The organism is Morganella sp. HMSC11D09 (assembly GCF_001807955.1).
In the GTDB taxonomy this organism is placed as follows: domain Bacteria; phylum Pseudomonadota; class Gammaproteobacteria; order Enterobacterales; family Enterobacteriaceae; genus Morganella; species Morganella morganii.
Window position 1 is genome coordinate 77,163 of sequence record NZ_KV791692.1, and the last position, 115,343, is coordinate 192,505.

At 53.4% G+C, this 115,343-nt stretch carries 110 protein-coding genes and 2 pseudogenes (1 of these 112 only partly in view); 50 read left to right on the forward strand and 62 right to left on the reverse strand.

Features of this window, described 5'->3' with window-relative positions:
• Positions 1–1,292: the final stretch of a glutamate synthase large subunit gene (gene gltB, locus HMPREF3119_RS10330; protein WP_070579640.1), read on the forward strand. 3,166 nt of this gene lie to the left of the window's left edge; 1,292 of the gene's 4,458 nt are visible here — the last part of the coding sequence; its start codon lies off the left edge, out of view; it ends in the stop codon at positions 1,290–1,292.
• Positions 1,293–1,303: 11 nt separating this feature from the next.
• The gene (locus HMPREF3119_RS10335) at positions 1,304–2,722 is read left to right on the forward strand and encodes an FAD-dependent oxidoreductase (RefSeq protein ID WP_024474528.1); all 1,419 of its coding nucleotides are present in this window, start codon (positions 1,304–1,306) and stop codon (positions 2,720–2,722) included.
• Positions 2,723–2,798: 76 nt separating this feature from the next.
• Here HMPREF3119_RS10335 and sspB read toward each other — a convergent pair whose 3' ends face one another.
• The 5 genes from sspB to zapE all read right to left on the reverse strand — a co-directional run bounded on the left by sspB (position 2,799) and on the right by zapE (position 6,497).
• Positions 2,799–3,287 carry a ClpXP protease specificity-enhancing factor gene (sspB, locus tag HMPREF3119_RS10340; protein WP_004240493.1) on the reverse strand — a complete coding sequence of 163 codons (489 nt, stop codon included), beginning with the start codon at positions 3,285–3,287 and terminating at the stop codon, positions 2,799–2,801.
• A 6-nt stretch (positions 3,288–3,293) separates the two neighbouring features.
• The gene (gene sspA, locus HMPREF3119_RS10345) at positions 3,294–3,944 is read right to left on the reverse strand and encodes a stringent starvation protein SspA (RefSeq protein ID WP_004236347.1); all 651 of its coding nucleotides are present in this window, start codon (positions 3,942–3,944) and stop codon (positions 3,294–3,296) included.
• A 347-nt stretch (positions 3,945–4,291) separates the two neighbouring features.
• Positions 4,292–4,684 (reverse strand): 30S ribosomal protein S9, encoded by a 393-nt coding sequence (gene rpsI, locus HMPREF3119_RS10350; RefSeq protein ID WP_015422974.1) that lies wholly within the window; start codon positions 4,682–4,684, stop codon positions 4,292–4,294.
• A gap of 15 nt (positions 4,685–4,699) precedes the next feature.
• On the reverse strand, positions 4,700–5,128 hold the full coding sequence (gene rplM / locus HMPREF3119_RS10355; protein WP_004236344.1) for a 50S ribosomal protein L13: 429 nt from the start codon (positions 5,126–5,128) through the stop codon (positions 4,700–4,702).
• 241 nt (positions 5,129–5,369) lie between these two features.
• Entirely contained in the window at positions 5,370–6,497 is a 1,128-nt protein-coding gene (zapE, locus tag HMPREF3119_RS10360) for a cell division protein ZapE (protein WP_024474527.1), read from the reverse strand.
• Between the two features lie 184 nt (positions 6,498–6,681).
• Between zapE and zapG the strand changes: the two genes are divergently transcribed.
• Both zapG and degQ read left to right on the forward strand, forming a co-directional pair.
• Positions 6,682–7,086, forward strand: coding sequence for a Z-ring associated protein ZapG (gene zapG / locus HMPREF3119_RS10365; protein WP_004236342.1), 405 nt, complete (start codon positions 6,682–6,684; stop codon positions 7,084–7,086).
• Positions 7,087–7,320: 234 nt separating this feature from the next.
• Positions 7,321–8,715 (forward strand): serine endoprotease DegQ, encoded by a 1,395-nt coding sequence (gene degQ / locus HMPREF3119_RS10370; RefSeq protein ID WP_004236340.1) that lies wholly within the window; start codon positions 7,321–7,323, stop codon positions 8,713–8,715.
• Between the two features lie 57 nt (positions 8,716–8,772).
• Here the strand turns inward: degQ and cysI are convergent, their stop codons facing one another.
• Both cysI and cysJ read right to left on the reverse strand, forming a co-directional pair.
• Positions 8,773–10,500 carry an assimilatory sulfite reductase (NADPH) hemoprotein subunit gene (cysI, locus tag HMPREF3119_RS10375; protein WP_070579643.1) on the reverse strand — a complete coding sequence of 576 codons (1,728 nt, stop codon included), beginning with the start codon at positions 10,498–10,500 and terminating at the stop codon, positions 8,773–8,775.
• Positions 10,500–12,296: an NADPH-dependent assimilatory sulfite reductase flavoprotein subunit gene (gene cysJ / locus HMPREF3119_RS10380; protein WP_070579647.1), complete on the reverse strand. Its 1,797-nt coding sequence runs from the start codon at positions 12,294–12,296 to the stop codon at positions 10,500–10,502. Before cysJ ends, cysI begins: the two co-directional genes overlap by 1 nt.
• Positions 12,297–12,655: 359 nt before the next feature.
• On the opposite strand from cysJ, the gene HMPREF3119_RS10385 reads away from it, so the two are divergent.
• The 5 genes from HMPREF3119_RS10385 to degS all read left to right on the forward strand — a co-directional run bounded on the left by HMPREF3119_RS10385 (position 12,656) and on the right by degS (position 17,426).
• On the forward strand, positions 12,656–13,693 hold the full coding sequence (locus HMPREF3119_RS10385; RefSeq protein ID WP_036416566.1) for a taurine ABC transporter substrate-binding protein: 1,038 nt from the start codon (positions 12,656–12,658) through the stop codon (positions 13,691–13,693).
• A 2-nt stretch (positions 13,694–13,695) separates the two neighbouring features.
• Entirely contained in the window at positions 13,696–14,469 is a 774-nt protein-coding gene (locus HMPREF3119_RS10390; RefSeq protein WP_024474522.1) for a taurine ABC transporter ATP-binding protein, read from the forward strand.
• Between the two features lie 23 nt (positions 14,470–14,492).
• The gene (tauC, locus tag HMPREF3119_RS10395; RefSeq protein WP_049245723.1) at positions 14,493–15,290 is read left to right on the forward strand and encodes a taurine ABC transporter permease TauC; all 798 of its coding nucleotides are present in this window, start codon (positions 14,493–14,495) and stop codon (positions 15,288–15,290) included.
• A 20-nt stretch (positions 15,291–15,310) separates the two neighbouring features.
• Positions 15,311–16,138, forward strand: coding sequence for a taurine dioxygenase (gene tauD, locus HMPREF3119_RS10400; RefSeq protein WP_369749900.1), 828 nt, complete (start codon positions 15,311–15,313; stop codon positions 16,136–16,138).
• Positions 16,139–16,337: 199 nt separating this feature from the next.
• Positions 16,338–17,426 carry an outer membrane-stress sensor serine endopeptidase DegS gene (gene degS, locus HMPREF3119_RS10405; protein ID WP_004240504.1) on the forward strand — a complete coding sequence of 363 codons (1,089 nt, stop codon included), beginning with the start codon at positions 16,338–16,340 and terminating at the stop codon, positions 17,424–17,426.
• Between the two features lie 56 nt (positions 17,427–17,482).
• On the opposite strand, the gene murA is transcribed toward degS, so the two are convergent.
• The 7 genes from murA to mlaF form a co-directional block, all read right to left on the reverse strand.
• Positions 17,483–18,748 carry a UDP-N-acetylglucosamine 1-carboxyvinyltransferase gene (gene murA / locus HMPREF3119_RS10410; protein ID WP_004236328.1) on the reverse strand — a complete coding sequence of 422 codons (1,266 nt, stop codon included), beginning with the start codon at positions 18,746–18,748 and terminating at the stop codon, positions 17,483–17,485.
• 67 nt (positions 18,749–18,815) lie between these two features.
• The gene (gene ibaG / locus HMPREF3119_RS10415) at positions 18,816–19,070 is read right to left on the reverse strand and encodes a BolA family iron metabolism protein IbaG (protein WP_004236327.1); all 255 of its coding nucleotides are present in this window, start codon (positions 19,068–19,070) and stop codon (positions 18,816–18,818) included.
• A 176-nt stretch (positions 19,071–19,246) separates the two neighbouring features.
• Positions 19,247–19,537 (reverse strand): lipid asymmetry maintenance protein MlaB, encoded by a 291-nt coding sequence (mlaB, locus tag HMPREF3119_RS10420; protein WP_070579650.1) that lies wholly within the window; start codon positions 19,535–19,537, stop codon positions 19,247–19,249.
• Complete coding sequence (gene mlaC, locus HMPREF3119_RS10425; RefSeq protein ID WP_004236324.1) at positions 19,537–20,166, reverse strand: phospholipid-binding protein MlaC; 630 nt, start codon at positions 20,164–20,166, stop codon at positions 19,537–19,539. The genes mlaB and mlaC overlap by 1 nt, the downstream gene beginning before the upstream one ends.
• Before the next feature lie 118 nt (positions 20,167–20,284).
• Complete coding sequence (gene mlaD, locus HMPREF3119_RS10430) at positions 20,285–20,803, reverse strand: outer membrane lipid asymmetry maintenance protein MlaD (protein ID WP_004240509.1); 519 nt, start codon at positions 20,801–20,803, stop codon at positions 20,285–20,287.
• A gap of 3 nt (positions 20,804–20,806) precedes the next feature.
• The gene (mlaE, locus tag HMPREF3119_RS10435; RefSeq protein ID WP_015422977.1) at positions 20,807–21,589 is read right to left on the reverse strand and encodes a lipid asymmetry maintenance ABC transporter permease subunit MlaE; all 783 of its coding nucleotides are present in this window, start codon (positions 21,587–21,589) and stop codon (positions 20,807–20,809) included.
• A 7-nt stretch (positions 21,590–21,596) separates the two neighbouring features.
• Positions 21,597–22,400, reverse strand: a complete 804-nt coding sequence (gene mlaF, locus HMPREF3119_RS10440) for a phospholipid ABC transporter ATP-binding protein MlaF (protein ID WP_004236320.1) — start codon at positions 22,398–22,400, stop codon at positions 21,597–21,599.
• A 299-nt stretch (positions 22,401–22,699) separates the two neighbouring features.
• Here mlaF and HMPREF3119_RS10450 point away from each other — a divergent pair, with 299 nt between their 5' ends.
• From HMPREF3119_RS10450 to HMPREF3119_RS10515, 15 genes are all read left to right on the forward strand, one after another.
• The gene (locus tag HMPREF3119_RS10450; protein WP_004240511.1) at positions 22,700–23,659 is read left to right on the forward strand and encodes a calcium/sodium antiporter; all 960 of its coding nucleotides are present in this window, start codon (positions 22,700–22,702) and stop codon (positions 23,657–23,659) included.
• Between the two features lie 51 nt (positions 23,660–23,710).
• Positions 23,711–24,679, forward strand: a complete 969-nt coding sequence (gene kdsD, locus HMPREF3119_RS10455) for an arabinose-5-phosphate isomerase KdsD (RefSeq protein ID WP_004236318.1) — start codon at positions 23,711–23,713, stop codon at positions 24,677–24,679.
• A 9-nt stretch (positions 24,680–24,688) separates the two neighbouring features.
• Positions 24,689–25,252, forward strand: a complete 564-nt coding sequence (gene kdsC / locus HMPREF3119_RS10460) for a 3-deoxy-manno-octulosonate-8-phosphatase KdsC (protein ID WP_004240514.1) — start codon at positions 24,689–24,691, stop codon at positions 25,250–25,252.
• Positions 25,253–25,292: 40 nt separating this feature from the next.
• Positions 25,293–25,874 carry an LPS export ABC transporter periplasmic protein LptC gene (gene lptC / locus HMPREF3119_RS10465; RefSeq protein WP_004236315.1) on the forward strand — a complete coding sequence of 194 codons (582 nt, stop codon included), beginning with the start codon at positions 25,293–25,295 and terminating at the stop codon, positions 25,872–25,874.
• Positions 25,855–26,391: a lipopolysaccharide ABC transporter substrate-binding protein LptA gene (gene lptA, locus HMPREF3119_RS10470; RefSeq protein WP_004236314.1), complete on the forward strand. Its 537-nt coding sequence runs from the start codon at positions 25,855–25,857 to the stop codon at positions 26,389–26,391. The genes lptC and lptA overlap by 20 nt, the downstream gene beginning before the upstream one ends.
• 6 nt (positions 26,392–26,397) lie before the next feature.
• Positions 26,398–27,123 carry an LPS export ABC transporter ATP-binding protein gene (lptB, locus tag HMPREF3119_RS10475; RefSeq protein WP_004236313.1) on the forward strand — a complete coding sequence of 242 codons (726 nt, stop codon included), beginning with the start codon at positions 26,398–26,400 and terminating at the stop codon, positions 27,121–27,123.
• A 24-nt stretch (positions 27,124–27,147) separates the two neighbouring features.
• Positions 27,148–28,584 carry an RNA polymerase factor sigma-54 gene (rpoN, locus tag HMPREF3119_RS10480; RefSeq protein WP_046024748.1) on the forward strand — a complete coding sequence of 479 codons (1,437 nt, stop codon included), beginning with the start codon at positions 27,148–27,150 and terminating at the stop codon, positions 28,582–28,584.
• 23 nt (positions 28,585–28,607) lie between these two features.
• The gene (gene hpf / locus HMPREF3119_RS10485; RefSeq protein WP_004236311.1) at positions 28,608–28,895 is read left to right on the forward strand and encodes a ribosome hibernation promoting factor; all 288 of its coding nucleotides are present in this window, start codon (positions 28,608–28,610) and stop codon (positions 28,893–28,895) included.
• 119 nt (positions 28,896–29,014) lie between these two features.
• Positions 29,015–29,482 (forward strand): PTS IIA-like nitrogen regulatory protein PtsN, encoded by a 468-nt coding sequence (gene ptsN / locus HMPREF3119_RS10490; RefSeq protein WP_004236310.1) that lies wholly within the window; start codon positions 29,015–29,017, stop codon positions 29,480–29,482.
• Between the two features lie 69 nt (positions 29,483–29,551).
• Complete coding sequence (gene rapZ, locus HMPREF3119_RS10495) at positions 29,552–30,403, forward strand: RNase adapter RapZ (protein ID WP_004236309.1); 852 nt, start codon at positions 29,552–29,554, stop codon at positions 30,401–30,403.
• 3 nt (positions 30,404–30,406) lie between these two features.
• On the forward strand, positions 30,407–30,679 hold the full coding sequence (gene npr, locus HMPREF3119_RS10500) for a PTS phosphocarrier protein NPr (protein ID WP_004240520.1): 273 nt from the start codon (positions 30,407–30,409) through the stop codon (positions 30,677–30,679).
• 192 nt (positions 30,680–30,871) lie between these two features.
• A complete protein-coding gene (rnk, locus tag HMPREF3119_RS10505) occupies positions 30,872–31,282 on the forward strand; it encodes a nucleoside diphosphate kinase regulator (RefSeq protein ID WP_004236307.1) in 411 nt (136 codons plus the stop codon).
• A 123-nt stretch (positions 31,283–31,405) separates the two neighbouring features.
• A complete protein-coding gene (locus tag HMPREF3119_RS19955) occupies positions 31,406–31,531 on the forward strand; it encodes a hypothetical protein (protein ID WP_004240521.1) in 126 nt (41 codons plus the stop codon).
• Between the two features lie 192 nt (positions 31,532–31,723).
• Entirely contained in the window at positions 31,724–33,841 is a 2,118-nt protein-coding gene (locus HMPREF3119_RS10510; protein WP_070579654.1) for a TonB-dependent siderophore receptor, read from the forward strand.
• 1 nt (position 33,842) lies between these two features.
• Positions 33,843–34,940, forward strand: coding sequence for an ABC transporter substrate-binding protein (locus HMPREF3119_RS10515; RefSeq protein WP_070579705.1), 1,098 nt, complete (start codon positions 33,843–33,845; stop codon positions 34,938–34,940).
• 63 nt (positions 34,941–35,003) lie between these two features.
• Here HMPREF3119_RS10515 and pmbA read toward each other — a convergent pair whose 3' ends face one another.
• Positions 35,004–36,344, reverse strand: a complete 1,341-nt coding sequence (gene pmbA / locus HMPREF3119_RS10520; RefSeq protein WP_004240526.1) for a metalloprotease PmbA — start codon at positions 36,342–36,344, stop codon at positions 35,004–35,006.
• Between the two features lie 172 nt (positions 36,345–36,516).
• On the opposite strand from pmbA, the gene yjgA reads away from it, so the two are divergent.
• Positions 36,517–37,065 (forward strand): ribosome biogenesis factor YjgA, encoded by a 549-nt coding sequence (yjgA, locus tag HMPREF3119_RS10525; protein ID WP_004236300.1) that lies wholly within the window; start codon positions 36,517–36,519, stop codon positions 37,063–37,065.
• Here yjgA and HMPREF3119_RS10530 read toward each other — a convergent pair.
• The 10 genes from HMPREF3119_RS10530 to mreB form a co-directional block, all read right to left on the reverse strand.
• Entirely contained in the window at positions 37,062–37,358 is a 297-nt protein-coding gene (locus tag HMPREF3119_RS10530) for a barstar family protein (protein WP_070579657.1), read from the reverse strand. The two genes, yjgA and HMPREF3119_RS10530, sit on opposite strands and share 4 nt — an antisense overlap.
• Before the next feature lie 3 nt (positions 37,359–37,361).
• Positions 37,362–37,829, reverse strand: a complete 468-nt coding sequence (locus tag HMPREF3119_RS10535) for a ribonuclease domain-containing protein (RefSeq protein WP_004236298.1) — start codon at positions 37,827–37,829, stop codon at positions 37,362–37,364.
• Positions 37,829–39,274, reverse strand: a complete 1,446-nt coding sequence (tldD, locus tag HMPREF3119_RS10540) for a metalloprotease TldD (RefSeq protein WP_049245721.1) — start codon at positions 39,272–39,274, stop codon at positions 37,829–37,831. The genes HMPREF3119_RS10535 and tldD overlap by 1 nt, the downstream gene beginning before the upstream one ends.
• 3 nt (positions 39,275–39,277) lie before the next feature.
• Positions 39,278–40,135 carry a deaminated glutathione amidase gene (gene nit1, locus HMPREF3119_RS10545; protein WP_004236296.1) on the reverse strand — a complete coding sequence of 286 codons (858 nt, stop codon included), beginning with the start codon at positions 40,133–40,135 and terminating at the stop codon, positions 39,278–39,280.
• Positions 40,132–43,911 carry an AsmA2 domain-containing protein YhdP gene (gene yhdP, locus HMPREF3119_RS10550; protein WP_070579660.1) on the reverse strand — a complete coding sequence of 1,260 codons (3,780 nt, stop codon included), beginning with the start codon at positions 43,909–43,911 and terminating at the stop codon, positions 40,132–40,134. The genes nit1 and yhdP overlap by 4 nt, the downstream gene beginning before the upstream one ends.
• Before the next feature lie 78 nt (positions 43,912–43,989).
• Complete coding sequence (gene rng, locus HMPREF3119_RS10555; protein ID WP_004240537.1) at positions 43,990–45,459, reverse strand: ribonuclease G; 1,470 nt, start codon at positions 45,457–45,459, stop codon at positions 43,990–43,992.
• Positions 45,456–46,067, reverse strand: a complete 612-nt coding sequence (locus tag HMPREF3119_RS10560) for a Maf family protein (RefSeq protein ID WP_024474503.1) — start codon at positions 46,065–46,067, stop codon at positions 45,456–45,458. The genes rng and HMPREF3119_RS10560 overlap by 4 nt, the downstream gene beginning before the upstream one ends.
• Positions 46,068–46,114: 47 nt before the next feature.
• Complete coding sequence (mreD, locus tag HMPREF3119_RS10565; RefSeq protein WP_004236292.1) at positions 46,115–46,603, reverse strand: rod shape-determining protein MreD; 489 nt, start codon at positions 46,601–46,603, stop codon at positions 46,115–46,117.
• Complete coding sequence (gene mreC / locus HMPREF3119_RS10570) at positions 46,600–47,721, reverse strand: rod shape-determining protein MreC (protein ID WP_070579664.1); 1,122 nt, start codon at positions 47,719–47,721, stop codon at positions 46,600–46,602. Before mreC ends, mreD begins: the two co-directional genes overlap by 4 nt.
• A 113-nt stretch (positions 47,722–47,834) precedes the next feature.
• Entirely contained in the window at positions 47,835–48,878 is a 1,044-nt protein-coding gene (gene mreB, locus HMPREF3119_RS10575; protein ID WP_004236290.1) for a rod shape-determining protein MreB, read from the reverse strand.
• Positions 48,879–49,864: 986 nt separating this feature from the next.
• On the opposite strand from mreB, the gene aroQ reads away from it, so the two are divergent.
• From aroQ to HMPREF3119_RS10610, 7 genes are all read left to right on the forward strand, one after another.
• Complete coding sequence (gene aroQ, locus HMPREF3119_RS10580; RefSeq protein WP_004236289.1) at positions 49,865–50,323, forward strand: type II 3-dehydroquinate dehydratase; 459 nt, start codon at positions 49,865–49,867, stop codon at positions 50,321–50,323.
• Positions 50,324–50,340: 17 nt separating this feature from the next.
• Entirely contained in the window at positions 50,341–50,802 is a 462-nt protein-coding gene (accB, locus tag HMPREF3119_RS10585; RefSeq protein ID WP_004236288.1) for an acetyl-CoA carboxylase biotin carboxyl carrier protein, read from the forward strand.
• Between the two features lie 11 nt (positions 50,803–50,813).
• Positions 50,814–52,163, forward strand: coding sequence for an acetyl-CoA carboxylase biotin carboxylase subunit (accC, locus tag HMPREF3119_RS10590; RefSeq protein ID WP_004240542.1), 1,350 nt, complete (start codon positions 50,814–50,816; stop codon positions 52,161–52,163).
• Between the two features lie 77 nt (positions 52,164–52,240).
• Positions 52,241–53,125 carry a 50S ribosomal protein L11 methyltransferase gene (gene prmA, locus HMPREF3119_RS10595; RefSeq protein WP_004236286.1) on the forward strand — a complete coding sequence of 295 codons (885 nt, stop codon included), beginning with the start codon at positions 52,241–52,243 and terminating at the stop codon, positions 53,123–53,125.
• Positions 53,126–53,415: 290 nt separating this feature from the next.
• The gene (gene dusB, locus HMPREF3119_RS10600; protein ID WP_015422979.1) at positions 53,416–54,387 is read left to right on the forward strand and encodes a tRNA dihydrouridine synthase DusB; all 972 of its coding nucleotides are present in this window, start codon (positions 53,416–53,418) and stop codon (positions 54,385–54,387) included.
• 20 nt (positions 54,388–54,407) lie between these two features.
• Positions 54,408–54,704, forward strand: a complete 297-nt coding sequence (gene fis / locus HMPREF3119_RS10605) for a DNA-binding transcriptional regulator Fis (RefSeq protein ID WP_004240545.1) — start codon at positions 54,408–54,410, stop codon at positions 54,702–54,704.
• Positions 54,705–55,132: 428 nt separating this feature from the next.
• A complete protein-coding gene (locus tag HMPREF3119_RS10610; protein ID WP_046024753.1) occupies positions 55,133–55,492 on the forward strand; it encodes a hypothetical protein in 360 nt (119 codons plus the stop codon).
• 34 nt (positions 55,493–55,526) lie between these two features.
• Here the strand turns inward: HMPREF3119_RS10610 and HMPREF3119_RS10615 are convergent, their stop codons facing one another.
• Positions 55,527–55,964, reverse strand: coding sequence for a MarR family winged helix-turn-helix transcriptional regulator (locus HMPREF3119_RS10615; RefSeq protein WP_004240547.1), 438 nt, complete (start codon positions 55,962–55,964; stop codon positions 55,527–55,529).
• Positions 55,965–56,087: 123 nt separating this feature from the next.
• On the opposite strand from HMPREF3119_RS10615, the gene HMPREF3119_RS10620 reads away from it, so the two are divergent.
• Together HMPREF3119_RS10620 and HMPREF3119_RS10625 are read left to right on the forward strand one after the other, a co-directional pair.
• Positions 56,088–57,503: a DHA2 family efflux MFS transporter permease subunit gene (locus tag HMPREF3119_RS10620; RefSeq protein WP_228342882.1), complete on the forward strand. Its 1,416-nt coding sequence runs from the start codon at positions 56,088–56,090 to the stop codon at positions 57,501–57,503.
• Between the two features lie 117 nt (positions 57,504–57,620).
• Positions 57,621–59,795, forward strand: coding sequence for a TonB-dependent siderophore receptor (locus HMPREF3119_RS10625; RefSeq protein ID WP_070579667.1), 2,175 nt, complete (start codon positions 57,621–57,623; stop codon positions 59,793–59,795).
• 94 nt (positions 59,796–59,889) lie between these two features.
• On the opposite strand, the gene HMPREF3119_RS10630 is transcribed toward HMPREF3119_RS10625, so the two are convergent.
• A complete protein-coding gene (locus tag HMPREF3119_RS10630; protein WP_004236276.1) occupies positions 59,890–61,362 on the reverse strand; it encodes an amidohydrolase family protein in 1,473 nt (490 codons plus the stop codon).
• A 459-nt stretch (positions 61,363–61,821) separates the two neighbouring features.
• On the opposite strand from HMPREF3119_RS10630, the gene HMPREF3119_RS10640 reads away from it, so the two are divergent.
• Positions 61,822–63,387 (forward strand): methyl-accepting chemotaxis protein, encoded by a 1,566-nt coding sequence (locus tag HMPREF3119_RS10640; protein WP_070579670.1) that lies wholly within the window; start codon positions 61,822–61,824, stop codon positions 63,385–63,387.
• A gap of 56 nt (positions 63,388–63,443) precedes the next feature.
• Here HMPREF3119_RS10640 and HMPREF3119_RS10645 read toward each other — a convergent pair whose 3' ends face one another.
• The 8 genes from HMPREF3119_RS10645 to HMPREF3119_RS10680 all read right to left on the reverse strand — a co-directional run bounded on the left by HMPREF3119_RS10645 (position 63,444) and on the right by HMPREF3119_RS10680 (position 73,370).
• Positions 63,444–64,784 (reverse strand): anaerobic C4-dicarboxylate transporter, encoded by a 1,341-nt coding sequence (locus HMPREF3119_RS10645; RefSeq protein WP_024474494.1) that lies wholly within the window; start codon positions 64,782–64,784, stop codon positions 63,444–63,446.
• Positions 64,785–64,949: 165 nt separating this feature from the next.
• Positions 64,950–65,633, reverse strand: coding sequence for a two-component system response regulator KdpE (gene kdpE, locus HMPREF3119_RS10650; protein ID WP_024474493.1), 684 nt, complete (start codon positions 65,631–65,633; stop codon positions 64,950–64,952).
• Positions 65,630–68,317: a two-component system sensor histidine kinase KdpD gene (gene kdpD / locus HMPREF3119_RS10655; RefSeq protein WP_036416544.1), complete on the reverse strand. Its 2,688-nt coding sequence runs from the start codon at positions 68,315–68,317 to the stop codon at positions 65,630–65,632. Before kdpD ends, kdpE begins: the two co-directional genes overlap by 4 nt.
• A gap of 15 nt (positions 68,318–68,332) precedes the next feature.
• Positions 68,333–68,923, reverse strand: a complete 591-nt coding sequence (gene kdpC, locus HMPREF3119_RS10660; RefSeq protein WP_004236267.1) for a potassium-transporting ATPase subunit KdpC — start codon at positions 68,921–68,923, stop codon at positions 68,333–68,335.
• 9 nt (positions 68,924–68,932) lie between these two features.
• Complete coding sequence (gene kdpB / locus HMPREF3119_RS10665) at positions 68,933–70,981, reverse strand: potassium-transporting ATPase subunit KdpB (protein WP_032099064.1); 2,049 nt, start codon at positions 70,979–70,981, stop codon at positions 68,933–68,935.
• A 16-nt stretch (positions 70,982–70,997) separates the two neighbouring features.
• Positions 70,998–72,680: a potassium-transporting ATPase subunit KdpA gene (gene kdpA / locus HMPREF3119_RS10670; protein ID WP_070579673.1), complete on the reverse strand. Its 1,683-nt coding sequence runs from the start codon at positions 72,678–72,680 to the stop codon at positions 70,998–71,000.
• Positions 72,680–72,769 (reverse strand): K(+)-transporting ATPase subunit F, encoded by a 90-nt coding sequence (gene kdpF / locus HMPREF3119_RS10675; protein WP_015422983.1) that lies wholly within the window; start codon positions 72,767–72,769, stop codon positions 72,680–72,682. Before kdpF ends, kdpA begins: the two co-directional genes overlap by 1 nt.
• 130 nt (positions 72,770–72,899) lie before the next feature.
• On the reverse strand, positions 72,900–73,370 hold the full coding sequence (locus HMPREF3119_RS10680) for a GNAT family N-acetyltransferase (RefSeq protein ID WP_046024758.1): 471 nt from the start codon (positions 73,368–73,370) through the stop codon (positions 72,900–72,902).
• Between the two features lie 391 nt (positions 73,371–73,761).
• Here HMPREF3119_RS10680 and HMPREF3119_RS10685 point away from each other — a divergent pair, with 391 nt between their 5' ends.
• Positions 73,762–74,265, forward strand: coding sequence for a tetratricopeptide repeat protein (locus tag HMPREF3119_RS10685; RefSeq protein ID WP_256389894.1), 504 nt, complete (start codon positions 73,762–73,764; stop codon positions 74,263–74,265).
• Here the strand turns inward: HMPREF3119_RS10685 and livF are convergent.
• Genes livF through HMPREF3119_RS10710 form a run of 5 tightly spaced genes read right to left on the reverse strand, consistent with a single transcriptional unit; the run spans position 74,250 to position 79,084 of the window.
• A complete protein-coding gene (gene livF / locus HMPREF3119_RS10690) occupies positions 74,250–74,951 on the reverse strand; it encodes a high-affinity branched-chain amino acid ABC transporter ATP-binding protein LivF (RefSeq protein ID WP_036423974.1) in 702 nt (233 codons plus the stop codon). The genes HMPREF3119_RS10685 and livF overlap by 16 nt on opposite strands.
• Positions 74,951–75,721, reverse strand: a complete 771-nt coding sequence (gene livG, locus HMPREF3119_RS10695) for a high-affinity branched-chain amino acid ABC transporter ATP-binding protein LivG (RefSeq protein WP_004240561.1) — start codon at positions 75,719–75,721, stop codon at positions 74,951–74,953. Before livG ends, livF begins: the two co-directional genes overlap by 1 nt.
• Entirely contained in the window at positions 75,718–77,001 is a 1,284-nt protein-coding gene (locus HMPREF3119_RS10700; RefSeq protein ID WP_004236260.1) for a high-affinity branched-chain amino acid ABC transporter permease LivM, read from the reverse strand. The genes livG and HMPREF3119_RS10700 overlap by 4 nt, the downstream gene beginning before the upstream one ends.
• Entirely contained in the window at positions 76,998–77,924 is a 927-nt protein-coding gene (gene livH, locus HMPREF3119_RS10705) for a high-affinity branched-chain amino acid ABC transporter permease LivH (protein WP_004236259.1), read from the reverse strand. The genes HMPREF3119_RS10700 and livH overlap by 4 nt, the downstream gene beginning before the upstream one ends.
• A gap of 47 nt (positions 77,925–77,971) precedes the next feature.
• Positions 77,972–79,084 (reverse strand): branched-chain amino acid ABC transporter substrate-binding protein, encoded by a 1,113-nt coding sequence (locus HMPREF3119_RS10710; protein WP_004236258.1) that lies wholly within the window; start codon positions 79,082–79,084, stop codon positions 77,972–77,974.
• A 629-nt stretch (positions 79,085–79,713) separates the two neighbouring features.
• Between HMPREF3119_RS10710 and HMPREF3119_RS19400 the strand changes: the two genes are divergently transcribed.
• Positions 79,714–79,875 (forward strand): hypothetical protein, encoded by a 162-nt coding sequence (locus tag HMPREF3119_RS19400; RefSeq protein WP_155275483.1) that lies wholly within the window; start codon positions 79,714–79,716, stop codon positions 79,873–79,875.
• Between the two features lie 205 nt (positions 79,876–80,080).
• Here HMPREF3119_RS19400 and HMPREF3119_RS10720 read toward each other — a convergent pair whose 3' ends face one another.
• From HMPREF3119_RS10720 to ftsY, 8 genes and pseudogenes are all read right to left on the reverse strand, one after another.
• A complete protein-coding gene (locus HMPREF3119_RS10720) occupies positions 80,081–81,217 on the reverse strand; it encodes a glycerate kinase (RefSeq protein ID WP_004240568.1) in 1,137 nt (378 codons plus the stop codon).
• Positions 81,218–81,229: 12 nt separating this feature from the next.
• On the reverse strand, positions 81,230–82,498 hold the full coding sequence (locus HMPREF3119_RS10725; RefSeq protein ID WP_004236255.1) for a GntP family permease: 1,269 nt from the start codon (positions 82,496–82,498) through the stop codon (positions 81,230–81,232).
• Between the two features lie 134 nt (positions 82,499–82,632).
• Positions 82,633–83,755, reverse strand: a pseudogene (locus HMPREF3119_RS20015) (sugar diacid recognition domain-containing protein).
• A 1-nt stretch (position 83,756) separates the two neighbouring features.
• Positions 83,757–84,002: a Pathogenicity locus gene (locus HMPREF3119_RS10735; RefSeq protein ID WP_070579676.1), complete on the reverse strand. Its 246-nt coding sequence runs from the start codon at positions 84,000–84,002 to the stop codon at positions 83,757–83,759.
• A 75-nt stretch (positions 84,003–84,077) separates the two neighbouring features.
• Positions 84,078–84,932: an RNA polymerase sigma factor RpoH gene (gene rpoH, locus HMPREF3119_RS10740; RefSeq protein ID WP_004236252.1), complete on the reverse strand. Its 855-nt coding sequence runs from the start codon at positions 84,930–84,932 to the stop codon at positions 84,078–84,080.
• A 170-nt stretch (positions 84,933–85,102) separates the two neighbouring features.
• Complete coding sequence (gene ftsX, locus HMPREF3119_RS10745) at positions 85,103–86,074, reverse strand: permease-like cell division protein FtsX (RefSeq protein ID WP_004236251.1); 972 nt, start codon at positions 86,072–86,074, stop codon at positions 85,103–85,105.
• Positions 86,067–86,732: a cell division ATP-binding protein FtsE gene (gene ftsE, locus HMPREF3119_RS10750; RefSeq protein WP_004236250.1), complete on the reverse strand. Its 666-nt coding sequence runs from the start codon at positions 86,730–86,732 to the stop codon at positions 86,067–86,069. The genes ftsX and ftsE overlap by 8 nt, the downstream gene beginning before the upstream one ends.
• Positions 86,733–86,738: 6 nt before the next feature.
• Positions 86,739–88,373 carry a signal recognition particle-docking protein FtsY gene (ftsY, locus tag HMPREF3119_RS10755; RefSeq protein WP_070579711.1) on the reverse strand — a complete coding sequence of 545 codons (1,635 nt, stop codon included), beginning with the start codon at positions 88,371–88,373 and terminating at the stop codon, positions 86,739–86,741.
• Between the two features lie 269 nt (positions 88,374–88,642).
• Here ftsY and rsmD point away from each other — a divergent pair, with 269 nt between their 5' ends.
• Complete coding sequence (gene rsmD, locus HMPREF3119_RS10760) at positions 88,643–89,251, forward strand: 16S rRNA (guanine(966)-N(2))-methyltransferase (RefSeq protein WP_004236246.1); 609 nt, start codon at positions 88,643–88,645, stop codon at positions 89,249–89,251.
• A complete protein-coding gene (locus HMPREF3119_RS10765; protein WP_004236245.1) occupies positions 89,242–89,529 on the forward strand; it encodes a DUF1145 family protein in 288 nt (95 codons plus the stop codon). The genes rsmD and HMPREF3119_RS10765 overlap by 10 nt, the downstream gene beginning before the upstream one ends.
• On the opposite strand, the gene HMPREF3119_RS10770 is transcribed toward HMPREF3119_RS10765, so the two are convergent.
• Positions 89,530–89,883 carry a DUF2500 domain-containing protein gene (locus HMPREF3119_RS10770; protein ID WP_004236243.1) on the reverse strand — a complete coding sequence of 118 codons (354 nt, stop codon included), beginning with the start codon at positions 89,881–89,883 and terminating at the stop codon, positions 89,530–89,532.
• A gap of 105 nt (positions 89,884–89,988) precedes the next feature.
• Here HMPREF3119_RS10770 and HMPREF3119_RS10775 point away from each other — a divergent pair, with 105 nt between their 5' ends.
• Both HMPREF3119_RS10775 and HMPREF3119_RS10780 read left to right on the forward strand, forming a co-directional pair.
• Positions 89,989–90,621 carry a lysoplasmalogenase gene (locus HMPREF3119_RS10775; RefSeq protein ID WP_004236242.1) on the forward strand — a complete coding sequence of 211 codons (633 nt, stop codon included), beginning with the start codon at positions 89,989–89,991 and terminating at the stop codon, positions 90,619–90,621.
• Between the two features lie 140 nt (positions 90,622–90,761).
• The gene (locus HMPREF3119_RS10780) at positions 90,762–93,167 is read left to right on the forward strand and encodes a zinc/cadmium/mercury/lead-transporting ATPase (protein WP_070579678.1); all 2,406 of its coding nucleotides are present in this window, start codon (positions 90,762–90,764) and stop codon (positions 93,165–93,167) included.
• A gap of 44 nt (positions 93,168–93,211) precedes the next feature.
• Here the strand turns inward: HMPREF3119_RS10780 and HMPREF3119_RS10785 are convergent, their stop codons facing one another.
• Complete coding sequence (locus HMPREF3119_RS10785) at positions 93,212–94,051, reverse strand: DUF817 domain-containing protein (RefSeq protein WP_049245697.1); 840 nt, start codon at positions 94,049–94,051, stop codon at positions 93,212–93,214.
• Positions 94,052–94,073: 22 nt separating this feature from the next.
• On the reverse strand, positions 94,074–94,328 hold the full coding sequence (gene tusA, locus HMPREF3119_RS10790; protein WP_004240576.1) for a sulfurtransferase TusA: 255 nt from the start codon (positions 94,326–94,328) through the stop codon (positions 94,074–94,076).
• A 190-nt stretch (positions 94,329–94,518) separates the two neighbouring features.
• Between tusA and HMPREF3119_RS10795 the strand changes: the two genes are divergently transcribed.
• Together HMPREF3119_RS10795 and HMPREF3119_RS10800 are read left to right on the forward strand one after the other, a co-directional pair.
• A complete protein-coding gene (locus HMPREF3119_RS10795) occupies positions 94,519–95,187 on the forward strand; it encodes a 7-cyano-7-deazaguanine/7-aminomethyl-7-deazaguanine transporter (RefSeq protein ID WP_004236234.1) in 669 nt (222 codons plus the stop codon).
• 198 nt (positions 95,188–95,385) lie between these two features.
• Positions 95,386–96,489, forward strand: coding sequence for a glycerol dehydrogenase (locus HMPREF3119_RS10800; protein ID WP_004236232.1), 1,104 nt, complete (start codon positions 95,386–95,388; stop codon positions 96,487–96,489).
• A 73-nt stretch (positions 96,490–96,562) separates the two neighbouring features.
• On the opposite strand, the gene HMPREF3119_RS10805 is transcribed toward HMPREF3119_RS10800, so the two are convergent.
• From HMPREF3119_RS10805 to glpA, 4 genes are all read right to left on the reverse strand, one after another.
• Entirely contained in the window at positions 96,563–97,231 is a 669-nt protein-coding gene (locus HMPREF3119_RS10805) for a DUF3313 domain-containing protein (protein WP_070579681.1), read from the reverse strand.
• A gap of 125 nt (positions 97,232–97,356) precedes the next feature.
• The gene (glpC, locus tag HMPREF3119_RS10810; protein ID WP_070579684.1) at positions 97,357–98,553 is read right to left on the reverse strand and encodes an anaerobic glycerol-3-phosphate dehydrogenase subunit GlpC; all 1,197 of its coding nucleotides are present in this window, start codon (positions 98,551–98,553) and stop codon (positions 97,357–97,359) included.
• Positions 98,550–99,836 carry a glycerol-3-phosphate dehydrogenase subunit GlpB gene (gene glpB / locus HMPREF3119_RS10815; protein WP_004236229.1) on the reverse strand — a complete coding sequence of 429 codons (1,287 nt, stop codon included), beginning with the start codon at positions 99,834–99,836 and terminating at the stop codon, positions 98,550–98,552. Before glpB ends, glpC begins: the two co-directional genes overlap by 4 nt.
• Positions 99,826–101,472: an anaerobic glycerol-3-phosphate dehydrogenase subunit A gene (glpA, locus tag HMPREF3119_RS10820; protein WP_004236228.1), complete on the reverse strand. Its 1,647-nt coding sequence runs from the start codon at positions 101,470–101,472 to the stop codon at positions 99,826–99,828. The genes glpB and glpA overlap by 11 nt, the downstream gene beginning before the upstream one ends.
• A 605-nt stretch (positions 101,473–102,077) precedes the next feature.
• Here glpA and frdA point away from each other — a divergent pair.
• From frdA to frdD, 4 genes are read left to right on the forward strand one after another with little or no spacing between them, the layout of a single operon-like run.
• Positions 102,078–103,880, forward strand: coding sequence for a fumarate reductase (quinol) flavoprotein subunit (gene frdA / locus HMPREF3119_RS10825; RefSeq protein ID WP_015422988.1), 1,803 nt, complete (start codon positions 102,078–102,080; stop codon positions 103,878–103,880).
• Entirely contained in the window at positions 103,873–104,607 is a 735-nt protein-coding gene (locus tag HMPREF3119_RS10830; protein WP_004236226.1) for a succinate dehydrogenase/fumarate reductase iron-sulfur subunit, read from the forward strand. The genes frdA and HMPREF3119_RS10830 overlap by 8 nt, the downstream gene beginning before the upstream one ends.
• An 11-nt stretch (positions 104,608–104,618) precedes the next feature.
• Positions 104,619–105,011: a fumarate reductase subunit FrdC gene (gene frdC, locus HMPREF3119_RS10835; protein ID WP_004236225.1), complete on the forward strand. Its 393-nt coding sequence runs from the start codon at positions 104,619–104,621 to the stop codon at positions 105,009–105,011.
• Positions 105,012–105,028: 17 nt separating this feature from the next.
• A complete protein-coding gene (gene frdD, locus HMPREF3119_RS10840) occupies positions 105,029–105,385 on the forward strand; it encodes a fumarate reductase subunit FrdD (protein WP_004240583.1) in 357 nt (118 codons plus the stop codon).
• Between the two features lie 92 nt (positions 105,386–105,477).
• Here the strand turns inward: frdD and HMPREF3119_RS20020 are convergent.
• The 4 genes and pseudogenes from HMPREF3119_RS20020 to hydN form a co-directional block, all read right to left on the reverse strand.
• Positions 105,478–105,696: pseudogene (locus tag HMPREF3119_RS20020) on the reverse strand (glycosyl hydrolase family 32); the annotation flags it as partial.
• A gap of 19 nt (positions 105,697–105,715) precedes the next feature.
• Positions 105,716–105,988: a hydrogenase maturation factor HybG gene (gene hybG / locus HMPREF3119_RS10845; protein WP_004236222.1), complete on the reverse strand. Its 273-nt coding sequence runs from the start codon at positions 105,986–105,988 to the stop codon at positions 105,716–105,718.
• A gap of 36 nt (positions 105,989–106,024) precedes the next feature.
• A complete protein-coding gene (gene hypA / locus HMPREF3119_RS10850) occupies positions 106,025–106,366 on the reverse strand; it encodes a hydrogenase maturation nickel metallochaperone HypA (RefSeq protein WP_004236221.1) in 342 nt (113 codons plus the stop codon).
• 10 nt (positions 106,367–106,376) lie between these two features.
• Positions 106,377–106,925: an electron transport protein HydN gene (hydN, locus tag HMPREF3119_RS10855; protein ID WP_004240585.1), complete on the reverse strand. Its 549-nt coding sequence runs from the start codon at positions 106,923–106,925 to the stop codon at positions 106,377–106,379.
• Positions 106,926–107,365: 440 nt separating this feature from the next.
• Here hydN and HMPREF3119_RS10860 point away from each other — a divergent pair, with 440 nt between their 5' ends.
• Entirely contained in the window at positions 107,366–108,973 is a 1,608-nt protein-coding gene (locus tag HMPREF3119_RS10860) for a sigma 54-interacting transcriptional regulator (RefSeq protein ID WP_004240587.1), read from the forward strand.
• Positions 108,974–109,205: 232 nt separating this feature from the next.
• Here HMPREF3119_RS10860 and fdhF read toward each other — a convergent pair whose 3' ends face one another.
• Positions 109,206–111,359 carry a formate dehydrogenase subunit alpha gene (gene fdhF / locus HMPREF3119_RS10865; protein WP_079549326.1) on the reverse strand — a complete coding sequence of 718 codons (2,154 nt, stop codon included), beginning with the start codon at positions 111,357–111,359 and terminating at the stop codon, positions 109,206–109,208.
• Positions 111,360–111,854: 495 nt separating this feature from the next.
• On the opposite strand from fdhF, the gene HMPREF3119_RS10875 reads away from it, so the two are divergent.
• Positions 111,855–112,766: an EamA family transporter gene (locus HMPREF3119_RS10875; protein WP_070579687.1), complete on the forward strand. Its 912-nt coding sequence runs from the start codon at positions 111,855–111,857 to the stop codon at positions 112,764–112,766.
• A gap of 280 nt (positions 112,767–113,046) precedes the next feature.
• Here HMPREF3119_RS10875 and HMPREF3119_RS10880 read toward each other — a convergent pair whose 3' ends face one another.
• Both HMPREF3119_RS10880 and HMPREF3119_RS10885 read right to left on the reverse strand, forming a co-directional pair.
• Complete coding sequence (locus tag HMPREF3119_RS10880; RefSeq protein WP_070579689.1) at positions 113,047–113,649, reverse strand: hypothetical protein; 603 nt, start codon at positions 113,647–113,649, stop codon at positions 113,047–113,049.
• A gap of 17 nt (positions 113,650–113,666) precedes the next feature.
• On the reverse strand, positions 113,667–114,062 hold the full coding sequence (locus tag HMPREF3119_RS10885) for a type III secretion system chaperone (protein WP_070579692.1): 396 nt from the start codon (positions 114,060–114,062) through the stop codon (positions 113,667–113,669).
• 322 nt (positions 114,063–114,384) lie between these two features.
• On the opposite strand from HMPREF3119_RS10885, the gene HMPREF3119_RS10890 reads away from it, so the two are divergent.
• The gene (locus HMPREF3119_RS10890) at positions 114,385–115,185 is read left to right on the forward strand and encodes a type III secrection system effector, WxxxE family (RefSeq protein WP_168162287.1); all 801 of its coding nucleotides are present in this window, start codon (positions 114,385–114,387) and stop codon (positions 115,183–115,185) included.
• Positions 115,186–115,343 lie beyond the last annotated feature (158 nt).

Genomic DNA, 115,343 nt, shown 5'->3' on the forward strand with positions numbered 1-115,343 from the left:
TGAGCAACGGTCTGCGCCATAAAATCCGCTTACAGACAGACGGCGGACTGAAAACCGGGCTGGATATCATAAAAGCCGCCATTCTCGGCGCGGAAAGCTTTGGTTTCGGTACCGGCCCGATGGTTGCGCTCGGCTGCAAATATCTGCGCATCTGCCACCTGAATAACTGTGCCACCGGCGTGGCAACCCAGGATGAAACGCTGCGCCGCGATCACTATCACGGCCTGCCGGAGCGGGTAATGAACTATTTCCGCTTTATTGCACAGGAAACCCGTGAGCTGATGGCACAACTGGGTGTGAGAAAACTGACCGACCTTATCGGCCGTACTGATTTGCTGGTCAGAATTGAAGGCACCACAGCCCGGCAGCAGAAACTGGATCTGTCCGATTTACTGGTCTCTCCGGTACCGCATGAAGGTGCCGCACTGTTCTGCTCTCAAACTAACCCGCCGTTTGATAAGGGGGAACTGAACCGCCGCATCCTGGAAGATACCCGGACCTGTGTGCAGACACAGCAATCCCGTGCCTTTTATTATGATATCCGCAATACCGACCGCTCGGTGGGCGCTGCGCTCTCCGGCTTTGTGGCGGAGCTGTACGGCAACAGCGGGATCGCCGCTTCACCGCTGAAACTGCATTTTACCGGCACCGCCGGGCAGAGTTTTGGTGTCTGGAATGCCGCAGGTATTGAACTGACACTCACGGGCGATGCCAACGACTATGTCGGTAAAGGCATGGCGGGCGGGCAGATTGTTCTGCATCCGCATCCCGGCTCTGCCTTTGCCGCTCACGACACCACAATTGCCGGAAATACCTGTCTGTATGGTGCCACCGGCGGCAAACTCTACGCCGCAGGCCGTGCCGGAGAGCGCTTTGCTGTCCGTAACTCCGGCGCACTGGCGGTGGTCGAGGGCGTCGGTGATAACGGCTGTGAATATATGACCGGCGGGATTGTCTGTGTGCTCGGCAAAACCGGGATTAACTTCGCGGCCGGGATGACCGGCGGATTCGCTTATCTCTATGATGAGGACGGCACCGCCGCCGGGCGTGTTAATCCGGAAATGGCGGAAACCCGCGATATCAGCGGGCTGCCGGTTCTGCAGGAACATTTGCGCGGCATGCTGGAAGACCACCGCCGCCTGACCGGCTCCGCCAGAGCAGACGCACTTCTCAGAGATTGGACAGAACAGGCCGGGCGGTTTATCCTCGTCAAGCCGAAATCTGCGGATATTCATGCACTTGCCGGGGTAACCCGCCATGCAGACACTGAATTACGGATCCGGGCACAGTAAGGGGAATCAAGATGAGCCGCAATGTTTATCAGTTTATTGAATTACAGCGTACGGATCCGCAAAAGCTCCCGCTGGCACTCCGTAAAACCGAATTTATCGAGATTTATGAGCCGTTTTCGCCGCCGCAGGTGAAAGAGCAGGCGACCCGCTGCCTCGGCTGCGGTAATCCGTATTGTGAATGGAAATGCCCGGTACATAACTATATCCCCAACTGGCTGCGGCTGGCGGAGGAAGGCCGGATTATTGAGGCCGCAGAGCTGTCACACCAGACCAACAGCCTGCCGGAAGTGTGCGGCCGGGTATGTCCGCAGGACCGGTTATGCGAGGGTGCCTGTACCCTGCATGACGAGTTCGGCGCGGTCACCATCGGCAATATTGAACGTTATATCACCGATAAAGCCTTTGAAATGGGCTGGAAACCGGATCTCTCCGCTGTCCGTCCGACCGGAAGAAAGGTCGCGGTAATTGGCGCCGGTCCTGCCGGGCTGGCCTGTGCCGATGTGCTGATCCGCAACGGCGTAACCCCCGTAGTATTTGATAAGCACCCGGAAATCGGCGGGCTTCTCACCTTCGGAATTCCGTCGTTTAAGCTGGAAAAATCCATTATGAAGCGCCGCCGTGAGTTGTTCACAGAGATGGGCGTGGAGTTTCAGCTTAATACCGAGATCGGAAAAGAGATCACGCTCAGTGAGTTACAGCAGAACTATGATGCCGTCTTTATCGGCGCGGGCACCTATCAGCCGATGAGCGGCGGGCTGAAAAATGAAGATGCTGCCGGGGTATACAGCGCCCTGCCGTATCTGATCGGCAATACCCGTCAGGTGATGGGGTTGCCGGATGATGATTCCGCTCCGTTTATTGACCTGAAGAATAAACGCGTCGTGGTACTCGGCGGCGGAGATACGGCAATGGATTGCCTGCGGACCGCCATCCGTCAGGGTGCTGCAGAAGTGACCTGTGTGTACCGCCGGGATGAGGAGAACATGCCGGGCTCGCGCCGTGAGGTGAAAAATGCCAAAGAGGAAGGGGTTAATTTCCGTTTTAACTGTCAGCCATCCGCCATTGAAACCGATGCAACGGGTAACGCCTGTGGTGTCCGCGTATTAACCACCCGGTTGGGTGATGCGGACAGCAGCGGCCGCCGTCAGATTGAAACGGATGATAATTCCGCCTTTGTTATTGATGCCGATGCGGTCATTATCGCGTTCGGTTTCCGGCCGCACGCGATGCCGTGGCTGGACGCTCTCAGTGTCACACGGGATCAGCAGGGCCGGATCAGCGCCCCGGCACAGGCAACTTATCCGTTTGAAACCTCCGTCAGCGGTATTTTTGCCGGCGGGGATGTGGTACGCGGCTCGGATCTGGTGGTTACCGCCATTGCCGAAGGCCGCCGGGCGGCAGAAAGTATTCTCGATTATCTGCACGTATGAGCAGAGTAATTACCTGATCATGCTGCCTTAAATGCAAAAAAGACCGCTTTCGCGGTCTTTTTTATTTATCGGTCTGTTACTTCACGACACGTAAGTTCGGACGGCCACGCGGTGGTTTCGGCGGCTCCGGGTCATCCCCGTCGGTGCTTTCTTCCGCCGGTTTTACCGGTTCGTCGTGGATCAGGGTGATGTTATCCACTGCCGGAGTCAGAATATCTTCTTCTTCCGCAGCCTCATAAGCCACTTCCGGCTCAAACATCATCCCGGCACCGTTTTCACGGGCGTAGACCGCAATAATGGCAGCCATCGGCACATCCACCTGGCGCGGAACACCGCCGAAACGGGCATTAAAACCGACCCACTCGTTGGTCATTTCCAGATTACCCACAGCGCGCGGTGCAATATTCAGGACAATCTGACCATCCTGAGCATACTCCATCGGCACATTCACACCGGGGGTGTTCACATCCACCACCAGATGGGGTGTCAGTTCATTATCCAGTAACCATTCATAGTGCGCCCGCAGCAGATAAGGGCGGCGCGGTGTTAATTCCTGAATATCCATCAGCGGTTAACCCCGTGACTGTAAACGCATCTCACGCTCAGCTTCCGTCAGGGAAGCCAGGAAAGAGTCACGCTCAAACACGCGCTGCATGTAGAACTGCAGGTGTTTGGTATCAGAAGACGGACGTGCGGACAGGTCGATACCCAGTACCGGCAGACGCCATAACAGCGGAGACAGATAGCAATCCACCAGGCTGAATTCTTCATTCATGAAATACGCGTATTCTTTGAATACCGGCGAGACAGCAACCAGCTCTTCCGTTAACTGTTTGCGGGCCTGGTTCGCTTCCTGGGCAGAGCCCTTTTCAATTTTATTCATCAGCGAGTACCAGTCCTGCTCGATGCGGTGCATCATCACACGGCTCTGCGCACGCATCACCGGGTAAACAGGCATCAGCGGCGGATGCGGGAAACGCTCATCAAGGTATTCCATGATAATACGTGAATCATATAAGGTCAGCTCGCGATCCACGAGTGTCGGTACCGTCTGGTATGGGTTCAGATCGATCAGGTCTTGTGGCAGATTGCCTGCTTCGACATGCTCAATTTCAAAACTTACCCCTTTTTCCGCCAGTACAATCCGTACCTGGTGGCTGAAAATATCGGTCGGGCCGGAGAACAGAGTCATTACCGAACGTTTGTTGGCAGCGACAGCCATGAAAACCTCCAAGTTTATCAAAATAAAGGAATGAACAGCGCACTACGCCATTCCTACCTGTAATCTCTCACTGAATCCGGGAAAGAAAACCACAGCGGGCCAATCCGGGCGCGCGGCAGTGTGTTCAGGGGCGAGAAAAATGTTTGTGCCAGTCTACCAGATTTTGCTCAACTTAGGGTGAGTCAGGGCAAAAAATCATTCAAAAACACTAAAAATGGGGGTTAACAGGGACAGATTCATGAAATAAACATGAAATTACAGGTTATATCGGGATAATTTGCGGCAGTTATACGGTTATAAAAAAACCCGCCGGTGGCGGGTTTTTTGTATTCCAACGAAACCAGTGATTAACGTTTGGAGAACTGTGGACGGCGACGTGCTTTGCGCAGACCCACTTTTTTACGTTCAACTTCACGTGCATCACGCGTTACGAAGCCTGCTTTACGCAGCTCAGAACGCAGAGATTCGTCGTACGCCATCAGAGCACGGGTGATACCGTGACGGATTGCGCCTGCCTGACCAGAGATACCACCACCTTTAACAGTAATGTACAGGTCCAGTTTTTCTAACATTTCAACCAGTTCCAGCGGCTGGCGAACTACCATGCGTGCTGTTTCGCGGCCGAAATAGTTTTCGAGGCTGCGTTGGTTGATGACGATGTTACCACTACCCGGCTTAATAAAGACACGAGCGGATGAACTTTTGCGGCGACCAGTGCCGTAGTATTGATTTTCAGCCATTGCCTATAATCCCGATTAAATGTCCAGAACTTGCGGTTGCTGTGCCGCGTGATTGTGCTCGTTACCTGCGTAAACTTTCAGTTTACGGTACATTGCACGACCCAGAGGGCCTTTCGGCAACATGCCTTTCACAGCGATTTCAATAACGCGCTCAGGATGGCGTGCGATCATCTCTTCGAAGGTCGCTTGCTTAATACCACCAACGTAGCCAGTATGGCGATAGTACACTTTGTCTGTACGCTTGTTGCCGGTTACAGCAACTTTTTCTGCGTTCAGAACGATGATGTAATCACCGGTGTCAACGTGAGGAGTATATTCCGCTTTGTGCTTACCGCGCAGACGGCGGGCTAATTCAGTTGCAAGGCGGCCTAAAGTTTTGCCGGTTGCATCAACAACGAACCAGTCGCGTTGTACGCTTTCTGGTTTAGCTGTAAAAGTTTTCATTAAAGCTTACCCAATAAATAAGTTACATGTTGGTGAACCAATGTTCAGAAACTGAGGCTCACACGACGCTTGTCCAGTAAACCTACCCCTTCGAGCAGAATCATCTGGCGCTAGTTGCAGTCTTCTTTGGGAAATAAAGAAAACCGCTGTAACGTGGGGTCGCAAGATTATAGAGAAGTCCCTGCAAAAAATCGACCCCAAATTAAAAAAATTTCCCCGAAACCCTTTTCAGGGGGGCGCATTATACCAGATGCGGCAGTTTCAGGTACTCCTCACTTTGCATTTCCTGCAGCCGGGAGAGGCATCTGGCGAACTCAAAGGACAATAACTGCCCCTGATAGAGAGAATCCATCCCGCTCTGCGCCTGAATAATCAGTTTTACTTTCCGTTCATAAAACTCATCCACCAGCGCCAGAAAGCGCCGTGCCGCATTCTCATTTTCCGTGGTCAGCACCGGAACCTCATACAAAAGCACGGTGTGATAGATTTTCGACAGTGCAATATAATCGAGCTGGCTGCGCGCATCTTCGCACAGTGTCCGGAAGGTCACCGCCAGCACACCGTCCGTTTCCCGCACCACCGGCAACTGACGGTGATTGATGGTCAGCGCCGCCTGTCCGGCTTTCTGTCCGCCGGTCAGCCGGGAGAACATGCTGTCCATTGCCGCTGACGTTTCCGCATCCGCCGGGGTCAGCCACAGATGGGCTTGTGTCAGCGTGCGCAGACGGTAATCAATCCCCGCATCCACATTCAGCACATCACAGTATTTTTTGATCTGCTCAATGGCCGGCAGAAACCGGGCTCGCTGTAATCCGTTGCGGTACAGGTCATCCGGCGGGATATTGGAGGTCGCCACCAGCGCGATACCGCGCTGAAACAGCGCTTCCAGCAGAGTACCGAGGATCATGGCATCCGTGATATCGGAGACAAAAAACTCATCGAAACAGAGAACATCCGTTTCCTGTGCAAAGCCGTCCGCTATGCTCTCCAGCGGATTTTCATGTCCCTGAAGCGCCGTCAGTTCCTCATGCACCCGCAGCATGAAGCGGTGGAAATGCAGCCGCAGCTTGCGCGGCCCGGGCAGACTGTCATAAAACAGATCCATCAGCCAGGTCTTGCCGCGCCCGACCCCGCCCCACATATAAATACCCTGCACCGGCGGACAACTCACCGGCGCGGGGGCTTTTTTCAGCCAGCGGTTCAGGGTGCCGCGCAGCCCTTTTTCCGGCTCAGGGGAGCATGGTGTGCGCATCAGGAGCGCCTGATGCATCTCTGTCAGCCGGTCAACGGTACGCCGCTGCACGTCGTCCGGCGCAAATCCGCTGCCGTTCAGTGCCTGCTGATACAACTCACGCGGTGTTGTGCTCATAAACGGTAATCCCTTAATATTATCAGAGGTTTTTATTGAGATTTTTATGATGTAGCGGCGGGTATTATACCCGGAAATCCGGGATAATGCCGGAAAGCCTCACCTTCACTATTCCCCCCGGACAGCAAATCCGGTTATAGTGACAACAGATTCTAACGCGCATGATGCACTTAAAGGAGTAGCCATGATTTGGGTATATGCACTCATCGGATTAGCAGTTGGTTTAATCATTGGTGCGCTGGCCGTTCGTCTGGGCAGTTCTAAGTTCAGAGAGCAGGAAGCCATGAAACGGGACCTGGAAAAAAACAAGGCCGAACTGGAAGAGTACCGCAAAGAGCTGGTCAGCCACTTTGCCCGCAGTGCAGAACTGCTGGATAATATGGCGAAAGATTACCGCCAGTTATATCAGCACATGGCGAAAAGTTCCTCAGAACTGATGCCGGAACTGTCCGCACAGGATAATCCGTTCAGCTACCGCCTGACGGAAGCTGAAGCCGATAATGACCAGGCGCCGGTAAAAATGCCGCCGCGTGATTATTCAGACGGCTCATCCGGCCTGTTCCGTCCCGTCGAAAACAAAGAAAGCTAATCATTGAAACCGCAGGCGACTGCGGTTTTTTTTCGCCTGAATTCAGCCGCTTAATACTGTCCTTCAAACCATTCCCCGCACTAATCTTCAGTTCACGTAAAGCCTTGTAAAGGTTGTTTTATTTCCGTTGAATGAGGAACTTTTACACACACATAGAGTCATAGGAGTATCTGCGTATGCTGCGGCTTCTTATGCCTGCAGATTCAGCTTATTAATTGATGAGACACAAAACGAATGATGAATAAAAAGAAAAAAAACCTGCTCAGTGCTGTTGCCATCAGCCTCGGGTTATCCCTCGCGGCGCTGCCTGCGGTATCAAATGCGGCCTTACCGGCCAAAATGGCCACCGGTGAATCTCTGCCGAGCCTGGCACCGATGCTGGAAAAAGTGCTGCCCGCTGTAGTCAGCGTGGAAGTTTCCGGTACCGCCGTTGCCCGCCAGCAGGTGCCGGAAGAGTTTAAATTCTTCTTCGGCCCGAATATGCCGTCACAACAGGAAAGTGTCCGTCCGTTCCAGGGACAGGGTTCCGGTGTCATTATTGATGCACAGAAAGGCTATATTCTGACCAACAACCACGTTATTCAGAATGCGGATAAAATTCAGATCCAGCTCAATGACGGCCGTAAATATGACGCGACCTTAATCGGCCGTGATCCGCAGACCGACATTGCCCTGTTACAGGTGAAAAATGCCCCGAATCTGACCGCCATCACCCTGGCGGATTCCGATAAACTGCGCGTCGGTGATTTCACCGTTGCTGTCGGGAACCCGTTTGGTCTGGGTCAGACCGCGACCTCCGGGATTATCTCAGCATTAGGCCGCAGCGGCCTGAATGTGGAAGGGCTGGAAAACTTTATTCAGACCGATGCCTCCATCAACCGGGGTAACTCCGGCGGTGCACTGGTCAATCTCAACGGTGAACTGATCGGTATCAACACCGCGATTCTGGCACCGGGCGGCGGTAATATCGGGATCGGCTTTGCTATCCCGAGTAACATGGCCAAAGACCTGACCTCACAGCTGATTGCCACCGGTGAAGTCAAACGCGGCTCCCTCGGCATCCGCGGTGCTGAAATGAACGCAGATATCGCCAAGGCAATGAGTGTGGAAGCTCAGCGCGGGGCGTTTGTCAGTGAAGTGATCCCGAAATCCGCCGCTGCCAAAGCGGGGATTAAGTCCGGTGACGTGCTGGTCTCAGTTGACGGCAAACGCGTCAGCAGCTTTGCGGAACTGAGAGCCAAAATCGGTACCACCGCACCGGGTAAAGAAGTGAAAATCGGTCTGCTGCGCAAAGGCAAACCGCTGGAAGTCAGCGTGATCCTGGATGACAGCGAAGGCCAGACCACCAAAGCGGAAAACCTGACCACTCTGCTTCAGGGCGCAACCCTGAGCAACGGCAGTAATAAAGAGGGTAATAAAGGCGTGAATATTGACGCGGTACAGAAAGATTCTCCGGCGGCCATGTCCGGCCTTCAGCCGGGAGACCTGATTATCGGCGTCAACAACCAGCGTGTGATGACCATTGTTGAACTGCGCAAAATTATCGACGGCAAGCCAAGCGTGCTGGCACTGAATATTTTACGCGGCGACGACAATATTTATCTGCTGCTGAATAATGCCGGCCGCTGATACATTTTTGCTGTGAATACTGAAACCGCGCCGCGTAACACGGCGCGGTTTTTTATTTCAGGCAGCTCCGGCCTCATAAAAATCCACGGCAGAATTCAGAACCGGTTTTACCACCCCGGCGCGGATCAGATAATCGCCGAAATCCTCCCCATCCGCCCGCTCCTGCGACCAGCGTCCGATAAGCTCATCAAGCACTGATAAAATCACCGCTGAGCTGATATTCTCGCGGTACATGCGCGGGATACGGGTACCGGTACGGTTACCGCCGAGATGCAGATTATAGCGATCCGGCGCTTTGCCGACCAATCCCACCTCCGACAGCATGGCCCTTCCGCAGCCGTTCGGGCAACCGGTGACCCGCAGAACAATCTCTTCATTTCCCACGCCGTGCGAGGACATAATTTTCTCAACCTCTGTGACAAACTCCGGCAGAAACCGCTCCGCTTCCGCCATTGCCAGCGGACAGGTCGGGAATGACACACAAGCCATTGAGTTTTCCCGCAGCGGTGTGACATTGTCGCTGATAAGGCCGTGTGCCCGCGCAAGGGATTCGATACGGGATTTTTCCGCCTCCGGAATACCGGCAATAATCAGGTTTTGATTGGCGGTTAACCGGAAATCTCCCCGGTGGATTCTGGCGATTTCCGCCACGCCGGTTTTCAGCGGTTTGCCCGGCAAATCAATCAGACGCCCGTTTTCAATAAACAGCGTCAGATGCCAGTGGTCATCAATCCCTTTTAACCAGCCGATCTGATCACCACGCAGGGTAAATTCATACGGGCGGATCGGGGAAAACGTGATACCGGCACGCCGTTCGGTTTCCTGTTTAAATGTGTCAACCCCCACCCGCTCCAGCGTGTATTTGGTTTTGGCATTTTTGCGTTCCGTCCGGTTTCCCCAGTCGCGCTGAGTGGTGACAATCGCCTCTGCCACCGCCAGGGTATCTTTCAGCGGGATAAAGCCGAACTCACTGGCCAGACGGGGAAAAGTCGCGGTATCACCGTGAGTCATCGCCAGGCCGCCGCCCACCAGCACATTAAAACCAATCAGTTTACCGTTTTCCTCAATCGCCACAAAATTCATATCATTAGCGTGCAGATCAACATCATTCAGCGGCGGGATCACCACTGAGGTTTTAAATTTACGCGGCAGATAGGTTTCACCTAAGATCGGTTCCTCATCGGTTGCCGCCACTTTTTCTTTATCCAGCCAGATTTCAGCATAAGCGCGGGTGCGCGGCAGCAGATGCTCAGAGATTTTTTTCGCCCACTCATACGCTTCACGGTGCAGGCCGGACTGAACCGGGTTCGAGGTACAGAGCACATTGCGGTTCACATCATTGGCGGTTGCCAGTGAATCCAGCCCCGCCTCATGCAGCATCTGATGCGCCGGTTTGACATCCCCTTTCAGAATGCCGTGGAACTGAAAGGTCTGCCGGTTGGTGATCCGGATACTGCCGTACAGCGTCTGTTCTGCAGCAAATTTGTCTATTCTCAGCCACTGTTCCGGTGTGATCACACCTCCCGGCAAACGGCAGCGCAGCATCATGGCGTGACGCGGCTCCAGTTTCTGTTCTGTGCGTTCCGCCCGGATATCCCTGTCATCCTGCTGATACATGCCGTGAAAGCGGATCAGCAGGAAGTTATCCCCTTCAAATCCGCCGGTCAGACCATTTTTCAGATCCTCTTTGATGGTGCCGCGCAGATAGTTGCTGTCGCGCTTCATTCTTTCGCTGTCGCTCAGTTTGCCTTCCACGATTAAAGGCCCGTTGTATTTATCGCTCATTAATAGACATCCCTCTGGTACCGGCGCGCTGTGCGCAGCTCACTTAAAAACTCATCGGCTGATTCATGATCCCGGTTACCGTACCGGCTGATGATCTCCAGTAATGCATCTTCGGTATCACTGGCCATCAGGCCCGCATTACCGCAGACGTAAATATGTGCGCCGTCCTCAATCCAGCGCCACACGTCCGCTCCCTGCTCGCGCAGTTTGTCCTGAACATAGGTTTTCGCCGGTTTATCCCGCGACCAGGCCAGCGAGATCTGGGTCAGCACACCATCACGCACATAGCGCTGCCATTCGGTCTGATACAGAAAATCCTCGGTAAAATGCTGATTGCCGTAGAAAAGCCAGTTTTTACCGGAGGCACCGTCATTTTCCCGTTGCTGCATAAAGGCACGGAACGGCGCAATACCGGTGCCCGCACCGATCATAATGACCGGCACATCCGGGTCGGCAGGCAGTCGGAAATTATCATTAGACTCAATGAAAACCCGCACATCCCCGCCCTCCTGTATATGATCGGCGAGAAACCCGGAAGCCCCGCCGGTCCGTGCCCGGCCATCTGTGTCATAACGCACCACGCCGACGGTCAGATGAATTTCATCGTCCGCTTCTGCCTGTGATGATGAGATGGAATAGAGTCTCGGGGTCAGCGGCCGGAGAATACCGGCGAAAGCCTGCGCTGAAGGCCGGGAAGGCGCCTGACGCAGCATTTCCGCGACAGGTGTTTTCTGCGCGTAATACAGCGCGGCCTGCTTATCACTGATCAGTGCAGATAACGCGTCATGTTGTGATAACTGTGCGTATTTGCTGACCGTCACCCCGTTATTCTGTGTGAGCTCCAGATGCCGGATCAGCGCCTCGCGCAATGTGCAGGTATTGCCGGACACTGTGATCTCCGTTGCCGCATCTGCATGCAGCAGGCTGATAATTTCATCCGCCAGTGCCGGATCATTCTCAAACCAGACCCCGAGGGAATCCCCGGGCTGATAATGCAGACCCGAATCCCCGGCAGAAATTTCAATATGCCGCACATCCTTCAGGGAATTGCGGCCGGTAATTTTCTGATTAACGGAGAGGGATGCTGTCAGCGGTGCGTCTTTACTGTAACGGTTTTCAGTGACACTGACTGCCTGAGCGGTAGTCTGCGATGGATCTCCCGCCGCAATCCCCCTCTCTTTCAGCACCTGTGTCAGTGCGTCTGTCCACGCCGCTGCCGCAGGCTGATAATCCACATCCGCATCCGCTCTCGGCACAAGTGCGGTTGCCCCGGCTTTTGCCAGCTGAGTATCAAAATCAATACCCGCCTGACAGAATTTTTCGTATGACGAATCTCCCAGCGAGAAAACGGCATACGCTGTTGCGCTGAGATCCGGGCGTTTTGATGAATGCAGATATTTATAAAACGCCACCGCTTCTTCCGGTGGTTCACCGTCCCCCTGAGTGGATGTCACAATAATGACAATCTTCTCCCGGGCGAGCTGTTTATATTTATATTCTCCGGCGTTTACCAAATTAACCGCAAATTTTTCACTGAGAAAACGCGTTTTTAATTCTTCACATACGCGACGTGCATTACCGGTTTGTGACGCGGAAATAATGGTAATAATGTCACTGTCTGTTGTATTTGATGCCGGTAGAATAGCTGTCTGCACAGACGTATTTCCCCGTCCCCACAAATAACCGGATAACCAGGCCAGTTGCTGAGAGGTAAAATCTGCTGTTACCGTCTGCAAAGCCGCAAGCTGCTCCGCAGAAACCGGAAATACCTGTTCCGGTAATATCTGTGCTGCCATAGTCCTGTTACTCCCGCATTGCTCATTGTGGTTATTATTCCGTTATTTCCCAGGTTATCGTATTACGGCTTATTGAGAATAAGAAAATAAAGCCATAACTCATAACTAAATAATCTGATATATCATGACGATTATTTATTAACCGTATATTTTCGGAATTCACACTTAGACAAACAATGAATTACACGTAAAAAATAACGAATTTCTCACCCTTCCTTTTAATTGAAAAATGATCTTCAGCGGGAATATTATTCATGTATAACAAAAAGGCATTTCAATATAAAAAGTAATTCTTTCCCGGAATATATTCTCTGACACTAAATAGATAACTACTCATGACTTCATAACGGAAGAAAATAATGTCGTTATATCAGCCTCAGAAAAAAAATAAATTAAAGGTCATTTTGTCCTTACTGGCGGCGCTGGCGGTGATAAGCGCATTTATTTACAGCCAGAAAGCGCCTGCACCACAGGCAACCACTGAAAAACCGGTGGTGATCGCTTATCAGGCGATTATCGATCCCGGCAAAATTGCACAGGCAAACCACGCCTATGAGGCCGCCACCGGTAAACAGATTATCTGGAAAAAATTCGACAGCGGCGCGGATGTGCTGACCGCCCTGGCTGCCGGTGAGGCGGATATCGCCAATATGGGCTCCGCGCCGTTTACTGTTGCCGCCAGCCGCGGACTGCCGGTGGAGGTTTTTTATATTTCCGGCATTCCTGACACCGCCGAGGCACTGATTGTCCGCAATGACCGTAATCCGTCAGGCGGACTGGCCGGTAAGAAAATTGCCGTACCTTTTACCTCCACGGCCCATTACAGCCTGCTTGCGACACTGGAGAACCTGAATGTTGATGAAAAATCGGTACAGCTGATTAATCTGCGGCCTGCTGAGATTGCCGCAGCATGGGAGAGAGGTGATATTGATGCAGCCTATGTCTGGGAACCGGCCTTAAGTCAGCTGAAAGCAAACGGACAGATCCTGATTTCCGGCCGCGACGTACGGGCATGGGGTAAACCAACCTATGACCTGTGGGTCGCGGACAGCAAATTTGCTGCACAGCATCCTGATGTTCTGGCGCAGTTTGCCGCCGTTACTGATATTGAGGTTCAGTGGTATCAGCGGAACAAAAATACTATTGCGGACTTTCCTGACATCACAGGCAAAATTGCACGACTGACCGGTGCCCGCCCGGAAGATGTACCAGGCGTGATGGCGGGTAGTGATTATCCCGTTCTGAAAGAACAAAAACAGATCCTGACGACCACCCTGGCGGATGATATCCGCAATACCGCACTGTTTTTACAGCAGCAGGGCAGTATTGATTCGGTTAAAGATTCCTATGCCGGAAATATCAATACGGAGGCCGTCACCACAGCGGCGGGGAAATAATAATGGCGGATATCGTACTGGAGAATATTGATCTGGTTTATCACGGTCAGCCGCAGACAACCTTATCCGGTATTAATTTAACCATTCCGGATAACGGTATTACCGTTATTCTCGGCGCTTCCGGCTGCGGAAAAACATCGCTGCTGAATATTGTTGCCGGGTTTTTAGCGCCCTCCGGCGGAAAAATAACGCGGAACGGAAACGAAATTCGGCATCCCGCCTCTGACAGAGCCGTGGTATTTCAGAATGACGCACTGATGCCCTGGCTGAATGTTTATGAAAATGTCGCACTGGGACTGAAAATTAAAAAGCTTGGTAAGCAGGAAGAAAAAGCGATTGTCGAAGAAAACCTGCAAAAAGTCGGATTACTGCATGCTATCACCGACAATATCTGGTCACTCTCCGGCGGAATGCGTCAGCGGGTCGGTATTGCACGGGCACTGGCTGTAAAGTCTGATTTTATTCTGATGGATGAACCCTTCGGTGCACTCGATGCCGCCAACCGGGAACAGATGCAATCCTTAATTCTGACGCTGTGGCAAAAACAGCAGAGTGCCTTTTTTATTATTACTCATGATATTGAAGAGGCACTGTTAATGGCCACAAGGCTGATATTAATGGCGCCGTATCCCGGCCGGATAATATCCGGAGAAGAACCCCCGTTTTATAAACAATGGTCGCAGGGACGGCGTATCCGTGAGATTAAATCGGATCCGGCGTTTATTCATCACCGCGACACACTATCAGACAAAATAATGGCGTATCAGCGCGGTTAATTAACGGACACGGAGTGACATCAATGGCAGATATAACCGGAAATAAACAACCCCGCCACAGCCGTTTATTACTCAGCATTGTGAGTTTATCCGTGCTGATTACCGGCTGGTGGCTGATTACCGCATTTCAGTGGGTTAATCCGCTCTATTTACCCGCCCCTGCTCAGATAGGACACCAGTTTCTGGCGTTATCCGAATCCGGTTACATGAATGCCACGCTGTGGCAGCACCTGGCGGCCAGCCTTGACCGCATGCTCAAAGCGCTGCTTCTGGCGGTTATCACCGGGATCCCGCTGGGGGTACTGATGGGGCTGAGTTCACGGATACGCGGAATACTGGATCCGGTGGTTGAACTGTACCGCCCGGTTCCCCCGCTCGCCTATCTGCCGCTGATTGTTATCTGGTTCGGGATCGGGGAAACCACCAAGATCCTGCTGATCTGGTTAGCGATTCTCGCTCCGGTCCTGATTTCAACGATGCAGGGCATTATGGCCGCGCCGGGAAACCGGATCCGCGCCGTGCAGTCACTGGGAGCAAACCGGCTTCAGGTACTGAGATATGTGATCCTGCCGTCAGTACTGCCGCAGATGCTGACCGGGATCCGGATTGGTCTCGGCGTGGGCTGGTCAACCCTGGTGGCGGCAGAGCTGGTCGCGGCACAGCAGGGGCTCGGGTTTATGGTGCAGTCCGCCGCGCAGTTTCTTAACACCGGTATTGTCATCACCGGTATCGCAGTGATTGCCGTGGTGGCACTCGCCATCGAACTGGCATTGCGTCATTTGCAGCAGGCATTAGTGCCGTGGTACGGCAAAGAATCTTAACCGACAGAGAGGTAATGAATATGGATATCAGACAATTAACACCCGCTATCGGCGCGCACGTCAGCGGCATTGATCTTAACCTGACACCGGATGCCGCCACGCTGGCCGTATTACAGGATGCCTTACTGGAACATCAGGTGCTGTTTTTCCGCCAGCAGTATATCAAACCGGAAGCTCAGCGGGACTTTGCCGCTGCGCTGGGAGAACTGCATATACATCCGGTTTTTCCTTCACATAAAAATGTGCGGGAACTGATTGTGCTCGACAGCCACCTGCTTGATCTGAAGGATAACGAACTGTGGCACACTGATGTGACATTTCTGGAAAAACCGGCCATGGGCTGTGTGTTATCCGCGGTACAGGTTCCCCCTTTCGGCGGCGATACTCTGTGGGCCAGCCTGACCCGGGCTTATGATGATTTATCACCGCCGTTGCAGGAATTTTTATCCGGCCTGACGGCGGAACATGATATCAGCCTCTCTTTTCCGGACAGCCGTTTTGCGCAGACCGGGGAAGCCAAAGCCGCGCTGGAAAAAGCCCGCCGCGATTTCCCGCCGAGACGTCATCCGCTGGTCAGAACCCATCCGGTCACCGGGAAGAAGGGCTTGTTTGTGACCGCAGGTTTTACCAGCCGGATCTGTGAATTAAGCCCGGAAGAGAGTGATACATTGCTGACGTTCCTGTTTAAACACAGCACACAGCCGAAATATTTTGTCCGCTGGCACTGGCAGGACGGCGATGTGGCGGTCTGGGATAACCGCTGCACCCAGCATCTCGCCAGTTTTGATTACGGCGATTTTCACCGCATTATGCACAGAGCAACCGTGATGGGGGATAAACCCGTTTAACCGGCTGTACCACATGAGACTGTCAGTGACCGGCGGCTGACAGACTCATAACCGTCAGTGATAAATAACCGTCTGATACCGCACCTGTTTATTTGTACCACATCATAAAATACCGCAATTACACACATATAATTTCCCCGGATTATGCTATTCTGCCGGAAGTATCTGCTTCCCGTACTCACAACACCGGTTAAGGACTATGTGGTTTAAATTATTGCGCTCCGTTTTTATGGGACTTCTCGTGGCTGCCCTGCTTCTGGTCAGTGTCCCGTCTATTCGCCCGCAATTTGTGACCCAGTGGTTTACCCATCTGTTTAATAATGACGAACCGGTCAGCTACAACAAAGCGGTACGCCGCGCCGCGCCTGCCGTGGTCAATGTTTACAGCAGTAATATGGGCAGCCTCTCCCAGCAGGGTCCCGAAATGACCTCCCTCGGTTCCGGTGTGATCATGAATGATCAGGGTTATATCCTGACTAACCAGCACGTCATTAAAAACGCCGATCAGATCCTGATCGCCCTGCAATACGGTAATTACGGCCGCCTGTATGAAGGCATGCTGATCGGCGCGGATGATCTGACCGACCTCGCGGTACTGAAAATCAATACCACCGATAAACTGCCGGTGATCCCGATCAACCCGAAGCGTCAGTCTCATGTGGGTGATGTGGTGCTGGCGATCGGCAACCCGTTTAATGTCGGGCAGACAGTTAACCAGGGCATTATCAGTGCAATGGGCCGTGTCGGGCTGAGTCCGACCCGCCGCCAGAATTTTCTCCAGACTGATGCCTCGATTATGGCCGGTAACTCCGGCGGCGCACTCGTCAATACCGAAGGCGAGTTAGTCGGCATCAATACCATGTCTTACGACAGCAATGATCCGTCACGGATGAGTGACAGCATCGGGCTGGCGATCCCCGCAGAGCTTGCCCTGCGCATTATGAATAAACTGATAAAAGACGGCCGTGTGATCCGGGGCTATATCGGCATCACCTCCAAAGAGCTGCCGCCGATCCGGACTAACAACAGTGATATCAATCAGATAACCGGTCTGCGGGTCTTTCAGGTTGCCCGTAACGGCCCGGCGGATAAAGGCGGGATTCAGGTCGGGGATATCATCACCAGCGTCAATAACAAACCGAGCACCTCACCACTCGAAATGATGGATCAGGTGGCGGAACTGAGCCCGGGCAGTGTTGTGCCGGTCACCCTGTTACGCAATGGTCAGATGCGGTCTGTCGATGTGACCATCGAGGAGTTCACTCCCTCCCCCGGCGGACAGGAATAAGACACAAAAAAAGAGCGGATATCCGCTCTTTTCTGTTTATGGCTTACATCAGAGAATTACTCCGCTGAATGAATGCGTTCGATATCCGCACCCAGGCCGCGTAATTTCTCTTCAATATGCTCATAACCGCGATCGATATGATAAATACGATCGACGATTGTGGTACCTTCCGCGATACAACCCGCCAGCACCAGGCTTGCCGATGCACGCAGGTCGGTCGCCATCACCTGAGCACCGGACAGTTTTTCCACGCCGTGGCACAGCACAGAATTACTCTCGATTTCCGCGTGAGCACCCATACGGATCAGTTCCGGAATGTGCATAAAGCGGTTTTCAAAGATGGTTTCCGTGATCATACCGGAGCCTTCAGCCACCAGATTCAGCAGACTGAACTGCGCCTGCATGTCTGTCGGGAAGCCCGGATGCGGCGCGGTACGGAAAGTGACCGCTTTAGGACGCTGCCCTTTCATATCAAGGCTTATCCAGTCGTCACCGGTTTCGATTTCCGCCCCGGCTTCGCGCAGCTTGGCCAGTACCGCATCCAGCGTATCCGGCTTGGCGTTACGGCACAGAATTTTACCGCGTGAAACTGCCGCTGCGATCAGGAATGTCCCGGTTTCAATACGATCCGGCACAACGGTGTGAGAGCCGCCGCCGAGGCGTTCAACACCTTCAATCACCACGTGGTCAGTCCCTGCGCCGGTGATTTTGGCACCCAGCGCATTCAGGAATGCAGCGGTGTCTTCAATTTCCGGTTCACGGGCCGCGTTTTCGATAACGGTTTTGCCTTTCGCCAGGACTGCCGCACACATAATCGTGATGGTGGCACCCACGCTGACTTTGTCCATCACGATAGTGTTACCGGTCAGGCGACCGTCCACTTCCGCTTTGACATACCCTTCATCGAGGGTGATTTTCGCCCCTAACTGCTCTAAACCGGTGATATGCAAATCAACCGGACGGGCACCGATAGCACAGCCGCCCGGCAGAGAAACCTGACCGTGACCAAAACGGGCCACCAGCGGCCCCAGCGCCCAGATAGATGCGCGCATGGTTTTGACCAGATCATAAGGTGCACAATATTCATTAATTGCAGAAGCATCCACACGCAGTGTGGTTCCTTTGCGCTCAATTTTTGCACCCAACCGCGTTAACAGCTTCACAGAGGTGTCGATATCCCGCAGTTCCGGCACATTGTGTAATTCAACCGGTTCTTCCGCCAGAATTGCAGCGAACAGGATAGGCAATGCTGCATTTTTTGCCCCTGAGATAGTCACTTCGCCCTGAAGAACGGAAGGACCTTTTACCCGAAATTTATCCATCTGTAGACACTCTCATTATCATTAATTGCTGCCGCGTTACTTGTCACTGCATTGTCAGCCGCCGCGGTTACAGCCCGCTCAGTTTACGATCCCGTTCCCACTGAGCCGGGGTATAGGCTTTGATAGACAACGCGTGGATACGGTTATCCGCAATATATTCCATCAGCGGCGCATACACGGCCTGCTGCTGTTTAACGCGGCTCATGCCGTCAAAAAGATCGCCGACCGCGATCACCTGAAAATGGCTGCCGTCACCGGTCACAATTGCGTCAGTAAGTGCTAACTTATCCATCAGCACCTGTTTGATTTCATTCGTATCCATAATTTCTCAAATTGGTTATCAGATTGTGTGTTATAGGCACTATCGTAATCGAATATGCCCCGCTCTTAAACCATTAAAAATGCCTCCGGCTGTGGTGACACAACCGGAGGCAGTTACCTTACGGAAAATAACGGCAAATATGTATCTGTCGCGCCGTTATTTACATTATTTTAAATTCACGCGTTCTGACTGAATTCAAACTCAACGCCGTAGAGTGACATCAGCATCTGCAAGTTAGCGCTTACTCCGGATAACACAAACGGCGCTTCCGGGCGCTCTCCCCGCAGACGGACCAGCATGGCCAGCCCGGCAGAATCCACATGACTGAGACCGGAAACATCCACCGTCTGCACGGCGCTCATCTGCTGCTGACGTGCATTCCAGAACGACAGCAGTGTATCGCGATCCAGTTCCCCGTTCAGGACGAGGGTTTCACCCTGTTTTTCCCACGTCAGCGCAGCCGTCATTATTTCTGATCCAGAGTAATCGGGGTTTTCGCGCTGCGCTCAAGCTCAGCAGTCAGACCATCAACACCTTTCTGACGCAGAATAGATGCCCACTCATTTTGTTTGGTGGTGATCATGCTCACGCCTTCGGCAATCATGTCATAAGCCTGCCAGTTACCGGTTTTGGTATTTTTACGCCACTGGAAATCCAGACGGATTGGCGGACGCCCTGCCGGCTCTGTCAGTGTCACACGGATAGCCACGATAGTTTTATCACCCAGCGGTTGTGCAGGATCAATCTGATAAGTCTGGTTAGTGTACATTGCCAGTGCCTGGCCGTATGCCTGTGCCAGATAAGCCTCAAAGGCTTTGAAGTAAGCATCACGCTGTGCCGGCGTCGCATCTTTGTAGTAAGAGCCTAACACCAGTGCACCGGCGTATTTGATCTGCACATACGGCAGTAATTCTTCCTGAACAACAGTGCGCAGATAGTCCGGGTTCTGCCGGATTTGCGCCTGTTCGGCTTTCAGACGGCTGAAGGTTTTCGCCGCCGCATCGTTCATCAGTGTATACGGATTTGTCTGGTCAACAGCTCCGGCAAACGGGGCCATCACCACCAGCATCGCCGCTATCAGTAAACGCTTAAACATAATCAACTCCTGATTAATCACCGGCACTTTCCGCCGTGAAGGTGTCTTCGGTAAACAGTATTATGCAGGATGTCTGCCTCTGCGGGCAAAAACATCCGTTTTTACATTACTTTTCGTATCAGTGCTGTGCAGCCGGTGCCGGGGTATTACCCCCTTCGCCGTCGCCGCTCTTATACAGGAACTGACCGATTAAATCTTCCAGCACCATCGCCGGTTTGGTGTCCTGAATACGGCTGCCGTCTTTCAGCATTTCAGTCATCGGCAGATCCGGATCGGTTGTATTCTCAAACCCTTTACTGAGCGCCAGATACTGCTCACCCAGCAGACCGGAGGTGCGGATAGATAACGAACTGGTGTCCGGAATCTGGTCATACTGACTGTAGATATCCAGCGTCACTTCCGGTTTATAGTCCTTGTCCAGACGGATGTCATTGACGCGGCCAATCACCACACCGCCGATTTTTACCGGTGAACGGGCCTGCAGACCGCCGATATCATCAAAGGTGGCAGACACGCGGTAGGTTTTTTCGCTGCCGACAGAGCGGATATCCGCCACTTTCAGTGCCAGGAAGATAATCGCCGCAATGGCAATTAAGACGAAAAGCCCGACCCAAACTTCATTTTTCTTGCTTTGCATTGTTTAATTCCCGAACATCAGTGCCGTAAGCACAAAATCTAACCCTAACACGGCAAGCGATGAATGAACGACCGTGCGTGTTGTTGCCCGACTAATCCCTTCAGACGTCGGAATAGCATCATACCCGTTGTACAGGGCAATCCAGGTGACGGTGAAGGCGAAAACCACACTCTTGTAAATGCAGTTCATCACATCTTTCTGCCAGTCCACATTGGCCTGCATGGAAGCCCAGTAGAAACCTTCATCGATCCCTTTCCAGTCCACCCCGACCATGACCCCGCCAAGAATACCAACGGCGACAAAAATCATGGATAACAACGGCATACTGATCAAACCGGCCCAGAAACGCGGTGCAATCACACGGCGCAGCGGATCCACCGCCATCATTTCCAGGCTGGATAACTGTTCTGTGGCTTTCATCAGCCCGATTTCCGCGGTCAGCGCAGAACCGGCGCGTCCGGCAAACAGCAGTGCGGTCACCACCGGCCCCAGTTCACGCAGCAGCGACAGCGCCACCATCATGCCAAGGCTGGCTTCCGCACTGAAGGTTTTCAGAACCAGATATCCCTGTAAGGCCAGAACCATCCCGATAAACAGCCCGGATACTGAAATAATCAGCAGGGACTGCACACCGACGCTGTACAGCTGCTTGCGCAGCAACGGCCACTGCCGGGCAAACTGCGGTTTGCCGAACAGCGCACGGAACAGCATGTATCCTGACCGCCCGAAAGACGCACATGTCGCTAACGCGCGGCGTCCCAAAGCAGCAAGTGCCTGTGTCAACATGTCTCGTTTATCCTAATAAATCTGATTGGTAATCACCCGCCGGATAGCGGAAAGGAACCGGTCCGTCAGCAATACCATCCAGGAACTGGCGCACACGCGGTTCGGTGTTCTCCTGCAACTCTTCTGCGGTGCCCTGTGCAATAACGGACTGCTCCGCGACGATATAAGCCTTATCCGCAATACTGAGCACTTCCGGCACATCGTGAGAGACCACGATGCAGGTTACACCCAGCGACTGATTGAGTTCATCAATCAGTTTTACCAGCACACCCATGGTAATCGGATCCTGGCCGACAAACGGCTCATCAAACAGGATAAGATCCGGATCCAGAGCAATGGCCCGCGCCAGTGCCGCACGCCGTGCCATCCCGCCGGAGAGTTCTGACGGCATCAGGTTTGCCGCCCCGCGTAAACCAACCGCTTCCAGTTTCATCATCACGGTTGTCCGGATCAGGGATTCCGGCAGACGGGTATGCTCGCGCAGCGGGAACGCCACGTTGTCATAGACTGTCATATCCGTGAATAATGCGCCGGACTGAAACAGCATGCTCATTTTGCGGCGCGACTGATAGAGTCTGCTGCGGGAAAGTGCCGGGATATTGTCGCCGTCAAACCAGATCTCGCCGCTGTCCGGGCGTAACTGCCCGCCAATCAGGCGTAACAGTGTGGTTTTCCCGATCCCGGACGGCCCCATAATCGCGGTCACTTTGCCGCGCGGCACATCCAGGCTGATATCATTAAACAGCATGCGCGAACCGCGCCGGAAGCACATGTTCCGGATCTCAATAATATTTTCCGTCTGTCGGTTCATGACCTCACAACCTTAACGTTATGTTTTTTGTGTTTCTGCAACACATACAGGACTGACCCATCATAATATAAAAAAATCCGGCAGTTTTCGCCTTTAAATGCGGGTGTTACTGTCTGAATTATTTATCACCCCTGAGTAACGGGGTATAAACAGCGTGATACACAAGTATATCAGCATTTAACATTAACGCTCCCGCCGGGCGCAAAACGTCTGTTTTACTTTTGCGCCTCAGCCCGTACAATACCCTCAATTTCCCGTACTTCATTATTTCTGACTGTTTTTCAGCCCGGAGGAGAGCCATGTTACTCACCAGCATCCTTTTACTGACCGGGTTGATTCTGCTGGTTTATGCCTCTGACCGGATTGTGTACGGCGCGGCGGTTTTCTCCCGTTCTCTCGGCATCTCCCCGTTTATCACCGGTATTCTGGTGGCCGGTCCCGGTACGTCGCTGCCGGAACTGCTGACCTCCGCCGGTGCGGTGCTTGAAGGGCAGCCGGATCTGGCGCTCGGCACCATTATCGGATCCAATATTACCAATTTACTGCTGATTGCAGGCCTCGCCGCCCTTATCCGCCCGCTGAGTGTGCAGTCAGCGGTGCTGCGCCGTGAGCTTCCGCTGATGCTGGCCGTAATGGCGCTGTTCGGGCTGTTTATCTGGTCCGGCGGTATCACGCGGGTTCAGGGCGGGTTTCTGGTGCTTGCGGGGCTCGCCAGTCTCTGGCTGGTGGTGAAAATTGCCGCAATGGCGCGGCGTGATCAGTATGACGGCTTCACTACTGAACAAAACCATGAACTGCCGCAGGAAAATAATTTGCCGGTTGCTTTATTGTGGCTGGTCGCCGGGTTGCTGATTATGCCGGTGGCGGTCCGGATTGTGATCGATAACGCCTCTGCATTCACCCGCTATGCGGAGATCAGCGGGCGTATCACCGGACTGACTATCCTGGCTGTCGGTACCAGTCTGCCGGAACTGTGCACCACGATTGCGGCGGCGGTCAAAGGTGAAAAAGATATCGCGCTGGGGAATCTTATCGGCGCGACACTGTTTAATACCACGGTCGTTGCGGGGATCCCGGCGTTATTAGCCACCGCGCCGATGGCAGCAGACAGTTTTATGACCGATTTCGCCGTGATGATCGCGGCCGGTGTGTTATTTATTTTCTTTGCGGCCGGCCGGAACCAGCGGCTGAACCGGCTGAAAGGCATTATTCTGCTCAGTGCGTTCACCGCCTGGCTGATAAGCCTTTTTACCGGCTGATAAGCGTCAGCCATTAATACACAGACAGATACTGAAAGTGAGAAAAAACTGATGTCCCGAACTGATTTTCAACTAACAGGTAAACGTGTCCTCCGGATTGAACGTGAAGGTCTCGCGTCACTCGAACAGTATATTAATGATGATTTCGATAAAGCCTGTGAACTGATATTCCGCTGTGAAGGCAAAGTGATCATCATGGGGATGGGAAAATCCGGTCATATCGGCCACAAAATGGCCGCGACATTTGCCAGCACCGGTACCCCTTCCTTCTTTGTGCATCCGGGTGAAGCCGCACACGGCGACCTGGGGATGGTCACAAAGAAAGATGTGGTTATCGCAATTTCAAACTCCGGTGAATCCTCAGAAATTCAGGCGCTGATCCCGGTTATCAAACGTCAGAACATCCCGCTTATCTGCATGACCGGCAACCCGGACAGTACTATGGGAAAAGCAGCGGATATTCATCTGTGTATTAAAGTCCCGCAGGAAGCCTGCCCGCTCGGCCTTGCGCCGACCACCAGCACCACCGCCACACTGGTGATGGGTGACGCGCTGGCGATTGCCTTATTACAGGCGCGCGGCTTTACCGCTGAAGATTTTGCCCTCTCACATCCGGGCGGCGCGCTCGGCCGCAAACTGCTGTTACTGGTTTCCGACCTGATGAACACCGGGGATGATATCCCGCGTGTGCCGAAAACCGCCTCACTGCGCGAAGCACTGGTGGAAATCACCCGTAAAAAACTGGGTATGACGGTTATCTGTGACGATGACATGATTATTCAGGGCATTTTCACTGACGGTGACCTGCGCCGGATTTTCGATGCGGGCACAGACCTCAATAACTGCCAGATTGCCGATGTGATGACCCCGGGCGGGATCCGCATCAAAGCCAATACCCTGGCGGTTGAGGCACTGAATTTAATGCAGTCCCGTCATATCACCTCTTTATTAGTCACAGAAGGTGATAAACTGCTCGGCGTACTGCATATGCATGATCTGCTCCAGGCCGGAGTGGTGTAAGGACTGACGATGACACAAATTACCACTATTGACACCTGCTATGGCCCGATAGCGCAAACAGTTATGGAAAAAGCCGCTAAAATACGGCTTCTTATCTGTGATGTGGACGGCGTGATGTCTGACGGCCTGATTTATCAGGGCAACAGCGGTGAAGAACTGAAAGCATTTAATGTCCGTGACGGCTACGGTATCCGCTGCCTGCTGACCTCCGGGGTGGAGGTGGCGATAATTACCGGTCGTAAAGCCAAATTGCTGGAAGATCGTGCCAATACACTCGGAATTACACATCTTTACCAGGGACAGAGCGATAAGCTTTTGGCGTATCGCGAACTATTAGATAAACTGGTACTTCGCCCCGGCGAAGTCGCCTATATCGGCGATGACCTGATTGACTGGCCGGTCATGGCAGAGGTCGGTTTATCCGCCGCAGTGGCGGATGCCCACCCGTTATTGTTACCCAAAGCGGATTATGTTACACAGATTGCAGGCGGCCGCGGGGCTGTCCGCGAATTGTGCGATCTGATTCTGCTGGCACAAAATAAGCTGGATGCGGCCAGAGGCCTGTCCGTCTGAAGAGAATTTCATTGGTTATAATGGCTTTATCAGGGATCTCATGAGTAAATTTAAGCTTTGGCTGATCATTATTCTGGCGCTTATCGCCCTCGGTCTGCTCGGCTGGAACCTGTCGGTCACCCGTTCAGGTGACACCGACGGTAAGATTGTGGAAGACGGTACGCCGACGTATAAAACCCAAACGTCCTCAACCCTGGCTTACGAGCCGACAGGGCTGCTGGCGTACCGGCTGAATGCGGATGATGTGCAGAACTTTGCTCAGGAAAAAATAACCTGGTTTACTAATCCGGTGCTGACCACCTACGACCCTGATAAAACCGCCACCTGGACGATTCGTGCAAAGCGGGCCAAATTAACCAATGACAGAATGTTATATTTATACGGTGATGTGCAGGTTGACAGCCTGACCACCGATACACAGCTCAGGCAGATCACCACGGATAACGCCGAAGTCAATCTGACAACCCAGGATGTGAGTTCTGACGATAAAGTCACCATCACGGGAACAGGACTGCGTTCCGTCGGATTGCAGATGCGGGGTAATTTACGCAATCGTAATGCGGAACTGATCAAAGATGTACAGACTTACTATGAGATCCCAAATGAAAGCAAACATCCTTAATACTCTGATTGCAACAGCAATTCTGGCCGTCAGTGTCCCTGCTTTGGCGTTAAAAGAAGATACACAGCAGCCGGTGACGGTAACATCATTAAAACAAGCCCTTGATTTAGAAAAAAATATCACCACATTTACTGACAATGTCGTGGTAAAACAGGGAACAATTGATGTCCGCGCTGACAAAGTGGTGGTCACCCGTCCGGGCGGCGATTCCAATAAAATGGTGATCGAAGCATTCGGTAATCCGGTGACCTTCTACCAGATGCAGGATAACGGTAAGCCAATCAAAGGACGCGGCAGCAAACTGCGTTACGAAATGGCCAATGAACTGGTCACGCTGACCGGTAATGCCTACCTGGAACAGCTGGACAGCAATATCACCGGTGACAAGATTACCTACGTGGTGCCGACACAGCAGATGCAGGCATTCAGTGACAAAGGCAAACAGGTGACTACCGTACTGCTGCCGTCACAACTTCAGGAAAAAGGCCCGGCGGCAACCGGCCAGAAAGGTAAGTAACGATTTATGGCAAAATTAACTGCAAGCAAATTAGCCAAAGCCTACAAAGGGCGCAAAGTCGTCGAAGATGTGACGCTTGAAGTCAGCTCCGGCGAAATCGTCGGGCTGCTCGGCCCGAACGGTGCCGGGAAAACCACGACCTTCTATATGGTCGTGGGTATTGTTCCCCGTGATGCCGGAGCGATAAGCATCGATGATGAAGATATCTCCCTGCTGCCGCTGCATGAACGTGCCCGCAAAGGGATTGGCTATCTGCCTCAGGAAGCCTCTATTTTCCGTCGTCTGACGGTATGGCAGAACCTGATGGCGGTGCTTGAAATCCGCAAAGATCTGAACAATGATGAACGCCGGGAGCGGGCGGAAGAGCTGATGGAAGAGTTCCATATCAGCCATCTGCGCGATAACCTGGGGCAATCACTGTCCGGGGGTGAACGCCGCCGTGTGGAAATTGCCCGCGCGCTGGCCGCCAACCCGAAATTCATCCTGCTGGATGAACCGTTTGCCGGTGTTGACCCGATTTCTGTTATTGATATTAAAAAGATTATTCAGCACCTCCGTGATTACGGGCTCGGCGTCCTGATCACTGACCACAACGTCCGCGAAACACTGGATGTCTGTGAACGGGCTTATATTGTCAGCCAGGGCCATATGATTGCCCACGGCAGCCCGGAATCCATTCTGAATAATGAGCAGGTTAAACGTGTTTATTTAGGCGAAGGTTTCCGCCTGTAATGCCGTAAGGAGCCCGTGTCCGTAATGAAGCAGAGTCTGCAGCTTAAACTCAGCCAGCAACTGGCGATGACGCCACAACTTCAGCAGGCTATCCGTTTGTTGCAGCTTTCCACGCTTGAACTCCAGCAGGAGATCCGCGAGGCGCTGGAATCTAACCCGTTGCTGGAACTTGATGATAACCATCAGGAAATTGACACGCCGGCTGAATCTGAACCACAGAAAGAGCTGGACAGCGCCGAGGCTCTCGAACAGACAGCCATGCCGGATGATCTGCCGCTGGATGCACAGTGGGAAGAAATCTACACCGCCGGTACACCGTCCGGCACCGGCAATGATTACGGCGACGATGAACTGCCGCTCTATCAGGGTGAAACCACCGAAACCTTACAGGATTATCTGATCTGGCAGGCCCGCCTGACCCCCTTTACCGAAACCGATGCCGCAATTGCCTTCTCAATCATCGATGCGATTGATGAAACCGGCTATCTGACCGTTTCTGTCGATGATATCCGCCTGAGTATCGGTGACGATGAAGTCACCACCGAAGATGTGGAAGCCGTACTCAAGCGCATCCAGCGTTTTGATCCGGTGGGTGTGGGCGCCCGCGACCTGCGGGAGTGTCTGATGGTGCAGCTGAAAATTCTGCCGCCGGAAACCCCGAGCCTGAAAGAAGCCCTTGCTATCGCTGATCAGCATCTGGCATTGTTGGGGAACCGGGATTTCCGGACCCTGGGCCGGGTGACCAAACTGAAAGAAGAGGCACTGAAATCCGCTATTGATCTGATCCAGTCACTGGAACCGCGTCCGGGCCTGGTAGTCAACACCGGAGAATCAGAGTATGTTATTCCTGACGTCCTCGTGAAAAAACACGGCGAACGCTGGGTAGTGGAACTCAATTCCGACAGCATTCCCCGTCTGCGGGTCAATAATCACTATGCCGCAATGGGTTCGCGGGCCCGCAGTGAGAGCGACAGTCAGTTTATCCGCAACAATTTGCAGGAAGCAAAGTGGCTCATTAAAAGTCTGGAAAGCCGGAACGATACTCTGCTCAGAGTCGCGACCTGTATTGTGGAAGAGCAGCAGGCGTTCTTTGAACAGGGCGAAGAATATATGAAGCCCATGGTGCTGGCAGATATCGCACTGCGGGTTGAGATGCATGAATCAACCATTTCCCGGGTGACAACACAGAAATTTCTGCACAGTCCGCGGGGGATCTTTGAACTGAAGTACTTTTTCTCCAGCCACGTCAGTACTGACAGCGGGGGCGAGGCGTCCTCCACAGCCATCCGTGCACTGGTGAAAAAACTGGTTGCCGCCGAGAATCCGGCGAAACCGCTCAGCGACAGCAAACTGACCGATATGCTTGCCGAACAGGGCATTCAGGTAGCCAGACGTACTGTCGCGAAATATCGTGAGTCGTTATCCATCCCGCCCTCAAATCAGCGTAAACAGCTGATTTGATACACATTGAGAAGGAAGACACTATGGAATTACAAATTACCGGCCACAACGTTGAAATTACAGACGCATTACGTGAGACTGTGACAGCCAAGTGTAAGAAACTGGAGCAGTTTTTCGATAAAATTAACAGCGTTCAGGTGATCCTGCGGATTGAAAAGGTGAGTAAAATTGCGGAGGCAACGGCTCAGGTAAACGGTGCGGATCTTCACGCCTCAGCGGAAAAAGAGGATATGTACGCGGCAATTGATGAGATGGCAGAAAAACTCGGCCGTCAGTTGTCCAAACACAAAGAAAAACTGAGAAACCGGTAAATTTTCTGCACCCGGGTGCATGACTGAATTAACAGTCTGAATTTTCTCAGGAAAAAGCAGTGCTCTGATCCCGGTTACCATGGTGGTTGCCGGGATTCTGATCCTAAGTGAACAATGAAATGAATAACGAAGCAAATTTGTCCCTGAGCGATGTACTGAGTATCAGCTGTACACGCAATAATATTCACTGTACCAGTAAGAAGCGCGCGCTGGAGATTATCAGTGAACTGGCTGCCACCGCGCTGGCGCTGCCGGAAAACACGCTGTTTGAGGCACTCCTTACACGGGAAAAAGTCGGGACAACCGGTATCGGTGGCGGGATTGCCATCCCCCACGGAAAACTGGACAAAAGCGAGGCGCAAACCGCCTGCGGCGTATTTTTACACCTGGAGCAACCTATCGCGTTTGATGCGATTGATAATCAGAATGTGGACATTCTGTTTGCGTTATTTGTTCCGTCTGATCAGTGTCAGACGCATTTACACACACTGTCGTTAGTGGCCAAAAAACTGGCTGACAAAGCGCTCTGCCGCCGGTTGCGTCAGGCGCAAAGCGATGAAGAGCTGTACAGTATCATCACTGAGTGATGATAACCGGCTGACGACAACGGATAATGGCGTATTGCCATTGAAAGAGAAACGATAGGGAGTCCCCTCATGGTGCTGATGATTGTCAGCGGCCGCTCTGGTTCGGGTAAATCTGTTGCCCTGCGGGCGCTGGAAGATATGGGTTTCTACTGCGTTGATAACCTGCCGGTCACTCTTCTGCCGGAGCTTGCCGCTACCCTGGCAACACGCGATACCTCTGCCGCAGTAAGTATTGACGTCCGCAATATGCCGGAGTCTCCGGAGGTTTTTGAGGAAGCCCTGACCAGATTACCGGACAGTTTCTCACCCCAGCTGCTGTTCCTGGATGCGGATCGCAATACGCTGATCCGCCGTTACAGTGATACCCGCCGTCTGCATCCCCTTTCCAGTAAAAATCTCTCGCTGGAAAGCGCTATTGATGAGGAAAGCGATCTGCTGGAGCCGCTACGCTCCCGTGCGGATCTGATTATCGATACCTCTGAAATGTCAGTGCATGAACTGGCAGAAATGCTGAGAACCCGTCTGCTCGGCAAACGCGAACGCGAGCTGACCATGGTATTCGAATCGTTCGGGTTTAAACACGGCATTCCGATTGATGCGGATTATGTGTTTGATGTCCGCTTCCTGCCGAACCCGCACTGGGATCCGAAACTGCGTCCGATGACCGGTCTGGATAAACCGGTGGCGGCGTTCCTCGACCGCCATACAGAAGTACATAACTTTATTTACCAGACCCGCAGTTATCTGGAACTGTGGCTGCCGATGCTGGAAACCAACAACCGCAGCTACCTGACCGTCGCTATCGGCTGTACCGGCGGGAAACACCGTTCTGTCTATGTGGCGGAGCAACTGGCGGATTACTTCCGCTCACGCGGGAAAAACGTGCAGTCGCGCCACCGGACACTGGAAAAGCGGAAATAATCCATGACTATCCGTTGTCAGGTTGAAATCAAAAACCGGCTGGGGCTGCATGCCCGGCCGGCCATGAAACTGTTTGAACTGATCCAGACCTTCCGGTCAACGGTGGTATTCCGTAATAAGCAAAATGAAGAAGCCCGGGCAGACAGTGTGCTCGCCATGCTGATGCTGGATTCCGAACAGGGCAGTTTTATTGAAGTGGAAGCAACAGGACCTGATGAAAATTCTGCCATTGAGGCAATTATTTCCCTTTTTGATTCAGGTTTTGATGAAGATTAGTTATACTAACCGAAATATTTTACTTAAAGAAAACTGATACGCTGTTTCGTTCACGCAGCCCGGCGGTTCGTGATCCTGATCTCTTTCCTTTCGGGGGAGAACAGCCTACTATCAGATTAATTATCAAATGAGCACCCCCCTCCTTCTGGTGTGGGGGTGTTCTTTTGTATTGGAAATGATTTGGAGTGTGGTATGAAAAAGCCCAATATAATTATTAATGAACTGGACGCGGAGCGTCTGGATATGCTGCTGGAACAGCCGGCTTATGCTGACAGTCCGGTTGCCGAAGCCCTGAATGAAGAGTTGGATCGCGCGGAAATCCTGCCGCCGGCAGAAATGCCAGCCACGGTCGTGACGATGAACAGCCGCATCCGCTTTGAAGATTTATCGAGCGGGAAAGAGAGTATCCGTACCCTGGTGTACCCGGCTTCACTGAAAGACAGTGCTGAACAGCTGTCTGTGATGGCACCACTGGGAGCTGCGTTACTCGGGCTTTCTGTCGGTGATGAGATCTCATGGGAACTGCCGAACGGTGAAGCAACGCGCGTAAAAGTATCAGAAATTATCTATCAGCCTGAAGCTGCCGGTGAGTTACACCGTTAATCCGCTTTAAGCCGGTTCTGCGTCCGTTTCAGGCAATCTGCGGGCGCAGCTTCCTCAGGGGTTCCTTTCTTCACACCTTTATTGCATGATGTTTCTCTCTTTATTTCCTGAAGGAAACTGATCATGGCTGCCTATTCTTTGACATCTTTGTTTGGTATGAGCGGAGCTCCGGGCGGATTTCCGGTCATTCTGGGTTTTGAACAGCAGCTGTTATTACTGTGGCGGGGCTTTATGCTGCTGGCAGTCTGAATATCATCCGTACAGCACAATTCAATAACGCAAGTTAATCATGCCGCAGCGGCTTCTTCCGCTGCGGCATGATTATTTCCGCCCCGCCCTTCACGGATGATTATCACAAAAAATTATTGCGCATAGTAATCATTATCAATATCATTCCGTTTTTATTTTGGCTGTTTATTCTTCTGATATTGAGACTCACACATGAAATCTGCTGCGCATTTACGCAGACCGCATTGCTGTTCCCGGTTTGTGCTGACATTCCCCTTTATCTTTATTCCTGTTTTTCATGCGGTTGCCGCCGATGATACTCTGGTTGTCACTGCCGCCCCGCAAGACCGCGAAGGGAGTTACAGCGGGGATAATGTCTATTCCACTCTGAAAACACTGACCCCGCGTAATGAAACGCCGCAATCCATCAGTATTGTCACGCCGCAGTTGATCCGTGACTTTAATGTCACTTCAGTGGATGACGCAGTAAAGTTTGTCAGCGGTGTAACTCAGGGCAACACGCTGGGCGGCATTGAGGACGGGTTTGTCAAACGCGGCTTCGGCTCCAATACGGACGGCTCTGTGTTTATCGACGGGGTACGCAGCAACCAGGGGCTGGCGATGGATGCCACTACTGAACGTGTTGATGTTCTGAAAGGCTCTTCTTCCCTGCTTTACGGTATTCTGAATCCGGGCGGCGTGATAAACCTGATCTCCAAAAAACCACAGTATCAGTGGCAGGGACGCATCAGCGGACGGACAAACAGCAACGGCGGCGGTACCGGTACGATTGATGTGACCGGCCCTCTCGGCAATGGCGTGGCAGTCCGGCTGATAGCAGAACGCCGCCATGAAGATTACTGGCGCAATTTCGGGGAAGATCAGCACACGTTGCTGGCACCTTCCCTGAGCTGGCTCGGTGACAGCGCCTCGTTCAATGTGGCTTATACCGAAAATAAATTCGATGTGCCTTACGATCGCGGAACCGCTTTTATCGGCGGCAGCCCGATCCGTATTCCTTATAATGAACGGATAGATGACAACGCTAATCACGCATACGGGAAAAATAAACGTCTGACCGCAGAATACCGGCAGGAATTTGACGACATCTGGGAAACCGGAATTAAGTATGCGTGGATGCAGCGCCGCTACGACAGTAATGAGGTCCGCGCGACGGCTATCAACCCGGAGACCGGAATTGTTACCCGCCGTGCTGATGCCAACCGTGGCTTTAATCATCAGACCACCTATATCGGCTGGGATATCAGCGGTACACCGGAACTCGCCGGTATGCGGCATGACATCACGCTCGGGGCTGATTACGAAAAGAACGAAACCTACAAAGCCTGGTCCTTCCGCGGCAAGCCGTCAAAACAATTCAATATGTACCATCCGGTATACGGCGAATCACCGGTCACCACAGATAAAACCGCCGATGACGCAAAAAGCAACCTGCGCGCCACGGTGTACAGCAGTTCACTCTATGCCAAAGACAGTATCCATCTGAATGACCAGTGGATTGTCGTGCTCGGAGGCCGTCTGCAGCGCTATACGCAAAATGGCAGCAGCGGATGGATAAACCATCAGACAACACTCAATGACAGCGGTTCTGAATTTGTTCCGCAGGCCGGGGTCGTCTACAAACTCACACCGGAACTGGCACTTTACAGCAGTTACAGCCAATCCTTCACCCCTTCCGCACAGGTGGATGATGACGGCAATGTGGCCTCCACTGAAAAAGGTCAGACATACGAACTGGGTGCAAAATGGCAGACAACACCAACGATGCTGACGACCTTTGCCCTTTACCGTATTGATGAAAAAGACATGTCCATCTTTATGAACGGCCTGAACCGGAATATCCCGAAATCCCGCTCGGAAGGTGCGGAACTGGAAATTAACGGCGAATTTGCGCCGGGATGGCAGATAGCGGCAAACTACAGCCTCAACAGAACGCAGATTAAAGAAGATAATCTGAAACCCCAGAATGTCGGTAACCAGCTGGTCAATGCCCCGCGCAATATGGGCAGCCTGTATCTGACGCATACCCTGACTGTACCGGGCTTACCGGGTGAACTGCGCTTCGGCGGCGGCGGACGCTATGTCGGCAAACGGGCCGGTGATCCGGAAAACAGTTTTTACCTGCCGGCGTATACCGTCACAGATGCTTTCGCCGCGTGGAACGGGACTGTCAGCGGACATGAGACCCAACTGAAACTGAATGTGAACAATCTGCTGAACAGGGAATACTATGCGTCCAGCGCCGGAAACCTGCGTGTCATCGCCGGAGAGCCGCGCACCCTGTTCCTGAATGCCTCTGTGGACTTCTGATATGAAACATCTCTTTTCCGGGCTGCTGCTGATGGCATTTTCGCTGCTGTGCGGGGCAAAAACCGTTACGGACAGTCTCGGGCGGACAGTCACGGTTCCGGATGATCCGCAGCGGATAGTACTCGGTGAAAGCAGGATGCTCTATACCCTGGCACTGATCGAAACCGGTAATCCGGCGGCACGCGTCGTCGGGTGGCCGGCTGATTTACAGCGGCTCGATCCACAGACCCTGGAAAAATATACGGCTGCATTTCCGGCGATCAGAGATATTGCCATTGTCGGGAACGATAATTTTTCACAGCTTAATATTGAGAAGATTATCGCCCTGCAACCGGATCTGATTATTATGCCGGTGTATGCCAAAACCCGTCCTGATGAAACGCAGTTTGCACACCAGACCGCAGCCGCCGGTATTCCGGTGATTTACCTGGATTTCAGGGTGGATCCGTTGCGGAACACGGTTCCGTCACTGAAAACACTGGGCGAAGTCCTGAACCGGCAGGAAAAAACTGCCGCTTTTATTGCGTTTTATCAGCAACATATGGATGTGATCCGCAACCGTCTGGCTATGCACAATCCGCATCGCCCCAAAGTTTTTCTGCAGTTACATCTCGGGAAAAAAGCAGAATGCTGCACGACCGCAGCTTCCGGAAATCTGGCCGATTTACTGGCCTTTTCCGGCGGGGATAACATTGCAGCAGGGAAGTTCAGTGGTGTTTTCGGACGGCTCAGCCCGGAGCAGGTATTGTCGGATAATCCGGAATATTATCTGGTGACCGGCAGCGGCGGAAGGGATAACCGGGGGCAGTTACAACTGGGGCCGGATCTCCGCCCTGACACCGCCCGGCAAAGCCTGCAGGAACAATTACAGAAAGATCCGGTGATTGCCGCACTGCCTGCTGTCCGGGAAGGACGGACCGCCGCACTCTGGCATCATGTTTATCTCAGCTCGTGGCATCTGCTGGCAGCGGAGTTTTTCGCGCGGGAACTGCACCCGGATCTCTTTTCTGATGTTGATCCGCAGAAGACACTGGATGAAATGAACCGGCGGTTCCTGTCTGTACCGGAAACCGGGACTTACTGGCTGTTTTCGCGATAATCGCTGCTGTTTTCTGCATTTTCACTCCCGGAGGCGGATACTCCGACTCCGGGAGTGACACACTTACTGCCCCGCAATACTCATTTCCGGCAGCCAGACTGAGCCGCACTGAATGTTGCTGCGGGTTTCAATATCGTCGCCGGTGGCGATAATGCTGGCCCACATGTCTTTCAGGTTTCCGGCAATGGTGATTTCACTGACCGGATACTGAATCTCGCCGTTTTCCACCCAGAAACCGGATGCGCCGCGGGAGTAATCACCGGTAATACCGCTGACACCCTGTCCCATCAGTTCGGTAACCACCAGACCGGTGCCCATTTCCCGGAGCATGTCGTCAAATCCCAGCCCCTGACCGGCAATGTGCCAGTTGTGGATCCCGCCTGCATGGCCGGTGCTCTTCAGCCCCAGTTTACGGGCAGCGTAGGTGGTCATCAGCCAGTTGTTCAGCACACCGTTTTCGATAATCAGGCGATCTTCTGTCCGGACCCCTTCGCTGTCAAACGGGGTGGAGGCCAGTCCGCCGATCACATGCGGCAGTTCGCGGATAGTCAGCCAGTCCGGCAGGATCTGTTTACCGAGGCTGTCGAGCAGGAAGGTGGATTTGCGGTACACGGAGGTGCCGCTGATCGCGCCGACCAGATGCCCGAACAAACCGGTTGCCACTTCCGGGGCAAAAATCACCGGTGCTTTCTGTGTTGCCAGTTTGCGCGGAGCAAGGCGGGACAGTGTCCGGCGGGCACACTCTTCACCCACCCACTGTGCGGATTTCAGGTCATCCAGTTTACGTGCGATGGTATAGGCGTAATCACGCTCCATATCGCCGTTTTCTTCCGCGATCACACAAGCGGACATGGAGTGACGGCTGCTGCAGTAGCTTTGCAGCATACCCAGCGTGTTACCGAACACACGGATGCCGTAATGGCTGTTAAAGCTGCCGCCTTCTGTGTTGGTGATGCGCGGGTCGGCACTCAGTGCGGCTTTTTCCGCATTGGCGGCATAGTCGATAGCCTGGTCAGCGCTCACTTCGGACGGATAAAACAGTTGTAAATCCGGAGCCTCGAAAGCCAGTAAATCGCGATCTGCCGGGCCCGAACACGGATCTTCAGATGTATATTTCGCAATGTCGATCGCCGCCTGTACGGTACGGGCAATCGCCTCTTCGCTTAAATCTGTGGAGGATGCGCTGCCTTTGCGCTGGTTATGATACACAGTGATCCCCAGTGCGCCGTCGCTGTTAAACTCGACATTCTCCACCTCACCCATACGGGTGCTCACACTCATCCCGGTGGTTCTGCTGACAGCAACTTCGGCGCTGTCACACCCTTTCTGTGCAATACTCAGTGCCTGCGAAACCGCTTGTTCCAGGCGCGTACGCTGCGCCATAATCTGAGAAGTGATATTCATCAATCAGGTTCCAATTCAATAAATTAAGGGGCCGTCAGCTAATCAGACAGCTGAATAGGTGTTATCCGGCCTTTTCCCCGGTTACAATACGCAATAATCAAATGTTAACACTCACAAACACAGAGATCATCCGGCACCCGCCGCTCTGTGTTTCGCCACAGGAAATACTATTATGGCAAAGCAGCCTGAAGACTGGTTTGAAGAACCCGATGCACTTCCTCAGGAGGAAGAGGATGACGAGATAATCTGGGTCAGCAAAAGCGAAATTAAACGCGATGCTGAAGTCCTGAAAAAACTCGGCGCTGAACTGGTTGCACTGAGCAAAACCCAGCTGGAACGTATTCCGCTGGATGAACAACTGCTCGAAGCCATCCTGCTTGCACAAAAAATCAAGCGCGAAGGTCTGCGCCGTCAGTTACAGCTCATCGGTAAACTGCTGCGGGCCCGTGACCCGGAGCCGATTACCACGGCACTCGACAAACTGAAAAACCGCCATAACCAGCAGGTTGTCCTGCTGCATAAACTCGAAGATCTGCGCGAACGCCTGGTCACCGGTGATGACACCGTGACGGAAGAAGCCGTTGCGCTGTTCCCGCACCTTGATCGCCAGCAGCTGCGTGCGCTTATCCGTAATGCGAAAAAAGAGCGCGAAGGCAATAAACCGCCGAAAGCTTACCGCCAGCTGTTCCAGTATCTGAAAGAACTGGCAGAAAGCGCTTAATCCGCCGTCATGGTCAGGGGGGTCAGCACCAGCTGAATATCCCCCGGCCACTCTTCTTCCGCATCCCGGCAGGTACCGATAATGGCTGAAAACAGCCGCCGCTGCCGTGCGGTAATATGTTCAAACGCCAGTATCACCGGCAGATCAATCCCGCCTGTCAGCATATCCCACAGTGCATCCGTGTTACACCCGAAGTACGGCAGCTGAAATTTATCACTGAATTGCTGATAAAAATCGTCTGTTGTCCGGATGGTGCGGAAGTCAAAACGCATAATGCTGATATCAGGTGTCATGGGTTAATTGGCCTGCTGAAACGAACGGTAATGATCAGTGGTGACATAAATCAGCCCGTCACTGGAATAAAGCAGACGATCACTGCCGCGATGGCCGCAGTTATAGTTTATGTCCGCCTCAAACCACTGGCGTGATGGCGCATCCGGCAGCCCTTTTTCCCGGTTGCCGAAACGGTCACCGCCGATAGCTTTACCCGGCATCACCTCACAGAGATTACCTTTTGACGGCTGCCAGCCCGCATCACGGGCGGCTTTTTTCGTCACATAGTAATCCGGCAGACGCTGGTGCTGCTGCACATAGCTGACCACCCGTGACTGTGCTGTCAGGGCATCAATGCTCTGCGGCTGTTCTGTATGCTGAGGTACCGGCTCTGACGGACGGGTTTCGATAAACTGCCCCGGTAACCCCGCCAGCCAGGCAGAGACCGCCACAATCAGAACAATCACCAGCGTGCCGTATTTCTGCATCATCAGGCCGTTCCGCCGACGGTAATGCTGTCCAGTTTCAGCGTCGGCTGACCGACCCCCACCGGTACGCTCTGGCCTTCTTTACCGCAGACACCGACACCTTTATCCAGTTTCAGGTCATTACCGACCATCGATACCTGCTGCATGGCTTCAATACCGGAGCCAATCAGTGTCGCGCCTTTCACCGGTCTGGTAATTTTACCGTTTTCAATGAGATACGCTTCGGATGTCGAGAACACAAACTTACCGGAGGTGATATCCACCTGACCGCCGCCGAAATTCGGAGCATACAGGCCGTTTTTCACACTGGCGATAATCTCTTCCGGCGACGTTTCGCCGGCCAGCATATAGGTGTTGGTCATGCGCGGCATCGGCAGATGAGCATAGGATTCACGGCGGCCGTTACCGGTCGGGTCAACTCCCATCAGACGGGCGTTGAGTTTATCCTGCATATAACCTTTCAGAATACCGTTCTCGATCAGGACGTTATACTGTCCAGGCACCCCTTCATCATCAATTGCCAGTGACCCGCGGCGATCACCGATAGTACCGTCATCAACAATGGTACAGAGTGATGATGTGACCTGCTGACCGATTTTTCCGCTGAATACCGAAGCACCACGGCGGTTGAAATCTCCTTCCAGGCCATGACCGACCGCTTCATGCAGTAACACGCCCGGCCAGCCCGCGCCCAGCACAACCGGCATTAACCCGGCCGGTGCCGCAACAGCAGAGAGATTCACCAGCGCCATGCGCACCGCTTCGCGGGCAAAATGGTCTGCGCGGATCTCACCGTCTTCCGTACCGAGGAAATATTCATAACCGAAACGACCGCCGCCGCCGCTGCCGCCGTGTTCGCGTTTACCGTCCTCTTCCACCAGCACACTGACAGACAGGCGCACCAGCGGACGGATATCCGTCGCCAGTGTGCCGTCAGTGGCAGCTACCAGCACTTCTTCATAGACACCGGTCAGGCTGGCATTCACTTCCTGCACTCGCGGATCTTCCGCACGGGCCACACGGTCAAGGCGGTGCAGCAGCGCGATTTTTTCCTCACGCGGCATTGCGCGCAGCGGATCGAGTGCAGCATAGAGTGCCGTGTTATTGACACGGTGCAGGCTCTGCACCTTACCGTTACCCTGCTCACGGACAATACTGCGGGCGGCGGATGCACTCTGCTGTAATGCGGTCAGACTTATCTGATCCGCATAGGCAAAGCCGGTTTTCTCGCCGCTGACAGCGCGGATTCCGACACCCTGGTCAATATTGTAAGAGCCGTTTTTGATAATTTTATCTTCCAGCACCCAGGCTTCATGAAAACTGCTCTGGAAGTACAGATCGCCATAATCAATATGGCGATCCGCTAACTGTGTGAGGACAGAAAAGAGATCCTGTTCATCAAGATCATGGGCGGTCAGCAGATGATTGCTGACAGTTGAAAAACTCATAATTTACTCTTTACCTGTGGTGTTTTTCTCAATCAGTGAGGTCAGCTGCGGGCGGAAACGGTTATGTTTCACCACGCGGATCTGCTCACGCATTGAGGTTAAGCTGTCCGGACGGATATCCACGCCGATGGCGGCCACCGCATCCGTATTTTTCTTCATCACTTTGCCCCAGCCGTCAACAGCCATGGTGTGTCCCCATGTGCGGCGGGTGCCGTGTACACCGACCTGTGCCGGTGCCAGGATAATGCACTGGTTTTCAATCGCACGGGCGCGCAGCAGTGGCTCCCAGTGGGATTTACCGGTCAGCCGGGTAAAGGCCGCCGGAACAGAGATAATCTCCGCGCCCTGCTCACGCAGTGCCTGGAACAGGCCCGGGAAACGCAGATCATAACAGATGGTCATACCGAGACGACCCACCGGGGTATCCACCACGGTGATGTGCTCGCCGCGCTGGAAGATTTTTGATTCATTGTATGAACCCTGCTCATCATCGATATTCACGTCAAACATGTGAATTTTGTCGTAACGGGCTTTGATTTCCCCTTTATCATCAAACAGCAGACTGCTGCTGGTGATACGTGCCGGGTCTTCACGGCTGATCATCGGCATCGAACCGACCAGGATCCACACTCCGTAACGACGCGCCATATCAGCGACTGCTGACTGCAGCGGGCCTTCGCCCTGCACTTCCGCATACTTCTGATAAGTATTGCCTGATGCAAAAATCAGCGCATTTTCCGGTGTCATCACCAGTTTGATATTATCAGGCAGTTGTTTGATCTGTTGTTCGATTTGCGCCAAATTGTGTTTAATATTTGTGCCGCTGCACAGCTGCAATAAAGCCACATTTGCGTTTTTCATTCCCGGGTCTCCTTTAACTGACGCAAAACTTCATCTATCTTCGGCTCTTCTAAACTGCCGCTCAGGTGATACCGTATCACCGAAATTTTACTCCAGAGCGGGCCGAGTACCTTACTGGCCACAAAGACTGCCGCTCCGGCTATCGGGTTAACCACAAAAGCTGTCGCCACCCCGACCGTCGCAGAGAGTTCCGGTGTGACAACCACCGACATATCAATACGACGCTCCACAAGATAAACTGAACCGCTGAAGCTGATATCCGCCATTAATCCGTCCACGCGGGTATCGGTTGTCTTTAAAATACCATCTTTTATCACGCCTTTACCGCGTATGCTGTCAAAAACGAAGTCATTACTGAAAGTATCCGTAAAATCGAGCTGTAATTTGCGCAGTAATGCATCAAAACTGACGAGCCGCAGCAGTTTACCGGCGTTACCGCCGCCCATCCGCTCAATCGCCCCTTTGCCGAGCGACGTGCTGATAATACCGTTCAGGGTTGCCACATCCGGCGACCAGGGAACATCCCGCCAGCTCAGGTCAAAATCCACATTGAACGGTGAGCCGGTGATAGGCACCAGTACCCCGAAATAGGCGGCCATATTATCAAAGACCGGCCCCTTAAACTGACCTTTAAAGTGCGACAATGGCTCCGGACCGGCATCCCAGCGGCCGCTGAGTGTCAGTTCACTGGCACTGTTTTTGACGGTTGCCGCATCCAGCACCAATGAATTATTTTCCGGCCAGACTTTCGCATTCACCGTACCGATATTCAGGCCGCTTACCCAGCAGGCTTCACAGCGCAGTGTGACCGCAGGCCAGCTGCCGACGCGGTAATCCGTTTTGGTGGTTTGATTACGCTGCGATTCCGGCAGCGCATTCTGAATCGACTCCGGATTATAGTAGAGATAATCAATACTTGCCTGCCACGGTCCGGAAGCCGGAATGCGGATATCCCCGCGCAGCTCCTGACTATCCGAACTGAGCAGCCAGCCGTTTTCCTGCGGATGAATGCGCAGTTTCACCTGATTCCAGCGCTGTCCGGCAAAATCCGCATACGGGGCGGAAATATCAATATTGCCCGGCAGTTTCAGTGAGGCAGGCTGCTGGTGATTCTGACCGGCAACGGCCAGCGCACCGACCCACTCTTCACCGCTGATCGGCGGTAGGGCAATGCTGATAACATCCGGCGTGACTTTCTCCGGTACTTTTGTACCCGGAACGACTGCCGCACCATTAAGCATGAGGATATCGCCGAGACGCCAGTCCGTCAGAACGCTGAATGATTTACCGACGGTTCCCCCGGCTTTCAGAGTGTGTTCTGTCCCTGAGGCATGCACATTCAGTGTGCCGCTTTCCGCTGCCCAGCGCCGGACAGCCGGTAAGGTGCTGCTGGTCAGTTTGCCGGTCTGACCTTCCAGATCCACGGTGTAGCTCATTTCCCCTTTCTGCGGCAGGGCAATGTTCACCACCCCTGTCCACGGGAACGAACCGGTTACGTGCTGTTTTATGGCCGCCGGTATGCCGTCGATGCCCTTCATCTGCCAGTTACCGTCCAGATCGATATTGACGGCAAAATCAGACGGGTTTTCTTTAGTGGTAAAGCGGATATTCAGCGGCTGACCGAACCAGTGCGCCGTGATGCGGTCACTTTCCAGGTCGCCGTTATCAAAGCGGAATTGTCCGCTGACACCTTTGAGTGTGCTGCCGAGCGGCACCACATCAATATCATTATTTTTCAGATTAACATGCCCGGTCGCCCGCACCATCTCATTGAAGTTAAGCGGGATTTCCAGTTTAAGATCACCCTTAACCTCACCACCGATTTTCAGTTGCTCCAGGGTATTGCCGATAGAGCTTTTCATCGGTGTCTGATCAAAATATTTACCCAGTGATTCGCCTTTGCCTTCAATATCAGACTGAATATAGAGGCGCTCAACCATGAAATCCGGAATATCTGCTTTCAGATTGCGGGCAGTGGCCTCGCCCAGTTTTGCTTCCTGTGCACTGATCCACAGACCCTGGTTATGGAAGTTCAGATCCGCATCCATGTTTATCAGGGCAGGCCATTCCTGATCATATTTAAAGGTGGCGTCACGCAGCGGTACCCAAATCTGGAACTGCCCTTCGTTTTTGCGGAACGGGAAGTCTGCCGGGTTACCCTGAAATATCACCGTGGCATTTTCCGCTTTCCCGGCAATCAGTGCCTGTGTCAGGTATTCGCTCAGGAATTCCCCCATCAGCGGTACCGGGAAATAGCGCCAGGCTTCCCCGGCATCCGTCAGGGTCACGCCGCCGAGGATCCCGAGAGACGGCGGCCGGTCCTTATCATGCTGATAGCGGAAGTTGCCATTCGCCCGCAGCGCGCCGGATTGCAGATCTAAATTATCACTCCAGAGGCTGAAGTTGCCGTCCGTATTATTCCACTGCACCTGTCCGCGGCTTTCTGATACCGCCAACGGTGCGGTAAACATCGGGCGGTAGTCCAGCACACTGTCATCAAGGGCAAAACGCAGAATGCCGCGTGCCTGCCCGCCGCGCAATACGCCGCTGAAATGAGATACCGACGGTAATTCTTCCCGCGCTTTCCAGCTGACATCCTGCCAGGAAACATCCAGTTCGAGGTTTTCCGGGGCGGCCGGGGTGATATCAAGAGCAAAATCGTGGATAAGACCTGACGGCTCGCGCTCCTGCCAGGCTTTGACAATATCATTGGTGAGGAAAGAGAACGTCGGCACAATGCTGCTCAGACGCGCCAGCTCAATATCATTGGCGCGGATACGCAGATGCGGATTGCCGCCGTATTTGGCCGACGGCGGGATATAAAGCAGTGACAGACTGCCCTCCGGCCACTGCTGCCCGTCAGTTTTCAGATTCAGCAGATCCGGGATATTAAACAGCCAGCCTTCCCCCTGGCGGCGCATCTGCACCAGAAGATCCTGAACTTCCAGGGTGTGCGTGTCCTTGCCGACCAGCCAGTCCGCCTCGCCGGAGTTCAGTCTGACCAGGCCCCGGGTTATCGTCCCTTTCTCCACCGTCATCCAGCCGGCCAGGCTGAAACCGGCCTTGTTCAGCCCGGTGTTATCACGCAGCCAGCGGCTGAACCACGGCGTCATATCAATATCATCCGCCTGGAGGTAGACCGTTCCCTCATCCAGCAGACCGTTCACATCCCGCAGATCCAGACGCACCTGCAGCCAGCCGCGCGGGTTATTCACCGAGGAGAGACTGATCTCCCCCTGAGCGCGGTGGCGTTTGCTCTGATTGAGCCATGACAGACGGGAAACCAGCAAAGTGGCAGGATCGCCGGACGGCGTGAGAAAACGGATTTCACTGTCGCGCAGATCAAAATTATCAAAGCGCTCCAGCCAGAGACCGGACATCGCATCATCGGTTTCAATACTGCTGCCGTCACTGCTCAGCGGCTGTTTGTAATCCAGCTTCATGTGCCAGAATGTCAGATCACGGAAACTGACCTGAAAACGGAATAACGTCCGCCAGATATCCAGGGATAGGTCGATTTTTTCGGCTGAAATGTCCGCGTCCGGAGCGGTAACAGTCAGGTCACGGAGTGTCAGCGCCGGGCCGAATCCCTGCCAGCGGCCGCTGATTTCCCCGATTCTGACCGTGGCACCGGTCATTTGTGAGAGTTTTTGTTCGATCTGCGGGCGGTATTCATTAATCTGAGGCAACAGATAGCGCAGACCGCCGAGCACCAGTGCCGCAGCAATCACGATTACAATCACACATGTCAGTAAAATCCCGGGCAGTCGCCTCACTGGCTCTCCTTCTCCTGCAGCTGTCAAGGCCGGCGGAACCGGATATCCGCTTATATCCGGCAGTATACCGCCAATGAATTACATCATGACGACATCAAAATGTTCCTGGCTGTAGAGCGGTTCGGCGCGAACCTGAACCTGTTTACCGACAAAAATCTCCACCTCTGCCAGGGCATGGGATTCATCCCCCTGCAATGCCTCAGTCACTGCCGGTGAGGCATAGACGAGGAAGCGGTCAACATCCAGCAGATGGTGCACGCGGACAATCTCGCGCAGAATTTCATAGCAGACCGTTTCCACCGAGCGGACACTGCCGCGCCCCTGACAGGTCGGGCATTTCTCGCACAGGACATGTTCGAGGCTCTCCCGCGTGCGTTTGCGGGTCATCTCCACCAGTCCGAGCTGTGAAAAACCGTTGATAGTGGTCTTCACGCGATCTTTGGCCAGCGCCAGTTCCAGCGAACTCAGCACCCGGCGACGGTGATCCTCATCGGTCATATCAATGAAATCAATGATAATGATACCACCGAGGTTGCGCAGACGTAACTGCCGCGCAATCGCCTGGGTGGCCTCGATATTGGTATTGAAAATAGTTTCTTCCAGATTGCGGTGCCCGACAAACGCACCGGTGTTGATATCGATGGTGGTCATCGCCTCCGTCTGGTCGATAATCAGGTATCCGCCTGATTTCATTTCGACCTTGCGCTCCATCGCCCGCTGGATTTCATTTTCGGTATCATAGAGATCAAAAATCGGCTGACTGCCCTGGTACAGTTCCAGTTTGGCGGTCATTTCCGGGATGTAATCATCCACAAATTCCTGTAACTCTTTAAAGCTCAGGCGGGAGTCAATCCGGATGCGGTCGAGTGACTCACCGGCAAAATCCCGCAGAATGCGGTGTGCCAGCGCCAGTTCACCGTAGATTTTGGTACGGGTGGTATTGCGTTTTTTGCGCTGGATAACTTTGGTCCACAACCGGCGCAGGAACGCGGCATCAGAAGTCAGTTCTTCTTCCCCGACCCCTTCCGCTGCTGTGCGGATAATAAAACCGCCGTCCTCATCACAATAACCCGCCACAATGTTTTTCAGGCGCTCGCGCTCTTCTTCGCTCTCAATGCGCTGGGAAACCCCTACGTGAGAGGCGCCCGGCATAAACACCAGGTAGCGGGACGGCAGCGTGATATCGGTGGTCAGACGCGCACCTTTGGTGCCCAGCGGATCTTTGACCACCTGCACAATAATATCCTGCCCCTGATGGACCAGTTCCCCGATATCGCGGGTGCGGAATTTCTCTTTTTCATCCCCGGAAATACATTCTGTATGCGGAATAATATCCGAGGCATGCAGAAAGGCTGCTTTATCCAGGCCAATATCGATAAAGGCCGCCTGCATACCGGGCAGCACCCGGCTCACACGCCCTTTATAGATATTGCCGACGATACCGCGTTTAGCCTCGCGCTCAATATGAATTTCCTGAAGGATCCCGCCGGTAATATAAGCGACCCGTGTTTCAGACGGGGTCACGTTGACTAAAAGCTCGGCTGTCATGGTATTTCTTTCCCGTCAATATGTTCCGGTACAACCCCGTTCAGGGTATCCGTGTACCGCTTAATTAATTCTTCGGTCTCCACTAACGGTAATCCCACCACAGCATGATAGCTACCGTTAATTTTGCGGACATAGCGCCCGCCTAAACCCTGGATGCCGTAAGCACCGGCTTTGTCCATCGGCTCACCTGTCTGAATATACTCGTTTATTTCGTCATCTGATAACCGGCGGAATGTCACATCCGTCACAATCAGTGTGCTCAGTGTCCGGAAACGGTCAGAAACCGCGACCGCCGTCATCACCTGATGTGTGCAGCCGGATAGTGCGCTGAGCATGGCAAAGGCATGTGCCGCATCGCGGGGCTTCTCCAGGATATCACCACCGAGCACCACAATGGTATCAGAGCCGATAACCGGCCGGTCTTCCGCTGCCAGTGCCACCCCGGCCTGTGCTTTCTCCCGCGCCAGACGTACCACGTAATCCGCAGCGGGTTCACCGTCACGGCGGATCTCATCGATACAGGGGGAGAGTGTTTCACACTGAACATTCAGCAGCCGGATAAGTTCCCGGCGGCGGGGAGAGGTTGAAGCAAGGTAAATCGGCAGCATTCAGGGGTCCTGACGTTTTGTTAACGTATCACGCCGCCGTTCCCTGATTAATGAACAGAAAAGTGACGGCGGGTCTTACGCAGTAATAAAAAAATCCATGGCCATAAGATACCATTGACCAGACTGTTCCAGAAGACTTCCGGATGAAACACAATATCGGACAATAAAAATTCTGACCAGAAAACAAAGAACTGCATCAGCACTGACAGCACCATAATGACCAGCGACTGCTGCCACAGCGCCATATTGCGCAGCAGCTGATGTCTGAATGAGACCAGATAGGTGACGATAGACAGGCTCAGGGCATGCACGCCGAGCGTGGAACCTTCAATCAGGTCAATGATCATGCCGAGAAAGAAAGCGGAGCCGACACTGACCCGGTGCGGCAGCGCCATCACCCAGTAGATAAGAAACAGCATCGCCCACGACGGACGGTAAAACTGAATCTGCTCCGGCCAGGGCATGATTTGCAGTACCAGTGCTATCAGAAAGGAGAGCCAGACAATAATCCGGTTTTGTCCCCGGTAGGTATTCATTGTTGCGGCCTCATCCTCAGCGGCCGGGCCGGCGCGGAATCAGCAGCCGGATCCTGAGCGACCGGTGCGGCAGTGGCTGGCGTGTCTGCCGGTTTTGGCTGTGCGGGTTTAGGTCCGGCCGGTTTCGGTGGTGTCGTTCCGGCGGAAGGTGCCGGAGCGGCAGGTGCGTCCGGGGCTGCCGCAGTCGGGTCAGTTTCCGGCGTCTGGACAGACGGGATCACCTGCGGCATAACCTGCATGATACGTTCGTTGGCTGCGCGGTACACCTCAGACGGACCGGAAGGCTCACGCGGGTTGCTGTCTCCGCCCCATAATAAGAGCAGATAACGCAGACGCTGAAGGTCAGCCGTCGGTTTGGCACTGATAATGGTATAAGCGCGCTGATTATCCACTTTTACCGAAGAGACGATCCCGACCGGGTAACCTTCCGGGAAACGGCCGCCGAGGCCGGAGGTGACCAGCACATCCCCCACGCGGATATCAATATTGTTCGGCAGTGGTTCAAGCTGTAAATCGTCAGTACATCCGGTGCCGGATGCAATGACGCGAATGTCGTTACGCAACACCTGAATCGGCAGTGCGTGAGTGGTATCGCAGATCAGCAGAACACGGCTGGTTAACTGAGACACGGCAATCACCTGCCCCACCACACCTTTATCACTGATCACCGGCTGGCCGTCATACACGCCGTCACGGCTGCCTTTGTCGATCACCACCTGGTCACGGTACGGGGTGTTGGCTCCCGCCATCACCTGAGTGACCATCATGTGCTCATCCTGACGCAGCGGTGAACCGAGCAGTTCACGCAGCCGGGCATTTTCCTGCTTAAATTGTTCAAGCAGCTGATTCTGACTGCTTTTAACCAGCAGTTCCTGGCGCAGAGCGCGGTTTTCAAATTCCAGCTGCTCGCGGGTGGCAAAGTTATCAGAGATACCGTCCAGTAACTGACGCGGGCCGTTGGCTAAAAAATAGAACGGGCTGACCGCCGTATCCAGATAGTTACGGATTTTGGTAAAAGCATCAATCCGGTTATCAACCACAATCAGTCCGATGGCAAAAATAACCGCAACAACAATGCGAATCTGAAGGGAAGGCCCCCGGCTAAAAATCGGCTTCATAGGATGCGATATCAGGCACTACAGTAATTCCGTCCGGGAAGACAGAGTGTGTATCCGGCGAGCTGGGGGAGCGGACTCCCCCGGCCTGCAGTATTGAACGGACGGGAGTCCGCTTATTCTTCACTGAGAAGATCGCTGCCGTGCATGTCGATCATCTCAAGTGCTTTGCCGCCACCGCGGGCGACACAGGTCAGCGGATCTTCCGCGACGATCACCGGAATCCCGGTTTCTTCCATCAGCAGGCGATCCAGGTTACGCAGCAGAGCGCCGCCACCGGTCAGCACCATTCCGCGTTCGGAGATATCAGATGCCAGCTCCGGCGGGCACTGTTCCAGCGCCAGCATGACGGCACTGACAATACCGGTCAGCGGCTCCTGGAGGGCTTCCAGAATTTCGTTGGAGTTCAGGGTGAAACCGCGCGGAACCCCTTCAGCCAGGTTACGGCCGCGGACTTCAATCTCAAGCACTTCGTCAGTCGGGTAAGCCGAACCGATTTCGTGTTTGATGCGTTCTGCGGTTGCTTCACCAATCAGTGAACCATAGTTACGGCGCACATAGTTAATGATAGCTTCGTCGAAACGGTCGCCGCCGATGCGGACAGAGGAGGAATAAACCACACCGTTCAGGGAGATAACCGCCACTTCGGTAGTACCGCCGCCGATATCCACCACCATGGAACCGGTCGCTTCTGATACCGGTAAACCGGCACCGATAGCCGCCGAAACCGGCTCTTCAATCAGATAAACTTCACGTGCACCGGCGCTGAGCGCGGATTCACGGATGGCACGGCGTTCAACCTGGGTTGCACCGACCGGCACACACACCAGAACACGCGGGCTCGGGCGCATAAAACTGTTACTGTGAACCTGTTTGATAAAATGCTGGAGCATTTTCTCGGTCACAAAAAAGTCAGCGATAACACCGTCTTTCATCGGACGGATTGCTGCGATATTGCCGGGGGTACGACCCAGCATGCGTTTGGCCTCATGACCAACAGCAGCAACACTTTTGGTTGAACCCGGACGATCCTGGCGGATAGCCACGACAGACGGTTCATCCAGAACAATGCCTTGTCCTTTGACATAAATCAGGGTATTGGCTGTACCCAGGTCAATCGACAGGTCGTTGGAAAACATGCCACGAATTTTTTTAAACATACAAAAGGATAATCCTGCAAGCCGGGGACGGGGAAAAACCCGTCTACTTTACCAACCACGTTTCTTTGCGACAAGCCACAGATTGCACCTTGCCAACAGCGTGTCCACATCACATCAGGGAGCGGTCTATTCTAGATAATTTTTATATACTGCGCAGTATAAAGCTGCATAAAAACGCAGACTTTTTCACATATTTGAGGAAATACGCGCAGGCAGATTAAAATTAATGTAAAAAATCCGGCAGTTGCCCTCTTTTTTCATTAATTCCTGCAAACTTCCGAACAGTTGACCTGTAACTATGCATCAAGTTCAACCGGATTCTATATAATATACGCAATCTTACAATCGGCCTGACGCCCGCTACCTCTATCTTCGCATTAAAACCATCTGCTTAATCACAGATAAGACGGCAAAAATACCGGGTTATTCACCGGATTATGATGAATCAGCAGCACCCTTTACTCAGAATAATCTCAAAATAACCTGAAATATAAATATCCGTATCCCGGATACAGACCCGTTATATCCCGTTCTGTCCGTATTCAGCGCCATAATATTTCCGGGACTTGCCAATCTGCCGGTGCGGATGCACTATAACGCACCACAACGGCAGACAACTATTCACAACGGCTTATTCCTGCGCTGTTCATCTTACGTAAGATCCGCCTCCGGAACGCCGGTTATGTGAGCACACCGGCAGAAAAGCACCCTGACCTCCGGGCGTACCTGTTAAAAGACCGGCAGGCAGACTACTATCAGCAAACGGATACAGGATGCAGACAGATAATACGTATGATTAACTGGTCAGCCTTGTGCCGGTTCCGGTCTGTTCAGACCAGTATTTTGCTGCGAACTGCAATGAAATGTTTATAATGTCGCCCTTCCTCCGTAATAATTAATATTACCGGTGGTGAGAAAAAGGTGACAACACATTAACATCGCGTTATCTTGTGCGTTTACGTTAGATTGCAGGAGATGGCAGCAGGATGACCGAAAGTTATCATATATTGTTACTGAACGGCCCGAATCTTAACCTGCTGGGCACGCGGGAACCCGATAAATACGGGACGCTCACTCTCGCGGATATCGTTACAACGCTGACCCGCGATGCCGGTCAGTGTGGCGTTACACTAAGCCACCTGCAATCCAACGCCGAGCACGAACTCATCGACAGAATTCATGCTGCACGGGGAAACACCGATTTTATTCTGATAAACCCGGCCGCATTCACTCACACCAGTGTGGCTCTGCGTGATGCCCTGCTGGCCGTCAGCATCCCGTTTATCGAGATCCATCTGTCGAATGTACACGCACGGGAGCCGTTCCGTCACCACTCTTATCTTTCTGATATCGCCACCGGCGTTATCTGCGGGCTGGGTGCGGAAGGCTACCGTTATGCTTTACAGGCAGCGGTTCACCGTCTGTCACAATTAACTCAACACTAAGAGTACGGAATCATCTCATGGATATTCGTAAAATAAAAAAACTGATCGAGCTGGTCGAAGAGTCCGGTATTTCTGAGCTGGAAATTTCTGAAGGCGAAGAGTCAGTACGCATCAGCCGCGCTTTACCGGTTCAGGCTATGGCCGTACCACAGCAATACAGCGCACCTGTTCAGCAGCCTGCCCTGGCAGCCGCTGTTGCACCATCCGCAGGTCTTGCTGATCCGGCGCCGGAAAAAGAGATTGCCGGCCATGTGGTCCGCTCTCCGATGGTGGGTACGTTCTACCGTTCACCAAGCCCGGATGCGAAAGCCTTTATTGAAGTCGGTAAACAGGTCAATGTCGGTGACACCCTGTGCATCGTCGAAGCCATGAAAATGATGAACCAAATCGAAGCTGACAAAGCCGGTGTGGTTAAAGCAATTCTGTTAAAAGACGGCGATGCTGTCGAATTTGACGAGCCACTGGTCGTCATCGAATAACGGGGCGAATCATGCTGGAAAAAATCCTTATTGCCAACCGGGGTGAAATTGCACTGCGGATCCTGCGGGCCTGTAAAGAGCTCGGGATCAAAGCGGTCGCTGTTCACTCTTCTGCGGATCGTGATTTAAAACACGTTCTGCTGGCTGACGAGACCATCTGTATCGGTCCGGCAGCCTCTGCGAAAAGTTATCTGAATATCCCGGCCATTATCTCTGCTGCTGAAATTTCCGGCGCACAGGCCATCCACCCGGGGTACGGATTCTTATCTGAAAACGCTGATTTTGCCGAGCAGGTTGAACGCTCCGGCTTCACGTTTATCGGCCCGAAAGCTGAAACCATCCGCCTGATGGGCGACAAAGTTTCTGCTATCCGTGCGATGAAAGAAACCGGCGTTCCGTGTGTGCCGGGCTCTGACGGCCCGCTCAGCGACGATATGCCGCTGAACCACACCATTGCCAAACGTATCGGTTTCCCGGTCATCATCAAAGCCTCCGGCGGCGGCGGCGGACGCGGTATGCGCGTTGTCCGTAATGATGAAGATCTGGAAGAAGCGATTGCAATGACCAAAGCCGAAGCCAAAGCGGCTTTCAACAACGACATGGTTTACATGGAAAAATTCCTTGAGAACCCGCGTCACGTTGAAATCCAGGTTATGGCGGATGGTCAGGGCCATGCTGTTTATCTGGCTGAACGCGACTGCTCCATGCAGCGCCGTCACCAGAAAGTGGTGGAAGAAGCCCCTGCACCGGGTATCACTCCGGCGCTGCGCAAAAGCATCGGCGAACGCTGTGCCAAAGCCTGTATCGATATCGGCTACCGTGGTGCCGGTACCTTTGAGTTCCTGTTTGAAAACGGCGAGTTCTATTTCATCGAAATGAACACCCGTATTCAGGTAGAGCACCCGGTTACTGAAATGATCACCGGTGTTGACCTGATCAAAGAGCAGCTGCGTGTCGCATCCGGCCTGCCGCTCTCTGTGAAACAGGAAGATATCAAAGTAAAAGGTCACGCGATCGAATGCCGTATCAATGCCGAAGATCCGCACACCTTCTTACCGAGCCCGGGCAAAATTACCCGCTTCCACTCTCCGGGTGGTTTCGGTGTCCGCTGGGAGTCTCATATTTACGCCGGTTATACTGTACCGCCGTATTATGATTCAATGATCGGTAAGCTCATCACCTATGGTGAAACCCGCGAAATTGCTATCGCCCGTATGAAGAATGCGCTGGCGGAACTGATTATCGACGGTATCAAAACCAATATCGAGCTGCACCAGCTGATTATGAATGATGAGAACTTCTGTAAAGGCGGCACCAACATCCATTATCTGGAGAAGAAACTCGGCCTGCACGAGGTCTGATTTTCTGTCGCTTTTCTTTCTCAGGCCCCTGTCAAACAGGGGCTTTTTTATAAAGAGCTTTTTATAAAGAGTATGTTATGCCCTGGATCCAAATACGATTAAATTCCACCGGTGCTGATGCCGAAGTTATCGGTGATGAACTGACTGAAACCGGTGCGGTCTCCGTTACCTTTCAGGACAGCCACGACACCCCGATTTTTGAACCGCTGCCGGGGGAAACCCGCCTGTGGGGCGACACCGACGTGATCGGCCTGTATGACGCTGAAACGGACATGAAAGCCGTTGTTGCGCAATTACAGCAGCACCCGCTGCTCGGCGAAAACTTTGTCCATAAGATCGAACAGATTGAAGACAAAGACTGGGAACGCGAGTGGATGGATAACTTCCACCCGATGCGTTTCGGTCAGCGCCTGTGGATCTGCCCGAGCTGGCGTGAGATCCCTGACCCTGATGCGGTCAATGTGATGCTCGATCCCGGCCTTGCATTCGGCACCGGTACCCACCCTACCACCTCTCTGTGCCTGGAATGGCTCGACGGGCTGGATCTGAACGGTAAAACCGTGATCGATTTCGGCTGCGGCTCCGGGATCCTGGCGATCGCCGCCCTGAAACTGGGTGCGAAAGAAGCTATCGGTATCGATATCGATCCGCAGGCGATTCAGGCCAGCAGGGACAACGCAGAGCGCAACGGCGTTTCAGACAGGCTGACCCTTTACCTCTCTGATAAAAAGCCTCAGACGCTCTCTGCGGACGTTGTGGTGGCCAATATCCTGGCCGGCCCGCTGCGTGAACTGGCTCCGGTGATCGGCGCACTGCCGCAGGCCGGCGGATTACTCGGGTTATCCGGTGTGCTCGCCACTCAGGCGGAAGGTGTGGCAGATGCTTACCGTGACGTCTTTGAGATTGATGAGATTGCCGAAAAAGAAGAATGGTGCCGGATTACCGCGACAAAACGCGGCTGATATTCTTACTTTTTGGTATATAAATCGTGCATTTGCGTGATTCAGTGAATATATTTTAAGCAGTTTCACGCAAACGCATTTTATTCTGAAAATTAAATCAGAAAACCGCACTGTATGCTATTTTACGCTAACTTATTGTTACAAAACATTAATTAATAAAATCTGAAAAAAGCAATAAAAAAAATTTCGCCGTAAAGGTCGATTTGCTCAAAGTTTGTCCTTTCATATCTTTGAAAAAATGCGTAATATACGCGCCCTTGCAGTCACAGTATGGCCACACTTCTTCGTCTATGCGTATCGGACAATACCAGTTGAAAAACCGCCTTATCGCGGCCCCTATGGCAGGCATCACCGATCGGCCTTTCCGGTCGTTGTGCTATGAAATGGGCGCGGGTATGGCCGTCTCAGAGATGCTCTCTTCCAACCCTCAGGTCTGGAAGACGGACAAATCGAGATTACGCATGGTACACAGTGATGAGCCAGGTATCCGTTCTGTGCAGATAGCCGGTAATGATCCCGGTGAAATGGCGGCCGCGGCAAAGATTAATGTTGCCGGTGGTGCGCAGGTCATCGATATCAATATGGGGTGTCCGGCAAAAAAAGTGAACCGTAAGCTGGCAGGCTCCGCCCTGCTGCGTTATCCGGCGCTGGTGGAAGAGATTCTGAAAGCGGTGGTTAATGCGGTGGACGTGCCCGTCACACTGAAAATTCGCACCGGCTGGTCACCGGAAGAACGGAACTGTGTCACGATTGCCCAATTGGCCGAGCGTTGCGGTATTCAGGCTCTTACGATCCATGGCAGGACCCGCGCCTGTCTGTTTAATGGTGAAGCCGAATACGACAACATCCGGACAGTTAAGCAGACTGTTGCCATCCCGGTTATTGCCAATGGCGACATTACTGACCCGCTTAAAGCCAGAGCAGTACTGGACTACACCGGCGCAGACGCGCTGATGATTGGTCGTGCTGCTCAGGGAAGACCCTGGATCTTCCGGGAAATCCAGCACTATCTGGACACAGGCGAACTGTTGCCGCCCCTGCCCGGTGCAGAGGTGAAACGCATAATGTGTGAGCATGTGCGGGAATTGCACGACTTTTACGGTCAAAGCAAGGGAGCCCGCATAGCCCGCAAGCACGTTTCCTGGTATATGCAGGAACATGCACCTGATGTTCAGTTTCGGCGCACATTCAACGCCATTGAGGATGCCGGCGAACAGCTGGAGGCGTTGGAGGCATATTTTGAAAATTTTTTGCGTAAATAAAGAAAAGAGCTGACAGAACTATGTTCGAACAACGCGTAAATTCTGACGTACTAACCGTTGCTACTGTAAATTCACAAGATCAGGTAACTCAAAAGCCGTTACGTGACTCAGTTAAGCAAGCACTGAAGAACTATTTTGCTCAATTAAACGGTCAGGATGTTAATGAACTGTATGAGCTGGTACTGGCTGAAGTTGAACAGCCATTGTTGGACATGGTGATGCAATACACCCGTGGTAACCAGACCCGCGCTGCCCTGATGATGGGTATCAACCGCGGTACTCTGCGTAAAAAACTGAAAAAATACGGCATGAACTAAGTAATACCGTTTAATGCATTGAATCGAAAAGCCTTTTCAGGATAACTGAAAGGGCTTTTTTGTTGCCTTTATCATAAGTAATTCTGCCTCATTGTTTTTCCTCTCCCCGCTGTGTTTAATAATACTGTAACGGCTTGCGCAGCGGACAGGATTCTGTACGCACCGCTGTTCAGAATATAAAGGGAGTTATATATGGATAATCAGTATCTATTATTATATGGAAGCTTCTTATATGCATGATTATATGAGAAATTTTAATCCCCCCTTTTCCTCTCCCCGGGATAAGCACAATTAAAAAGCAACAACCGGAGTGTTCTGTTTCTTTTCCTCTTCCATGATAACCGCAGATATTTCGCCGGGCAGCGAAGCATTGATTTTCCTGTCCGCTACTATCCCCGGTACAGCAGCCCGGATATCAGGAGAGAGAAATGAACGCACTGCAACAGGCATTACATCAATCATTACAGGCAGTTCAGGCGGAGAATTCCCCAGCATTGATACACAGCGGGAAATTACTGAATTTTGTACCGTCACAAATTTCACAGCTGCAGGATGACCTGTTGTGCCTGTACGGGCAGCCGCTGCCGCGTTTTCCGGATCCGCAGGATATCAGCGGCAAGCTGGAAGCAGCACAGCGACTGCACCGGCAAATTCCCGGGCAGAATGGGGTGTTGTGGCAGCATTTCCGGAAAGAAGCCGCAAAGCTGAACCCGGCGGATGATGCCGCACTGACCGATGTGCTGCTCCGCTGGCTGTTCACCCGCCTCTCTGCCGCAGACCATACCTGAACGAAAACGCCTTTTCCGGGCAGCAGAAAAGGCGTTACTGTTTCTCATCAAACCAGGGCTGCTGAAATAACCGGACGATCAGCGCGAGATTGTCTTGTCCGACAGCAGCACCAATTTCATCACACAATCCGGTTTTGATGGCCTCATAAGCGTCATAGCATTGCTGCCCGTGCGGTGTCATTTTCACCCCCTTGAGCTTTTTACTGCCCTGAACATCAAAGATGGTGATTAATCCCTTCTCTTCCATCTGTCGGATGAATTTATGAATCGCCTGACGGGAGATGGTCACTGTCGCGGAAATATCGGCTATGGATACCGGCTGGTCATACACCCTCGATAAAATGTACCACTCCGAATTACTCATGTGAATTTCGCTCCGGACATTCCAGAGCGCATCAATCCGCTCACGGAGCAGTGTGTGCCGCTCACTGATAAGGTCAATAAAATCCAGGTCGTTTAATGCAATTTTCACGCGCTCCCCCTTTCCTTTTTGTGCAGTATACCAAAAACACTTCGTCAACTAAGTTGACCATTGTCGCAAAGTGCGTTACTTTCCTTTTCGTCAACCTGGTTGATGAAATAATAGGATAAGAATGTGACTACAGAGGCAGCAATACAGGTACGCTACCCGAAAATGATGCTGAGCGTACTGATGGCCGGGACATTTACCGGTCTGTTCGGGGAAACCGCATTAAATATGGCGCTCACCAATCTGATGAGCCAGTTCTCTCTCTCCGCCGGTCAGGCACAGTGGCTGGTGACCGGCTATCTGCTGACCCTGGCGGTGTTTGTGCCGGTGTCGGCGTTTCTGGTGCGCTGGTTTAATACCAGGGTACTGATCCTCACGGCGCTGTGTGTGTCGCTCGCCGGTTGTCTGATTGCCGCACTGGCCCCCGGTTTTGCGGTACTGCTTCTGGGGCGGGTTATTCAGGCCGTCGGTACCGGGGTGATATTGCCTGTGATGATGAGTGCCGCACTGCTCATTTTCCCGGTCTATCAGCGCGGGATGGTGATGGGAATGGTGGGGATTGCCATTACCCTGGCACCGGCGCTGGGGCCGACAATTTCCGGCTTTATTATCACCTTGTTCAGCTGGCATGCCATTTTCTGGCTCAGTGCGCTGGTCTATGCCGCCATCATTTTACTTGCCGTGAAGTCTATTGCGCCGATTGGTGATATCACCAGACCGCGTATTGATATTTTGTCTCTCCTGCTTTCCTCCGCCGGATTCAGCGGCATCATCTACGGGCTGGCTATCCTGGCGGAACACAGCCTGCGTGATCCCGCTGTCTGGGGTTCCCTGCTGGCGGGGGTTCTCTGCCTTGCCGTATTTGCCCGCCGTCAGACGCACATGGCGATGCCGATGATCCACCCGGATGTGTTCCGTAATCCGCTGTTTATTATTGGCCTGATCATGATGATCCTGAGCATGATGAGTGTGCTCTCCGCCGCGATTATTCTTCCGGTATTCCTGAAAGATGTGCTGATGCTGAGCGCGGCAATGGCCGGGATCCTGCTGCTGCCGGGCAATATTATCAACGTACTGTTCTCACCACTTATCGGTTTTCTCTATAACCGGTTTGACTCGCGCCCGTTTGTGGTCTGTGGCTCCCTGTTTATGCTGATGAGTTCTGCGCTGTTTCTGTATGCCGTCGGGGAGAACTCACCAGTGTGGCAGATTGTCGACGCCTTTATGCTCCTGTGTCTGGGTGTCACCTGTGTGATTATGCCCGCGCAGACTACCGCGATGAGTGCTTTACCCGCCCGGTTATATGCTGATGGCTCTGCTGTCTGGAATACCTTTTATCAGGTAGCCGGCGCCGTCGGTACCGCATCGGCCATCTCTCTGATGTCTTTTTACCGTGATGCGGCAGCAACACAGCAGACAGCAACCGCGGCACTGGCGTCGGGGATCCATGCCGTATTCTGGCTGAGCCTGCTGCTCGGTCTGTTATCACTGGTTTTCGCCTTCTTCCTGAAGAAACCACATCCGCAGAATGATGCGGCGTAATCACCTGTATTAACCCTGATGGCTGCTCCGGCAGCCTTTTTCATTATTTATCACAGCCGTCATCCGCACACATGCCTTTTGTGACGGTAATAATTATCATTCAATGAGATAAGATGTATGACTGCACTTTACCGCACTTCCCTGTTCCGGCTTTCGCTGGCGGCTTTACTGGTTGCCGGTGTCTGCCACGCCGCTGAAGATGAAATCGTGGTCACCGCCGCGCCGCCTGCCGTCAGTCCGCTGGAAAATAACGGCACATATCGCGCCACACACAGCGACAGCGCCACCAAAACGGCCACGCCGCTGAATAAAGTCCCTTCCTCGGTCTCCGTGATCAGTGAGGAGGAAATCACCGCCCGCAATCCTGCCACACTGAAACAGGCACTGGGATACACACCCGGCGTAGTGACCGGCACCTCCGGCAGTTCATCCGTTTTCGACAGTGTGATGATGCGCGGCTTCCATAATGTCAGCCAGAATATCTATCTGGACGGATTAAAAGTTCAGGGGGATATGTATGCGGAAAGCAGGATGCTGCCGGAATTTATGCAGCGGATTGATGTGCTGAAAGGCCCGGCTTCTGTGCTTTACGGGCAATCCAATCCGGGCGGCGTGGTCACCATGACCTCCAAACGGCCGCAGATGAACCCGCTGCGGGAAATCCGCTTACAGGCAGGGAATCACCACCTGTGGCAGACCGGGTTTGATCTCAGTGATGCCCTGAATGATGAGGAAACACAGGCTTACCGCCTGACCGGCACACTGCATGACCAGCACCAACAGCAACAGGGGGAGCGGGAACGGTATTATGCTTTACAGGGTTCTTATCTCTGGCAGCCGGATGATGCCACTTCTTTACTGCTTACCGCCCAGGCCATGAATGCGCCGCGTAACGGCTATTACGGCTGGCTGCCGCGTGAAGGTACCGTTGACGGCGGCGCTGCCGGGAAATTGCCGACCGGTTTTAACGAAGGCGAGCCGGGCTATAACCGCTTTGAACGGCAGCAGCGGCTGATCGGCTGGCAGTTTGATCATACATTCAATGATAACTGGTCACTGCATCAGGGCATGCGTTACCAGCAGATCAGCACCAACTGGCGCACTATTTACGGCAGCGGACTATACAGCAGCAATCCGGCGGCCTGTTACGGCGTACCGCAGCAGGATCTCTCATCAACGCTTGCCCGCAGCCATATACATAATGACGAGCGGCTGTCCGGTCTGGTCACTGATACCCATGTCATCCACAACATCAGCGGCCACGGCTGGCGCAATACCCTGATGACAGGTGTGGATTACTCACAGCTGCGCAACCGGATGGTTAATGAGGTCGGTGTTGCTGCCCCGCTGGATCTGCGATCCCCGCAATACGGCAATCTGACAATCATCCCGGGGATAAATTCGAAAGCAATAAATAAAAACCACCAAATCGGGATCTACGCCCAGGATCAGCTCTTTCTGAAGGACTGGACATTCACCCTCGGCGGCCGTTATGACGAAAACACCAGCAAATCCCGCGGCCGCGATAACATCAGCGGTGATACCACTCATCACCAGACTGACCACGAGTTTACCTGGCGCGGCGGTGTGAACTATCAGCTGCCTTATGGTTTCGCTCCGTATTTCAGCTACAGCGAATCCTTTGAGCCAAGTACTGCGGCCACGGTCAGCGGCAAACCGCTGGATCCGTCACGGGGTAAACAGTATGAAGCCGGGCTGAAATACCTGCCGGAAAATGCCGCGCTGTCTGCCACACTCGCCGTTTATGAGCTGACCAAAGACAATAACCTGCACCGTGACCCGCTGAATCCGTTTTTCAGTGTGCAGGGCGGAAAAATCCGTTCGCGGGGGATTGAGCTGGAAACCAAAGCGGCGCTGACCTACAACTGGAACCTGATCGCCGGCTATGCTTATACCGATACCCGTTTCCGTCAGCAGGCGGAGAATACCAATCATCACCCCGCGATGGTACCGGCGCATACCGCCTCTCTGTGGACAGATTATACCTTTGACACCACGCCGCTCAGCGGCCTGACTATCGGCGGCGGCGTACGCTATAACGGCAAAACACAGGGGGATGATGCCAACAGCTTCACTGTTCCCGCCTATACCGTGGCGGATATGATGCTGCGCTACCGGCTTGATAACCTCCCGGCTCTTGAAGATGCGGAGATCGCGCTGAATATCAATAACCTGTTCAATAAACACTATGTATCTGCCTGCTTTACGGATGCAGCATGCAGTTGGGGCAATGACCGGCAGATAACCACCACACTGACCCTTCACTGGTAAAACAGATAAAAAAGGGGGATTCCGCAATAAACCGGAATCCCCGAAAAGGCGGGATCACTAAGAGAGACCGCTGCCCGCCGCAGCGCACTGCACATCAGGCCTTATTCATCGCCTGAGTAAAAAATTCATCACTGTAAGCCTGTGCGAAGTGGAAGGAGGCCATCCGCTCAGCCAGACGGAAGAACGCTTCCACTTCCTGTGCATTGAGGATTTTCCGGTCGCGGATGCGTGTTTCCAGCTCAGCCAGAGCGTTACGGGATAACCGGGTCACTTCCGGAAGATCAAAACCGGTCAGCATGCCGTTTTGTTTGCGGATCACACCGTCGGCCAGCACAGTATCGATATCACCGGTATGTGTCATCTGCACCACACTGCCTGCGGCGTGCACCGGTGCCACAAAACCATCTCTGTGGCGGATAATAATGATGTCCGCTTTTTTCCCGGCCACCAGCGAGCCGATCTCGTTTTCCATGCCCAGCACCTGTGCTGCGCCGAGGGTCGCCCAGTGCAGAGCCTCGCGGACAGTCGGGGTAATTTCAAACGGCATAGTATCGCGCTGATGTACTTTTTCATTCGCCAGTGCACGTTCAATCTGCAGTGCCATATTCATCTGAGTGAACAGATCATCTGTTGTCACACCGGTGAAATCCGTTCCGAGTGCAAACGGGATCCCATACTCCGCACAAGGCTGATAAGGCAGGAACCCCATCCCCATCTGTAACTCGCTGGACGGCGTGCTCGCCACATGGCCGCCGCTTTTGGCGATCAGTTTCCAGTCTTCGCCGGTCAGCCCGTTACTGTGGGCGTGGATATGTCCCGGCAGCAGTAAACCGTGGTCGTCCAGTTCACGCAAACCACGCAGCAGAACCGAGGTTTTGGCCGCCCCGGTGTGTGAGGCGTGTTTCAGGCCGAGACCATCCGCCAGACGGATCTGTTTTGCCGATTCAGCAAACGGCACCGTACCGGGATCGGAAATCAGCATCCCGGCTGTCAGCCGATCCTGGTCGCGGAACAGGGTTTCAGAGATCTCACGGGCACAATCACGCCGTGCATCCATGGAAGCAAAACCGGCGGGTTTAAAATCATACACCTGCATACCATAACCGTAGACACCACGGATGCCGCTGTCCTTCATAGCAGCAACAGCATTAGCGGCATGTTCCGGTGAGTTAACACAGTCATTCACCTCATAAACCGTTGTCGTACCGGCATTCAGAGCGCTGATATTACCGTTCAGAACCGCCGCATACATATTGTCTGCCGTCATCATTGCGCCGAATGCATGGAAGGTATTGATAAGAAATGCCGGTAACGACTCTTCCGCCGAAACACCACGGAACAGTGCCATCCAGTTATGGCGGTGCGCATCGATCATGCCCGGAGTGACAATCGCCCCTTGTGCATCAATCACCTGCGCATCGGTGTGGTGATCAAATGCCTGTATATCCGCACTGATTGCGCTGATCCGGTTGCCCTCGATCAGTATCGCGCCGTTGATAATATCGCCGGTGGCATCATCCATTGTGATGATTGTGCCGCCGCGAATGATTTTTTTATTCTTTTCCATGCAGGCCTCTCTGGTTAATATCAAAAATGTACTATACAGTACATTATAATCTGATTATAAAATCAACCTGTAAATCGGCAGCATAAAATCCATCTCATTTTCCGGGAAAAAAACACGTTTATTCTCCCTTCCGGGATAAAAAAGAAAATAATTCTTATTTTTCAGCAAAATATCCCGTGATTTCTGACAGGAAAAAATAAGAAATCCGCGCGTTTTTACCTCATTTTTTGCGCCGTACTGACATAAAAACTCAGCACAAAACATCAACAAAGTATAAAATAAAGGTCTTAAGCACTGAAATAATCCCCCGGAAAGATCACTCCCGAAGAAAAATAACCAAACCAACCCGTTGTTATCTCTGCTGTTATTGTCATGTGCTTATAAATTAATTTAATTAATTGATAAAGTTTTCTCTATAGTTTCCGATAACCAGTCATTTACTGAGTATCCGGAGGAATGATGCTTCTGCGCAGCATTAAAATCAGTACGAAACTCTTCGTGGCTTTTGGCTTTTCCATTCTGCTGATGGTCATCAGCGCCACACTGTCGGTTGTCAGCCTGAATAACGCCAATGACGGCATCCGCGATATCCTGGACGAGGATTATCCGATCACGGTAAAAGCAAACTTACTGATTGATTATTTTCATGATTTTGTCGGCATTCAGCAACTCCTGCTGCTGGATGATAAAAATCCTCAGATTCGTCAGCTGGCCGCCGGTGCTTCTGAAACCAGTAAAAAAATCACCCTGATTCTGGATGAATTTAATGAGACGCTGAAGGATGAGGCATCTCAGAACATCCTGAAAGAGATCCGCTCAGTCCGCCAGCAGTACCTCACCTCACAGCGCCGTATGGTTCAGTTTTCACAAAACGGAGATGAAGCCTCTGCAATCAATGAGATGGTGAATACCACAGCCGGTATTCAGCGCGCTTACCGCGACAATGTGATGCAGTTAATCGCCATTCAGGATGCGCATATGAAAGAGGCGGGAAATCAGGTGGAAAGTAATTTCAAAACCAACCGCCTCCTGCTGATCACTCTGACCATCATCAGTGCCATCGTCAGTGCCGTACTGGCGCGGATTATTGTGGTCAGTATCACCCGTCCGCTGGACAAAGCCGTCACGCTTGCCCGCGCCATTGCACAGGGGGATCTGACACAGCAGGTCAATGTCACGCATCATGATGAAACCGGGGTGCTGCTTAATGCCCTGGCTGAAATGCAGGTTCATTTGCAGGATATCGTGACTGAGGTGAAAAACGGCGCAGTCAGCCTGTCTGCCACCGCAGAGCAGATTGTTGCCGGTAACCAGAACCTGGCCGCCCGCACGGAAGAACAGGCCGCGTCAGTGGAGGAAACTGCCGCCTCAATGGAGCAGATCACCGCGACAGTGAAAAATACCGCCGCCAATACCCTTAAGGCAACCGCACTGTCGGCGGATACCGCCGGGGTGGTGAAACACAACGGCGAAATGATGGAGCAGGTGACGGATAAAATCCGTATGATCAACACGACGGCCACCCGGATGTCAGATATTATCAATCTGATTGATTCTATTGCGTTCCAGACCAATATTCTGGCGCTGAATGCCGCTGTGGAAGCCGCCAGAGCCGGTGAGCACGGACGCGGTTTTGCGGTGGTGGCCGGTGAAGTCCGCCTGCTGGCACAGCGCAGTGCCGATTCAGCCGGTGAGATCCGCACCCTGATTGAAAACTCTGCCGGTCAGACCCGCGAGGGGCTGCAACTGGTGGAGGAAGCCGCTGAATCACTGCGCGGTATTGTCAGTAACGTCAGCCAGATGGATGATTTACTGCATGAGATAGGCCACGCCAGTCATGAACAGACTGACGGGATCACTCAGATCAACAGTGCTATCGGGCTGATTGATTCCGCCACCCAGCAGAATGCCACCCTGGTGGAACAGTCTGTTGCCGCAGCCTCCTCCCTGAATGAGCAGGCCGGTACACTCAATGAGATGGTCGGTGTCTTTCAGCTTGCCGGAACGCCGTCCTCTGTATCCTGATGATTAACGGGCAGATAACGGGCATGACTGCCCGTTATCACTGTTCCGGATGGCTGTCAGAGAAAACCGTACATGGCGGAAAAGAACCAGCCGCACACACAGGAAACCCCGACACCGATCAGTCCCGGCGCAATAAAGCTGTGGTTAATCACAAAGCGCCCGATTTTGGTGGTACCTGAGCGGTCGAACTGGATAGCCGCCAGGTCACTCGGGTAGGTCGGCAGAATATAGTAGCCGTAACAGGCCGGTGCGGATGCCACAATATAAGCCGGATTGACCCCGATCATCAGCGCGAGCGGAACCACTGCCGCCAGAGCCGCCGCCTGCGAGTTGACAAACTTGGACACCAGCAGCAGCACCACTGCGTAAGCCCACGGATACTCTTTGACCAGCGATCCCAGCACACCCTCAATCTGCTCAAGGTGAGCACCGAACATGGTTTCCGCCATCCACGCGATACCGTAAACCGCCACAATCGCGATCATCCCCGAGCGGAATACTTCATTCTTCGAAATAGATGCCGGTTTGGTATCGGTAAAGATAATAATTAATGCCCCTGCCAGCAGCATAAAGATCTGAATCACCAAAACCATCGACAGCGGCTTGCCGTCAAAAACCGGCCGCAGCCACGAAAATGCCCCCAGTGATGCAACGACCGCGATAGAGGCCAGAAAGATCCACATTGCCAGCCAGTTACTGGCCGGTAATTTTTTATTGAGCAGGGTGGCGGTATCGCCGTAGACGTATTTCCGGTTCTCCGGTTTTGCGATAAATGACTGAAATTCCGGATCCTTATCCAGGTCTTTACCGCGATACCAGCTGAAGATACCGATGCACAGTATCCCGATCAGGGTGGATGGAATGGTGATCGCCAGCAGGTCAACAAAGCTCAGATGTTTGCCGTTGATGGTCACATCCCCCAGCATGGCGACCAGGGAGACCACCGCAACCGACACCGGGCTGGCGATTATCCCCATCTGGGAGCCTATTGTACTGGCCGCCATCGGCCTTTCCGGGCGGATATTATTTTTAATCGCGACATCATAGATGATAGGTAAGATGGTATAGACGACGTGCCCGGTACCGCACAGAATAGTCAGCAGACAGGTCACAAACGGCGCCACAATAGAGACATATTTCGGGTTACGCCGCAAAAGACGCTCTGCTATCTGCAGCATCACATCCAGTCCTCCGGATGCCTGCAAGGTAGCCGATGCCGCCACGACCGCAATAATCACCAGCATTACATCCACCGGCGGCTTTCCGGGCTTTAAGTGGAAGACAAAAACCAGCAGCACCAGGCCAATCCCGCCCAGTAAACCCAGGGCAATCCCGCCTTTACGCGCCCCGTAAAACAGACAGATCAATACCACGACAAGCTGGATAGCAAAATCCATAACTAACTCCTTTTAGGTACTTAAAAATCCGTGGGTCTGTATCACCTGGTTTCACTATAAAGCGCACAAAATAACAATTTTTTGATGTAAACGATAAAAACTGCCGGAAAACAGAACAGTTTTCCTATAACAGTGACGGAGGTAAAAAAAAGGCCGGAGAGGTATTCAGGGAACGGATACAAACCGGTAACCGATACCGGTTTCAGTGATGAAATGCTGAGGACGGGCCGGATCCGTTTCCAGTTTCTGGCGCAGATGTCCCATGTAAATACGCAGGTAGTGGGCGTGTTCGACGGCGTTCGGCCCCCACACTTCATTGAGCAGTTGCCGCTGAGTCAGTACTTTGCCGCTGTGGCCGATAAGAATGGTCAGCAGGCGGAATTCAATCGGTGTGAGATGCACTTCCTCCCCGCCTTTCCTGACCTGACGCCCGGCAATATCCACACAGATATCCCCGAATTCATAAACAGGATCATTTTTTTCGCTGCCGGGATAGCGGCGCATCAGCACCCGCAGCCGCGCCTGTAACTCCCCGACACCAAAGGGTTTGGTCATATAGTCATCCGCCCCGGCATCCAGGGCGGCAATTTTGTCATGCTCACTGTCACGGGCGGAAAGCACCAGCACCGGCACGGAACTCCACTGACGGAATTCCTGCACAAAGGTGATGCCGTCACCGTCCGGCAGACCCAGATCAAGGATCACCAGATCCGGTTTGCGGGTCGCCGCTTCCACCAGCCCGCGTGCCAGGTCTTCCGCTTCAAACACACGCACAGAATCCCCTTCCAGCGCAGTGCGCAGAAGGCGGCGGATCCCTTTTTCATCTTCAATAATCAGTACAGTGGTCACAACGGGTTATCATCTTCATCAATCACGGGCGGGTCTTCACAGGGTAGACGGATATGGAAGCTTGCGCCACCCCCGTCACGGTTTCCGGCTAAAATAGTGCCGCCGTGCACTTCCGCAATCGCCCGGCAGATAGCCAGCCCGAGGCCGATCCCCGGAATGGCGGATTCTTTCTGGCCGCGCGAAAATTTCTCAAATATCTGTGCTTCCTGTCCGGCCGGGATGCCCGGGCCGTTATCCCACACTTCAATATCAATCATATTGTCCGACAACCGCGAGCGGATGCCAATCTGCGCCTGCGGCCCGGCATATTTTATCGCGTTTTCCAGCAGATTGATCAACACCCGTTCAAACAGCGGGCCGTCCGCACAAATCAGCTGCATCGGGTCATTGAGGTCAATCTGCACCGAATCCGTATCAAAACGCGGTTTCAGCATTTGCAGGGCACTGCCGATCACCTCTTCCAGCGGCAGCCACTCTTTATTGAGATTAAAGCCGCCGGACTGGATCCGCGCCATATCCAGCAGGTTATTGACCAGCCGCGTGGTGCTGAGGATATGCTGGCGGATCTCATTGGCCTGCGCGGCATACGGTGAACCTTCGCTGGTCAGATCCAGCGTCAGGATCTCCGCCTGACCAAACAGTACAGTCAGCGGCGTGCGCAGATCATGGGACAGCGCCGCCAGCAGCGAGTTGCGCACCTGCTCGCGTTCACTGACCAGCCGCGACTGCGCCTCGCGTTCTGTCAGCGTGCGGCGTTCCAGCGCCCCCGCTGCCAGCAGGATCAGGGTTTCCAGCAGCCGCTGCTGTTCGGGGATCAGCAGCTGACGGCGGTTATACGGCTCCACAATCACCACGCCGTACACTTTCTCTGTCGTGCAGACCGGCAGGATCTGATACGGCACACCGGGCAGAGTACCGGTGCCGAACCCGGCGGGCTGGCCTTTGTCATAACTCCAGCGGATGATGGCATCGTCACGGCCGTTATCCGCCACCCCGCCCCCTGCCGGGATCAAGTTACCCTGCTCATCCGGCAGCAGCATTTCGCAGCGGGCATGCAGGCTGTGGCTGATAAAGTGGCAACTGACAGAGGCAATATCATCAGATTCCCGCGCCACCGCCAGCGCTTTCGACATTTCATACAGATGCCAGGTGCGCTGCTCGCGGTAACGTGCCACCCTGGCCTGATAGCGGACACCGGCAGTCAGGCTGCCGATCACCAGCCCGACGGTCATCATCACCGCGAAGGTGAGCAGATACTGCATATCCGAAACGGCCAGCGTGCCTTTCGGGTTGATAAGAAAGATATCAAAGCTGATAACGTTAATAATGGTGGCAAACACAGAAGGCCAGCGCCCGTAAAACCGCGCCACCACCACCACGCCCAGGATATAGAGCATTACCAGGTTGGCGTTATCAAAGGCCATCAGCCAGTGATGCGCCATAAGGGTAGTGACGGCGCAAATCAGTGCCGCGACAACACAACCCTGTAAATCGGTTTTGTGTTTATCCAGGAACGGCCGGTTGTCGCTGAATTTCTCACGGTTTTCCGGCTGCCGGTCCTGCGGGGCGATCATCACCACATCCAGATCAGCGGCACTACGGCTGAGCTGTTCCTGTAATTTGTCGCGCCGCCACCAGGATGTCCGCTCATGGCGGACAATCATAATTTTGCCGAGGTTATTTTCACGCGCATAGCGGATCACCGCGCGGCCCTCTTCCGGCTCCGCCAGCGTTGCCGTGGTGGCTCCCAGTTGCTGCGCCAGCGACAGGGTGGTGAGGATAGTACGCCGCTGCGGTGACGGCAGCTTATGCCGTGCGGGGGTTTCGACAAAAATGGCATGCCAGTCACTGCCGAGCCGTGCCGCCAGCCGGGCTGCGGCACGCACCAGTTTTTCATTGCCGCCGTCCGGACGCAGACAGACCAGAATCGCATCCCGGGTGTGCCAGACTTTCTCCTGACCTTTCCGCTCCCGCCAGGCACGCATTTGTTCATCGACACGGTCAGTGGTCCGCCGCAGCGCCAGTTCACGCAGTGCCAGCAGATTGCCTTTGCGGAAAAAGTGCTCGATCGCCCGCTCCGCCTGAGCAGGGAGATACACTTTTCCCTCACGCAGTCTGTCGAGCAGGTCGTCCGGCGTTAAATCCACCAGTACGATTTCATCGGCGGCATCAAACACCGGGTCCGGTACGGTTTCGCGCACACGAACACCAGTCACGCCGCCGACAATGTCGTTCAGGCTTTCCAGGTGCTGCACATTGATGGTGGTGAGGACATCGATCCCGGCATTGAGCAGCTCTTCCACATCCTGCCAGCGTTTCGGGTGGCGGGCGCCGGGGATGTTGGTGTGCGCCAGTTCGTCCATCAGGATCACCGCCGGATGGATCGCCAGCGCGCGGTCGAGATCAAACCCCGCCACCTGCCGCCCCCGGTAGTTATGCTTTTTCAGCGGCAGGATGCGCAGCCCTTCCAGCAAGGCAGCGGTTTCACTGCGGCCGTGGGTTTCCACCACCCCGGCCAGCACATCAATGCCCTGCTCACGCAGCCGCTGCGCCTCTTTCAGCATGGCGTAGGTTTTCCCGACACCCGCACAGGCACCGAAGAAAATCTTCAGTTTCCCGCGCGGGCGCTCTGTGACCTGTGCCAGTAACTGGTCAGGATCGGGACGCAGTGGCTCATCATACATAATGCTGTCCTTCCGTTAGTTCAGGCTGGTTTTGTCCGCCGCATGTGCATCCAGCGCCAGATTCAGTGCCAGCACATTCACGACCGGCACACCGGTAAACGCAGGCACCGGAGTGGTGATATGTTCGCGGATCAGTTTCTCCACCTCCGCCTGTGTCATATTACGCGCTTTGGCCACCCGCGCGGCCTGCCAGTAAGCGGCATCCGGAGAGATATCCGGATCCAGCCCGCTGGCAGAGGCGGTCACCAGGTCAACCGGCACCGGGCGGGAAGCATCCGGGTTTTCCGCCCTTAATGTTTCTGCCCGCTGCGCCACCCGCTGTAACAGTTCCGGGTTGCCGGTGCTCAGGTTGCTGCCGCCGGAACTCAGGGCGTTATACGGATGCTCTGCTGTTTCTGACGGGCGTCCGTGAAAATAACCGGGCTGTGTGAACTGCTGGCCGATCAGCGCCGAGCCTTTGACTTCGTTATTCACTTCAATCAGTGAGCCGTTGGCCTGGCGGGCAAACCACCACTCCCCGAGCGAGGTGGTCAGCAGAGGATAAAATACCCCTGTTACCAGTGCCAGAACCAGAAATATTATGATTGCGGGACGTATCTGACTCATTGTTTATCCTTATACTAACCCTGTCAGGGTCAGTAACATATCTATCAATTTTATACCGATAAACGGCACAACCAGGCCACCCAGTCCGTAGATCCACAGATTACGGCGTAACATCTGTGCGGCGCTCAGGGCATGGTACGGCACCCCTTTCAGCGCCAGCGGGATCAGAAAGACAATAATCAGGGCGTTGAAGATAACCGCACTTAACATGGCGGAATCCGGCGAGTGCAGACGCATGATATTGAGTGCATCCAGCTGCGGATAGGTCACCGCAAACGCCGCCGGGATAATGGCAAAATACTTGGCGATATCATTGGAGATACTGAACGTGGTCAGCGAGCCGCGTGTCATCAGCATCTGTTTACCGATATGCACCACCTCAATCAGCTTGGTCGGGTTGGAGTCCAGATCGACCATATTCCCCGCCTCTTTCGCCGCCTGGGTGCCCGAGTTCATCGCCACCGCGACATCCGCCTGTGCCAGTGCCGGCGCATCATTGGTGCCGTCGCCGGTCATTGCCACCAACCGCCCTTCTTTCTGATACTGACGGATCAGCGCCAGTTTGGCTTCCGGGGTGGCTTCCGCCAGGAAATCATCCACACCGGCCTCGGCGGCAATGGCAGCGGCGGTCAGCCGGTTATCCCCCGTGATCATCACGGTTTTGATCCCCATCTGGCGCAGTTGTGCAAAGCGTTCGCGGATCCCGCCTTTTACGATATCTTTCAGGGCGATCACCCCGAGCACGCGATGCTCTTCGGCCACTACCAGCGGGGTTCCGCCGCTGCGTGCAACCTCTTCCACCAGTTTGTCGACCTGTGCCGGAAAATGACCGTGGTTAGCCTCAATATAGCGGCGGATAGCATCGACGGAACCTTTACGGATAGTGCGCCCGTCCACATTGATGCCGCTCATGCGGGTCTGGGCGGTAAACGGGATAAAAGTCGCATTCAGGCTTTCCAGATCACGCGCCCGCAGGCTGAAACGCTGTTTTGCCAGCACCACGATACTGCGTCCTTCCGGGGTTTCATCCGCCAGTGATGACAACTGAGCTGCATCTGCCAGCGTTCTTTCATCCACACCGGATGCAGCCAGGAAAGCAGAGGCCTGGCGGTTACCCAGTGTGATGGTGCCGGTTTTGTCCAGCAACAGCACGTCCACATCCCCGGCAGCTTCCACGGCACGGCCGCTGGTGGCGATGACATTGGCGGCCAGCATACGGCTCATCCCTGCCACACCAATAGCTGAAAGCAGGCCGCTGATGGTAGTCGGGATCAGACAGACCAGCAGGGCAATCATCACTGTCAGAGTGACCGGATGGCCGGTATAGGCGGTAAACGGCCAGAGTGTCGCCACCGCCAGCAGGAACACAATACTCAGTGCGGCCAGCAGGATGGTCAGGGCAATCTCATTCGGCGTTTTGCTGCGTTTCGCACCTTCGACCATGCTGATCATGCGGTCAAGGAAGCTGTCACCCGGGTTGGCACTGCACTCAATAATCAGCCAGTCGGACAGAATCCGGGTACCGCCGGTAACAGAAGCAAAATCGCCGCCGGATTCGCGGATCACCGGCGCGGATTCACCGGTAATGGCGCTCTCATCCACAGATGCACCGCCTTCCAGCACGGTACCGTCACACGGGATCAGATCCCCTGCTTCCACCAGTACCAAATCCCCTTTGCGCAGGGTATCAGCGGAGACCATATCAAAACCGCTGTCGCGCTGTGCCGCATGCAGACGCCGTGCGCGGCTGGTTTTTTTCATTCCTTTCAGGCTGTCGGCCTGCGCTTTGCTGCGCCCTTCCGCCAGCGCTTCGGCGAAGTTGGCAAACAGCACGGTAAACCACAGCCACAGGGCGACGGTGAGGGTAAATCCGCCGTTACCGCTGATAAATCCGCTGAACATCCCGGCGGCCAGCAGTGTGGTCAGCAGGCTGCCGCACCAGACAATAAACATCACCGGGTTCTGCCACTGCACCACCGGCGAGAGCTTGCGGAATGCATCCGGCAGTGCGCGGCGCACCAGTGCGGGTTCAAATAATCGCTGTGTCTGACGACTCATGGTGTTCTCCCGTCAATCACTTAAGTAAATCAAGAAATTCCGCCACCGGCCCCAGTGCCAGTGCAGGAACAAAGGTCAGTGCGCCGATCAGCAATATTGCGGCGATCAGCAGCCCGGTAAACAGCGGCCCGGTTGTCGGCAGTGTGCCTGCCCCGGCGGTCCGGATGGTTTTGCTGACCAGCGAGCCTGCCAGCATCATCACCAGCGCAATCACCACGAAGCGGCCCGCGAGCATGCAGAATGCCAGCAGCAGGTTCCAGAACGGGGTGTTGGTACTCAGCCCGGCAAAGGCACTGCCGTTATTGTTTGAAGCGGATGAGAGGGCATACAGCACTTCACTGAAGCCGTGAGCGCCCGGATTGAGCATCGCGCCGCGTCCGGCCTCCGTCATCATAGCCAGCGCCGTGCCGCCGAGAACCAGCGCCGGGGTGACCAGAATCGCCAACGCGGTCAGTTTCATCTCCCGCACCTCGATTTTTTTGCTGAGGTATTCCGGCGTACGGCCAATCATCAGTCCGGCGATAAAAACGGCGAGGAAAACAAACAGCATCATTCCGTAGAAACCGGCACCCACACCGCCGAAGATCACTTCACCGATCTGCATCAGCCACAGCGGCACAAGACCGCCCAGCGGAGTCAGGGAGTCATGCATACTGTTTACCGCACCACAGGAGGCGGCGGTGGTCACGGCCACAAACAGCCCGGTGGCAAGGATACCGAAGCGGCTCTCTTTCCCTTCCATATTGAAGGTGCTGTCGATCCCCATCCCCGCAAAAGCCGGATTACCGTGAGTTTCGCTCCACATCACCGCCACAGCGGCGGCAACAAAGACAATGGTCATCGCGGCCAGCAGTGCACGGCCCTGGCCCGGGTTACCGGCACAGCGCCCGAATGCAAAACAGAGTGCCGCCGGGATCAGGAAAATCGCCAGCATCTGCACAAAGTTGGTCAGTGCGGTCGGGTTTTCAAACGGATGCGCTGAGTTGGCACCGAAGAAGCCGCCGCCGTTGGTACCGAGCAGTTTAATCGCTTCCTGGGAGGCCACAGGCCCCATCGGCAGCACCTGCTGCACGCCTTCCGGGGTGATAATGGTCTGGTAGTCATGGAAGTTCTGAATCACGCCCTGCGAAATAAAGAACAGCGCAATAATCACGGAGAGCGGCAGCAGCAGCCACAGCGTGATGCGGGTCAGATCCGCCCACGCATTGCCGAGTGTCTGCACAGAACGGCGGCACAGAGCGCGGATCAGGGCAAACGCCACAGCAATACCGGTGGCGGCAGACAGGAAGTTCTGTACTGTCAGTCCGGCCATCTGACTGAAATAGCTGACTGCGGATTCTCCGCTGTAAGACTGCCAGTTGGTATTAGTGACAAAACTGACCGCCGTGTTCAGCGCCAGATCCCATGACATCCCCGGGAAGTGACGCGGATTGAGCGGTAAATCCGCCTGCAGCATCAGGATCGCCGTCAGGAAAATCAGTCCCAGCGCATTAAACAGCAGCAGTGCTGTCAGATATTCCTGCCAGCGCATCTCGTCGCGGCCAATCCCCGCAAAGCGCCACAGCACACCTTCCACACGGCGCAGAACCGGCAGCGGTGTACCGTCAATAAAGCAGACCAGCAGGTTACTGAGCAGTTTTGCCGCAATCAGCAAAACAATCAGAAACCCGGCGATAAGTAAAAAGGCATTCGCGGCCATCAGAATTTCTCCGCATTAATCAGGGCATAAAGGAGGTATGCCAGCAGCAGTAATGTACCGGCGATGCCTGCAATAAGAGCCAGACTCATAACTTGTCCTTACATGTGTGAGGTATTCATCATTGAGTCTAGAAAAGCGGGTGCAAAGATGTCGCAAAATTCGGCGGGAAAGGTATAAAAAAAGTATAAAAATGCGGGTTTCCGTAAACCCGCCCTGTTATCAAAGATCCAGATGGAAAAACTGATTATGTTCACCGGTCTGATAATCACCAAACGCCGATCCGGCCTGAAAACCGCAGCGCCGGTACAGTGCCAGTGCCGGTTCAAAATCCGGATGGCAGCCGGTCTCCAGGCTCAGGCACGTCATGCCGCTCTGTTTTGCCTGTGCAATAATATGCAGTAACAGCAGTTTACCCGCTCCTTTGCCGCGAAAATCCGGGTGAGCCCGCATTGATTTTATTTCGCCCTGTGCGGCGGAAATTTGTTTCAGCGCCCCGACCGCTGCGATACGGTCACCGGCCCATACACTCCAGACACGGATGTTATCCGCCCGCAGGCCGTTTTTACCGAGCGCGTAAACGTGCTCCTGCGGCGTATTCTGTGCCATCCCCTGTAAATGCAGAGCAATCAGTGCGCCGGTTTGTGGTGAGGATAAATCATCCGTTTTTATTACAAAATTATATTCAGTCATCAGTGCCTCTTATCGCTGCAAACGGGAAAGCCCCGGCTGTCAGTTATCATTGTTGCAATAATCATTCCGCTTTTGCTGCCCGCCGGATCCGCCGGTTTCCGTTGCGGAAAATACCGCCCTGCACCATTGCAGTGCACCATCAGAGAGCATCCGCCCATAAATACGTAGTCCCGGACTGATTTACCCGGACTTATCCGCCCCTTACACTGATCACGTTCAGGGCGTAATATCCGCAGGAAAATCAATAACAGGATGTGTAATAAAAACCGCTATAACCGCAGGACTCCTGTTTGCTGTACTGTTTGCCGCCGCCCCGCTTCAGGCAAAACAGGCAGCAATACAGCAGATCGAAGCCAGAGCACTGAGCGGCAATATTACTGCTCAGATAACGCTGGCCGATACCTTCCGCGCAAAACAGGATATTGTGCAGGCCAAATACTGGTACCGGAAGGCGGCAGAGCAGAACAATCCTTATGCCCAGAATGAGCCGGGAAAACTGATCCTGCTCAGCGATCAGTCCGTGACAGCATTACAGGAAGCCAGAGTCTGGTTCGAGAAAGCCGCATCACAGAATCAGCCGGATGCGCTTTATCAGCCGGGGGTGATGTATTATCGCGGAAAAGGTTGTGAACGCGGTGATTGCGCCATTGCCCGGAGTTTTTATGAGAGAGCGGCAGCACAGTCACACGGCTCCGCTCAGTTTTACCTCGCGATGATGTATCTCCGGGGACACGGCGTGGCGCAGGATTACGAAAAAGGTGTGGCACTGATGAAAGCCTCCTGTGAAAACGGTGAGCCGGAAGCCTGCCCGTGGGTCAGAAATCTGACAGAAAATGAGGACAAATTCCGTCAGATTTTTTCCGGAAAACCGTCATCCGATCAGCCGCCCAGATAGGCACTCCTGACCGCTTCATTCACCAACAGTGCCTGACCGGTATCCTCCAGTACGACCCGCCCGTTTTCAAGCACATAACCTCTGTCTGCCAGTTTCAGCGCCTGGTTGGCATTCTGTTCGACCAGGAAGATAGTCATACCCGCATCACGCAGTTCACGGATGGTATCGAAAATCTGCATGATGATAATCGGCGCCAGCCCGAGGGACGGTTCATCCAGCAGTAACAACTGAGGACTGCTCATCAGCGCACGGCCGATAGCCAGCATCTGCTGCTCACCGCCGGACATGGTACCCGCCCGCTGATGGCGGCGCTCCTGAAGCCTCGGGAAAAGCTCATATACCTGAGCAATCCGTGCCTGATACTGCGTTTTGGATGCAAAAAATCCGCCCATGGCCAGATTCTCTTCCACCGTCATCCGCCCGAACACCCGCCGCCCTTCCGGCACCAGTGCAATGTCTTTGCGCATGATCTGCGCCGTCGGCAGTGCCGTGATATTCTCCCCGAGGTAGCGGATCTCGCCGGTGGTCGCCCGCGGCTCCCCGCACAGCGTGCTGAGCAGCGTGGTTTTCCCCGCACCGTTCGCGCCGATCAGGGTGACTATTTCCCCTTTACGCACCGACAGGCTGACTTCATGCAGCGCCTGAATTTTGCCGTACTGCGCGGAGACATTATTAAATTCCAGCATCAGTATGCCTCCCCCAAATACGCGCGGATCACGTCCGGGTGGTTGCGGATCGCCGCCGGGGTGCCGCTTGCCAGCGGCGTTCCCTGGTTCACCACATAGATCCGGTCTGAAATTCCCATCACCAGTTTCATATCATGTTCGATCAGCAGGACAGACACGCCGTGCTCCGCCCGCAGTTCCGCGATCAGTGCATCCAGATCGTCCGTTTCTTTCGGGTTCAGCCCGGCCGCCGGTTCATCCAGCATCAGAATATCCGGCCGGGTCACCATACAGCGGGCGATTTCCAGCCGCCGCTGCTGACCATACGCCAGGTTACCTGCCTGCCGGTTTGCCAGTGACGTCAGCCCGATTCTGTCCAGCCACATCACTGCGCGTTCCGTGGCTTCGCGCTGATCACGGCGGAATGAAGGCAGCGTCAGCAGCCCGGCGAGTAATCCGCTTTTATGATGCTGATGCTGTGCCACCAGCAGGTTTTCAATCACCGTCATTTCCCGGAATAAACGTACATGCTGGAAGGTGCGGATCATGCCGAGACGGGCAATCGCCTGTCCGGATAATCCCTGTACCGGTTTTCCGCGCAGCAGGATCTGCCCGTCCGCCGGTTTGTAGAAGCCGGTCAGGCAGTTAAAGATCGTGGTTTTTCCCGCGCCGTTGGGGCCGATCAGAGAGACGATTTCGCCCCGGTTCAGTTCCAGCGACACATTGTTCACCGCCAGCAACCCGCCGAAACGCATGGTCAGGCCGGAGACCTGCAATAAGGTATCGGTCATTGCGCACCTCCGGTTTTTTCCGCATCCGTTGTGCTGACTTTCAGGTGCGGGCGCGATACCGGGAGTAATCCCTGCGGCCGCCAGACCATCATCAGCACCATCAGCGCCCCGAGCAACAGCATGCTGTAAGCATTCAGATCGCGCATCATTTCCCGGGAAACCACCAGGATAACGGCGGCCAGAATGACAGAGGTTTGTGAGCCCATACCGCCCAGTACCACCACGGCCAGCACAAAGGCCGATTCTGTGAAGGTAAAGGATTCCGGGCTGATAAAGCCCTGACGGGCGGCAAATAAGGTTCCCGCCACCCCGGCAAAGGCCGCACTGATAGTGAATGCCGTCAGTTTAATACGTGTCGGGCTGAGCCCCAGCGAACGGCAGGCGATTTCATCCTCACGCAGTGCTTCCCACGCCCGGCCCAGCGGCATCCTCAGTAACCGGCTGATAATAAACAGTGTTGCCAGTACCAGCAGCAATGCGACCAAATACAGGAAAATAATACGATCGCCCGGATCATACGCCAGGCCGAAGAAATTATGGAACGTATCCCAGCCGCCCTCTTTGGCGGTCCGGCTGAACTCCAGCCCGAACAGGGTCGGTTTCGGGATCTGACTGATGCCGTTCGGCCCGCCGGTAAACTCCGTATTATTCAGCAGCAGAATACGGACAATTTCCCCGAAGCCGAGTGTCACAATCGCCAGGTAATCCCCGCGCAACCGCAGCACCGGGAAGCCGAGCAGCAGCCCGGACAGCGCCGCGGCAATACCGGCCAGCGGCAGACTCTGCCAGAACCCCCAGCCGAAATAGTGGTTCATCAGCCCGTAAGTGTAGGCACCGATGGCGTAGAATCCGGCGTAGCCCAGCACCAGAAGGCCGGACAGCCCGACCACCACATTCAGCCCGAGGCCGAGCATCACATAGATAAGGGTTAAGGTGGCGATATCCACACTGCCGCGTGACACCATAAACGGCCAGATAATGGCAGCGAGAATAATCAGCCCGGCAATAATTTTCTGCGTATTGGTGGAACCGTCAAAACCCGGCAATGAGCAGCTGCTTTTCGGCAGACGCGCCGTCAGTTTTTTCAGTGACGGGCGCACCAGCTGAAAAATAAAGACAATCACACAGCCGGTACCGATCCACTCCCAGCGGACAGCATCGGCGTTGCGGACAATCAGACGGGTGCCATCGAGGGACAATTGCAGCCCCATCATCACGGAGGCCAGCACAAACAGCGTTGCGGTGGCGACAATGGCGTTGATCCAGTGAGATTTAGTCATACCTTTTCAACCTCCGGACGCCCGAGGATCCCGGTCGGCATCACCAGTAACACAAGGATAAGCAAGCCGAATGAAACCACATCTTTATATTCCGTACTGAAATAGGCGGAGGTCATGGCTTCTGATACGCCGAGGATCACCCCGCCGATCATCGCCCCCGGAATACTGCCGATCCCGCCGAGAACCGCTGCGGTAAAGGCTTTCATCCCGGCCATAAAGCCGATGTACGGGTTGATCACGCCGTAAAACTGCCCCAGCAGCACCCCGGCCACCGCCGCCATCGCCGCACCGATCACAAAGGTCAGTGCAATCACGCGATCGGTGTTGATCCCGAGTAAACCGGCCATTTTCAGATCTTCCGCACAGGCACGGCAGGCGCGTCCCATCCGTGAGTAACGGATAAAGAGGGTCAGCGCCAGCATTGCCAGCACCGTCACCACCCAGATAGTGATCTGCATGGCAGAAACCGTGGCCGAGAAACCGCCGCTCTCCCCGAAGGTCCAGCGGCCGTTAATCAGCCCGGGCAGCGCGAGATCGCGGGAGCCCTGGGAAAGACTGACAAAGTTTTGCAGAAAAATGGACATCCCGATCGCCGAAATCAGGGCAATCAGTCGTTTTGAGTGACGGACGGGCCGGTAAGCGACCCGTTCGATACTCCAGCCATAGGCACTGGCAATAATTATCGCTGTAATAAATGCAGCGGTAATTAACAACCAGCCGACATCAATCCCCAGCATCATCAGCCCGGCAATCACAATAAACGAGACGTAACTGCCGATCATATACACTTCGCCGTGGGCAAAGTTAATCATACCGATAATGCCGTACACCATGGTGTAACCGATGGCGATCAGGGCATAGGTGCTTCCCAGCGTTAATCCGTTCAGCAATTGCTGCGTAAAATATAATAATTGTTCTGACATAGCGCACTCCCCTGAAACACACTGCCCGCATCAGTCACCGCTGCGGATCAGTTCAGCGGTGATGAGGTTCCGTCTTTGTGCCATTCAAATACGCCGAACTCGAAACCTTTCAGATCCCCGTTTGGTGTCCAGCTCAGTTCGCCCATTACGGTGTCAACCGGTTTGCCTTTCAGATCAGCGGCCAGATCCGCTGGTTCCATGCTGCCGCTGCGCTGCATCGCGGTAGTCAGGGACTGTAATGCCGCATAGGTTGTCCAGACGAACGGCCCGGTGGAATCCAGTTTCTTCGCCGCCAGGGCATCCACCACCGGTTTGTTGGCAGGAACCTGGTCATAGCGTTTCGGCAGCGTCACCAGCATGCCTTCGGATGCGTCACCGGCAATGTTGGAGAGTGAGGAGTTACCCACGCCTTCCGGTCCCATAAAGCGGATATTCAGCCCCGCCTGTTTTGCCTGGCGTAAAATCTGTCCCATTTCCGGGTAGTAGCCGCCGAAATAGACAAAATCGACATTATCTTTCTTCAGGCGCGCCACCAGCGCGGAGAAATCTTTATCACCCGCCGTCACCCCTTCAAACAGCACTTCTTTCACTCCGGCTTTGTTCAGATTGTCTTTCACGGAACGCGCCAGGCCTTCACCGTACTGCTGTTTGTCATGCACCACGGCAATGCGCTGCGGTTTCACTTTTTCGAGGATATATTTTGCTGCGGTCGGGCCCTGGTCAGAATCCAGGCCGGTGGTACGCATGATCAGGTTGTAACCGCGCGTGGTTAAATCCGCATTGGTTGCCGCCGGGGTGATCATCAGGATCCCTTCATCCTCATAAATATCTGACGCAGGTTGTGTGGAGGAGGAGCAGAGGTGCCCGATCACATAGCGCATGCCGTCATTAATCACTTTGTTGGCGACCGCCACCGCCTGTTTCGGGTCACAGGCATCATCGTATTCAGTGATCACCAGTTTATTGCCGTTAATCCCGCCTTTGGCGTTGATATCCTCAACCGCCTGACGGGCGCCGGTAAACTCCATGTCACCGTATTGTGCGACCGGTCCGGACATTGCGCCCACCACCGCAACTTTAATATCTTCAGCGTACGCCGCTGCACTTAATGCACAGGATACAGCTCCGGCAATGATTGCCATTTTCATTGTTTTTTTCATCAGAACATCCCCATCGGTTAGCTTTGCAGTGACCGGACGGTCAGCATGTGCGGTATTTTCGGAATTCCGTTATAATGAGTCGTATTACATTAATTAATTCTTTATTTTCAGTTCATTAAACAGGATTTTTATTCTGAAAAGCAAATCAGAAAAGGAGATTATTGCATCATTAACAGGATAATATCCGGTTGCAATCGGGTGTTTTTTCGGCAAAAAACAGTGTTATAAACTGGTTAATGATTCGTTAAGGATAACTTAATGCGGAAATTCACCGCCGGAAAAATAGTTTTCCCCACTATTCCGATAGCAATTATCTCTCTTTATTATTAGATTCATCCGGCGAAGTATTAACCCGTTATCTGATTCAGTTTACTGATTGATTTATCCTGATCCGGGTTTTCTGTTCACTATGACTGATGGAATGGTCCGCGACATGAATAAACTAACGGGCATGCTCCTGCTCACTTTTACGCTGCCGCTGACCGCTGCGGCCGCCCCCCGGCCGCTGTGATGATGCGGCACAGGATATTAACCGGCAAAATACATTTATTATTACCGGCGCGAAATATTACGGGCCGGTAAAATCAATCACTATCACGTCTTACCACCCGATGGGGCTTATCCTGTGGGTGAAAGAAAAACTGCACTTCGGTCCGTGCAGCAATCTGACACAATATGATTATGAATACCGGGAAATGGCGATAGAAGAAGGTCAGGTGCCGATTACGATTACGCAAACCACGCAGATCGTGCCGGAAAAACCGGATCGTCAGCCTGACAGAATCCTATAAAACAATACCGGATAACCAATCCCGGCAATCAGAAACCCGCTACCGCTATCAGAATAACCGGCTGGTTTCGCCTACACCTGCTATAAATGGGATCTGTACGGAAACTGTGAATTACAAACCATGATCAAGGCCATTCAGCTGGAAGGCTCCGCCGCCATTCAAAGCAGCGGGATCACGCCGGAATCCCGCTACGAATATTACTGATTTATCCTATTTTCATCGCCAGTACAGCAGCGATATTGCGGGCAGCCACTTCAATATTAACCGCCGCCTGTGCCAGTGCCTCATCCAGAGAGCAAATCCGCGGGATCACGGAGAACACGGCATCAATACCGTGCTCATGCACGACGGCATAGTCGTCACTCATCCCGCCTGCCAGCGCAATCACCGGAATTCCCCGTGCTTTTGCAGCTTTCGCCACACCCGCCGGGGTTTTTCCCTGAATCGTCTGGCTGTCCATCCGTCCTTCCCCGGTGATCACCAGGTCGGCATCTTTCACCACCGAGTTCAGATCCAGTGTTTCGATCACCATCTCAATTCCCGGCTGCATCCGCGCATCAAGCCATGCCATCAAAGGAACGCCCATGCCGCCGGCTGCTCCGGCCCCCGCGACATCACTCAGTGATTTACCGGTCAGGGATTCAATCACCTCCCCGTAGTGACGCAGCGCCGCATCCAGTTCGCTGACAATCGCCGGTGTCGCGCCTTTCTGCGGCCCGAAGGTGGCGGATGCTCCTTTCGGCCCGCACAGCGGATTATTCACATCACAGGCCACCACAAACTCTGTTTTCGCCAGACGCGGATCCAGCCCGGATAGATCCGCGGAAGCCAGTTTTGCCAGCGCACTGCCGCCGAACGGCAGTGAATTCCCCTGTTCATCGCGGAATACCACCCCCAGCGCCTGCATCATCCCGGCACCACCGTCATTGGTGGCACTGCCGCCGATGCCGAGGATTATTTTCTCCGCGCCGTCATCCAGTGCTGCCAGGATAAGTTCCCCGGTGCCGAAGGTGGTGGTCACACGCGGATCCCGCTGTGCAGGAGGTACCAGATGTAACCCGGAAGCTGCGGCCATCTCAATAATGGCCGTTTTACCGTCACCGGACAGCCCGTAAAACCCGGTCACTTTATTCCCCAGCGGGGCCGTAACTTCGGTTTCTTTCAGTGTTCCCTGTGTGGCTTCAATAATGGAGACCACTGTGCCCTCGCCACCGTCCGCCATCGGCAACTTGATGTACTGCGCATCCGGGAAAACGGTTCTGAAACCCGCTTCCACCGCATCGGCGACCTGAAGGGCGGTCAGACTCTCTTTAAATGAATCCGGAGCAATCACTATTTTCATACTTAATTCCTTTTACCCGCCAAACCCGAAGACACCGAAAATCAGTGTGGAGACAATAGCGATCACCAGACCCACCATGGTTTCGTAAGGCAGTAATTTCAGACGCTCATGAACCTGCATATTGACACTGCCGCCGGTCGCATGGAAGAAGCTGCCGTGCGGCATCTGGTCGAGCACCACCGCACCGGCGTGGATCATCGCCGCCCCGGCCAGCGCACTCACACCCAGATCAAGCAGCGTGGAGCTGAATACCGCAGACGCCACCGCCGTACCTGCTGTGGTGGACGCGGTTGCCATTGACATCAGTGCCCCGGAAATCGGTGCCAGCAGATAGGATGGCAGACCGGACGCCGTCAGGCCGTTAATTAACACATCCTTCAGGCCGGAGTTGGCGATAATCCCCGCCAGGGTTCCGGTCCCCAGCAGCATAATCGCCACCGGTGCCATCCGGCTCAGCCCGGAGGTAATAAAGTGGTTGGACTGACGGATACGCCCCATAATCAGCGCACCGGCCAGGCCGCCGACCGGCAGCGCGATCAGCGGGTCAATGCTGATACCGGCGATCGGACGCAGTGACAGCAGAAAAATAGCTACCAGCGGTGCACTCATCGCTGCCCAAAATCCCGGCAATCTGCCGTCATGGTGAGCCGCAATCAGCTCTTCCTGTGTCACTTTTGAACCACGGTGAACCAGACGTTTCGCCAGAAAATATGCCACGATCAGCCCGAAAATACCCGGGATAATCCCCGCCGCCATCAGTGATGTCAGCGGCACGTTAAAGTTATCTGCCGCCGCAATGGTGTTCGGGTTCGGTGACATCACGTTACCCGCTTTACCGCCGCCGATCATCGCCAGCAGAATCGCCATTTTGGACAGATCCGCGCGGTGCGCAATCGCCAGTGCAATCGGTGAAACCGTAATAACCGCCACGTCGATAAACACACCGACGGCTGTCAGTAACAGAGTGGCTACCGCCAGCGCCAGCAGCGCCCGCTTCTCACCCACTTTGCGGACAATGGTTTCCGCAATAGTATTTGCCGCACCGGACTCAATCAGTACCCCCGCCAGCACACCCGCCGCCAGAATACGCAGCACCGCGTTAGTGATCCCCTGGGCACCGGTCACCATCAGTGTCACCGTCTGCACCAGATCCGCGCCGCCGACCAATCCTCCGGCCAGTGCCCCCGCCATCATCCCGTATACCGGCGGTACTTTTTTCAGTATTAACCCTATCGCCACGACCAGCGCAACCATTGCGCCCAAAGCTGAAACAGTCACCATGTGCAGACTCCTGCTGTAGTTATGATTATTCGGACAGAACAGGATGCATTATGGCGGCAGCCATCAGCTTAAGCTTGAGAGGTTCCGACAAAAAAGAACGGGCTGAAACCGCGTATTTTGTACAAACGTACAAATCACAGATCAGTCAGAATACCGAAATAAAGCTGAATCATTGATTCTAATCTATTGATATTTAAGCCAGTAATCGATTCAACACGCTGAAGGCGGTAACGGAGGGTATTTGTGTGAATATGCAGCGTTTTTGTGGTTTGAGACAGATCACAATTCTGATCAAAATAGGTCTTCAGGGTATGACACAACACACGGCGGCTGTCCGCCGCTTTCAGTTTCTGCCAGACAGAAGCCAGTTCAGCGGCCTGCCAGCTATCCTGAAATCCCTGTAACAGCGCGGGTAATTTGACTTCATCATAAAAAATGGTTTTCTGGCGGCTGTACGCCGGGGTCTGCCCCAGTTGCTGCACAGCGCAGGCACTCTGCCAGGAGCGGTGCAGGCCATTGTGTCCGTGAAAAAAACCGCCGACATACATCAGCAGATCCCGGCAGCTGGCGGCGCAGTGCCTGTAACTACTTCTGCACCGGAGAGAGCGGCTGAAAATCCGCATCACAGGCCACCGGTTTCAGTACCACCAGGGAATTTATTCCCCGGATACTGACCAGCAGATCCATTTTCAGATTATCAATATAGTCCACCAGACGGTGAAACTGCTCGTGATCAGGCGCTGGCAGTGCGAGGATCAGGGCAATACGGGGTTTATCGGGGGAGATCCCGAGATAGGCGGCGATGGATTTTACTGACTGCGGCTGCTGCTCCGGGCTTATCAGCTGGCTGACCAGCTCATCACGGTAACGGCGATCCCACTGGGATTTCTCCAGCAGATCGGCCTGCTCCAGCACCAACTCCGCCGCCATGCGCACCAGTTCGGCGTAGTTGCGCACTTCATCCGGTTTGCCGGAAATCCCGACCACACCCACCATGGTATCGCGGAAAATCACCGGCAGATTAATGCCCGGTTTCACGCCTTTCAGCGTGGCAGCGGTGGCTTCATCAATTTCCACAATCCGGTTTTCTGTCAGCGCCAGCACCGCGCCCTCGTGACGCTGATTGACCCGCTGCGGGTCACCGGAAGCGATAATCACGCCCTGTGCGTTCATCACATTCACGGAGTAACTGAGGATTTGCATCGCCCGCTGAACAATCAGCCGGGCGGTGCGCTGATCGAGCTGAACCGGTGTCATATCAGGACGGATTCTGTGCCTGGCGTGCTGCCGCTATGGCAGACTCAATGGCTTTTCTGGCCAGCGGACTGTTGCGCCAGCAGGTGGAGCCGGTGAGTGCCGCACCTGCACTCAGCAGGGATTGGGCATCTGCAGCAGCAAGCTGATTAAGGTCTGAGAAACCCATCTGCTCAAGGCGTTCGATAACTTTCGTGCCCACGCCCTTTACCGCCAGTAAAACTACCTTGTCTTCAGACGAAAAAGCCATAATATCCCCGTCAGTGATTATCAGAAAATACTATGGCTACCATAACAGATTGCGGCGGAAACGGGAGCATTGTTATCAGCCCTCAATCGCCTCGCGCAGTTTTTTCATGGCATTTTTTTCCAGCTGACGGACGCGCTCTGCAGAAACGCCGTATTTATCCGCCAGTTCCTGGAGGGTGGTTTTGCTGTCATCATCCAGCCAGCGGGCACGGATAATGTCACGGCTGCGCTCATCCAGTGAATCAATCGCCAGGGTGAGTTTGTCCGTGGCGTGGTTATCCCAGTTATCTTCCTCGATTTCATCCGCGAAATCAGAGGATTTATCTTCCAGGAACAGTGCCGGTGCCACCACAGGGTGATCGCCGTCGTCGTCATCGGACATATCAAATGCCATGTCCTGCGCCGCCATGCGGGATTCCATTTCCAGCACATCTTTGCTGGTTACCCCCAGCTCTTTCGCCACCATTTCCACTTCGTCCTGGTTAAACCAGCCCAGACGTTTTTTGGATTTGCGCAGATTAAAAAACAGTTTGCGCTGTGCTTTGGTGGTGGCGATTTTAACGATGCGCCAGTTGCGCAGCACATACTCATGAATTTCAGCTTTGATCCAGTGAACCGCAAACGACACCAGGCGCACACCCATTTCCGGGTTAAAACGGCGCACCGCTTTCATCAGCCCGATATTGCCTTCCTGGATAAGATCCGCCTGAGGCAGGCCATAACCTGAATAACTGCGGGCGACATGGATAACAAACCGCAGATGCGACATGATCAGTTTTTTCGCGGCCTCAAGGTCGCCGTCATAATACAGACGCTCAGCCAGCTCTTTTTCTTCTTCGGCTGTCAGCATCGGATACTGGTTAGCTGCCCGGATATAGGCCTCAATGCTCCCTTGCGGAACTAAAACAGGGAATTGCGTATCTTTAGTCATTCAGTCCTCAGTACAAATAAAAATGACGTCGGCAGACGGTAATGGTGAATAGTGTACAACACAGGACAGAGTTACGCCTATCACTTAGTGCCGGCGTTGTCATTTGGTTGAATGTAAACCGGTGATGCGGGATACCCGGCGGGATAATGCCCCGCCGGATAGTGAGACAGTTACTGCGGCATAAAATTCCGTAAATGGCGGACCGTTGCCAGCCAGGCGGCAACCCAGCCAATCATACCTGACACCAGCACAATCAGCAGTGCTTCGTCCCAGTCCAGCCCGGTCAGTGCAAATGTGGTGCCGAAAATTTTGGACACATCGGTCACAACATCACCCAGTTTCCAGACCAGCAGAGAGGATAACACCAGTGACAATATTGCGCCGAACGCCCCGAGCAGCATGCCGCCGTTGAGGAACGGACGCAGAATAAAGCCGTCTGTCGCGCCGATCAGTTTCATCACATTGATGGTTTCGCGGCGGCTGAAAATATTGAGCCGCACGCTGTTGCCAATCACCAGGAACAGGGCCACAACCATCAGCACCCCGATCAGCGAGGCAATCTGCCCCACCAGGCCGGTCAGTGCCGCCAGCCGGGCAAACCAGCTGTCATCCATCCGCACCTCATCAATCCCGGACAGTGCCGTGACACGATCACGCAGGGTGGAGAGCGTTTCGCTGCTCTGCATATCCACTTTCGGTGTGACGATAGCCACTGCCGGCAGCGGGTTTTCTTCCAGCATATCCAGCGCGGTACTGAATCCGGACCAGGCGCGGAATTCGGTTATCGCCTGGTCGCGGGAGAGATAATTAACGCTCTCCACGCCGTCGAGCGCTTTCAGCTCGTCCGCCAGTTTCTGACCGCCCTGTTCATCCAGACCTTTATCCAGATAAACGGTCAGTTGCGGGGTCGGATACCACTGTTCCGCCGCATGGCTGACGTTTTTCCAGACGATATAAAAGACACTCGGCAGTGTCAGGGAGATTGCAATCACCATCACTGTCAGCAGTGTTGACAGCGGCTGGCGCAGCATATCGCCCAGCGTGTTTACCCACGCATGCCGCCACTGTTCCCGCCAGCCGCCTTTCAGCGCTTTGGCTTTGGACGGCATTTTTTTTACGGGTTTACGCGGTTGTTTAGCCATGATGACCTCCCGCCATGCGTCCCTGACTCAGCGTCAGCACGCGGTAATTACGCCGTTCAATCAGCATGATATCGTGTGTTGCCATCAGTACGGTGACACCCACACGGTTAAACTCTTCAAACAGCCGTAAAATCCCTTCAGACAGCTCGCTGTCCAGGTTACCGGTCGGTTCATCCGCCAGCAGCACCATCGGTTTATTGACCACCGCACGGGCAATGCCCACGCGCTGCTGTTCACCGCCGGAGAGCTGGACCGGGAAGTTACGGGCCTTATCCAGCAGACCGACTTTATCCAGCGCGGCACTGACGCGGCGGCGGATATCTTCCGGACTGGCACCGGCAATGATCAGCGGCATCGCCACATTGTCATATACCGTGCGATCCAGCAGCAGATGGTGATCCTGAAAAATCATGCCGATTTGGCGGCGCAGGAAAGGCACTTCACGGTTTTTCAGACGGCTGATGTTGTGGCCGTCAAATAAAATGGTGCCGTCACTGGGTCGCTCAATCCCACAAATCAGTTTCAGCAGGGTACTCTTCCCTGCGCCGGAATGGCCGGTCAGGAAGACCATCTCCGCCGGGCGGATATGGAAATCCACCCCCTGGAGCGCCTGACGGCCGCCTAAATAGGCTTTACTGACGTGTTCAAAGCGAATCATGGATGATTAATCCTCCCGGGCAAAAAGTGCCTCAATAAAATCACCGGCTTTGAAAGGACGCAGATCTTCAATACCTTCACCCACCCCGATATACCGGATAGGAATACCGAACTGGTCTGCAATGGCAAAGATCACACCGCCTTTCGCCGTTCCGTCAAGTTTGGTCAGAGTCAGCCCGGTCAGGCCGACCGCTTCATTAAAGAGACGCGCCTGGCTGACAGCGTTCTGTCCGGTACTGGCATCTAATGTCAGCATAATCTCATGCGGGGCATCTTCATCAAGTTTCTTCATCACCCGCACGATTTTCTTGAGCTCTTCCATCAGGTGCGCTTTGTTCTGCAGACGCCCTGCGGTGTCCGCAATCAGCACATCCACCCCTTTGGCTTTGGCGGACTGAATGGCATCAAAAATCACCGAGGCCGGATCCGCGCCGGTGTGCTGTGCCACCACCGGGATATTGTTGCGCTCGCCCCAGACCTGGAGCTGTTCCACCGCAGCTGCACGGAAGGTATCTCCGGCAGCCAGCATGACAGATTTACCCTGAGCCTGATACTGACGCGCCATTTTACCGATGGTGGTGGTTTTACCGACACCATTGACGCCGACCATCAGGATCACATACGGTTTTTTATCTTCAATTTCCAGCGGCTTATCGACTGTTGCCAGGATCTCGCCCATCTCTTCGCGCAGTTTAACGAATAAGGCTTCCGCATCTTTCAGATCACGGCGGCTGGCATGCTGAGTCAGACTGGTGATGATCTTGCGGGTGGTTTCCACACCGACATCGGCCACCAGCAATTGTTCTTCCAGCTCTTCAAACAGATCGTCATCGATCTTTTTGCCACGGAAGATCCCGAAGAAACCGGAGCCGATATTCTCACGGGTGCGCACCAGGCTGCGTTTCAGACGGGCAAAGAACCCTTCTTTTGCCGGTCTTTCCTGCGTGTCCGCCGGTGCCGGAGATTCATTTTCAACCAGTGCCGCGTCCTGTGCTTCCGCTTCGGCTTCCGCGAGACGGCGGGCTTCTTCCTCCTGCGCAAGACGCTGTTCTTCGGCCAGACGCGCCTGTTCAGCGGCTTCGGCATCACGCTGTTTCTGCTCTTGTGCTAAACGCTGCTGCTCTGCGGCCTGTTCTTCGGCCAGACGTTTTTCTTCCGCGATACGCTGCTGTTTCGCGGCTTCCGCGTCACGCAGTGCCTGCTCTTTCAGACGGCGCTGTTCTTCTTCCACACGCTGCTGCTCTGCAGCCTGCGCTTCCGCCTGACGTCTTTCTTCTGCCAGACGCTGCTGTTTCGCGGCTTCCGCATCACGACGGGCCTGTTCTTCTGCCTGACGAGCCTGTTCCGCTGCCTCTGCATCACGGCGGGCCTGCTCTTCGGCTAAACGCGCCTGTTCAGCCGCTTCTTCATCACGACGGGCCTGTTCTTCGGCTAAACGCGCCTGTTCAGCCGCTTCTTCATCACGACGGGCCTGTTCTTCGGCTAAACGCGCCTGTTCAGCCGCCTCTGCATCACGGCGGACCTGTTCTTCGGCTAAATGTGCCTGTTCTTCCTGAGCCGCCTGTTCCTGCTGCGCCTGTTCATCTTCTTTACGGCCAAAACCCAGCCAGGAAAAAAAACCTTTTTTCTTCTCTTTTGCCACAGCCACTATACTCCTTGCATACTGCCACCCGTCACCTTCCGGCACGGTATGTCCGGAAAATCCTGAGCAGATATGGCGTCTTTATCATCATTAGTTGCAAATCAGACGCAGTCTATCATTTCACAGGATGGTTGCGCATCGGCTTTCCGTAATTTCATATTAAATTTAAACGAATTTTTACAAAACCTGCGTATAATATTCCGCTGTTTTCCCGTCTGTTATTCATATTTCTGAATTAATAATTTCAGAATTAATAAGTTACGAAGGTTATGGTTAAAAAAGCTCAAACCGCACCACAAGGGCAGATCCGCATTATCGCCGGTCTCTGGCGCGGACGTAAACTGCCGGTTCTGACACATGACGGCCTGCGCCCGACCACTGATCGCGTGCGCGAAACCCTGTTTAACTGGCTGATGCCGGTGATTAACGGCGCGCGCTGTCTTGATGCGTTTGCAGGCAGCGGCGCACTCGGTTTTGAGGCACTTTCCCGCTATGCCTCCGCCGTGACATTTACAGAACTCAACCGCGCCGTTGCAGCTCAGATCAGCGCCAATGCCCGTCTGCTCAAATGTGAACAGGCCACTGTCGTTAATCAGAGCGCCCTGCAGTTTCTGGCACAGCCAGGAACGCCGTTTGATGTGGTGTTTCTCGACCCGCCGTTCCGTAAAGGGCTGCTTCAGGAAACCGTTGATTTACTGGAGCAGAATAACTGGCTCAGCCCGGAAGCAATGATCTACATTGAAGCCGAGGCGGAATCAGACACACTGGTTGTTCCGGGTAACTGGGTGTGCCACCGGGAGAAGGTGGCCGGCCAGGTTGCGTATCGTCTTTATCTGCGTCAGACGCAGACGACTGAACAGGAGTCCGTATGTTCCTGATTAATATTGGCCGCATACTGATGCTGGCCGTCTGGGGTTTTCTGATTTTCAGCCTGGTGCATCCGTTCCCGAAACCGCTGAATATCTTTATGCATATCGCCACCTTTTTTATGGTGGTGATGCACGGGCTGCTGATGTCGCTGTTCAATGCCGGTCAGCCGCAGGATAAGAAACTGACAGCCGCCGGTAAAGTACGTGTCTTTTTATTCGGTGTGTTTGAACTGCTCGCCCTGCTGCGCCGCCAGCAGGCAGAACTGAAAGATCAGGATAAACCCTGATCAACGCAGCGGCTCATAACGGATAAACCGCGTCCCCTGCATTGACAGCGTTCCGCGTGAATGCAGGGTAATCTCTTTATATTCATCCTCTTTGATGTACACCACAATGGTTTTCCCCGACAGCGGCGTGAAATGCACCTCATAACGGAAGGTTTCCGGGAAAACCACATCCCGCTCACGGGAACGCATATTCGGGTACGGATAATCCTTTTTCTCTGTCACCGTGACCTGATATGTCACCACCGCAGAATGGTCATTTATCTCATTTTGTTTGCGCTGTTCAAAGAAGCGGCGGGTCGCCAGGATAATAATCAAAGCGGCGACAATAAAACCTAACAAACCGAATTTGTTCATGAGTATGGTTGTTTTCCTGCAATCTGGTTGATCGTGTTCTGTAAATACGGGATATTATCAAATATTCAGGTGTTAATCGCCATCAACATACCTCAAGGACACCCTATGAATTGGCCATTTATTGCTGTACTTTTTTCCGGCTGGCTCTATATCGACGCCGCCTACCGGGGACCAAACTGGCAGCGCTGGGTTTTCCGTCCCGTCACCCTGCTGCTGTTGCTGCTGTGGGCGTGGAGCGGGGATTACGGGCTGGATATCTCCGGGTATCTGGTGTGTGTCGGGCTGTTAGTGGCCATTGTCTCCGATACCATCCGCCTGGTTGCTGATAATAAAATCGACCTGTCACTGTATACCAGTGCCGTGTTTTATCTGCTCTATGCCCTGAGCTTCGCCCTGCTCAATAATTTCACCTTCTATATTCCGCTGATGATTGCCGTGCCGGTGATTGCCATCGCGGTACTCGCGCTGCTCTGGTACAAACTCGGCGATCATAAAGTACCGGTGCTGACGGCGCTGCTCAGTGCGCTGGTGATGGGCTGGCTTGCCGGAGAGCAGTTCTTCGGGCTGGGTACCGATTACAACTTCTCCCTGATGATCGGGGCATTCTGTCTGGTGCTGAACCTGATCCTGTGGCTGATTAACCGCTTCCTGTTTACCTTTAAACTGGCCAAAGCGGTGTATTCCACCTTCTATTTCCTCGGGCATTTCCTGATTGTCCGCGCTATCACGCTGATGTAATTCTGCCCCTGACAACAGGAGCGCACAATTTGCCAATAATTATGCGCCCCTGTTGTTGACTCTGGAGTAGACTCCAATGTGTACACTTCCTGTTAATGAGAAAAATTAACATCAACTCACCGTTGAACAGGGAGGTGTTTATGCACCCGAACAAAGAACATCATGAGCATACTCATACCAGCAACTGCTGCGGCAGCAAATCTGCCTGCACCACCGGCGGAAAAAGTGAGTCACAGGCTCATCAGTCACACGACCATACCGCACACGATCACAGTGAGCATGAACATCCGGAACACGACGACGATGAGTCCCGTGCGCATGGTCATGCCCCGCACGATCATGCGCATTCTGAACATGACCATGACCACGCCGGTCATGAACACGCACACGGCAGCTGCTGTTCACACGATCACGCCGCCCCGGATGATACCGCACTGCCTGAATTAAGCGGCAGCCAGCGTTACAACTGGCAGGTGGAAGGGATGGACTGCCCGAGCTGTGCGCGCAAGATTGAAACTGCCGTTCTGAAAATTGCGGCGGTCACCCAGGCAAAAGTGATGTTTGCCACCGAAAAACTGGTGGTGGATGCCGCCGGGGATGTCCGCGCGGATGTGACCAGTGCTGTTCAGCAGGCCGGATTTGTCCTCTGGGATCTGAACGGCAGCAGTGCCGCACCGAAGAAAAAAGAAGAGCAGAGCCTGCTGAAACAGGCAACGCCGATGCTGATTCTGGCGGTGCTGATTGCCCTCAGCTACGCGCTGGAGTTTGTGAACCCGGAGTTCGGCAAATACGCCTTTATCGCCTCAACGCTGATCGGGCTGTTCCCGATCGCCAAAAGCTCGCTGCGTCTTATCCGCTCCGGCACCCCGTTTGCGATTGAAACGCTGATGACGGTCGCGGCAGTCGGCGCCATAATTATCGGCGCCACTGAAGAAGCGGCCATGGTTATCCTGCTGTTCCTGCTGGGCGAAATGCTGGAATCCTATGCGGCAGGCCGTGCACGGCGGGGAGTCAGCGCGCTGATGGCGCTGGTGCCGGAAGATGCGGTGGTGATTAAGGACAGGCAGAAAGTATCCGTGCCGGTTGCACAGCTGCGTCCCGGCGACATTATTGAAATCGCACCTGGCGGACGCCTGCCGACAGATGCCGAACTTCTCAGTGAGTTTGCCAGCTTTGACGAAAGCGCCCTGACCGGGGAATCCGTCCCGGTTGAGCGGGCACAGGGTGAAAAAGTGGCTGCCGGTTCGCTGTCAGTGGATCGCGCAGTGCAGATGAAAGTGGTCTCCGAGCAGGGTCAGAACGCCATCGACCGTATTCTGACACTGATTGAGGAAGCGGAAGAGCGCCGTGCACCAATCGAGCGCTTTATCGACCGTTTCAGCCGCTACTATACGCCGATGATTATGCTGTTCTCCGCCCTGGTGATTGTTATTCCGCCGCTGTTTATGGGCCAGGAATGGTATCCGTGGATCTACCGTGGTCTGACACTGCTGCTGATTGGTTGTCCGTGTGCACTGGTAATTTCCACCCCTGCGGCTATCACCTCCGCGCTGGCCGCCGCCACCCGCCGTGGTGCGCTGATCAAAGGCGGTGCCGCACTGGAGCAGCTGGGTACCGTGACCACTGTCGCGCTGGATAAAACCGGTACGCTGACAGAGGGTAAACCGCAGGTGACTGATATTGTTGCCCTGAATAACCACAGTGATGCGGATGTGCTGACGTTTGCCTCCGCCGTGGAAAGCGGGTCACATCACCCGTTAGCCAAAGCGATTCTGGAGCGCACTGAAGCTCTGGGGCTGACTATCACCGAAGCGGAAAACCGTAAAGCCCATGCCGGTAAAGGGGTTGAAGGTGAACTCAGCGGTGTGACCATCCTGGTCAGCGCACCGGGTAAACTGGCAGACGGCCTGCTGACCGATGCCGCTGCAGCAGAAGTGACCCGGCTGGAAAATGAAGGGAAAACGGTCGTTGCTGTGGTTGCAGGTAACCGGCTAACCGGACTTATCGCCATGCAGGATACGCTGCGCAGTGATGCCATTGAAGCCATCAGCCAGCTGAAAGCGATGGGTGTCAGCGCCGTGATGCTGACCGGGGATAACCCGCGTGCAGCCGCTGCTATCGCCGGTACCATCGGCATGGATTTCCGTGCCGGACTGATGCCGGAAGATAAAGTCAAAGCGGTGATGGCGCTGAATAATGAACATCACACCATGATGGTCGGCGACGGTATCAATGATGCCCCGGCAATGAAAGCAGCCAGTATCGGGGTTGCCATGGGCAGCGGGACCGATGTGGCACTGGAAACCGCCGATGCCGCACTGACTCACAACCGCCTGACCGGCATTGCCGAAGTGATCACGCTGTCGCGGGCCACCCGTAAGATTATCCGCGAGAACATTACTATCGCTCTGGGTCTGAAAGCCGTGTTCCTGGTCACCACCCTGATGGGGCTGACCGGCCTGTGGGTTGCGGTTCTGGCTGACTCCGGTGCGACCGCACTGGTGACCGCCAACGCTGTCCGCCTGCTGCGGGTCATGAAAAAATAACCACGGGTTACTGACTGAAAAGGGATGCTGCGGCATCCCTTTTTTTATCTCACCACCAGGATCGTGGCTTTAATGTGCTTGAGATAGGCCACAATCGTGAAGGTGACAATCACCAGCAGCGACCAGGATGCCCATTTTCCGGCATGCACGGTCGCCCACGCCCCGATCTGGTTCGGATACTGCCAGACACCGAAAAAGGTACCGAAGTTTTCCGCCAGCCAGATAAAAAAGCCGATCAGCACAAAACTCAGTAACAACGGCATTTTGCGCTCTTTATCATACGGCGTGTAATAAACCATGGTCCGCGCATACAGCCCGAGAATAAAGGCGGTGAGATACCAGCGGTAATCGCCGGTGAAGTGATGAGCAAAGAAATTCACATAAATCGCCAGCGCAATCAGGGTCGCCAGCCAGTACGGCGGGAAGTTTTCAATCCGGACGTTCAGGAAGCGCCACGCCTGAATCACATAACTGCCGACAGCCGCATACATAAACCCGGTGAATAACGGCACATTCCATAATTTGGTATACGCCTCATCAGGATAACTCCACGAACCGATAGCGGATGAGGTTTTAAACAACTCCATGACAAAACCGACCACATGGAAAATACAGATGGCTTTCAGTTCATCCGTGGTTTCCAGCTTTTTCCACACCATAGCAGCCTGAAACAGGACCGCCAGGATCAGCAGAAAATCATAACGGGGGATCCCGGCGACACCGGCGGCAGGCACCAGAAACAGGGCGAGGAAAAAGAAGGCGGCAAACAGGCACGCCCGTGCCTCTTTCAGACCAAAAAACCAGAATTCAAGGATAAACCGGTGCCAGCCGGTCAGAGACGAGTGTTTCTGCGCCAGCAGAAAGGTATCAAAGCGGTCAAGCATGGTTCAGTCCCTGAAAGATGGATTACAGCGCACTCTCTTTTTTGCGGATCAGATAGCGGTACGGCGCGGTTTCAGCTTCCTGAGCCACCAGCTCATGCTCCATAAAACGGCAGAACCCGGGAATGTCCCGCGTGGTTGCCGGATCATCCGCCACCACCAGCAAAACTTCACCGGTATTCATCCCGCGGATGGTTTTACGCACCAGCATCACCGGCTCCGGGCAGCGCAGCCCGAGTGTGTCGAGTGTTTTATCGGCACAGGAAAAAGTATCAGACATCATGATTGTCCTGTTAAGTAACGAATCCGGGAATTATACCGGAAATAAAAGCCCGGCGCCGCTTCTGTGTTTTTAATCTTCCGGGCTGTTTTCCCTCCGGGAGAGTCCTTTGCTTTTGTTGCGCAAACGGCGTATTATTGCGCGCTGAGATTATTGGGTTCCCTCACCCCAACCACCAAAAAGGTACAATATGTTTGATTTATCTGCCCGCCAGCGGCGCACTGCGCTTATCTGGTTATCACTTTTTCATGTTCTGATCATTACCTCCAGTAACTACCTGGTGCAGTTGCCGATCACCATTTTCGGCTTCCATACCACCTGGGGGGCTTTCACGTTTCCGTTTATTTTCCTGGCGACTGACCTGACCGTCCGTATCTACGGCGCACCGCTGGCACGGCGGATTATTACCTCGGTGATGATCCCGGCTCTGGCGATTTCCTATGTGGTCTCCGCCCTGTTCTTTCAGGGGGAATGGGCCGGTTTTGAGGCACTGTCACACTTCAACCTGTTTGTGGCGCGGATTGCCGCCGCCAGCTTTATGGCCTATGCCCTCGGACAGATTCTGGATGTGAATGTCTTTAACCGCCTGCGTCAGAACCGCCGCTGGTATGTGGCACCGGCTGCCGCGATGTTTGTCGGTAACCTGATCGATACCCTGGCTTTCTTCTTTATCGCCTTCTGGCGCAGTACCGATCCGTTCATGGCGGCAAACTGGGTGGAAATCGCCCTGGTGGATTACAGTTTCAAAGTCACTATCTGCATGCTGTTCTTCCTGCCGGCTTACGGCGTGCTGCTTAATCTGATCCTGCGCTCTTTTTTTGCGCAACGCGCTGACGGCTCCCTGCCCGCGCATCACTGATTGTTCATTTTTCTGACACGCAGAGGCGCTATCCTGCCTCTGCGCTGTCGTCTGTATCACATTTTCCCGATCTGCCCCCGTGCTCCCGGCCCGTACAGTGCGTCAGCTCTCACATATCCGTTACTGTAACTGTTAGTCTGATTCAGACGGAATATCCCTCACTGACACCATAACGCGAATGCATTCAGGAGTTTGAGTATGTTAAAAGTGATCCAATCCCCGGCCAAATACATTCAGGGTCCGGACGCGCTTTACCATGTGGGTAAATACATCAGACCATTAGCGGAAAAAACGTTGGTGATTGCTGATAAATTTGTCCGCGAACTGGTGGGCGATATTGTGAATGACAGCCTGAGCGAATACGAAGTCAGCGGTGTCTTTGAAACCTTCGGCGGCGAGTGTACTCACGAGGAGATCGACCGTCTGACCAAACTGGCGAAAAACCACAAATGCCAGGCGGTACTGGGTGTGGGCGGCGGTAAAACACTGGATACCGCCAAGGCCGTGGCGCATTTTGCCAAACTGCCGGTGATCATTGCCCCGACTATCGCATCAACCGATGCGCCGACCAGCGCACTGTCCGTTATCTATAATGAACTCGGTGCGTTCGACAGCTACCTGTTCTATCCGCAGAACCCGAACGTGGTGGTGATGGATACCAATATCATTGCCCGCGCGCCGGCACGTCTGCTGGTTGCCGGAATGGGTGATGCTCTGGCCACTTACTTTGAGGCGCGTGCATGCAGTGCAGCCGGAAAAGCCACTATGGCCGGCGGCAGTACCACACTGGCGGCACTGGCACTGGCGAATCTCTGCTTTGATACTCTGCTCAGCGACGGCATCAAAGCCAAACTGGCGGTGGAAGCCGGAGTCAGCACCAAAGCGGTGGAAAACATCATTGAAGCCAACACCCTGCTCAGCGGGCTGGGCTTTGAAAGTGCCGGTCTTGCGGCGGCACATGCTATCCACAACGGCTTTACCGCGCTGGAAGAGTGCCACCACATGTACCACGGTGAAAAAGTGGCATTCGGCACCCTCGTACAGTTAGTACTGGAAAATGCCCCGGCGGAAGAGCTGGAAACCGTACTGGAATTCTGTGCACAGGTCGGTCTGCCAATCACCCTGGAAGAACTGGGTGTGGACAGCATCGGTACCGAGCTGGAAGAGAAAGTGATGGCGGTTGCCGAGCTGAGCTGCGCGGACAACGAAACCATCTACAACATGCCGTTTGAAGTCGATTCCGACCAGGTCTATGCCGCTATTATGGCTGCTGACCGCATGGGTCGCGACTGGCTGTATTAATCTGCTTATTATTCTGTTCAATAACGCCCGGGATAACCGGGCGTTATTGTCTGTAATCCGCCGCCGGTATTCATTATGCGGCGGGCAGGATCTCTGCGGCGATCGTATCAACCGCTGCTTTCAGTTCCTGTAAGGTGATGGTCTGATCCTTATTACTCATCTGCTCACCTTTATTTTTGCGGATCGCTTCAAGATACGGTTTTTTTGATACGGAATCGGTGATTTTCCATTCAAAATACATTGACGTATCCGCATCACGGTTACCGATTGCCAGCTGTGTTCCGGCGACAATCAGCATCACCGGTAAGACCTCATAGGGTTTGGAATCTTTGTTGGTGACCTTAACGGCAGTAACCACGCCCTCAAAACGCAGCACACCCGGTGCGGCAGTTTCTGTCAGCTGATACCGTTTTGCCAGCTCACTTTTGATCTGCTGATTGGTGTAATTGAGCAAAACAGTCATAAACTGTTTACCCATTTTGTTATTTTCATTCAGCGGCTTAAACACAACCGGCGTAAAGATAAGCTTTGTTTTCGGGCTTTCTGCGGTGAAATCGTCAGCACGCCAGGATTTAATCACCTCGCCGGAAGCTGTTTCTGTTTCGGTCAGGCGCTGATAGTCACTCAGAAAATCAGATTGTTCGGTGTGATTCGGCAGGCGGCTTGAGCAGGCGGAAAGCAGGAATACCACGGAGACGGCAATAATATATTTAGTGACTGAATGTGATGCGAAGTTGTTCATTTTCCTCTCAATATCTTTATCATCTTCTTTAAAAATCCGCCCGATGCTAGCACCGGGCGGAAGAGGAAAGTGAATAGAAAATGCGGTTTATACGTAATATTCAGCCGGTTTCTGTCATCCTTTATTTATGCCAGCGCCCGCGCCAGCAGAGATATCGGGTGTTCGCATTTTTTGCTGGTGGACATCTCAATCTGCCATTTGCAGGTTTCACAGTCACTGATCACCAGATCAATACCGCTTTCCTCTATCTGGCGGAACAGCGGGGAACCAATCGCCTGAGATGTTTCGTAGTTTTCCTTTTTAAACCCGTAAGTTCCGGCGATACCACAGCATTGTGAATCCAGCACGATCAGTTCCACCCCCGGAATTGAGCGGATAAGCTCAAGGGAATAGGCCGTCCAGCCCATTTTTTCCATATGGCACGGCGTGTGATAACCGACTTTCAGCGGCATGTGCCGCAGGACCGGTTTGCGCCCGTCCTGCATCCGCCGGTAAAGATAGCGGGTCACCAGCTCTATGTTATCGCGCAGCGGCGCGGTATCCACATCCAGGATATGCGGATATTCATCCCGCAGGGTAAAAGCACAGGTGGAGGATGTCGCAATCACCGGCATCTTCTGTTCAACAATGGCTTTGGTGAGGGATTCCACATTCACCGCCGCCTGTTTTTTCGCCTGCTTTGCAAAACCGTTAGCGATCAGCGCCACACCACAGCATTTTTCCCGCTCCAGCAACTGCACGCCGATCCCCATGCTGTTAAAGACCTTAATCACATCTTTACCGAGCTGCGGATGGTTATAATTCACATAACAACCGTGGAAGTACGCGACCTGTTCGCCGAATTTTGCCTGTTTTTCCTGCTGTTTTTTGTACCAGCGGCGGAAGGTGCCGAACGAATATTTCGGCAGCTCACGGCGGTGATCAATCTTCAGAGCGGTATCCAGCAGTTTACGCACCGGTTTCAGGCCGGTGATGGTGTTAACCACCGGCGCAAATGGTGAGGAGAGTGATCCCATCAGATCGGTGTGGCTCAGAATCGCGTCGCGGATCTTAGGCCGTGACGGAGAATACGTCAGTTTGGCGCGGGCGATAATATCCCCGATACGGACATCTGACGGGCCCGCCACTTCGCAGCGTTTGCAGTTGGTGCAGAGGGTGAGCGCATCATCATACAGCATGGCGTCTTTCAGGCGCAGCCGCTCGCCGTCCGGCCCCGCCTGTTTCGGGCCGGGATAATCCGGATTCACCTTCGCCACCGGGCAGTAAGTTGTACAGACTGTACATTTGATGCAGTTCTCGAACTGTGTTTGTCCCGTACTCATACCTGTGCCTCCGTTACCACCACGCCAATCTGCGCCAGAATCTGTTCCGCTGCGTACATCGCAGTGACAAGAGAAACACCCGCCCCGCATCCCTCCTGTAACGGGTTATACCCGCCCAGTACCGCCCCGGCGGCATACAGGTTAGTGATAGTGCCGTGCGCATCCGCCGGATGCAGATATGCATCTGTCGCCACCCCGGCCTCCAGATAGCGCTGACGGGCAAACAGATCTGCCGATGTCCATTCCCGGCGCGGCAATGTTTCAGTCAGATTCAGATTCAGCAGTGGCTCATAAATATGATCAATATCGCTCGCCAGCCCGTTACTGAAGAAACTGCCGGTCGCCAGCACAAACTGCTCAGCCTGTACCGGAATATCACCGTGATTGCGGGTAAACAGCTGAGTGATCCGCTCACCGTCACGACGGACAGAAATGACACTGTCTCCCGGCATCACAAACCCGCCCGCCCGACGGAAACGGCGCAGTAATGCCTGATGCAGGCGGATCCCCAGCAGTGACGGCGGGAGGGTCGGCAGCTGATAAACCGTTTTATTCAGTTGCTGTTGTAAGAAGGCAATTCCGTCACTGTTTTCCGCCCCGAAGCAAGCCGGTAAAATCAGAGTTTGTTCAGTGATCCCGCACTGCGCCAGCTCATCAGCCAACTCCTGCCGGTTCTGCGGCAAATCCAGCACACGGGCAATATTGACAGAGCGAAACTCACTCGGATTATTACGTAATTTATCCAGGCACGGCAGATGCAGGGTATACGCCTGCGCCGGATATCCCTGACGGGTCAGTGCGGCGGCAGCCATTTCCGCCTGAAAATCAAGAAAACCGGTGATGCTGATAACCGCAGCCGGCTGCCAGTTTTCAGTCATTTTTTCGCTCAGAACCGGCACCACATCCGGTGTCAGCCAGCTCATCCGCCACTGCCCTGCCGGGGTCAGACGCCAGTGATTACACTCCGCCGATCCCTGTAACGGTAAAGTATCCTGCTGTAACAGCGACATTGCCTGTGACACGCAGCGGCGCACCGCGCTTTCCCCTATCACACTGTAAGGATGAGCAGGCGCCTGATGTGCCAGCGCCGCCAGTGCCGAAAGCGGCTCCGTGACCGGCTGCCCGTCCGGCAGCGCCGAGAGCAGATCCAGTGACGCCGATGAGAAATGCAGCGCGCTCTGTCCGGCGCTGATAATGGCGCAGCTCAGTCCGCTCTCTGCCAGCTTCACGCCGCAGGAGAGACCGGCAAGGCCGCCACCCGCGATAACCACATCATATTTCATGCTGCTCTCCCTGTTCTTCTGTCCCGCTGTTTTCCAGCCCGCACAATCCCTGATACACCCAGCCGGTAAATTCACTCTCCCGCAGCGCATTCCCCCACGCCACCGGACGCACACCTTTCCAGCGTTCATTCAGAAAGTGCATCAGTTCGGTTTCGGATTTTTCAGCAGTGGTGACTTTCAGCTGAGTCAGCAGCTCCGCCGCACGGCAGGCACACAGCTCGCCCTGGCAGGTGCCCATGCCGACACGGGTGCGGCGGCGCAGATCCAGCAGGTTATTCACCGTCAGGCTTTCGGTGGCATAGCGCACCTCACCGGCAGTGACCGCTTCACACTCACAGACCAGGCTTTTATCGAGCCGCGTGGTGTGCGGCAATTCTGCCGCGCGATCGCCGTGACGGTACACCGCCGATCCGCGCAGCGGGGCAGGAAGGGAGATCACTTTACGCAATGTCTGTTCCGCCGAATGCGCCGAACCCGGCAGCGGCTCCTCCGCCGTGGAACAGTGCGCCGTTATACCCAGCTTCGCGCACACCGCGTCTGTCGCCCACTCCGCCATCAGCCGGTAAGTCATCAGCTTGCCGCCGGTGATAGTAAGGAAGCCGCGCAGTCCGTCGCGTTTTTCATGATCCAGCAGCACAATCCCCCGGCTGATACTGCGCCCGGTCGGGTCGTCATCCGCCGCCACCAGCGGACGGACACCGGCATACGCCCGCAGAATACGCGCCTGCGCCATTGCCGGAGCCAGCCGTGAGCCTTCACGGATCAGAGTATCGACCTCGTCCGCCGTGACAATCATATTGTCGATATCATCATAAGGAATATGAACAGAAGTGGTGCCGATCAGGGAAATGGTATCCCCCGGCACCAGAATATCCGCATCACCCGGTCTGCGGCAGCGGTTAATAACACGCTGGTTAAGGCGGTGCCCGAGGATCAGCAGTGATCCTTTAGCGGGCAGCATGCTGATATGCACCCCGGCAAAACCGGCGATACGCTGACTCCAGATCCCTGCCGCATTAACCACCACCGGCGCATACAGCGGATAACGGCGGTGATTCTGATGATCATAAACCTGCACGCCGGTCACCTGATCGCCCTGACGCAGTACATCCGCGACTTCGTGATAAGTCAGCACCTGCGCACCGTACTCCCGCGCATCCAGCATATTGGCGGCAGTCAGACGGAACGGATCCACGGTGCCATCCGGCACTTTCACCGCCCCCAGCAGCGCCGGGTTTACAGACGGCTCAAAACGCAGCGCCTCCTGCGGGGACATCACCTGTGTCTCAATACCCGCCGCGCGGCAGGCCTCGGTAAACGTGGCCTGGTACGCCATCTCATCTTCCGGCAGTGTGATAAACAGGCCGTCTGTTTCCTCAACACAGTGGCGGGCAATGCGCCGCAGGATCCGGTTTTCCGAAATACACTCCCGGGCGGATTCCGGATCCGTCACCGCATAACGGGCACCACTGTGCAGCAGGCCGTGGTTACGGCCGGTCGCGCCGGTCGCGATATCAAACCGCTCCAGTAACAGAGTGCGCAGGCCGCGCCGGGCACAGTCCCGCGCCATCCCGGCACCGGTTGCGCCACCGCCGATGATAATGACATCCGCTTCATTGACAGGTGAATCAGACATGGGTTCCTCTCAGTCATGTTCCTTTATTATGGTTATAGCTTAGCCGTTTTTTCTTTCCATATGATTGATAATGAGCAAAAACGAAAACAAAACACCAAAAATAAGAGCGAAATAATCCATAGTCGTGATGAATATCACATATCCGCAACATCCGGATTTTCCCGCAGGAAATACCCGTAAACTGACTGATTTTCCGCCTGTTTTCTGTCTGATTCACACCTCTGATATTTAGTTATTGTGCCGCCGCTGATATACGCTATGCTTTTAGCGCTAATTATATGTTTACCCTGTATATTTTATGTAACCGGAATAAAACAAAATAACTACACACAAGTAATTACTTAGGTGATTACCTGAAATATCCGGTTATTCATCCGCAAAAATGCAAAATTAGCGCTTAAAACCCTTGGTTATATCAAATTTAAACGATCAGCTATTCGCTATACTTTGAACAGAATGTGATTTTATAACCAGTCAGTAACCGAAAATGATTAGCGTTTTTATCAACTGAAAGGATTCGGTTACTGATAACAATTTTAAGTACCCGTTTCAGATTTCGTTTTTACATTTTAACTTTCGATTTACCTGAACAATGGAGAAGCACAGTGCAAACCTTTAATGCCGATATCGCAATTATCGGAGCAGGCGGTGCAGGGCTGCGGGCGGCGATTGCCGCTGCGGAAGCTAACCCGAACCTGAAAATTGCTCTGATCTCAAAAGTTTACCCGATGCGCAGTCACACCGTGGCCGCAGAAGGTGGCTCTGCGGCTGTGACACAATCCCATGATTCCTATGATTATCATTTCAGTGATACGGTGTCCGGGGGCGACTGGTTATGTGAGCAGGATGTGGTGGAGTATTTTGTCGAACACTGTCCGACAGAAATGACCCAGCTGGAACTGTGGGGCTGCCCGTGGAGCCGCAAAGAAGACGGTTCCGTCAACGTGCGCCGTTTCGGCGGTATGAAAATCGAGCGGACCTGGTTTGCCGCCGATAAAACCGGCTTTCATATGCTGCACACCCTGTTCCAGACCTCTCTGAAATACCCTCAGATCCAGCGTTTTGATGAGCATTTTGTCCTCGATATCATTGTGGATGAAGGCCATGTGCGCGGTCTGGTGGCACTCAACATGATGGAAGGGACAAAAGTTCAGATCCGCGCCAATTCCGTGATTATGGCCACCGGCGGCGCCGGTCGTGTTTACCGCTATAACACCAACGGCGGGATTGTTACCGGCGACGGAATGGGAATGGCTTTCCGTCACGGCGTGCCGCTGCGGGATATGGAATTCGTTCAGTATCACCCGACCGGTCTGCCGGGTTCCGGTATTCTGATGACAGAAGGCTGCCGGGGCGAAGGCGGTATTCTGGTCAACAAAGACGGCTACCGCTATCTGCAGGATTACGGCATGGGGCCGGAAACCCCGCTCGGCCATCCGGAAAACAAATACATGGAACTCGGCCCGCGCGATAAAGTCTCCCAGGCGTTCTGGCACGAGTGGCGCAAAGGCCGGACTATCAAAACCAACCGTGGTGATGTGGTTTATCTGGATCTGCGTCATCTCGGCGAGAAAAAACTGCTGGAGCGCCTGCCGTTTATCTGCGAGCTGGCGAAAGCGTATGTCGGCGTGGACCCGGTCAAAGAGCCGATCCCTGTCCGTCCGACCGCGCACTACACCATGGGTGGTATCGAAACCGACCAGCGCTGTGAAACCCGCATCAAAGGGCTGTTTGCTGTCGGTGAGTGTTCCTCCGTCGGTCTGCACGGCGCTAACCGCCTCGGTTCCAACTCCCTGGCGGAACTGGTGGTCTTCGGTCGTCTGGCCGGGGAAGAAGCGGCTAAGCACGCACAGGAAACACACGCTGCCAACAGTAATGCTATCGATGCCCGCACCGCTGACATTGAAAACAATCTGAAAGCGCTGATGAACCAGAAAGGCTCTGAAAACTGGGCAAAACTGCGTGATGAGATGGGTGAGGCAATGGAAGAAGGCTGCGGTATCTACCGCACACCGGAACTGATGCAGAAAACCATCGATAAACTGGCTGAGCTGAAAGAGCGCTTCAGACGCGTTGAAATCACTGACCGCTCTTCTGTCTTCAATACCGACCTGCTCTACACTATTGAGCTGGGCTTTGGTCTGGATGTCGCGGAATGTATGGCGCACTCCGCCTTTAACCGTAAAGAATCACGCGGTGCGCACCAGCGTCTGGATGAAGGCTGTACTGAGCGCGACGATGTCAATTTCCTGAAACACACCCTCGCCTTCCACAATCCGGACGGTTCGCCGCATCTGGAATACAGTGATGTGAAGATAACCAAATCCGCCCCGGCAAAACGTGTCTACGGTGGTGAAGCGGCAGCGGCTGAACAGGCGGCAAAAGAGAAGGAAAACGTCAATGGCTGAGATGAAAATGCTGAAAATGTCAGTGATGCGCTATAACCCGGAAACGGATAATGAGCCGCATGCTGTCACGTATCAGGTGCCTTACGATGAGCAGACGTCACTGCTGGATGCGCTGGGCTATATCAAAGACAACCTGGCGCCGGATCTCTCCTACCGCTGGTCCTGCCGGATGGCTATCTGCGGCTCCTGCGGCATGATGGTCAATAAGGTGCCGAAGCTCGCCTGTAAAACCTTCCTGCGCGAATATCCGCAGGGCATGGACATTGAGGCACTCGGCAACTTCCCGATCGAACGCGATCTGGTTGTGGATATGACGCACTTTATCGAGAGCCTGGAAGCTATCAAGCCTTATATTATCGGCAATGACCGCAAACCGTCCGAAGGCCCGAATAACCAGACCCCGGGACAGATGGCGAAATACCATCAGTTCTCCGGCTGCATTAACTGCGGTCTGTGCTACGCGGCCTGTCCGCAGTTTGGTCTGAATCCGGAATTCCTCGGCCCGGGTGTGCTGACACTGGCACAGCGCTATAACACCGACAGCCGCGATCACGGTAAAAAAGAGCGGATGAAACAAATCAACGGCGATAACGGCGTATGGACCTGTACCTTCGTGGGTTACTGCTCGGAAGTCTGTCCGAAACATGTGGACCCGGCAGCCGCTATTCAGCAGGGTAAAGCCGCCAGTGCGGAAGATTACATTATTGCCCGTCTGAAACCACAATAAGGAAGAGAGAAATGACGACCAAACGTAAGCCTTATGTGCGTGAAATGACACCGACATGGTGGAATAAACTCGGTTTTTACCGTTTTTACATGCTGCGGGAAGGCACCGCAGTGGTCCAGCTCTGGTTCAGTCTGCTGGTTATGTACGGCGTTTACTGTCTTAAGGGCGGCCCGGCGGACTGGGCAGGGTATGTCCACTTCCTGCAGAATCCGGTGGTGGTACTGGTTAATATCCTGACTCTGGCCGGTACCCTGCTGCACACGGTGACCTGGTTCCAGCTGGCACCGAAAGCCGTCAATATTGTTATCAAAGACGAAAAAATGGGACCGGAGCCGATTGTCCGTCTGCTCTGGGTGGTGACCCTCATTGTTAACGCCGTCATTCTGGCCGTTGCGTTACTGTGATAAGGAAGGAAACTGATATGATTAATCCGAATCCGAAACGCTCACAGGAACCGGTTTTCTGGGGATTGTTTGGCGCAGGCGGCATGTGGAGTGCCATTGTTTCACCGGCCGTTATTGTGCTGCTGGCTTTTCTGGTCCCGTTTGCTGTGGCACCGGATATGCTCAGTTACAGCCGTATCCTGGCCTTCTGTCAGGGCTTTATCGGCAAGGTTTTCCTGCTGCTGATGATCATCCTGCCGCTGTGGTGTGCGCTTCACCGTATCCACCACTGCATGCATGACCTGAAAATTCATGTTCCTGCGGGACGCTGGGTCTTTTACGGCCTGGCAACCATCCTCAGTGTGATGGCCGTAATTGGTGTAATCACGCTGTAATCATTGTCTGTCATAAAAAGACCGGTGCTTAAACGCCGGTCTTTTTTTATCTGCCGTCAGGCCACTTCCGCGCGGTTAAGCTGCCAGTAGCGGTGCTGCCAGACCTTCGGATTGCTCACGTCAGCGCTGTACCCTTCCGGCAGTCCCGGTGCGGAACCGTATTTCTCAAAGCCGCCGTCCGGTTTTTCCCGGGCCAGGCACTGCCACTATGTCCGTGATCCGTCACGGTACACCGGATTGCCGTTATAGCAGAGGGTCAGCGTATCGTTATTTACCACCGCGCTGCCGGAGAAACAGCCGCCGGAATCATAATTACCGGACAGCATACCGCTACGCATTACCACGTAAAAAATACGACACATCCTCTTCGACACTTTCCATAGCCAGTAATGCATCCAGCGTATCGCGGGCTTCCTGTTCGTCGATAATGCTCATGGCAAAACCGACATGAACCAGCACCCATTTCCCCAGCATTTCTGATGGCTCACCTTCACAAACCAGTGCGATGTTCACATCCCGTCTGACACCACACACTTCCACCTGCGCATTGTCTGTTACAGAGTCACCCACGGCAACGATTTGCCCGGGAATACCTAAACACATAACCGGCTCCTGATTGACTGATAAGTCCTTACCGGACTACTGAATTTCGATTTGTCTGACCTGCATGGCATCACTGCTGTCCACCTGCAGGTTATGGCTGCCGCAGTGCGGACATCCGGTGTTAAATCCGGCCACACTGACCGGTTTCTGACACTCCCGGCACCAGGCCTGCGCCGGGACGGTGGTGACATGCAGTTCAGCCCCTTCCGCCAGTGAATCACGGCAGACGATATCAAAGCAGAAATGCAGGGCATCTTCTTCGATACAGGATACCGCACTCAGTTCAAGCCAGACAGCGGTGACGCGCTGCGCCCCGCTCTGTTTTGCCTGCTGCTCGATAATATCAAGCGCATTCTGGCATAACGTCACCTCATGCATCCGTCTGTCCTCAGGACATCAGGTCGGCCGGCATTTCAAATGCGGCGCGGCGGCGGCGTTCTTTGACAATCTCATCCATCTTATTACGGTCAACCACCATTAATGCATGAGTCGGGCACACCTCCACACAGGCAGGTCCGCCTGCACGGGTATGGCATAAATCGCACTTGTGGGCTTCCGCGCGGTACTGCGGAATGGTGTTCAGCGCAGTGATCTGTTGTGCAACAGGACGGCTGACCACTTCCATGGTGCCGTAAGGACAGGCAATCACACAGGTTTTGCAGCCGATACATTTGGTCTGATCGACATACACAAAATCATCTTTACGGCTGATAGCGCCGTTCGGGCAGACATTGGCACACGGTGCGTCTTCACACTGACGGCAGACAACCGCCGTACTGATAGTGTACCCTTTCATCACATGAATACGGGGAAAGAATTCATCTTTCACCACTGTTTCAATACCGGTTTCCTGCTCTTGATGCGAAACAACACAAGCGACTTCACATGTGTGACAGCCAATGCACTTTTTTGGGTCTGCAATGATGAAACGGTTCATCATACTCTCCTGAATGATACGCGGCGACTTCACTTCCGGCACTCCGGTGCAGCCGTCCTCTGGTTAGAATAATCAGGAAATAAGCATGCATCGTGCCAGTCTGGCATTTTTTTTAATTTCAGTGAAATCAGCGTATTAATAAATAAAGCTGCCGTGCTGTGTGTCATAATGAGAATATTCGTCACACAGTTCGACATTTTTGACGATAATTTCTATCATCAATATGTGTCATAATATATTAGGTTTTCATCCCGCCGAAAAATAGGGGATTGGATCAAACTTAAATCAGACAGCGATATTCTTTTCTTACAGAGTCATTACAATAATGGTTATTACCTCTCTGCACCTTATTTATACCTATAACTACGCAGAGGGGAATTAATTTTAAGAGCAATCCGTCCGGATCAGGAATGTGAAAGACGAAGACGAGCGGAGACGTTGTGGACAACACTGACAAGACCGAACACATACGCCATGAACGTGACCAGTACCGGATATTGGTAGATATCACCAACTCAGTGCTTTCCCATCTGGAGATGGACGGCCTGGTTGCTGAGGTCTCCCGCGAGATCCACCGGTTTTTCGGGCTGAGCCAGATAAGCATTGCATTGTGTGATAATTACAGTTCTGCTGTATATCTTTGTTATTCCAGCTATTACCAGGCCCGCAAACCCGCAGAAAAGACATTATATCATCTGGATGAACTGCATCCTGATCTGGCACAGGTTCTGGACAGTAACCAGCCGATGCGCCTGACACTCGACAGTGCCACAGAGGATCCGCTGTATCAGCATGTCTGTGCGCAGGGCATGACAGAAACCCTGCTGCTGCCGCTGGCATTTAACCATAAGCCGCTGGGCGTTCTGATATTATCTCATGAAAATAATCATATTTTTACTGACGATAACTGTAATCTGCTCAAGCAGATAGCCGCCCGGTTTGCCATTGCGGTGGATAATGCTGCGGCCTATGAAGAGATCACCCGGCTGAAAGACAGCCTCAAGCATGAAAACCTGTGGCTGAACGAACAGATTCACAACAACGAAAGTTTCAGTGAAATCATTTTCCAGAGTGATGCCATGCGCAACATTCTGGAGCAGGTGGATCTGGTTGCCGCCAGTGACAGCACCGTGCTTATCCTCGGCGAAACCGGCACCGGGAAGGAGCTGATCGCCCGCGCCATCCACCGTCTGAGTGACCGCCATCACCGCAGCATGATCAAAATGAACTGCGCGGCCATCCCGTCCGGGCTGCTGGAAAGCGACCTGTTCGGCCATGACAAAGGCGCCTTCACCGGCGCGACCACCACTCATATCGGCCGCTTTGAAATGGCGGATAAAAGCACCCTGTTTCTTGATGAAATCGGCGATATGCCGCTGGATCTCCAGCCCAAACTGCTGCGGGTGTTACAGGAGCGGGAAATTGAACGCATCGGCGGTAATAAGGTGATTCCGGTGGATGTGCGGCTGATTGCCGCCACTAACCGCAACCTGAAATCCATGACCGATGAGCGCGAGTTCCGCGAAGATCTCTACTACCGGCTGAATGTGTTCCCTATCTGGATCCCGCCGCTGCGCGAACGTCCGGAGGATATTCCGCTGCTGGCGACCTACTTCACACAGAAGATTGCCCGCCGGATGAACCGCAATATCGACTGCATTCCGCGTGATGCCCTGGAGCAGCTGAGCCGCTATCCGTGGCCCGGCAACGTGCGTGAACTGGAAAATGTGATTGAACGGGCGGTGATCCTGACGCGCGGGAATACCCTTAACATTCAGTTACATGAACTGAATATCCCAAAGCATTCACGCCTGAAAACGGCGCTGGAAACCCCGAGCTCACTGGAAAAACGGATGCAGACAGCTGCACCGGAGAATGATGACGAAGAGCGCGACCGGATTATTGCTGCCCTGAAGGCCACCAACGGCGTTGTTGCCGGTGCCCGGGGTGCCGCAACCCGTCTGGGACTGAAACGGACAACATTATTATCCCGTATGCAGCGGTTAGGTATTTCTGTACAGGATATATTCGAAGAAGATAATCACTAAGCTGATATTTAAACTGCAGCCACTGAAATAAGAATATCTCGCAAATAAAAACATATCGCAAAAGAAACAGAATATCTGTCGTAATATGTTCATTTATTTCTCAGGCAATAATATGTGATCAAAATTCAGAAACTGAATACGACTGAGATCATAATTAAACAAAAAATGAAAATATAAAAAAACCGGCGGTCATTTCTGAGCGCCGGTTTTTTATCATATTAAGACGAACGGATTAACACCCTTCCGCTGCTTCACGCAGACGGCGCTTAATACCGGTATATTCCTGAACAACATAATGCTCAGCCTGTTTCTGATCCGCAATCGGTTCGACGCGGACAGCACAGTATTTATACTCCGGTGTTTTTGTAATCGGGCTGAGGTTTTCCGCCACCAGCTCGTTACACGCACCAATCCACCACTGATAGGTCATGTAAACCGCCCCTTTGTTAGGACGCTCACTGACATTCGCGCGGGTGATAACTTTACCCTGACGGGATGCCACCCAGACCAGTTCCTGATCTTTAATCCCCAGTGCAGCAGCATCTGCGGTATTGATCTGGATATAGCCCGGCTCATCCGCCAGTGCCGCCAGTGCTTTACAGTTACCGGTCATGGAGCGGCAGGAGTAGTGCCCCACTTCACGGACGGTGGCCAGCACCATCGGGTAGTCATCACTGACCTGGTCGATCGGCGCACGCCATTCACAGGTATAGAACTGACCTTTGCCGTTCGGAGTATCAAAGATACCGCCGTCGTACAGGTATTCTGTACCCTGATCGCTGTCCGCCACATCGCGGCACGGCCACTGGATATAAGCCAGGTCCGCCATTTTTTCGTAGGTCGCACCATAGTAGATAGGGCAGAGTTCACGTAACTCATCCCAGATCTCTTTGGTGTTGTTGTAATGCATCGGATAACCCATGGCAGTGGACATCAGACTGATAATTTCCCAGTCCGGTTTCACATCGCCGACCGGCTCAACCGCTTTATAGAAGCGCTGGAACCCGCGATCCGCTGCGGTATACACACCTTCATGTTCCCCCCAGGAGGTGGCAGGGAAAATCACGTCAGCAATCGACGCGGTTTTGGTCATAAAGATATCCTGGACAATCAGCAGCTCCAGTTTATCGAAGGTGCGGCGGATAGTGGCCAGATCCGGTTCAGTCTGAAGCGGATCCTCACCCATCACGTAGTGCGCCTTCAGTACGCCTTCGTCGATAAAGTGCGGAACCTCACTCAGCGGAATACCGTTTTCGGCAGGCATTTTTTCGATGCCCCAGAATTTGGCAAATTTCTCCAGTGCGGCTTTGTCTTCCACATACTGATAGCCCGGCAGTGTGTTCGGCAGTGCGCCCATATCACAGGCACCCTGAACGTTGTTCTGACCACGGACCGGGCCGACACCGACATGCGGTTTACCCAGGTTGCCGGTCAGTAACGCCAGACTGGTCAGTGCGCGGACAGTTTCCACACCCTGATAGAACTGCGTCACACCCATACCCCACAGAATGACCGCATTTTCAGCTTTCGCATACATACGGGCCGTTTTGCGGATATCCTCAGCTTTCAGACCGGTGATCGCTTCCACGGACTCCGGTGTGTACGGCTCAACCAGCTTGCGGTATTCCTCAAACTGCTCGGTATGGCCGTCAATGAAGGCTTTATCGTGCAGGTTTTCCGCAATAATCACATGCGCTAACGCATTGATAAGCGCAATGTTTGAACCGTTTTTCAGTGCCAAATGAATGTCAGCAAGACGCGCTGATTCAATATAGCGCGGGTCACAGACAATAATTTGTGCACCCTTCTCTTTCGCCTTAACAATACGACGGGCGACGATAGGATGTGAATCTGCGGCATTGTAACCGAAGATAAAAATACATTTGGTATCCTCAATCTCGACGATTGAGTTACTCATTGCGCCGTTACCGACCGAACGCTGCAGACCTGCAACCGAAGGGCCGTGTCAGACACGTGCGCAGCAGTCAATATTGTTACTGCCGACTGCTGCACGAACAAATTTTTGCATCACGAAGTTGGCTTCGTTACCCGGACCACGGGATGAACCGGTAGTCATAATCGCTTTCGGGCCGTACTTCTCTTTGATAGCCAACAGGCGGGAACTGGCAAACTCAATCGCCTCTTCCCAGGAGACCGGTTCCAGTTTGCCACCACGCTGACGGCGGATCATGGGGGTCTTTAAGCGGGGGGTTAAAATCTTGGTGTCATGAATGAAGTCCCAGCCATAATACCCTTTCAGGCAGAGCTCTCCTTCATTGGTGTGACCATTCGCGCCCTCCGCGCCAATGATCTTCCCGTTCTCCACCTTCAGGTTAATTTTACAGCCTGAGGCGCAATACGGGCAGACGGTGATGACTTTTTCCATCAACATTGCTCCTATATCTTCTCTTAGCGGATAAATACCGCCTTATCACCACCAGTCATGCAGGGTTTATGCCAATTTTAAAGCTGAAATAAAATCCTTTTAACTTACTGAATATATTTTGTTTTAATTTTTTTGTTATGACCATGACAGGCGATGGCACCGACGGGATCGTCAAAAATGTCGAACGGTTCTGCCCGGTGTCAGACAGCGACACTGACGCAGACACGTCCCTTCAGAACAATTTTACAATTGCATGATGAATTATAACTGTGTTAAAGAAGTACAATATGATGGTGATCAATCATCCGCACCGCCGGTTTTTCCCGTATTTCATAACAGTTTACGAATAATTTCCCGCTGACTGTTGATATCGGTTCCCCGGTGCTGTTTTACAATGACACTAACAATGACTTAATTTTTCACGGCGCTTCCTGTCTGATACTGCGCGTGGCTCCGCGTATTATCAAAATAATAAAAGAGAGATAAAAACCTGATATGAAAATTAATGATATTTTAATCGCCCTGCTGGTCGCCGTGATCTGGGGGGTGAACTTCGTGGTGATCAAAGTGGGGGTCACCGGCATTCCGCCGCTGTTTCTCGGGGCACTGCGTTTTCTGTTTGTGGCCCTGCCTGCCGTCTTCTTTATTCCGCGCCCGAAAATCGCCCTGAGCCGCCTGGTTATTTACGGCCTGACCATCTGCTTCGGCCAGTTTGCCTTTCTGTTCAGTGCGGTCAAAGCCGGGATGCCGGCCGGGATCGCCTCTGTGGTATTGCAGTCCCAGGTCTTTTTCACTATTGTTCTGGGTGGCCTGATTCTGAAAGAGTCGCTGAAAATGAGCCAGGTAATCGGCATTATTGTCGCTGTGGTCGGTTTAACCGTGCTGGCGAAAGGCGGGGACAGCGGCAGTCTGACCGACATTCCGCTGATGGCACTGATGATGACCCTGGCCGGGGGCTTCTCCTGGGCCTGCGGTAATATCTGCAACCGTATCATTATGAAAGAGACACCGGACTGTAACGGGATGTCACTGGTGGCCTGGAGTGCGCTGGTACCGATTATTCCGTTTATCCTGATGTCGCTGTGGATGGAAGGTGCGGACGCGATTGTCAGCAGTATTTCCCATATCAGCCTGCTGACCGTGGGCGCGATTATGTATCTCGCTTATCTCTCCACGTTTGTGGGATATACCTTATGGAGCCGTCTGCTGGGCCGCTACGAAACCTGGCGTGTCACGCCGTTTGCTTTGCTGGTGCCGTTTGCCGGGATTGCCAGCAGTGCGCTGCTGCTGGGGGAAACCATCACCATGATGCAGTTCGCCGGTCTCGGCTTTATTATGGCGGGCCTGATTCTGACGGTATTCGGCAAACGTCTGGTGACACTGCTGACCCGCAGAAAAGCGGTCTGAAGAGAATAAACAGTCAGTCCGCCCGGGTTTTACGGGCAGACTGACCTGTGACGTTACAGTGTGTTCAGTCTTTCACGAATCCTGGCTGTAATTGCTGATCCGGCTGCAATTTCCACGGAGTATCATAGTCACTGTCTCCCCGCGGATCATTCTCCGGTGTACTGCCCGCACTCATAACATCCTACGGAACAGCATAATTATCATCCATCGATGTACTTATCAGCTATATTGCCTCTGATTGCGCCTCATTGACTGTTTTCAGACTGTCACGCGGCTCTGCCTAAATATCGTCATCAGGGCCGGGTAACCGCGATAATGACGGATGGGTTGAAAGATTCACCGGCGGCGGAGTCTCAGGCAGAGTGTGTATCTGACCAGCACCGATTTCCTCATACAGATGCTCTGACTCCGATGCAGATAATGACGGATGGGTCGAAAGATTTACCGGCGGCGGAATCTCAGGCAGAGTGTGTATCTGACCGGTACCGATTTCCTCATACAGATTCTCTGATTCAAATGCCGATAATGACGAACTCAGTGAACCCTGTCCCGGTGATGAAACCGAATCATAAACATTCCCGCCACTGCTCTCATAAATATCATTATCAAACTGAATATCAACCGGTAACGGCTGCGCCGGCCGTGAAGACATATCCATCACAATTTCTCTGTCCGGTTTATCACTGCCCTGCTGTCCGCTGAGATGCAGACCAAATGATGACAACATACCGGAAACAGCGGATTTAACGGCATTCCATGCATTTAATAAAACGGATTTAATCCCGGATGAACTGACATACGATGATGAGCTGTTACTGCCCGCTGAACCGTAAATATCATTGTTCAGGGTCTGAATCGCCTGATGTCCCTGTATTGGTCCCATAGTAACTCCCTCTGTGATTAGTGAAGATCCAGCAGGTAATCCGCTGACTTTAAAATATATTCAAATAATTCAATAATATGGCTATCTTCTGTACCATTCAGTGACAGACGACTCCAGATCACCCACTCATTTTTCTCATTCAGGGAAATCACCGGTTGCCCGGAAAGCTGTGTTAACGTATTCAGCTTCAGGACTTTCTGCAGTAATTCATTATTTTGGTTAATGTGTGGTAATTCCCCGGCATTTGCTGACAGATACCAGTCAGTCTCATCAATGACGGCCAGCGATAATGAATACCGGCTGTCAATTGTTAACATAAATGTATGCTGATCAGTGGCGGGTTGCGGGGCATCCAGCCCGATATGGCGCAACAGCATCATGGCTGTGCGGTGAAAAGATAATAAATCCGGCATATTTTTTCCTGGCTAACAAAAATAATAACAGACCTATAATCCCACATCAGAAAAGTAATACTTTTATTTTTAATCCATTATCTAGGATTATAATTCATGTAACGATTACATAAATAATCAATATGTCTTTTTTTAAAGATAAAATCATAAAATCAGACATAATTAATTAACCATATAAAAAGGATATTTTATGAGAATCAGTGACATTCCGGGAAATCAGGCCTTTGTTAATATACCCCTGCCAAAAATCGACGGAAGAACCATAAATCCGCTTCAGTTTGACCGGATGGCGGAAAGGATAAATTATATACAAAATACCACAATGGAATTCAGACTGAATAAAAAAGTGTTCGTGACAGACACCCGTGAATTCAGTAAAAATTTACTTTCCGATATCTGTAAATTCAGTATACCACTGAAAAAGCCGGATATTATTACCGATTCCGGTTTTATTTCATGCGCTGAAGAAAGTATTAATAGCGGAATAAAAGAATGGCGGGCACAGGAGAAAACAACCTTTGTTTCAGCCTTTATTAACCGGACTATTGATCAGACATGCAGAGAAAACCATGTAAAAATCGGTAAGGCTGAAAAAGAAAACCTGTTTAATGAGATCAAAGATATGTACTTCAGTAAAACGGAACTGAATGCCGGTTGTGCGCAATCGTCAATTATTCAGGCGCTGCTCAATAACCAATCACTAGCGAAAGGTATCAATACGCTTGAGATAGAAAATGCCGTTCCTGATGAAACAGCGGATATAATGTCAGCAAAAATGCAGAATATAATAAGAAAATCACCGGATCATCAGGTAAATATTGAAGCACGGCAAAACCTGCAAAAAGAGCTGGCTGAGTCAAACCGTCAGTATAACGCTGCACTGGCCGGTGAAAGAACCGCAATAAGAGCGGATATTTATAATCATATTGCAGAAAATATATTTAACACTTTTCTGTGTGATAAATTTTACGGTGGAAATTCAGGGGCCGTTGAGTTTAATAAACTCAGGGAAACTATCAGTGAAATGACCCTCAGCCGGGCAGTACCAATCCGTGAAACTGATCGTTTCTTTTTTCCGGAACACTCCCTTTCGGTAACCCCCCGGCTGCCTGACGGAAATTAACCTGACCATTATCGGGTATCACAGGGTTATTCATTTTATGAATAACCCTTTTTTATCTGTGTATTTTCTTTGTGAACTTATCATCTCCCTGAAACCACAATCACGCTACATTCCGCTAACAGTGATTAACCTAACAATAATGAAATAAATCCATCTTA

Coding starts and splice junctions, on each gene's coding strand:
- HMPREF3119_RS10335 (WP_024474528.1), top strand. CDS start 1,304: ATGAGCCGCAATGTTTATCAGTTTATTGAATTACAGCGTACGGATCCG.
- sspB (WP_004240493.1), bottom strand. CDS start 3,287: ATGGATATTCAGGAATTAACACCGCGCCGCCCTTATCTGCTGCGGGCG.
- sspA (WP_004236347.1), bottom strand. CDS start 3,944: ATGGCTGTCGCTGCCAACAAACGTTCGGTAATGACTCTGTTCTCCGGC.
- rpsI (WP_015422974.1), bottom strand. CDS start 4,684: ATGGCTGAAAATCAATACTACGGCACTGGTCGCCGCAAAAGTTCATCC.
- rplM (WP_004236344.1), bottom strand. CDS start 5,128: ATGAAAACTTTTACAGCTAAACCAGAAAGCGTACAACGCGACTGGTTC.
- zapE (WP_024474527.1), bottom strand. CDS start 6,497: ATGAGCACAACACCGCGTGAGTTGTATCAGCAGGCACTGAACGGCAGC.
- zapG (WP_004236342.1), top strand. CDS start 6,682: ATGATTTGGGTATATGCACTCATCGGATTAGCAGTTGGTTTAATCATT.
- degQ (WP_004236340.1), top strand. CDS start 7,321: ATGATGAATAAAAAGAAAAAAAACCTGCTCAGTGCTGTTGCCATCAGC.
- cysI (WP_070579643.1), bottom strand. CDS start 10,500: ATGAGCGATAAATACAACGGGCCTTTAATCGTGGAAGGCAAACTGAGC.
- cysJ (WP_070579647.1), bottom strand. CDS start 12,296: ATGGCAGCACAGATATTACCGGAACAGGTATTTCCGGTTTCTGCGGAG.
- HMPREF3119_RS10385 (WP_036416566.1), top strand. CDS start 12,656: ATGTCGTTATATCAGCCTCAGAAAAAAAATAAATTAAAGGTCATTTTG.
- HMPREF3119_RS10390 (WP_024474522.1), top strand. CDS start 13,696: ATGGCGGATATCGTACTGGAGAATATTGATCTGGTTTATCACGGTCAG.
- tauC (WP_049245723.1), top strand. CDS start 14,493: ATGGCAGATATAACCGGAAATAAACAACCCCGCCACAGCCGTTTATTA.
- tauD (WP_369749900.1), top strand. CDS start 15,311: ATGGATATCAGACAATTAACACCCGCTATCGGCGCGCACGTCAGCGGC.
- degS (WP_004240504.1), top strand. CDS start 16,338: ATGTGGTTTAAATTATTGCGCTCCGTTTTTATGGGACTTCTCGTGGCT.
- murA (WP_004236328.1), bottom strand. CDS start 18,748: ATGGATAAATTTCGGGTAAAAGGTCCTTCCGTTCTTCAGGGCGAAGTG.
- ibaG (WP_004236327.1), bottom strand. CDS start 19,070: ATGGATACGAATGAAATCAAACAGGTGCTGATGGATAAGTTAGCACTT.
- mlaB (WP_070579650.1), bottom strand. CDS start 19,537: ATGACGGCTGCGCTGACGTGGGAAAAACAGGGTGAAACCCTCGTCCTG.
- mlaC (WP_004236324.1), bottom strand. CDS start 20,166: ATGTTTAAGCGTTTACTGATAGCGGCGATGCTGGTGGTGATGGCCCCG.
- mlaD (WP_004240509.1), bottom strand. CDS start 20,803: ATGCAAAGCAAGAAAAATGAAGTTTGGGTCGGGCTTTTCGTCTTAATT.
- mlaE (WP_015422977.1), bottom strand. CDS start 21,589: ATGTTGACACAGGCACTTGCTGCTTTGGGACGCCGCGCGTTAGCGACA.
- mlaF (WP_004236320.1), bottom strand. CDS start 22,400: ATGAACCGACAGACGGAAAATATTATTGAGATCCGGAACATGTGCTTC.
- HMPREF3119_RS10450 (WP_004240511.1), top strand. CDS start 22,700: ATGTTACTCACCAGCATCCTTTTACTGACCGGGTTGATTCTGCTGGTT.
- kdsD (WP_004236318.1), top strand. CDS start 23,711: ATGTCCCGAACTGATTTTCAACTAACAGGTAAACGTGTCCTCCGGATT.
- kdsC (WP_004240514.1), top strand. CDS start 24,689: ATGACACAAATTACCACTATTGACACCTGCTATGGCCCGATAGCGCAA.
- lptC (WP_004236315.1), top strand. CDS start 25,293: ATGAGTAAATTTAAGCTTTGGCTGATCATTATTCTGGCGCTTATCGCC.
- lptA (WP_004236314.1), top strand. CDS start 25,855: ATGAAAGCAAACATCCTTAATACTCTGATTGCAACAGCAATTCTGGCC.
- lptB (WP_004236313.1), top strand. CDS start 26,398: ATGGCAAAATTAACTGCAAGCAAATTAGCCAAAGCCTACAAAGGGCGC.
- rpoN (WP_046024748.1), top strand. CDS start 27,148: ATGAAGCAGAGTCTGCAGCTTAAACTCAGCCAGCAACTGGCGATGACG.
- hpf (WP_004236311.1), top strand. CDS start 28,608: ATGGAATTACAAATTACCGGCCACAACGTTGAAATTACAGACGCATTA.
- ptsN (WP_004236310.1), top strand. CDS start 29,015: ATGAATAACGAAGCAAATTTGTCCCTGAGCGATGTACTGAGTATCAGC.
- rapZ (WP_004236309.1), top strand. CDS start 29,552: ATGGTGCTGATGATTGTCAGCGGCCGCTCTGGTTCGGGTAAATCTGTT.
- npr (WP_004240520.1), top strand. CDS start 30,407: ATGACTATCCGTTGTCAGGTTGAAATCAAAAACCGGCTGGGGCTGCAT.
- rnk (WP_004236307.1), top strand. CDS start 30,872: ATGAAAAAGCCCAATATAATTATTAATGAACTGGACGCGGAGCGTCTG.
- HMPREF3119_RS19955 (WP_004240521.1), top strand. CDS start 31,406: ATGGCTGCCTATTCTTTGACATCTTTGTTTGGTATGAGCGGAGCTCCG.
- HMPREF3119_RS10510 (WP_070579654.1), top strand. CDS start 31,724: ATGAAATCTGCTGCGCATTTACGCAGACCGCATTGCTGTTCCCGGTTT.
- HMPREF3119_RS10515 (WP_070579705.1), top strand. CDS start 33,843: ATGAAACATCTCTTTTCCGGGCTGCTGCTGATGGCATTTTCGCTGCTG.
- pmbA (WP_004240526.1), bottom strand. CDS start 36,344: ATGAATATCACTTCTCAGATTATGGCGCAGCGTACGCGCCTGGAACAA.
- yjgA (WP_004236300.1), top strand. CDS start 36,517: ATGGCAAAGCAGCCTGAAGACTGGTTTGAAGAACCCGATGCACTTCCT.
- HMPREF3119_RS10530 (WP_070579657.1), bottom strand. CDS start 37,358: ATGACACCTGATATCAGCATTATGCGTTTTGACTTCCGCACCATCCGG.
- HMPREF3119_RS10535 (WP_004236298.1), bottom strand. CDS start 37,829: ATGATGCAGAAATACGGCACGCTGGTGATTGTTCTGATTGTGGCGGTC.
- tldD (WP_049245721.1), bottom strand. CDS start 39,274: ATGAGTTTTTCAACTGTCAGCAATCATCTGCTGACCGCCCATGATCTT.
- nit1 (WP_004236296.1), bottom strand. CDS start 40,135: ATGAAAAACGCAAATGTGGCTTTATTGCAGCTGTGCAGCGGCACAAAT.
- rng (WP_004240537.1), bottom strand. CDS start 45,459: ATGACAGCCGAGCTTTTAGTCAACGTGACCCCGTCTGAAACACGGGTC.
- HMPREF3119_RS10560 (WP_024474503.1), bottom strand. CDS start 46,067: ATGCTGCCGATTTACCTTGCTTCAACCTCTCCCCGCCGCCGGGAACTT.
- mreD (WP_004236292.1), bottom strand. CDS start 46,603: ATGAATACCTACCGGGGACAAAACCGGATTATTGTCTGGCTCTCCTTT.
- mreC (WP_070579664.1), bottom strand. CDS start 47,721: ATGAAGCCGATTTTTAGCCGGGGGCCTTCCCTTCAGATTCGCATTGTT.
- mreB (WP_004236290.1), bottom strand. CDS start 48,878: ATGTTTAAAAAAATTCGTGGCATGTTTTCCAACGACCTGTCGATTGAC.
- aroQ (WP_004236289.1), top strand. CDS start 49,865: ATGACCGAAAGTTATCATATATTGTTACTGAACGGCCCGAATCTTAAC.
- accB (WP_004236288.1), top strand. CDS start 50,341: ATGGATATTCGTAAAATAAAAAAACTGATCGAGCTGGTCGAAGAGTCC.
- accC (WP_004240542.1), top strand. CDS start 50,814: ATGCTGGAAAAAATCCTTATTGCCAACCGGGGTGAAATTGCACTGCGG.
- prmA (WP_004236286.1), top strand. CDS start 52,241: ATGCCCTGGATCCAAATACGATTAAATTCCACCGGTGCTGATGCCGAA.
- dusB (WP_015422979.1), top strand. CDS start 53,416: ATGCGTATCGGACAATACCAGTTGAAAAACCGCCTTATCGCGGCCCCT.
- fis (WP_004240545.1), top strand. CDS start 54,408: ATGTTCGAACAACGCGTAAATTCTGACGTACTAACCGTTGCTACTGTA.
- HMPREF3119_RS10610 (WP_046024753.1), top strand. CDS start 55,133: ATGAACGCACTGCAACAGGCATTACATCAATCATTACAGGCAGTTCAG.
- HMPREF3119_RS10625 (WP_070579667.1), top strand. CDS start 57,621: ATGACTGCACTTTACCGCACTTCCCTGTTCCGGCTTTCGCTGGCGGCT.
- HMPREF3119_RS10630 (WP_004236276.1), bottom strand. CDS start 61,362: ATGGAAAAGAATAAAAAAATCATTCGCGGCGGCACAATCATCACAATG.
- HMPREF3119_RS10640 (WP_070579670.1), top strand. CDS start 61,822: ATGCTTCTGCGCAGCATTAAAATCAGTACGAAACTCTTCGTGGCTTTT.
- HMPREF3119_RS10645 (WP_024474494.1), bottom strand. CDS start 64,784: ATGGATTTTGCTATCCAGCTTGTCGTGGTATTGATCTGTCTGTTTTAC.
- kdpD (WP_036416544.1), bottom strand. CDS start 68,317: ATGTATGATGAGCCACTGCGTCCCGATCCTGACCAGTTACTGGCACAG.
- kdpC (WP_004236267.1), bottom strand. CDS start 68,923: ATGAGTCAGATACGTCCCGCAATCATAATATTTCTGGTTCTGGCACTG.
- kdpB (WP_032099064.1), bottom strand. CDS start 70,981: ATGAGTCGTCAGACACAGCGATTATTTGAACCCGCACTGGTGCGCCGC.
- kdpA (WP_070579673.1), bottom strand. CDS start 72,680: ATGGCCGCGAATGCCTTTTTACTTATCGCCGGGTTTCTGATTGTTTTG.
- kdpF (WP_015422983.1), bottom strand. CDS start 72,769: ATGAGTCTGGCTCTTATTGCAGGCATCGCCGGTACATTACTGCTGCTG.
- HMPREF3119_RS10680 (WP_046024758.1), bottom strand. CDS start 73,370: ATGACTGAATATAATTTTGTAATAAAAACGGATGATTTATCCTCACCA.
- livF (WP_036423974.1), bottom strand. CDS start 74,951: ATGCTGGAATTTAATAATGTCTCCGCGCAGTACGGCAAAATTCAGGCG.
- livG (WP_004240561.1), bottom strand. CDS start 75,721: ATGACCGATACCTTATTGCAGGTCTCCGGCCTGACCATGCGTTTCGGC.
- HMPREF3119_RS10700 (WP_004236260.1), bottom strand. CDS start 77,001: ATGACTAAATCTCACTGGATCAACGCCATTGTCGCCACCGCAACGCTG.
- livH (WP_004236259.1), bottom strand. CDS start 77,924: ATGTCAGAACAATTATTATATTTTACGCAGCAATTGCTGAACGGATTA.
- HMPREF3119_RS10710 (WP_004236258.1), bottom strand. CDS start 79,084: ATGAAAAAAACAATGAAAATGGCAATCATTGCCGGAGCTGTATCCTGT.
- HMPREF3119_RS10720 (WP_004240568.1), bottom strand. CDS start 81,217: ATGAAAATAGTGATTGCTCCGGATTCATTTAAAGAGAGTCTGACCGCC.
- HMPREF3119_RS10725 (WP_004236255.1), bottom strand. CDS start 82,498: ATGGTGACTGTTTCAGCTTTGGGCGCAATGGTTGCGCTGGTCGTGGCG.
- HMPREF3119_RS10735 (WP_070579676.1), bottom strand. CDS start 84,002: ATGGCTTTTTCGTCTGAAGACAAGGTAGTTTTACTGGCGGTAAAGGGC.
- rpoH (WP_004236252.1), bottom strand. CDS start 84,932: ATGACTAAAGATACGCAATTCCCTGTTTTAGTTCCGCAAGGGAGCATT.
- ftsX (WP_004236251.1), bottom strand. CDS start 86,074: ATGGCTAAACAACCGCGTAAACCCGTAAAAAAAATGCCGTCCAAAGCC.
- ftsE (WP_004236250.1), bottom strand. CDS start 86,732: ATGATTCGCTTTGAACACGTCAGTAAAGCCTATTTAGGCGGCCGTCAG.
- rsmD (WP_004236246.1), top strand. CDS start 88,643: ATGGTTAAAAAAGCTCAAACCGCACCACAAGGGCAGATCCGCATTATC.
- HMPREF3119_RS10765 (WP_004236245.1), top strand. CDS start 89,242: ATGTTCCTGATTAATATTGGCCGCATACTGATGCTGGCCGTCTGGGGT.
- HMPREF3119_RS10770 (WP_004236243.1), bottom strand. CDS start 89,883: ATGAACAAATTCGGTTTGTTAGGTTTTATTGTCGCCGCTTTGATTATT.
- HMPREF3119_RS10775 (WP_004236242.1), top strand. CDS start 89,989: ATGAATTGGCCATTTATTGCTGTACTTTTTTCCGGCTGGCTCTATATC.
- HMPREF3119_RS10780 (WP_070579678.1), top strand. CDS start 90,762: ATGCACCCGAACAAAGAACATCATGAGCATACTCATACCAGCAACTGC.
- HMPREF3119_RS10785 (WP_049245697.1), bottom strand. CDS start 94,051: ATGCTTGACCGCTTTGATACCTTTCTGCTGGCGCAGAAACACTCGTCT.
- tusA (WP_004240576.1), bottom strand. CDS start 94,328: ATGTCTGATACTTTTTCCTGTGCCGATAAAACACTCGACACACTCGGG.
- HMPREF3119_RS10795 (WP_004236234.1), top strand. CDS start 94,519: ATGTTTGATTTATCTGCCCGCCAGCGGCGCACTGCGCTTATCTGGTTA.
- HMPREF3119_RS10800 (WP_004236232.1), top strand. CDS start 95,386: ATGTTAAAAGTGATCCAATCCCCGGCCAAATACATTCAGGGTCCGGAC.
- HMPREF3119_RS10805 (WP_070579681.1), bottom strand. CDS start 97,231: ATGAACAACTTCGCATCACATTCAGTCACTAAATATATTATTGCCGTC.
- glpC (WP_070579684.1), bottom strand. CDS start 98,553: ATGAGTACGGGACAAACACAGTTCGAGAACTGCATCAAATGTACAGTC.
- glpB (WP_004236229.1), bottom strand. CDS start 99,836: ATGAAATATGATGTGGTTATCGCGGGTGGCGGCCTTGCCGGTCTCTCC.
- glpA (WP_004236228.1), bottom strand. CDS start 101,472: ATGTCTGATTCACCTGTCAATGAAGCGGATGTCATTATCATCGGCGGT.
- HMPREF3119_RS10830 (WP_004236226.1), top strand. CDS start 103,873: ATGGCTGAGATGAAAATGCTGAAAATGTCAGTGATGCGCTATAACCCG.
- frdC (WP_004236225.1), top strand. CDS start 104,619: ATGACGACCAAACGTAAGCCTTATGTGCGTGAAATGACACCGACATGG.
- frdD (WP_004240583.1), top strand. CDS start 105,029: ATGATTAATCCGAATCCGAAACGCTCACAGGAACCGGTTTTCTGGGGA.
- hybG (WP_004236222.1), bottom strand. CDS start 105,988: ATGTGTTTAGGTATTCCCGGGCAAATCGTTGCCGTGGGTGACTCTGTA.
- hypA (WP_004236221.1), bottom strand. CDS start 106,366: ATGCATGAGGTGACGTTATGCCAGAATGCGCTTGATATTATCGAGCAG.
- hydN (WP_004240585.1), bottom strand. CDS start 106,925: ATGAACCGTTTCATCATTGCAGACCCAAAAAAGTGCATTGGCTGTCAC.
- HMPREF3119_RS10875 (WP_070579687.1), top strand. CDS start 111,855: ATGAAAATTAATGATATTTTAATCGCCCTGCTGGTCGCCGTGATCTGG.
- HMPREF3119_RS10880 (WP_070579689.1), bottom strand. CDS start 113,649: ATGGGACCAATACAGGGACATCAGGCGATTCAGACCCTGAACAATGAT.
- HMPREF3119_RS10885 (WP_070579692.1), bottom strand. CDS start 114,062: ATGCCGGATTTATTATCTTTTCACCGCACAGCCATGATGCTGTTGCGC.
- HMPREF3119_RS10890 (WP_168162287.1), top strand. CDS start 114,385: ATGGAATTCAGACTGAATAAAAAAGTGTTCGTGACAGACACCCGTGAA.